Source organism: Pseudomonas sp. C11 (genome assembly GCF_034683865.1).
Taxonomy (GTDB): Bacteria; Pseudomonadota; Gammaproteobacteria; order Pseudomonadales; family Pseudomonadaceae; genus Aquipseudomonas.
Map to the genome: position 1 here is coordinate 287,699 of NZ_JAWIIP010000003.1, position 84,140 is coordinate 371,838.

67 protein-coding genes, 2 tRNA genes and 3 pseudogenes (1 of these 72 cut by a window edge) are annotated in these 84,140 nt (G+C 64.0%); 36 read left to right on the plus strand and 36 right to left on the minus strand.

Going from position 1 to position 84,140, the window contains the following annotated elements; genetic code table 11:
• The 3 genes from VC352_RS07410 to VC352_RS07420 form a co-directional block, all read right to left on the minus strand.
• Window positions 1-557 carry the 5' portion of an SdiA-regulated domain-containing protein gene (locus VC352_RS07410; protein WP_322978939.1) on the minus strand. The gene continues 361 nt to the left of window position 1, outside the view, so 557 of the gene's 918 nt are visible here — the first part of the coding sequence; its start codon is at window positions 555-557; its stop codon lies beyond the left edge, outside the window.
• A gap of 81 nt (window positions 558-638) precedes the next feature.
• Window positions 639-1,304, minus strand: a complete 666-nt coding sequence (locus VC352_RS07415) for a fumarylacetoacetate hydrolase family protein (RefSeq protein WP_322978940.1) — start codon at window positions 1,302-1,304, stop codon at window positions 639-641.
• Between the two features lie 125 nt (window positions 1,305-1,429).
• Window positions 1,430-2,821 carry an FAD-binding oxidoreductase gene (locus VC352_RS07420; protein WP_322978941.1) on the minus strand — a complete coding sequence of 464 codons (1,392 nt, stop codon included), beginning with the start codon at window positions 2,819-2,821 and terminating at the stop codon, window positions 1,430-1,432.
• A 181-nt stretch (window positions 2,822-3,002) separates the two neighbouring features.
• Between VC352_RS07420 and serA the strand changes: the two genes are divergently transcribed.
• Window positions 3,003-4,232 carry a phosphoglycerate dehydrogenase gene (gene serA, locus VC352_RS07425; RefSeq protein ID WP_322978942.1) on the plus strand — a complete coding sequence of 410 codons (1,230 nt, stop codon included), beginning with the start codon at window positions 3,003-3,005 and terminating at the stop codon, window positions 4,230-4,232.
• A gap of 69 nt (window positions 4,233-4,301) precedes the next feature.
• On the opposite strand, the gene VC352_RS07430 is transcribed toward serA, so the two are convergent.
• The 3 genes from VC352_RS07430 to VC352_RS07440 are packed head-to-tail and all read right to left on the minus strand — an operon-like array spanning window position 4,302 to window position 5,909.
• Window positions 4,302-4,739 (minus strand): DUF4399 domain-containing protein, encoded by a 438-nt coding sequence (locus VC352_RS07430; RefSeq protein WP_322978943.1) that lies wholly within the window; start codon window positions 4,737-4,739, stop codon window positions 4,302-4,304.
• Between the two features lie 36 nt (window positions 4,740-4,775).
• Window positions 4,776-5,288, minus strand: a complete 513-nt coding sequence (locus VC352_RS07435) for a DUF523 domain-containing protein (RefSeq protein ID WP_322978944.1) — start codon at window positions 5,286-5,288, stop codon at window positions 4,776-4,778.
• 3 nt (window positions 5,289-5,291) lie between these two features.
• Complete coding sequence (locus VC352_RS07440) at window positions 5,292-5,909, minus strand: 2OG-Fe(II) oxygenase (protein ID WP_322978945.1); 618 nt, start codon at window positions 5,907-5,909, stop codon at window positions 5,292-5,294.
• A 120-nt stretch (window positions 5,910-6,029) separates the two neighbouring features.
• On the opposite strand from VC352_RS07440, the gene VC352_RS07445 reads away from it, so the two are divergent.
• A complete protein-coding gene (locus tag VC352_RS07445; protein WP_322978946.1) occupies window positions 6,030-6,794 on the plus strand; it encodes a hypothetical protein in 765 nt (254 codons plus the stop codon).
• A gap of 190 nt (window positions 6,795-6,984) precedes the next feature.
• On the opposite strand, the gene VC352_RS07450 is transcribed toward VC352_RS07445, so the two are convergent.
• A complete protein-coding gene (locus tag VC352_RS07450) occupies window positions 6,985-7,926 on the minus strand; it encodes an alpha/beta hydrolase (protein ID WP_322978947.1) in 942 nt (313 codons plus the stop codon).
• A 111-nt stretch (window positions 7,927-8,037) separates the two neighbouring features.
• On the opposite strand from VC352_RS07450, the gene VC352_RS07455 reads away from it, so the two are divergent.
• Window positions 8,038-8,610: a DUF6436 domain-containing protein gene (locus VC352_RS07455; RefSeq protein ID WP_322978948.1), complete on the plus strand. Its 573-nt coding sequence runs from the start codon at window positions 8,038-8,040 to the stop codon at window positions 8,608-8,610.
• Here VC352_RS07455 and VC352_RS07460 read toward each other — a convergent pair.
• Complete coding sequence (locus VC352_RS07460) at window positions 8,607-9,620, minus strand: AraC family transcriptional regulator (RefSeq protein WP_322978949.1); 1,014 nt, start codon at window positions 9,618-9,620, stop codon at window positions 8,607-8,609. The two genes, VC352_RS07455 and VC352_RS07460, sit on opposite strands and share 4 nt — an antisense overlap.
• Before the next feature lie 123 nt (window positions 9,621-9,743).
• On the opposite strand from VC352_RS07460, the gene VC352_RS07465 reads away from it, so the two are divergent.
• Complete coding sequence (locus tag VC352_RS07465; protein ID WP_322979006.1) at window positions 9,744-12,122, plus strand: penicillin acylase family protein; 2,379 nt, start codon at window positions 9,744-9,746, stop codon at window positions 12,120-12,122.
• 543 nt (window positions 12,123-12,665) lie between these two features.
• On the opposite strand, the gene VC352_RS07470 is transcribed toward VC352_RS07465, so the two are convergent.
• Complete coding sequence (locus VC352_RS07470) at window positions 12,666-13,109, minus strand: hypothetical protein (RefSeq protein ID WP_322978950.1); 444 nt, start codon at window positions 13,107-13,109, stop codon at window positions 12,666-12,668.
• Here VC352_RS07470 and trmL point away from each other — a divergent pair.
• Window positions 13,108-13,572, plus strand: coding sequence for a tRNA (uridine(34)/cytosine(34)/5-carboxymethylaminomethyluridine(34)-2'-O)-methyltransferase TrmL (trmL, locus tag VC352_RS07475; RefSeq protein WP_322978951.1), 465 nt, complete (start codon window positions 13,108-13,110; stop codon window positions 13,570-13,572). The two genes, VC352_RS07470 and trmL, sit on opposite strands and share 2 nt — an antisense overlap.
• Window positions 13,573-14,484: 912 nt before the next feature.
• Here trmL and secB read toward each other — a convergent pair.
• Genes secB through VC352_RS07490 form a run of 3 tightly spaced genes read right to left on the minus strand, consistent with a single transcriptional unit; the run spans window position 14,485 to window position 15,668 of the window.
• Complete coding sequence (gene secB / locus VC352_RS07480; protein WP_322978952.1) at window positions 14,485-14,964, minus strand: protein-export chaperone SecB; 480 nt, start codon at window positions 14,962-14,964, stop codon at window positions 14,485-14,487.
• Between the two features lie 28 nt (window positions 14,965-14,992).
• Entirely contained in the window at window positions 14,993-15,253 is a 261-nt protein-coding gene (gene grxC / locus VC352_RS07485; RefSeq protein WP_322978953.1) for a glutaredoxin 3, read from the minus strand.
• A 1-nt stretch (window position 15,254) separates the two neighbouring features.
• Entirely contained in the window at window positions 15,255-15,668 is a 414-nt protein-coding gene (locus VC352_RS07490; RefSeq protein ID WP_322978954.1) for a rhodanese-like domain-containing protein, read from the minus strand.
• A gap of 146 nt (window positions 15,669-15,814) precedes the next feature.
• Here VC352_RS07490 and gpmI point away from each other — a divergent pair, with 146 nt between their 5' ends.
• The 3 genes from gpmI (at window position 15,815) to VC352_RS07505 (ending at window position 20,118) form a co-directional block, all read left to right on the plus strand.
• Window positions 15,815-17,347, plus strand: coding sequence for a 2,3-bisphosphoglycerate-independent phosphoglycerate mutase (gene gpmI, locus VC352_RS07495; RefSeq protein WP_322978955.1), 1,533 nt, complete (start codon window positions 15,815-15,817; stop codon window positions 17,345-17,347).
• Between the two features lie 187 nt (window positions 17,348-17,534).
• Window positions 17,535-18,776 (plus strand): murein hydrolase activator EnvC, encoded by a 1,242-nt coding sequence (locus VC352_RS07500; protein ID WP_322978956.1) that lies wholly within the window; start codon window positions 17,535-17,537, stop codon window positions 18,774-18,776.
• A 28-nt stretch (window positions 18,777-18,804) separates the two neighbouring features.
• Window positions 18,805-20,118: a S41 family peptidase gene (locus VC352_RS07505; protein WP_322978957.1), complete on the plus strand. Its 1,314-nt coding sequence runs from the start codon at window positions 18,805-18,807 to the stop codon at window positions 20,116-20,118.
• A gap of 61 nt (window positions 20,119-20,179) precedes the next feature.
• Here VC352_RS07505 and VC352_RS07510 read toward each other — a convergent pair whose 3' ends face one another.
• On the minus strand, window positions 20,180-20,935 hold the full coding sequence (locus VC352_RS07510) for an ABC transporter substrate-binding protein (RefSeq protein ID WP_322978958.1): 756 nt from the start codon (window positions 20,933-20,935) through the stop codon (window positions 20,180-20,182).
• Window positions 20,936-21,067: 132 nt separating this feature from the next.
• Entirely contained in the window at window positions 21,068-21,823 is a 756-nt protein-coding gene (locus tag VC352_RS07515) for an ABC transporter substrate-binding protein (protein ID WP_322978959.1), read from the minus strand.
• Window positions 21,824-22,178: 355 nt separating this feature from the next.
• On the opposite strand from VC352_RS07515, the gene VC352_RS07520 reads away from it, so the two are divergent.
• The 3 genes from VC352_RS07520 to VC352_RS07530 are packed head-to-tail and all read left to right on the plus strand — an operon-like array spanning window position 22,179 to window position 26,549.
• Window positions 22,179-23,894: a type I secretion system permease/ATPase gene (locus VC352_RS07520; protein WP_322978960.1), complete on the plus strand. Its 1,716-nt coding sequence runs from the start codon at window positions 22,179-22,181 to the stop codon at window positions 23,892-23,894.
• A 4-nt stretch (window positions 23,895-23,898) separates the two neighbouring features.
• Complete coding sequence (locus VC352_RS07525; RefSeq protein ID WP_322978961.1) at window positions 23,899-25,221, plus strand: HlyD family type I secretion periplasmic adaptor subunit; 1,323 nt, start codon at window positions 23,899-23,901, stop codon at window positions 25,219-25,221.
• Window positions 25,222-25,223: 2 nt separating this feature from the next.
• Complete coding sequence (locus tag VC352_RS07530; RefSeq protein WP_322978962.1) at window positions 25,224-26,549, plus strand: TolC family outer membrane protein; 1,326 nt, start codon at window positions 25,224-25,226, stop codon at window positions 26,547-26,549.
• A gap of 4 nt (window positions 26,550-26,553) precedes the next feature.
• Here the strand turns inward: VC352_RS07530 and VC352_RS07535 are convergent, their stop codons facing one another.
• The 9 genes from VC352_RS07535 to VC352_RS07575 all read right to left on the minus strand — a co-directional run bounded on the left by VC352_RS07535 (window position 26,554) and on the right by VC352_RS07575 (window position 50,636).
• Window positions 26,554-27,351: a hypothetical protein gene (locus tag VC352_RS07535; protein ID WP_322978963.1), complete on the minus strand. Its 798-nt coding sequence runs from the start codon at window positions 27,349-27,351 to the stop codon at window positions 26,554-26,556.
• 163 nt (window positions 27,352-27,514) lie between these two features.
• The gene (locus VC352_RS07540; protein ID WP_322978964.1) at window positions 27,515-29,347 is read right to left on the minus strand and encodes a tetratricopeptide repeat protein; all 1,833 of its coding nucleotides are present in this window, start codon (window positions 29,345-29,347) and stop codon (window positions 27,515-27,517) included.
• An 86-nt stretch (window positions 29,348-29,433) separates the two neighbouring features.
• Window positions 29,434-45,396 (minus strand): hypothetical protein, encoded by a 15,963-nt coding sequence (locus VC352_RS07545; RefSeq protein WP_322978965.1) that lies wholly within the window; start codon window positions 45,394-45,396, stop codon window positions 29,434-29,436.
• A 325-nt stretch (window positions 45,397-45,721) separates the two neighbouring features.
• The gene (gene hisF, locus VC352_RS07550) at window positions 45,722-46,492 is read right to left on the minus strand and encodes an imidazole glycerol phosphate synthase subunit HisF (protein ID WP_004374000.1); all 771 of its coding nucleotides are present in this window, start codon (window positions 46,490-46,492) and stop codon (window positions 45,722-45,724) included.
• Between the two features lie 75 nt (window positions 46,493-46,567).
• The gene (gene hisA / locus VC352_RS07555; RefSeq protein ID WP_322978966.1) at window positions 46,568-47,305 is read right to left on the minus strand and encodes a 1-(5-phosphoribosyl)-5-[(5-phosphoribosylamino)methylideneamino]imidazole-4-carboxamide isomerase; all 738 of its coding nucleotides are present in this window, start codon (window positions 47,303-47,305) and stop codon (window positions 46,568-46,570) included.
• Window positions 47,306-47,345: 40 nt separating this feature from the next.
• Entirely contained in the window at window positions 47,346-47,600 is a 255-nt protein-coding gene (locus VC352_RS07560; protein WP_275861311.1) for a DUF2164 domain-containing protein, read from the minus strand.
• Window positions 47,600-48,238 (minus strand): imidazole glycerol phosphate synthase subunit HisH, encoded by a 639-nt coding sequence (hisH, locus tag VC352_RS07565; RefSeq protein WP_322978967.1) that lies wholly within the window; start codon window positions 48,236-48,238, stop codon window positions 47,600-47,602. Before hisH ends, VC352_RS07560 begins: the two co-directional genes overlap by 1 nt.
• The gene (gene hisB, locus VC352_RS07570) at window positions 48,238-48,831 is read right to left on the minus strand and encodes an imidazoleglycerol-phosphate dehydratase HisB (protein WP_159970776.1); all 594 of its coding nucleotides are present in this window, start codon (window positions 48,829-48,831) and stop codon (window positions 48,238-48,240) included. The genes hisH and hisB overlap by 1 nt, the downstream gene beginning before the upstream one ends.
• A 146-nt stretch (window positions 48,832-48,977) precedes the next feature.
• Window positions 48,978-50,636, minus strand: coding sequence for an OFA family MFS transporter (locus VC352_RS07575; protein ID WP_322978968.1), 1,659 nt, complete (start codon window positions 50,634-50,636; stop codon window positions 48,978-48,980).
• A 425-nt stretch (window positions 50,637-51,061) separates the two neighbouring features.
• Between VC352_RS07575 and VC352_RS07580 the strand changes: the two genes are divergently transcribed.
• From VC352_RS07580 to VC352_RS07630, 11 genes are all read left to right on the plus strand, one after another.
• Window positions 51,062-53,287 (plus strand): AsmA family protein, encoded by a 2,226-nt coding sequence (locus tag VC352_RS07580; protein WP_322978969.1) that lies wholly within the window; start codon window positions 51,062-51,064, stop codon window positions 53,285-53,287.
• Entirely contained in the window at window positions 53,284-54,351 is a 1,068-nt protein-coding gene (gene mutY, locus VC352_RS07585; RefSeq protein WP_322978970.1) for an A/G-specific adenine glycosylase, read from the plus strand. Before VC352_RS07580 ends, mutY begins: the two co-directional genes overlap by 4 nt.
• Entirely contained in the window at window positions 54,348-54,620 is a 273-nt protein-coding gene (locus VC352_RS07590) for an oxidative damage protection protein (protein ID WP_013717633.1), read from the plus strand. Before mutY ends, VC352_RS07590 begins: the two co-directional genes overlap by 4 nt.
• A gap of 174 nt (window positions 54,621-54,794) precedes the next feature.
• Window positions 54,795-54,870: transfer RNA gene (locus VC352_RS07595), tRNA-Phe, on the plus strand.
• 244 nt (window positions 54,871-55,114) lie between these two features.
• A complete protein-coding gene (locus VC352_RS07600) occupies window positions 55,115-55,888 on the plus strand; it encodes an ABC transporter ATP-binding protein (protein ID WP_322978971.1) in 774 nt (257 codons plus the stop codon).
• A 15-nt stretch (window positions 55,889-55,903) separates the two neighbouring features.
• Window positions 55,904-56,656 (plus strand): ABC transporter substrate-binding protein, encoded by a 753-nt coding sequence (locus tag VC352_RS07605; protein ID WP_322978972.1) that lies wholly within the window; start codon window positions 55,904-55,906, stop codon window positions 56,654-56,656.
• Between the two features lie 197 nt (window positions 56,657-56,853).
• Window positions 56,854-57,549, plus strand: coding sequence for an ABC transporter permease (locus tag VC352_RS07610; protein WP_322978973.1), 696 nt, complete (start codon window positions 56,854-56,856; stop codon window positions 57,547-57,549).
• On the plus strand, window positions 57,546-58,238 hold the full coding sequence (locus tag VC352_RS07615) for an ABC transporter permease (protein ID WP_322978974.1): 693 nt from the start codon (window positions 57,546-57,548) through the stop codon (window positions 58,236-58,238). Before VC352_RS07610 ends, VC352_RS07615 begins: the two co-directional genes overlap by 4 nt.
• Before the next feature lie 72 nt (window positions 58,239-58,310).
• Window positions 58,311-59,528, plus strand: a complete 1,218-nt coding sequence (locus VC352_RS07620) for a methyltransferase (RefSeq protein WP_322978975.1) — start codon at window positions 58,311-58,313, stop codon at window positions 59,526-59,528.
• 293 nt (window positions 59,529-59,821) lie between these two features.
• Window positions 59,822-59,897: transfer RNA gene (locus tag VC352_RS07625), tRNA-Thr, on the plus strand.
• 691 nt (window positions 59,898-60,588) lie between these two features.
• Entirely contained in the window at window positions 60,589-60,972 is a 384-nt protein-coding gene (locus VC352_RS07630) for a DUF2513 domain-containing protein (protein WP_322978976.1), read from the plus strand.
• 40 nt (window positions 60,973-61,012) lie between these two features.
• Here the strand turns inward: VC352_RS07630 and VC352_RS07635 are convergent, their stop codons facing one another.
• Complete coding sequence (locus VC352_RS07635; RefSeq protein ID WP_322978977.1) at window positions 61,013-62,032, minus strand: phage portal protein; 1,020 nt, start codon at window positions 62,030-62,032, stop codon at window positions 61,013-61,015.
• Window positions 62,032-62,970 (minus strand): annotated as a pseudogene (locus tag VC352_RS07640) (terminase large subunit domain-containing protein); the annotation flags it as partial. The pseudogene VC352_RS07640 and the gene VC352_RS07635, both read right to left, overlap by 1 nt.
• A gap of 14 nt (window positions 62,971-62,984) precedes the next feature.
• Between VC352_RS07640 and VC352_RS07645 the strand changes: the two are divergent.
• Window positions 62,985-63,131 carry a hypothetical protein gene (locus VC352_RS07645; protein WP_322979009.1) on the plus strand — a complete coding sequence of 49 codons (147 nt, stop codon included), beginning with the start codon at window positions 62,985-62,987 and terminating at the stop codon, window positions 63,129-63,131.
• Complete coding sequence (locus VC352_RS07650) at window positions 63,128-63,541, plus strand: DUF2570 domain-containing protein (protein WP_322978979.1); 414 nt, start codon at window positions 63,128-63,130, stop codon at window positions 63,539-63,541. The genes VC352_RS07645 and VC352_RS07650 overlap by 4 nt, the downstream gene beginning before the upstream one ends.
• Here VC352_RS07650 and VC352_RS07655 read toward each other — a convergent pair.
• The 9 genes and pseudogenes from VC352_RS07655 to lysC all read right to left on the minus strand — a co-directional run bounded on the left by VC352_RS07655 (window position 63,492) and on the right by lysC (window position 67,007).
• The gene (locus tag VC352_RS07655; RefSeq protein WP_322978980.1) at window positions 63,492-63,626 is read right to left on the minus strand and encodes a phage tail protein; all 135 of its coding nucleotides are present in this window, start codon (window positions 63,624-63,626) and stop codon (window positions 63,492-63,494) included. The two genes, VC352_RS07650 and VC352_RS07655, sit on opposite strands and share 50 nt — an antisense overlap.
• On the minus strand, window positions 63,623-64,240 hold the full coding sequence (locus VC352_RS07660) for a phage tail protein I (protein ID WP_322978981.1): 618 nt from the start codon (window positions 64,238-64,240) through the stop codon (window positions 63,623-63,625). Before VC352_RS07660 ends, VC352_RS07655 begins: the two co-directional genes overlap by 4 nt.
• The gene (locus VC352_RS07665) at window positions 64,240-65,151 is read right to left on the minus strand and encodes a baseplate J/gp47 family protein (RefSeq protein WP_322978982.1); all 912 of its coding nucleotides are present in this window, start codon (window positions 65,149-65,151) and stop codon (window positions 64,240-64,242) included. The genes VC352_RS07660 and VC352_RS07665 overlap by 1 nt, the downstream gene beginning before the upstream one ends.
• Entirely contained in the window at window positions 65,148-65,501 is a 354-nt protein-coding gene (locus VC352_RS07670; RefSeq protein WP_322979007.1) for a GPW/gp25 family protein, read from the minus strand. The genes VC352_RS07665 and VC352_RS07670 overlap by 4 nt, the downstream gene beginning before the upstream one ends.
• Window positions 65,502-65,503: 2 nt before the next feature.
• Window positions 65,504-65,638, minus strand: a complete 135-nt coding sequence (locus tag VC352_RS07675) for a PAAR domain-containing protein (protein ID WP_322979008.1) — start codon at window positions 65,636-65,638, stop codon at window positions 65,504-65,506.
• Window positions 65,604-65,906 (minus strand): annotated as a pseudogene (locus VC352_RS07680) (phage baseplate assembly protein V); the annotation flags it as partial. The pseudogene VC352_RS07680 and the gene VC352_RS07675, both read right to left, overlap by 35 nt.
• A 74-nt stretch (window positions 65,907-65,980) precedes the next feature.
• The gene (locus tag VC352_RS07685; RefSeq protein WP_322978983.1) at window positions 65,981-66,433 is read right to left on the minus strand and encodes a phage virion morphogenesis protein; all 453 of its coding nucleotides are present in this window, start codon (window positions 66,431-66,433) and stop codon (window positions 65,981-65,983) included.
• Window positions 66,430-66,840 (minus strand): phage tail protein, encoded by a 411-nt coding sequence (locus tag VC352_RS07690; RefSeq protein ID WP_416340110.1) that lies wholly within the window; start codon window positions 66,838-66,840, stop codon window positions 66,430-66,432. The genes VC352_RS07685 and VC352_RS07690 overlap by 4 nt, the downstream gene beginning before the upstream one ends.
• Complete coding sequence (lysC, locus tag VC352_RS07695) at window positions 66,837-67,007, minus strand: Rz1-like lysis system protein LysC (RefSeq protein ID WP_322978984.1); 171 nt, start codon at window positions 67,005-67,007, stop codon at window positions 66,837-66,839. The genes VC352_RS07690 and lysC overlap by 4 nt, the downstream gene beginning before the upstream one ends.
• 12 nt (window positions 67,008-67,019) lie before the next feature.
• Here lysC and VC352_RS07700 point away from each other — a divergent pair, with 12 nt between their 5' ends.
• The 3 genes and pseudogenes from VC352_RS07700 to VC352_RS07710 form a co-directional block, all read left to right on the plus strand.
• The gene (locus VC352_RS07700) at window positions 67,020-68,264 is read left to right on the plus strand and encodes a phage tail protein (RefSeq protein WP_322978985.1); all 1,245 of its coding nucleotides are present in this window, start codon (window positions 67,020-67,022) and stop codon (window positions 68,262-68,264) included.
• A gap of 15 nt (window positions 68,265-68,279) precedes the next feature.
• Window positions 68,280-68,858, plus strand: a complete 579-nt coding sequence (locus tag VC352_RS07705) for a phage tail protein (protein ID WP_322978986.1) — start codon at window positions 68,280-68,282, stop codon at window positions 68,856-68,858.
• Between the two features lie 160 nt (window positions 68,859-69,018).
• Window positions 69,019-69,672, plus strand: a pseudogene (locus tag VC352_RS07710) (site-specific integrase); the annotation flags it as partial.
• A gap of 374 nt (window positions 69,673-70,046) precedes the next feature.
• On the opposite strand, the gene VC352_RS07715 reads toward VC352_RS07710, so the two are convergent.
• Both VC352_RS07715 and VC352_RS07720 read right to left on the minus strand, forming a co-directional pair.
• Window positions 70,047-71,504 carry a mannose-1-phosphate guanylyltransferase/mannose-6-phosphate isomerase gene (locus tag VC352_RS07715; RefSeq protein ID WP_322978987.1) on the minus strand — a complete coding sequence of 486 codons (1,458 nt, stop codon included), beginning with the start codon at window positions 71,502-71,504 and terminating at the stop codon, window positions 70,047-70,049.
• A gap of 2 nt (window positions 71,505-71,506) precedes the next feature.
• Window positions 71,507-72,940 carry an undecaprenyl-phosphate glucose phosphotransferase gene (locus tag VC352_RS07720; RefSeq protein ID WP_322978988.1) on the minus strand — a complete coding sequence of 478 codons (1,434 nt, stop codon included), beginning with the start codon at window positions 72,938-72,940 and terminating at the stop codon, window positions 71,507-71,509.
• Between the two features lie 352 nt (window positions 72,941-73,292).
• On the opposite strand from VC352_RS07720, the gene rfbB reads away from it, so the two are divergent.
• The 9 genes from rfbB (at window position 73,293) to dctM (ending at window position 83,358) form a co-directional block, all read left to right on the plus strand.
• Window positions 73,293-74,354, plus strand: a complete 1,062-nt coding sequence (gene rfbB, locus VC352_RS07725; RefSeq protein WP_322978989.1) for a dTDP-glucose 4,6-dehydratase — start codon at window positions 73,293-73,295, stop codon at window positions 74,352-74,354.
• A gap of 87 nt (window positions 74,355-74,441) precedes the next feature.
• Window positions 74,442-75,314: a glucose-1-phosphate thymidylyltransferase RfbA gene (gene rfbA / locus VC352_RS07730; protein ID WP_322978990.1), complete on the plus strand. Its 873-nt coding sequence runs from the start codon at window positions 74,442-74,444 to the stop codon at window positions 75,312-75,314.
• The gene (gene rfbC / locus VC352_RS07735; RefSeq protein WP_322978991.1) at window positions 75,311-75,859 is read left to right on the plus strand and encodes a dTDP-4-dehydrorhamnose 3,5-epimerase; all 549 of its coding nucleotides are present in this window, start codon (window positions 75,311-75,313) and stop codon (window positions 75,857-75,859) included. Before rfbA ends, rfbC begins: the two co-directional genes overlap by 4 nt.
• Window positions 75,856-76,719, plus strand: coding sequence for a dTDP-4-dehydrorhamnose reductase (rfbD, locus tag VC352_RS07740; RefSeq protein ID WP_322978992.1), 864 nt, complete (start codon window positions 75,856-75,858; stop codon window positions 76,717-76,719). Before rfbC ends, rfbD begins: the two co-directional genes overlap by 4 nt.
• Before the next feature lie 93 nt (window positions 76,720-76,812).
• Complete coding sequence (locus VC352_RS07745) at window positions 76,813-78,627, plus strand: sensor histidine kinase (RefSeq protein ID WP_322978993.1); 1,815 nt, start codon at window positions 76,813-76,815, stop codon at window positions 78,625-78,627.
• Entirely contained in the window at window positions 78,624-80,009 is a 1,386-nt protein-coding gene (locus VC352_RS07750) for a sigma-54 dependent transcriptional regulator (protein WP_322978994.1), read from the plus strand. Before VC352_RS07745 ends, VC352_RS07750 begins: the two co-directional genes overlap by 4 nt.
• Before the next feature lie 312 nt (window positions 80,010-80,321).
• Complete coding sequence (dctP, locus tag VC352_RS07755) at window positions 80,322-81,314, plus strand: C4-dicarboxylate TRAP substrate-binding protein DctP (protein ID WP_322978995.1); 993 nt, start codon at window positions 80,322-80,324, stop codon at window positions 81,312-81,314.
• Window positions 81,315-81,448: 134 nt separating this feature from the next.
• Window positions 81,449-82,075 carry a TRAP transporter small permease gene (locus VC352_RS07760; protein ID WP_322978996.1) on the plus strand — a complete coding sequence of 209 codons (627 nt, stop codon included), beginning with the start codon at window positions 81,449-81,451 and terminating at the stop codon, window positions 82,073-82,075.
• The gene (dctM, locus tag VC352_RS07765) at window positions 82,075-83,358 is read left to right on the plus strand and encodes a C4-dicarboxylate TRAP transporter large permease protein DctM (RefSeq protein ID WP_322978997.1); all 1,284 of its coding nucleotides are present in this window, start codon (window positions 82,075-82,077) and stop codon (window positions 83,356-83,358) included. Before VC352_RS07760 ends, dctM begins: the two co-directional genes overlap by 1 nt.
• The last annotated feature ends 782 nt before the right edge of the window (window positions 83,359-84,140 follow it).

Consider the following 84,140-nt stretch of genomic DNA (forward strand, 5'->3'; position numbering starts at 1 on the left):
AGCAACAGGCTATGGCTACGCGAATCCCAGCCCAGCCCTTCGAACCCCTTGTTGCCCGCATCGGCAAAACCCAGGTCGAAGCCGGGAAAATCCGCGGCGTTCAGCTCTGGGGCATTGGCATCGAGGGTGAACGTGGTGAGCAGACGGCTGCGCTCATCGACGATGGCCATGCGGCCGTTATCCATCATTTCCACGCCCTCGGGATTGGCAAAACCCTTGAGCGGGATACGCCGCAGAATCTCCCCGTCGCGGGACAACTCGACGAGCAATGGATGTTTACCGGTGACGGTGAACAGCGTGCCGGTTCGCGGGTTGTAGGTCAGCCCGGAGGTTTCATCGTCTTCCAATCCGGCCAGGGCCTTGGCCTGCACCACTGCGCGATAACCGGGCAACCAGATACTGGCAAGACGGTTGACCAGGGGCGTGGAGCGCTCCTGCCACCAGAGCTGGGCGCGATCGTCCCAATGCTGGGTTTGCACCAGCACGCCTGCGGTCAGCAATGCGCAACCGAGGAGCCAGTTGCGCGGACGGATCAGAGAATAGCGGAGATAAGGCATCGGCGACGGCTCGGCTGCGCGGTAGCAATGCGACATCCGCTGTCGAGGGGAGTTCCGCCGCGATCATGCGGCGGTCATCGCTTATAGCACGCGACTGGTGAAGCGGCTATGACCGACCAGCTCGAGTGTCAGCTCGTCGTCTTTGTTCAGCGCACCGACGCCCACCGGTGTGCCGGTAAGGATCACGTCGCCCGACTGCAGGGCGAAATGCCCGGCCATGTGCTGGATCATCGCCACGATGGGGTTGAGCATGTCGCGGCTGTTGCCGTCCTGGCGGGTTTCGCCATTGATCACCAGGCGAATGCCGATATCGGTCAGATCCTCGATGGCATCGCCCGGCACGAAGGGCGCCAGCACGCAGGCGCCGTCGAAGCTCTTGGCGATTTCCCAGGGGTAGCCTTTTTCCTTGAGCCTGGCCTGCACGTCGCGCAGGGTCAGATCCAGGGCCGGGGCGAAGCCGCTGATGGCATCGCGCACTTCCTCGGCATCGGGCTTCTTCGACAGTGGTTTACCAATCAGCACGGCAATTTCCGCCTCGTAATGCACCGAACCACGATCCTCGGGAATGCTGAAACCACCATCGAGCGGCACCACGCAGGAGCCGGGCTTGATGAACAGCAACGGCTCGGTGGGCACCGGGTTGTTCAGTTCGGCGGCATGCTCGGCATAGTTGCGGCCGATGCAGACGACCTTGCCGAGCGGGAAGTGGACGGTGGTACCGTCGACGTACTGGTGCTGATAGCTCATCACCGACTCCTGTGTTGTTCGTATTGTGGGCATCGCGGCTTGTGGCCTGACGTCCTACCTTAAACGAGGCGGCGCCATCGTGCACCGCATACGAAAACGCCCATCGGTCGGATGGGCGTTTTGCGTCAGGCGAAGATCTTGCCGGGGTTCATGATCCCGTTGGGATCGAACACGGCCTTGATCGCTTTCATGCAGGCGATTTCCTCTGCAGAACGGCTGTACTGCAGGTAGTCACGTTTGGTCATGCCCACGCCATGCTCGGCGCTGATCGAGCCGTTGTACTTCTCGACGATCTCGAACACCCACTTGTTGACCACCGCGCACTTGGCGAAGAACTCTTCCTTGGCCAGCGCTTCGGGCTTGAGGATGTTTAGGTGCAGGTTGCCGTCACCGATGTGGCCGTACCAGAGCACGTCGAAGTCCGGGTAGTTGGCCGAAACGATGTCGTCGATGTCCTTGAGGAAGGCCGGTACCTGGCCGACGGTCACGGAGATATCGTTCTTGTACGGCGTCCAGTGGCTGATGGTTTCGGAGATGTACTCGCGCAGCTTCCACAGGTTTTCCAGCTGCTGCTGGCTCTGGCTCATCACGCCATCGAGCACCCAGCCCTGCTCGACGCAGTGCTCGAAGGTGGCCAGGGCTTCGTTGGCCACGTCCTCGTTCAGCGCCTCGAACTCCAGCAGGGCGTAGAACGGCGTGCGGCTCTCGAAGGGCGCCGGCACGTCGCCACGACCGAGGATCTTCTCCAGGCAGCGGTCGGAAAAGAACTCGAAGGCGGTCAGGTCGAGCTTGCCCTGGAAGGCGTGCAGCACCGGCATGATCGAATCGAAATCCGGCGTGCCGAGCACCATCGCGGTGAGGTTCTTCGGTGCACGCTCCAGGCGCATGGTGGCTTCGACGACGAAGCCCAGGGTGCCTTCGGCGCCGATGAACAGCTGGCGCAGGTCATAGCCGGTGGCGTTCTTGATCAGGTCGCGGTTCAGCTCCAGCAGCTCGCCGGTGCCAGTGACCACCTTCAGACCGGCGACCCAGTTACGGGTCATACCGTAGCGAATCACCTTGATCCCGCCGGCATTGGTGCCGATGTTGCCGCCAATCTGGCTGGAACCGCTGGAGGCGAAGTCCACCGGGTAGTACAGGCCCTTTTCTTCGGCGAACAGTTGCAGTTGCTTGGTCACCACGCCCGGCTGGCAGACCACGGTACGGTCGTATTCGTTGAAGCTGACAATGCGGTTCATGTAATCGAACGACACCACCACTTCGCCATTGGCTGCTACCGCCGCCGCAGACAGGCCGGTACGGCCGCCCGAGGGCACCAGGGCGATCTTGTGCTGGTTGGCCCAGCGCACGATGGCCTGTACCTGCTCGGCAGTCTTGGGGAAGACGATGGCCGAAGGTGCGGGCGCGTACTGCTTGGTCCAGTCCTTGCCGTAGGTTTCCAGGGAATCGGCGTCGGTCAGCACCTTGCCGGGCTCAACCAGGGTCTTCAGCTCTTCGATCTGGGCGGGGGTGGTCATCTACGGAACTCTCAAAGGATTCATGGTCGCCCTGAGAACCATTCAGGTCGCAACCGAGCATTGAAAAAGGCGAACATGCTAGCATACGCACCCCGTGAATCGAGCCATGCAGCGATCTGCGGGCACTGGCTGAGTTTCTCGGCCCTTCCCTGACATTCTTCTGTGGGACACAGGTACTCCGATGAGCAAGACCTCTCTCGAAAAGAGCAAGATCAAGTTCCTTCTTCTCGAAGGCGTGCACCAGAACGCCGTAGACACGCTGAAGGCCGCCGGTTACACCAACATCGAGTACCTCAAGACCGCCCTGTCAGGCGATGAGCTGAAAGAGAAGATCGCCGACGCTCACTTCATCGGCATTCGCTCGCGCACCCAACTGACCGCTGACGTCTTCGATTGCGCGAAGAAACTGGTCGCCGTCGGCTGCTTCTGCATCGGCACCAACCAGGTCGATCTGGATGCCGCCCGCGAGCGCGGTATCGCCGTATTCAACGCCCCCTATTCCAACACCCGCTCGGTAGCCGAGCTGGTGCTGGCCGAAGCCATCCTGCTGCTGCGCGGCATCCCCGAGAAGAATGCCTCCTGCCACCGTGGCGGCTGGATCAAGTCGGCGGCCAACTCCTTCGAAATCCGTGGCAAGAAGCTGGGCATCATCGGCTACGGCTCCATCGGCACCCAGCTTTCGGTGCTGGCCGAAGCCCTGGGCATGCAGGTGTATTTCTACGACACCGTGACCAAACTGCCACTGGGCAACGCCACGCAGATCGGCAGCCTGCACGAACTGCTGGGCCTGGCCGACATCGTCTCGCTGCACGTACCGGAGCTGCCGTCCACCCAGTGGATGATCGGTGAGAAGGAAATCCGCGCCATGAAGAAAGGCGCCATCCTGATCAACGCCGCCCGTGGCACCGTGGTCGAGCTGGATCATCTGGCCAACGCGATCAAGGACGAGCACCTGATCGGCGCCGCCATCGATGTGTTCCCGGTCGAGCCCAAGTCCAACGACGACATCTTCGAGAGCCCGCTGCGCGGCCTGGATCGCGTGATCCTGACCCCGCACATCGGCGGCTCCACCGCCGAAGCCCAGGCCAACATCGGCCTGGAAGTGGCCGAGAAGCTGGTCAAGTACAGCGACAACGGCACCTCGGTGTCCTCGGTCAACTTCCCCGAAGTGGCCCTGCCGGCCCATGCTGGCAAGCATCGTCTGCTGCACATCCACGAGAACGTGCCGGGCGTGATGAGCGAGATCAACAAGGTGTTCGCCGACAACGGCATCAACATCTCCGGTCAGTTCCTGCAGACCAACGACAAGGTCGGCTACGTGGTGATCGACGTCGACGCCGAGTACTCGGATCTGGCACTGGAGAAGCTGCAGCAGGTACATGGCACTATCCGTAGCCGCGTGCTGTTCTAAGCGATAGGCGGATGTGCAAAGGGCGACCCTCGGGTCGCCCTTTTTCGTTTGACTTGGCCGGTAGCCAGGTCACTTCACCGTCACGCTGATCTTCTCCGACATCACCGGCGGATCCAGCGGCACGTGGTTCTTGTCGCCCACCAGCAACTGCAGGGTGTGCTTGCCCGGCGGCAGGGTCAGCTCGGTTTCGGTCTGGCCCTTGCCGAAGTGGCGGATGGCGTCGGTCATCGGCAACGGCGCGTTCATCGCAGGCGGCGAATCGACATCGATCAGCAGATGATGGTGCCCGGTAGCCGGAGCATCGACACCAGCCGGCGCCACGCCCATGCCCTTGAGGCCGAACTTCACGGTAAAGGTCTGGCCGACCGTCGCGCCGTCGGCCGGCTCGATGAAGTACACCTTGGCGCCTTCCGGTGCGGGCGTGCGCGGCATGTCGGCCCAAGCGGTGGCGCTGGCACCCAGCAGCAAGGCCGCACAAAGGGAAATGGTATTCAGGGTTCGGGTCATCACAGCGTCCTCGAGCAAGGCAGAGAACGATGGACTCTAAACCGCGCCAGTCGTTCCCGCTTCGCTCTCCAATACCAGCAGGGCCTGTCGCGCCTCGTCGAGCTGCTGCTCATTGAACACCTGCACACCGGCACGACGCAGCAACGCGGCGGTCACGCCCTCGCCCGCGACACGTACACCGCTGAAGGAGCCGTCATAGTTTTCCAGATTGCCGCAGGACGGGCTGCGCGCCTTGAGCAAGGCCAGGCGGATGCCGTGCTCATGCACCAGCGCCAACGCCTGCTGCGCCCCCGCGACGAAGGCGCTGGTGACGTCGGCGCCGTCGATGGTCAGCACCGGCAAACGCCCATCCAGTACCTGCGCGCCCTGCCCACCGGCGATTTCGGCAGGCGGGCGAGGCGTCGGCAGGCCGCCGGCCACTTCCGGACACAAGGCCACCACCCGTCCCTCGTCCAGCCACTGCTGCAACAAATCGTACGGCCCATGCGCGCCACCGTCGTAACGCACGCGGTGGCCCAGCAGGCAGCGACTAACGAGAATCTTGTGCATGACTCAGAGCGGGCCATCGCCGCGACGGCGGAACCAGCCGGTCAGCGACAGGCGCTCACGTGTGGAGGCCAATACTTCGTGGGGCACTTCGGCGGACATGAACAGCACCAGGGTGCCAGCCAACGGCAACACGTCGCGCTCGCCACCATCGGGCAGGTACATGCGCAGCGCCCCGCCCTGCTCGGGCAGCCAGTCCTCGTTGAGGTAGATCACCGCCGACACGGTGCGTCGGTCGTCATCGCGGAAGCGGTCGAAATGACGCTGGTAGAAGGCTCCCGGCGCATAGCAGGCGAAATGGCACTCGAAGTCTTCCAGGCCCAGATAGAGGGCCTGGTTGAGCGCTTGGCGCAGCTCATCCATCAGAACCAGATAACGGTCACAGGCCTCGCTCTGCCCCGGCTCGACCCACTGGATGCGGTCGCCGCGAATGCCTTCCTGCACCTGCTGGGCCTCGCCCCGGCCTACGGCAGCGGCATGCAGATCACCGTTTTGCACACGTCGGTGGCACTCAGCGGCCAGTTCGCGGGTCAGAACTTGCGGGGCGAACAGCTCCTGCTGCGACCAACCCTGGCTGGCAAGGTCGTCGATGAGGGCTGTGAAAGAGGCGGAGAAGTCGGTCATGCCGGCGATTCTATCAGTGCCCAGCGAACTGCTCGACAAGCCATTGCCAGCCACCGAAAATAGCCGGCCGCCAAGCCCTCGCCACGTGGCCTGGTCAGGCGGTCTGCCAAGGAGTTTGCGATGCGTGTTCTGTTTGCCCTGTTGCTCTGTCTGGCCCTGCCGGCCATGGCCGACGACCATCTGCGCCTGTACCAGGCCGCTGGCTGGCCGCAGCAGCGCGAACATTTCAACCAGGCGCTGGATGCGGCTCAACTGCGCTATCGCAGCACGCTGCCCCCAGCCGTCTACCAGGCGCTGGTGGACAACAGCAACCAGCGCTTCGCCGCCGCCGCCATCGACCGCCGCGCCCAACACAGCCTGCGTATGGAGTTGGCCAATCCGCAGCCGGCGCTGGCCTTCTTCCAATCCGCACTGGGCCGCAAGATCGTCGCCGCCGAAGTGCTGGCCACGCGCAGCGATCAGTTGGCGCGCTATGCCAATGGCTTGCCGCGCACCGAGGCCGATGCCACCCGTCGCCTGCTGATCCGCCACCTGGCCCAGGCCCTGCCGGCCAAGGAAGCCGGTGCCGAAGTCAGCCTGGCCCTGGCCGGCGTGGCGGCCGACAGCCTCAGCCAGATGATCCCCGGCCTGCTCGGCGGCGGTCAGGCGCAGAGCCTGCTCAACGGTCAGCGTGAACGCCTGATGGCGCAGATCGACCAGGATCTGGACAACACTCTGCTGCACGTTTACCGCGACCTGTCCGACCCGGAACTGGAACAGTTCGTCGAGTTCGCCCAGTCAGCCGATGGCCAGGCCTACTACAAGGCCGCCCTGGCCTCGTTGCGTGCCGGCCTGGCCGTGGGCATGAGCAGCAGCGAGCTGGAGCCACCGCCGCAGGGTATCTGAAGCCAGAAGTCACCAAGCAAGGCGGCGGCACCTGCATGTAGGGCGGGCTCAGGAGCGAAGCGAACAGCCCGCCGGGCCAGGCCGATTCGGCACCACAACGCTCCAGCGAAACGCCACCGGCGTTCAGCCAGAACCTACCGCGCTCAGCCAATCGCGGATAAATCCGCTCCTACCACCTTGCAATTCCGTCCTATGCCAAACGCTCGCTGAGAAAGTCGAAGTAGCGTCGGCGCAACGCTTCGTTCTCGTTGGCCAGGTGATGTCGCGCCTCGGGCAGCCTCAGGATCTCTGGCTGGCGGAACTTGTCCTGCAGGACTTCGAGGTTGTAGCGCCAGTCCACCGTCATGTCCTCCTCTCCCTGTACGATCAGCGGGCTGTGCGGGCTGCGCGCTGCGCCTTCGATGCGCGGCACCCAGCGTTTCAGCGCGCCGACCCAGGCCGTGGGCAGGCTGCGCGGCTGCAGCGGGTCGAGGTTGTGAACGAAGTCGAGGAACGCCGCATCGCTGGAGTTCTCGCTGAAACGACGCGGAATCTCGCGCACGAACGGGCTGAGCAGGCGGTAGCTGAACTTCGACCAGTTCCATGCGCGCGGGCGCACCAGGGGCGCCAGCAGGATGCTCTGGCCCAGCTCGGGGCGCGTACCATCGCTGAGCAGATAATCCAGCAGGATCGCCCCGCCGGTGCTCTGCCCACAGAGATGCCAGGGTTGTGGCAGGCCCAGCTCGGCAGCCTGGGCGAACAGGCCGAGCAGCACCTGCTGGTACTCGGCGAAGTCACCAATGCTGGCCCGCGCCCCGCTGGACAGCCCATGCCCAGGCAGATCGCAGGCCAGCACGGCGAAGTTCAGACTCAGCGCCCAGTCGATCACGTGCCGGTACAGGCCCATGTGGTCATAGTAACCATGCAGCAGCAACAGGGTGCCGCGCGGCTCGGCCGGTGCCCAGAGTTGCACGGCGATCTGGTAGCCGGCGGCGCTGAACGTGCCAAGGCGGCAGTCCAAACCGGTGCGGCGTAACGCCTGATCAAGGCCATAGAAGCTGCGGTAGGCCTGCAGGGCGGGCAGGTCGAGGCGGGCTGCGGCCAAGGGTCGCAGCAAGGGGCGCAGTTGCTCGGGCTGGAACGGCTCTGACATGGGGTTTCCGACATGGCTCGCCTGGCGCGAGCGGAGGTTTCTCGATGCGCCGATATTCTGCTGCCGGGCGCGCCATGGCAAGCTAGACGCCCATTCGCCAGCTCTGCCCCCATGCCTCGCTCATCACGCACCCTCTGGATCGTCCTGCTCACCATCGCCTGCGCGGTGGCGCTGTTCATGGCCTATCGCTGGTTCGAGGCGCGCTACCTGCGCCCCTTCGACGAGCGCGCGGCCGTGTTCTCCGGCGCCGAACTGCGCCTGCCCGACGAACTGGCCGGGCCGGGGCCGATCCGCCTGGTGCATTTCTGGGATCCGGCCTGTCCGTGCAATGTCGGCAACCAGCAGCACCTGGCCGAGCTGATCGCCGGCTACGCGACCAAGGGTGTGGCCTTCTATGCCGTGCAACGGCCCGGCAGCAAGGGCAGCCTGCCGGCCGATCTGAGCGGTCTGCAGGTACTCGATGCGCTGCCAGGCAGCGAGGCCATCCCCGCCAGCCCGGCCGTGGCAATCTGGGATCAGCAAGGCCAGCTCGCCTACTTCGGCCCCTACAGCGAAGGGCTGACGTGCAACTCGAGCAACAGCTTCATCGAGCCGATCCTCGAAGCCCTGGCCGATGGGCGCCGCGTGGATGCCAGCAACACCCTGGCCGTCGGCTGCTTCTGCGATTGGCAGGCTGCCGACTAGCGCCCGCGCGGCGTTCCGCCCTGCCAGCGCCGAAACGCCCGGTAGAAAGGCGATAGCTCGGCAAAACCGCAGGCGCGGGCCACGTCGCGCACCGCCAGCCCCTGCTCCAGCAGGCTCAATGTCTTGAGGCGGCGCGCCTCGTCATGCAGCGCACGGAAGCTGCTGCCCTGCTCGCTCAGCGCGCGCTGCAACGCCGAGTAGGACAGCCCCAACGCCAGCGCGCAGCTACGCAGGTCGCAACTCGCCTGCCCCAGGTTGAGCTCCAGCCAATAGCGCACCCGCGCCAGCAACTGGTTTTCCACCAACTCGTCCAACTGCCGCTGGGCCTCCTCGACAAGCACCTCGAACAGGCGTGCATTGGCACTGCGCAGCGGCCTGGCGAGCACGGCACGCGGCAGGATCAGCGCATCGTGCGCTTGGCCAAACGTGGGCGTGACACCCAGCAGGCGGCGGTGCTCATGCAGACGACGCGGCGCCGCATGGCGGAACTCGACGCCCAGCAGCGGCAATGGTAGCGGGCAGGCCGCCGCCAGCATCTTGTGCAGCAGCAGAGCGAGGCACTCCATCTGCTGACGCAAGGAGCCGAAGCCCCGGTAGTTGAGGTCGATCACCAGGCGCACCTGCTCCTCGCCCTCCTCCAGCCGCGCGGCGAAACCACCGGAGAGGATGTGCTGGAAGCGTACGAAGGCCTGCAACCCCTGGCGCAGATCGCGCGCGGCCAGCAGCAGGTAGCCGACCACATCCATCGGCCGTGGCTGCATGGCCTCGGCCAGGTGCAGACCGATGTCGGCATCGCCACTGATCCCGGCGATCGCCTGCCAGAAGCGTGGGGCGTTGTCGTGATCCTCGCGCGCATCGTGCAGCGGCGAAGCCAACTGCACCCCGGCATAGGCACGCCGATAACTGTCGGTCGGATCCAGACGCAAAGCTGCCAACGCTTCGTACAACAAACGACGCAGGGTGGCGGAATGGGTCAGTGCGACGAATGCGGAGCGCTCGGCATCAGACATGGCAGGATCCAGGGCAGAATTGACCATAGACTTTCAAGCTTGCGGCATCTGGTCAATGCCAGCGCCGGGGTTGCTGCGCAGAATGCCCGCCTGCTGCCCCACAAGAACAAGGATCACCGCTCGATGAAACGCACCCTGACCGCCCTCGCCCTGATCGTTGCCGTCACCGCCGCAGGCGCTGGCTGGTACCTGCACGGCAAGCAGCCACAACGCGATGGCGAACTGAGCATGGCTGGCCTGCAGGCGCCAGTGACGGTGCGCTACGACGAGCGCGGCGTGCCGCATATCCAGGCGCAGAATCAGGATGACCTGTATCGCGCCCTGGGTTTCGTGCAGGCCCAGGATCGCCTGTTCCAGATGGAGCTGCTGCGGCGCCTGGCGCGCGGCGAGCTGGCCCAGGTGCTGGGGGAAAAGCTGCTGCCCACCGATCGCCTGTTCCGCACCCTGGAGATCGGTCGCCACGCCGACGCCCGCGCTGCCCAATTGGATGCCGGCAGCCCGTCCGTACACGCCCTGCAGAGTTACCTCGACGGCATCAACCAATACCAGGCCAGCCGCCCGCTGCCGGTGGAGTTCGACCTGCTGGGCATCGAGCCACGCCCCTTCACCGTCGCCGACACCCTGAGCGTCGCCGGCTACATGGCCTACAGCTTCGCCGCCGCGCTGCGCACCGAACCGCTGATGAGCTACGTGCGCGACAGCCTCGGCGCGGATTACCTGAAGGTCTTCGACCTCGCCTGGCACCCCGAGGGCGTGCTCGGTAACACACTGAATGCCGGCGACTGGAAGGATCTCTCCGCCCTCGCCCAGCTCAGCGACACGGCGCTGGCTGGCAGCGGCCTGCCGCAGTTCGAGGGCAGCAACGCCTGGGCCATTTCCGGCAGCCGCACGGCCAGTGGCAAACCGCTGCTGGCGGGCGACCCGCATATTCGCTTCTCCCTGCCGGCGGTGTGGTACGAAGCGCACCTGCAGGCGCCCGGCTACGAGCTGTACGGCTACCACCACGCGCTGATCCCCAGCGCCATGCTCGGCCACAACCGCGACTTCGCCTGGAGCCTGACCATGTTCCAGAACGACGACCTCGACCTGATCGCCGAGCGCGTCAATCCGGACAACCCCAACCAGGTCTGGTATCAGGGCCGCTGGGTCGACCTCGAGCAACGCACCGAAAGCATCCAGGTCAAGGGCGCCGAGCCGGTGCAGATCACCCTGCGCCGCTCGCCACACGGGCCTATCGTCAACGATGCCCTGGGCCAGAGCAGCGGCAGTACACCCATCGCCATGTGGTGGGCCTTCCTCGAGACCGACAACCCGATCCTCGACGCCTTCTACCAGCTCAACCGCGCCGATACCCTGGACAAGGCCCGCGCCGCTGCTGAAAAGATCGAGGCGCCCGGCCTCAACGTGGTCTGGGCCAACGCCACCGGCGATATCGGCTGGTGGGCCTCGGCCAAGCTGCCTCTACGCCCTGCCGGGGTCAACCCGACCTTCATCCTCGACGGCAGCAGCGGCGAGGCGGACAAGCCCGGCTATCACCCTTTCAGCGACAATCCGCAGGAAGAGAACCCCGCGCGTGGCTATATCGTCTCGGCCAACTACCAGCCGGTACCCGCCAGCGGCATCGAGATTCCCGGCTACTACAACCTGCCTGATCGCGGCCAGCGCCTGAACCAGCGCCTGAGCGACGCCTCGGTGAAGTGGGATCAGAATAATAGCCAGGCCCTGCAACTCGATACCGGCACCGACTACCCCAAGCGCGTGCTGGCGCCGATCCTCGACGAACTGCGTAGCGCCGCCCAGGGCGAACGGGAACAGGCCCTGGTGCAACGCCTGGCCGAGTGGAATGGCGAGCACCCGCTGGACTCGGTGGCCGCAACCCTGTTCAACCAGTTGCTCTATCAACTGGCGCACGAGGCCATGGCCGACGAACTGGGCGATGCCTTCTTCGACAGTCTGTTGCAGAGTCGCGTGCTCGATGTCGCCCTGCCGCGCCTGATGGCCGATGCGCAATCGCCCTGGTGGCAGCGCAAGGGTGCTAGCGGCACGCAAACCCGCGCGCAGATCGTCGCCGATGCCTGGCGTGCCAGCCTGGCGCACCTCAGCGAACAATTCGGCGATGACCCGCAGACCTGGCAATGGGGCCGCGCCCACACCCTGACCCACGCTCATCCGCTGGGCATCCAGCAGCCGCTGGCCTGGCTGCTCAACGCCGGCCCCTTCGCCGCACCGGGCAGCCACGAGGTACCGGACAACCTTTCGCACAAGATCGGCCCGGCGCCCTGGCAGGTGGTCTACGGCCCCTCGACGCGCCGCCTGATCGACCTGGCCGATGCCAGCAAGGCGCTCGGCAGCAACCCGGTCGGCCAAAGCGGCGTGCCCTTCGACGCGCACTACGCCGACCAGGCCGCCGGTCATGTGCTGGGCGTCTACCGGCCGCAACACCTGAGCGAGGCGGACGTGGCCACCCACACTCAGGGCACCCTGCAACTACTCCCCCGCTGAAGCCCGGCTATGCAGCGTGGTGCACACAAGGTGCATCACGCTGCTCTGTGGTGCACACCCTCCCGCCTTCGGCCCTGACAACGCTCGCCAGAGCGCTCTACAGCCCGCCAAATCTGGCCTTGCGGGCCAGGTAATAAAATTGGCACACGCCCTGCATAGGCTAAGACAATCCGATTTTCGGGGACCTTGGTACAGGCAGGCCGGGGAATCCCCTTCTTTATTCGCCGTGACGTACGTGTCACATGCCGTGCGCCACAGCCCGCTCGACGAGCTTGGCGCCACCGGTTTCGGGGGCCTTGGTACAGGCAGGCCGGGGAATCCCCCTCTTTATTCGACGCGCCGTATGCGTCACATGCCGCGCCACAGCTCGTTCGACGAGCGTGGCGCCACCCGTTTCGGGGACCTTGGTACAGGCAGGCCGGGGAAACCCCTTCTTTATTCGACGCGACGTGCGCGTCACATGCCGCGCCACAGCTCACTCGACGAGCGTGGCGCCACCCGCTTCGGGGACCTTGGTACAGGCAGGCCGGGGAATCCCCTTCTTTATTCGGGACGCAGCGCCAGTTGCACTCGCCAGCGCCCATCCACCTCGCTACCGCGCCATTCCCCGCTCAGCGGGCGTGGCGACACCAGCACCAGCAGCAAATCCCGCCCGTCGCGCTCGATGCGCCAGTTCACCAGCCCCAGCGGCAGCTTCAGTTGCCCTTCACGCACCCGACCGTAAGCATCCTCGAAGCGATAGACCAGCGCCCCCTCGACCCGCTCGGCCTGCGTCTGCGGCTCACGGTTGAACCAGAGCTGCAGGCCCTGCTCCCAGGCCTCGGCATCCGCGATACGCAGCCGTGGCGGATCGAACACGCGACCGATCATCAGGCCGACGAGAAAGGCGATCAACATCACCGATGCCATGAAACGCCAGCGCAAACGCGGCCGCGGATCTTCCGGCGGCGTAGAATGGCGCTCGTCCCAGTGCTCGGAGTGCTGCATGTTCCACGTCATCCTCTTTCAACCGGAAATCCCGCCCAATACCGGCAACATTATCAGGCTATGCGCCAACAGCGGCTGCCAGTTGCACCTGATCGAGCCTTTGGGCTTCGAACTGGACGACAAGCGCCTGCGCCGCGCTGGCCTGGATTATCACGAATACGCCACGCTCAAGCGTCATGCCGACCTGCCAAGCTGCCTGGAAAGCCTCGGCCAGCCGCGCCTGTTCGCCTTCACCACCAAGGGCTCGCAGCCGTTTCACGAGATCGCCTATCAGCCTGGAGATGCCTTTCTGTTCGGCCCGGAGAGTCGTGGTCTGCCGGAGGAGGTGCGTAACGCCCTGCCGCCAGAGCAGCGCGTGCGCTTGCCGATGCGTGCGGGTTGCCGCAGCCTGAACCTGTCCAATACGGTGGCGGTGACCGTTTACGAGGCCTGGCGGCAGAACGGGTTCGCCGAGGCGGATTGAGGCGGCAGGCAAGGTTCTTCGTAGTTTTTAGTGGAAGGCAGTTCTGACACCGCGCTGGCAAGTTTGTGTTGGCGTGTTGGTTGTTCAGGTGTCCGTTCCGAATTGCCGCGTTTCTGCCGGTGTTTTTTGTTTCGCCCTCCTGGGCGAGTGACTTTGCGGGCAAAGTCACCAAACCCTTCCGCCCGTTCATCCGGCCCTCGCTACGCGAGGGTTCGCTCACTCCATCGTCGCTCCAGAGGCCCGCCGCGGTGGGCCATCCCTGGCCCATCGCGGCTCTCGCGACATCCATGCCGCTCGACCTCTTCCACGACGACTCCGTTCGCCCTCCTGGGCGGGCTATGCACGCGCCTGAACCCTAGGTAACCCAGAATTAGCATGGAGTTATTGAACATGGGTCAGCCTTAGGGCTGACCGGAATGCCGACTGAAAGCCGGCAAGCTAAAACTACGTGAATGAAAGTATTGGTTTAACTCGACGGCCACATCGCAACTTCACAGCTACCAGAACACGCCGGGCGCACCATGGAATGCCAGTTCGTTCAGGCGCGCGAATGTCCCCTTCAGGAGGGTGAGTGGAATCGTTGCGTAGAGGGGCGAGCGGCATGGATGCCGCGAGAGGCTTAAAGGGCCAGGGATGGCCCTTGTAAGCAGACCCTCGGAGCAACGATGGAGCGAACGAACCCTGGCGCAGCTAGGGCCGGATGATGGGGTGCGCTTTCTTTTGCTTACTTTTCTTTGCGCACTTCAAAGAAAAGTGAGTCGCCCGAGGGGGCGAAACCCGGAATATCTGAAGACACCCAAAGCGGCGTCCAGAACACCAACACAAGCCAACACACAAACTTGCCGGTCAGGCATGCCCCCACAAAACGCAAAAAGCGCCCCGAAGGGCGCTTTTCATACAACCGAGCCGCGCTTAGTGAGCGGTAGCTTCGCCAGCCTGCTGCATGCGCTGCAGCTCCTGCGCGTACAACGCGTCGAAGTTCACCGGCGACAGCATCAGGGCCGGGAACGAGCCACGGGTCACCAGGCTGTCCAGCGCTTCACGAGCGTACGGGAACAGGATGTTCGGGCAGAAGGCCCCCAGGGTGTGGCTCATGGAAGCGGCGTCCAGGCCCTTGATCAGGAAGATGCCAGCCTGCTGCACTTCAGCGATGAAGGCCACTTCTTCACCGTTCTTCACGGTCACCGACAGGGTCAGCACCACTTCGTGAAAGTCACCTTCCAGCGCCTTCTGGCGGGTGTTCAGATCCAGGCCGACGCTCGGCGTCCACTCCTGACGGAAGATTTCCGGGCTCTTCGGCGCTTCGAAGGACAAGTCCTTGACGTAGATGCGCTGCAGGGAGAATTGCGGGTTCTGCGCTTCGGCGGCGCCGCTGTTGGCTTGCTCGGTCATGGCTCGTGCCTTCCTTAAAGTTGGGGTTTCAAGCGGTGCCCTGCAGCAGCGCATCGAGCTTGCCGGCGCGCTCCAAGGCATAGAGGTCGTCACAGCCACCCACATGAGTGCTGCCGATCCAGATTTGCGGTACCGAGGTGCGCCCGGCCTTGCGGGTCATCTCCGCGCGCACGGCTGGCTGGCCATCGACGCGAATCTCCTCGAAATCCACCCCTTTGCTGGCCAGCAGTTGCTTGGCACGGATGCAGAAGGGGCACCAGTCGCTGGAGTAGATGACCACGCTGGTCATGTCACTTCACCAGCGGCAGGTTATCGCCGCGCCAGGTGGCGATACCACCGGCCAGCTTGGCCGAGGTGTAACCGGCTTTCTTCAGTTCGCGGGCGATGCTGCCAGCGTGCTGGCCCATGGCGTCGACCACCACGATGGTCTTGGCCTTGTGCTTTTCCAGTTCGGCGATGCGCGCGGCCACTTTCTCGTAGGGAATGTGCAGCGAGTCGACAATATGGCCGGCAGAAAAATCCTTCTGCGAACGCACGTCGAGCACCACGCCCTTGTCGCTGTTGACCAGCGCGGTCAGCTCGCGGCTGGACAGGCTCTGCCCGCCCTTGCGCAGTTCGGTGACGATCAGCAGCACCAGCAGAACGACGAAGGTTCCGGCCAATACATAGTGGTGGGTAACGAACTCAATCAGGTTGGCGAACATCTATAAGGCCCAGGACGGTAAAATGCCGGCCAGTATACACAGCCCCACAGGTCGGCCAAACCCCGTCTGGCAGTGACGCGCCAGGCGCTTGGCCCTAGAATGCCGGGCTGTTCCATGCCCTTTCAGACGCACAGCGAGCCAGTTTAATGAGCGCCACGCCAAAACCCTTGGTTCTGATCATCCTCGACGGCTTCGGTCACAGCGACAAACCCGAGTACAACGCCATCTACGCGGCCAATACGCCGGTCTATGACCACCTGCGCGCCAACTACCCGCACGGTCTGATTTCAGGCAGCGGCATGGATGTCGGCCTGCCGGACGGGCAGATGGGCAATTCCGAAGTCGGCCACATGAACCTCGGTGCTGGCCGCGTGGTGTATCAGGACTTCACTCGCGTGACCAAGGCGATCCGCGACGGCGAATTTTTCGAGAACGCCACGATCAACGCAGCCGTGGACAAGGCCGTGAGCGCCGGCAAGGCCGTGCATATCCTCGGCCTGCTCTCCGATGGCGGCGTGCACAGCCACCAGGATCACATCGTCGCCATGGCCGAACTGGCCGCCAAGCGTGGCGCCGAGAAGATCTACCTGCATGCCTTCCTTGATGGCCGCGACACGCCGCCGAAGAGCGCGCAGCCTTCCATCGAACTGCTCGATGCCGCCTTCGCCCGCCTCGGCAAGGGTCGCATCGCCAGCCTCACCGGCCGCTACTTCGCCATGGATCGCGACAACCGCTGGGATCGCGTCGAGCAGGCCTACCACCTGATCGTCGACGGCGCCGGCCAGTCCAACGCTGCCACCGCCGTGGAAGGCCTGCAGGCCGCCTACGAACGCGGCGAGAGCGACGAGTTCGTCAAGGCCACCACCATCGGTACGCCGGTGCAGGTCGAGGATGGCGACGCCGTGGTGTTCATGAACTTCCGCGCCGACCGTGCCCGTGAACTGACCCGCGCCTTCGTCGAGCCCGACTTCAAGGAGTTCGAGCGCAAGCGCGCACCGCAAGTCAGCTTCGTCATGCTTACCCAGTACGCGGCAAGCATCAAAGCGCCCAGCGCCTTCGCCCCGGAAGCCCTGACCAACGTGCTCGGCGAATACCTGGCGAAGAACGGCAAGACCCAACTGCGCATCGCCGAGACCGAAAAGTACGCCCACGTCACCTTCTTCTTCTCCGGCGGTCGCGAAGAGCCGTTCGAAGGTGAGGAACGCATCCTGATTCCCTCGCCGAACGTCGCCACCTACGACCTCAAGCCGGAAATGAGCGCGCCGGAAGTCACCGACAAGATCGTCGATGCCATCGAAAACCAGCGCTATGACGTGATCATCGTCAACTACGCCAACGGCGACATGGTCGGCCACACCGGCGTGTTCGAGGCCGCGGTCAAGGCCGTAGAAACCCTCGACACCTGCGTCGGCCGCATCACCGAGGCGCTGGAAAAGGTCGGCGGCGAAGCGCTGATCACCGCCGACCACGGCAACGTCGAGCAGATGGAAGATGAATGCACAGGCCAGGCGCACACCGCGCACACCTGCGAGCCGGTGCCGTTCATCTACGTCGGCAAGCGCCCGGCGCGCATTCGCGCAGGCGGCGTGCTGGCCGATGTGGCGCCGACCCTGCTCACGTTGATGGACCTGCCGCAACCAAGCGAGATGACCGGCAAGACCATCGTCGAGCTGCAATAAGGCGTAAGCCGGCCGCTCTTAGCGCAGCCAACGGTACGCCATCTTGCGAAAGCCAGATGGTGTACCGCCTTCGGCGAGGACGCCCTACAATCTTTCGCTCTGCTTACAGCCTGCGGCTTGCAGCTTGCCGCTGCTTTTTTAGGCATACTAAGCGCCATTCGCTACTCCGCCAGGTGTCGCTCACTTCATGCGTCGTGTCCTCCTCCTCGTTCTGCTCAGCAGCCTGCTCGCTCCGGTCATGGCCGACCAGCGCGCCGATACCCAGCGCCAGCTGGATGCGGCACGCCAGGACGTCACCGAGCTGAAGAAACTGCTGGAGAAACTGCAGCAGGAAAAATCCGGCGTGCAGCAGCAGTTGAAGAAGACCGAAACCGACATGGGCGACCTGCAGAAGCAGGTCAACGAGCTGCAGCGCGAGCTCAACAGCAGCGAGGCGGAAATCCAGCGCCTGGATCAGGAGAAAAAAAAACTCCAGAGCGCACGCGCTGAACAGCAGCGACTGATCGCCATCCAGGCCCGCGCGGCCTACCAGAGCGGCCGCCAGGAATACCTCAAACTGCTGCTCAACCAGCAGAACCCGGAAAAGTTCTCGCGCACCCTCACCTACTACGACTACCTGAGCCATGCGCGCCTGGAGCAACTCTCGGCCTTCAACGAGACCCTGCGCCAACTGGCCAACGTCGAGCTGGAAATCACCAGCCATCAGACCCAACTGCAGGCACAGAAAGCGGAACTGGATCAGCGCCACGCTCAGCTCGCCGAAGCCCGCAAGGAGCGCCAGCAGGCGCTGGCCAAGCTCAACAGCGAATACTCCAGCCGCGATCAGCGCCTCAAGGCCCGCGAGCAGGAGCAGGCCGAACTCGGCCGGGTACTCAAGACCATCGAGGAAACCCTGGCGCGCCAGGCCCGCGAAGCCGAGGAAGCGCGCAAGCGCGAACTGGCCGCCCGCGAAGCGCAGCCAAGAGGCCATGCCAAACCCGCCTCCAGTGGCCCACTGGTCAGCTCTGGCGCGGTCTACGGCGGGCCTTTTGCCAGCGCACGCGGCAAACTGCCTTGGCCAGTCAATGGCCGATTGGTAGCAGGCTACGGAACCCCTCGCGGCGACGACGCTCGTACTAAGTGGGACGGCGTACTGATCGGCGCTCAGGCCGGCAGCCAGGTACGCGCCGTGCATGGTGGACGCGTGGTGTTCGCCGACTGGTTGCGCGGCGCCGGCCTGTTGGTCATTCTCGACCACGGCAACGGTTACCTGAGCCTGTACGGCCACAACCAGAGTCTGCTCAAGCGGGCCGGTGACGTGGTCAAGGCCGGTGAAGCCATTTCCACGGTTGGAACCAGTGGCGGCCAGGATACCCCGGCCCTGTATTTCGCCATCCGCCAGAACGGCCGCCCGAGTGATCCGGCACAATGGTGCCGCGCGCAGGGATAAGCGCTTTACTCATTTAGGAGTTGTCTTCATGCACCATCGCTTCCGCCCCACCTGCCTGGCTCTGGCCCTTGGCCTGCTGCTCGGCGCTCCTGCCCTGCAGGCTGCAGAGCCCGCCCCCGCGCCGGCGGCGAGCAGCAAGGCGGCACCGCTGCCGCTGGATGAACTGCGCACCTTCGCCGAGGTGATGGATCGCATCAAGGCCGCCTATGTCGAGCCGGTCAGCGACAAGGAACTGCTGGAGAACGCCATCAAGGGCATGCTCAGCAACCTCGATCCGCACTCGGCCTACCTCGAGCCGGAAGCCTTCGCCGAACTGCAGGAAAGCACCAGCGGCGAATTCGGCGGCCTGGGCATCGAGGTCGGCATGGAAGATGGCTTCGTCAAGGTGGTCTCGCCCATCGATGACACACCCGCCTCGAAGGCCGGCATCCAGCCCGGTGACCTGATCGTCAAAATCGACGGCCAGCCGACCAAGGGCCTGTCGATGATGGAAGCCGTGGACAAGATGCGCGGCAAGGCCGGCAGCAAGATCGAGCTGACCCTGGTGCGTGACGGCGGCCGCCCGTTCGACATCACCCTCACCCGCGCCGTGATCAAGGTACGCAGCGTCAAGAGCCAGTTGCTCGACGACGGCTACGGCTACCTGCGCATCTCGCAGTTCCAGGTCAACACCGGCGAAGAAGTCGGCAAGGCCCTGGCCAAGCTGCGCAAGGAAAACGGCGACAAGAAACTGCGCGGCCTGGTCATGGACCTGCGCAACAACCCCGGCGGCGTGCTGCAGGCTGCCGTGGAAGTGGCCGACCACTTCCTCAAGAGTGGCCTGATCGTCTACACCGAAGGCCGCCTGGCCAACTCCGAACTGCGCTTCAACGCCGACCCAGCCGATGCTAGCGAAGGCGTACCGCTGGTGGTGCTGATCAACGGTGGCAGCGCTTCGGCCTCGGAAATCGTCGCCGGCGCCCTGCAGGACCACAAACGCGCCGTACTGATGGGCACCGACAGCTTCGGTAAAGGCTCGGTGCAAACCGTGCTGCCGCTGAACAACGACCGTGCGCTGAAACTGACCACCGCGCTGTACTTCACCCCCAACGGTCGCTCGATCCAGGCGCAAGGCATCGTCCCCGACATCGAGGTGGCCCGCGCCAAGGTCACTCGTGAGCAGGACGCCGAAGGCATCAAGGAAGCCGATCTGCAAGGCCATCTGGGCAACGGCAACGGCGGCGCTGATCGCCCGACCAAGGCAGCACAGGCCGCGCGCACCGACCGCCCGCAGGACGACGACTACCAGTTGAGCCAGGCGCTGAACCTGCTCAAGGGCCTGAACGTCACCCGCGGCGACTGAACCCGCACGCTGAAACGAAAAAGCCCGGGCCAGATGCCCGGGCTTTTTCATGACGCGACCATCAGAGGTAGTTGTTGGTCACTTCCTCGATGAAACCTTCGTCGCGCATGCTATCCAGCGCCTTCTGCAGGCGCTGCACGACCTCATCGGGGGTGTCCTTGTTCAGGGCCAGGTACAGCTCGGCATCCTTGAAGCGCAATACGGTGTTGAGGCCGGTCACGTCTTCCTGCTTGGCCAGGTAACGCCCCACCGGATCGGTGGTAGCCCACAGGTCGATCTGCCCGCGCACCAGCTTCTTCACGTTCTCCTGATCCCGCAGCGCATTGATCGGCGCCAGCCCCTGGCTTTCCAGGCTCTGGCTGACCGCGTCGTTCTTGTAGGCACCGATACGGTACTTGGCCGCATCCTTCAGGCTCGACACCTTGATGTCGCTGCCGGGGGCGGCCAGCAGCACCCAGCCAGTCTTGGCGATGGGGCCGACCCATTTGAACAGCGGCTTGCGCTCCTCGGTGTAGGTGGTGGAGAACAGGCCGTAGTTGGGCTTTTCCAGGGTCAGGCGGTACAGGCGATCCCAGGGAAAGCGCAGCGTCAGGGTGTAGCCGATGCCGGCACGCTTGAACATCTCGCGCACGATGTCGGCACTGATGCCGTCGATCGAGTCGTCACGGGCGAAGTTCTTGTCATCGACCGCCATGTTGAACGGCGGGAAGTTCTCGGTCAGCAACACCACCTTGTAATCCGCAGGCAACTCCGCACGGGCCAGACCAGCCGCACAGAGCAGGGCGAGAAACAGACTTTTCTTCAGTATTTTCAACATAGACGTACCGCTCGCATGATTTGTGGTTATGGCTCGCGGCATCCCTGCGTTGACCTGGGCCCGGCTATCGGCACCCAGAGAGTCCGCCATCCATGGCGAGCAGCCGGCTTGTGGCCGACTGCCAGGTTCTATCTAGAGGTAGCGCCCCTGAATCTCGTCGATCACGCCCTCGGCACGCATGCCATCGAGCGCGGCCTGCAATCTGGCCACGAGGTCGTCGGCCGTCTCGTGGTTCAGGGCCAGGTAGAGTTCTGCGCTATCGAAGCGCAGAACGGTTTTCAGCCCCCCAATGCCCTCCTGCTTGGCCAGGTAGCGCCCGGCCGGATCGCCCGTAGCCCACAGATCGATCTGCCCAGCCATCAGCTTGCGTGCATTCTCCTGATCACGCAGCGAAGCGCTGTGCTCGATGCCCTTGTCGGACAGGTATTGCGAGATGGCGTCCCCCTTGTAGGCACCAATGCGGTACTTCGCGGCCTGTTCGAGGCTCTCGAGACGCAACGGGCTATCGCCCTTGGCCAGCATGACCCAGTCATCCGGCCCAATCGGCCCAACCCACTTGAACAGCGCTTCACGCTCGGGCAAACGTGCCGTGACGAACACGCCATAACCCGGTTTTTCCAGCGCCAGGTTATAGATGCGATCCCAGGGGAAACGCAGGGTCAGGTTGTAGCCAACGCCCGCGCGCTTGAACATCTCTCTGACGATCTCCACGGCAATGCCGTTGATGTTTTCGTCCTGTGCGAAATTCTTGCCATTGGTCGCCATGTTGTAGGGCGGAAAGTTCTCGGTCAGCAGCACCAGGGATTCGGATTGGCTTACCTCGGCGCGCGCAGTACCGACCAGCACCATAAGAGTGCTACCCAGCAGCATCAGCAAGCGTTTAAACATGACATTTCTCGTGTTGATATCAAACAGACTGCACGAGGATAACCGCCATGTCCGCCGCAGCACAGTGATAGCTGGCAGACCGCCACCCACACAGGCCGAAACGGGGCGCAGAATGTGCCACTCCGTGAGCCCTTTCACACTAGCAAGTTCTACACCAGCCAATCCTTCAGCACACTGGCCAACGCCTGAGAGATCGCTTGCCTGGCAGAGCCCGCCCACTGGAAGCACCAGTGTCATCACTCACACCAACACGGCTAAAGTGTGAGTGAGCGCCTGCCGACATAGGGGGCACAGAAGTCCAGCGCAAGCCCTGCCAATAATGGCATCATGCCGGACCTGCCGAGAATGCCCGTTTATGCGTCTACGCCTCGACCCCCGCCGTGATATCGATGCCGCCCTGCTGCGCTATCGCAACCTGTTCTGGGTCATCGCCCTGTTCAGTGGCGTGATCAACCTGCTCACCGTGGTACCCGCGCTCTACATGATGCAGGTCTTCGACCGGGTCATGGCCAGTCGCAACGAAACCACCCTGCTCCTGCTGACCGTGCTCGCGCTCGGCCTGTTCCTGCTCAGCGCGCTGGTGGAATGGGTACGCGGCCAGGTGATGATCAAGATGAGCGTCGGCATCGATCTCGACCTCGGCGAGCGCCTGTTCGGCGTTGCCTTCCAGAAGAGCCTGAAGGAACACAATGCCAACCCGGCGCAGGTACTCAGCGACCTCAACGCCCTGCGCCAGTTTCTCACCGGCTCGGCCCTGATCGCCCTGCTCGACCTGCCTTGGATGCCGATATTCCTGATCGTCACGGGCATGCTGCATCCCTGGCTGGGCCTGTTCACTCTGCTCGGCGCGCTGATCCTGTTCGCCCTGGCGCTGTGGAACGAGCAGGCCACACGCAAGGGCATGGACGAGGCTAACCAGATTTCCGTGAACTCGGCCAAGTACGTCAACAGCACCCTGCAGAATGCCGAAGTGATCCAGGCAATGGGCATGCTGCGCAATCTGCAGCAGCGCTGGGCGGCAATGCAGCATCGCCTGATCGGTGCACAGACGACGGCCAGCGACAAGGCAGCGAAGATTTCCACCATCACCCGCCTGGTACGCACCGCCTGGCAGTCACTGGCCATGGGTCTGGCCATGCTGCTGATCCTCGATGGGCAGATTTCCGGCGGCGTGATGATGGCTGCCGGGTTCCTCATCAGCAAAGCCATGCTGCCGGCCGAACAGGCCATCGGCTCCTGGCGCCAGCTCGACGGAGCCAAGGCCAGCTATCGCCGCCTGTGCCAGTTGCTCGAGGAATTCCCGCGCCAGGCCGAGCGTATGAGCCTGCCCACGCCGACCGGCGCCATCCGTATCGAACGCCTGATGGTCACGCCCCCGGGCAGCAAGCGCCCGGCCGTCAACGGTATCGACCTGGCCCTGAACAAGGCCGAAGTGCTAGCGGTGATCGGCCCCAGCGCGTCCGGCAAATCCACCCTGGCGCGGGCCATGGTGGGCGTGTGGCCGGCCAGTCATGGCTCGGTACGCCTGGACGGCGCCGAGATCAACCAGTGGGACAGCGAAGCGCTCGGCCCGCACCTGGGCTACCTGCCGCAGGATATCGAGCTGTTCGATGGCACCGTGGCCGAGAACATCGCGCGCTTCGGCGAGGTCGACTCCGACCAGGTGATCGAGGCTGCCACCCTGGCCGGCATCCATCAGATGGTGCTGCGCTTCCCGCAGGGTTACGACACCCAGCTGGGCCCTGGTGGCCTGGGGCTGTCCGGTGGGCAGAAACAGCGCATCGGCCTGGCTCGGGCGCTGTACGGCAAACCGGCGCTGATCGTCCTCGACGAACCCAATTCCAACCTCGATGACGCTGGCGAGAGCGCCCTGGTGGCCGCCATCGATGCCTTGCGCAAGCATGGCTCGACCGTGGTGCTGGTGACCCACCGCCCGAGCGTGCTGGCCGTGGTCGATAAACTGCTGGTGCTGCAGGAAGGCACGCAGAAGATGTTCGGCCCACGCGATCAGGTGCTCAAGGCGCTTCTGCCGCCCAGCGCCACCAGCAGCGCCAGTGTCCAGACGAGTTGATGCCATGTCCAGCACCCTAACCTCTCCGCCCGACATCAACCGCGACGCCAGCAAGACGGCTCGCCTCGGCCTGTGGATCATCGCCATCGGCCTGGGTGGTTTCATCCTCTGGGCCGCCCTGGCACCGCTGGCACAAGGCGTTGCCGGCAGCGGCACGGTGGTGGTCGCCGGCGAGCGCAAGACCGTGCAGGCGCTGGCCGGCGGTGCGGTGGAGAATATCCTGGTGCGCGAGGGCGACCGGGTCGCCGCCGGGCAGGTACTCATCCAGCTCAATACCATCCAGGCCCAGTCGCAACTGGAAGTCGCTCTCAGCCAATGGTTCAGCGCACGCGCCAACGAGGCCCGGCTGAGCGCGGAGCGTCATGGCCTCGACAACATCGCCTGGCCGGACGATCTGCTGGAGCGCGCCGAAGACCCGCGCGCCAAACGCAACATGGATCTGCAGACCAACCTGGTCGAAACCCGCCGCGCCGAACTGGCTAGCCGCCGGCAAATCCTCGAGAACCAGACGGCCTCGCTGCTCGAACAGCTGCGTGCCTATGAGCAGATCAAACGTCATCTGGAAACCCAGCTCGACTACCAGCGCCAGGAGCTCGATGGCCTGCGCCAACTGGCCGCCGAAGGTTATGTGCCGCGTAATCGCCTGTTCGAGGCCGAGCGCAATTCATCGCAACTCAGCGCCCAGCTCACCGCCGGGGTGTCGGATATCGGCAAGACCCGCCAGAGCATCACCGAGACCAAGCTGCAGGCGCTGCAACTGCAGCAGAGCTTCCGTATCGATGCCGAGTCCCAGTTGGCCAGCGTGGCCGCCGAGGCCTCCAGCCTGTCGGAACGCATCAAGGCCCTGGAATTCGAAGTGAACAACGCCGCCATTCGCGCACCGGTCGCCGGCCAGGTGATCGGCCTGGCCGTACACACCGAAGGGGGCGTGATCCCGGCGGCCCAGCGCCTGATGGACATCGTGCCGCAGGGCTCGGCCTGGATCATCAAAGCCAAGTTCGAGCCGCTGGTCGCTGACCGCCTGAAGACCGGGCTGCCAGTGAACCTGCGCTTCTCCTCGCTCAACAGTGCCACCCTGCCGGTGGTCGAGGGGACGGTGCTGACGGTATCCGGTGACCAGTTGCTCGACGACAAGACCGGGCAGCCCTACTTTTCCGTCGAGGTGGAAGTCGGCGCAGAGGCAGTCGCGCATCTTCAAGCTCATGGCCTGGAGGTCAAGCCAGGCATGCAGGCCGAGGTGCTGGTGCAGACGGGTGAGCGCACCTTCCTCAAGTACCTGCTCAGCCCTCTGGAAAAACGCATCCGCGGCGCGCTCAAGGAAGAATGACCATGCGCCTGCTGATTCTCACCCTGTCGAGCCTCCTGCCCCTGATGGTTTGCGCCGCCGAGCAGCCCCCCATGAGCCTGCTCGATGCCTACGACAATGCGCTGTATAACGACCCGAGCTTTCAGGCAGCCACTTCCGACTACCAGGCCAGTCAGCAGGAAAAGGACATCGGGCTCGCCCCTCTGCTGCCGCAGGTCAGCCTGAACGGCAACTACGGCAGCACCCGCCAGCTCAGCGGGCGTGATCTCGACAGCGGCACCATCGACCAGCGTTACACCACCAGCGGCCTCAGCATGAGCGCTCGCCAGACGCTCTACGATCGCGCCAAGGCGGCTTACTACGCTCAGGCCAAGGCTCGCCAGCGGATGGGTGAGGCGCTCTACGACGACGCCTTCCAGGAACTGTTCCCACGGGTTGTGGAAGCCTACTTCGAGGTCGCCCGCCAGGAAAACGAACTGCGCCTGAGCGAGCAGCAGCAGATCGCCATCGAAGGCCTGGTCAAACAGACCCGGCGTCTGTTCGAGGCCGGCGACGGCACCATCACCGATATCGACGAGGCCCAGGCACGGCTCGACCTGATCCTAGCCCTGCAGATCGAGACTCGCGCGCGCCTGCAGGCCGCCCTGCATGCCCTTTCCGGCCGCACCGGTGTGGGGGTCGAGACGATCACGGCCATGGATGACGAACTGCCCCCTGCAGCGCCCTTGCTGGCCGAGCAGGATCTCGCCTTCTGGCAGGCCCAGGCACGCAGCGCAGCGCCGCGCATGGATGCACGCCGGGAATCGGTCGCCGTCGCGGAGGCGGAAGTCGGCGTGCAACGAGCCGGCCATTATCCGACGCTAGCACTGGTCGGCGAGCTCAACCACAGCGACCGTGACAACCTCAGCGAGGACTACCGACGCCAATCCACCTCCTACCTGGGGCTGTCGCTGAGCGTGCCGTTGTATGCCGGTGGCGGTGTAAATGCGGCCTCGCGTAAATCGCAGTACGCCCTGTCCAGCGCCCAGTCACAGCTCGACGACGAGGCCCGGCAACTGGCCGAGGACATCGAGCGCAGTTACCTCGGCGTGGTCAGTGGTTATGCCAAGAGTCGCGCCCTGCAGACGGCCGTGCGCTCCAGCCAGCGCGCGCTGGAGTCAGCAGAAAAAGGCTACCAGGCTGGGGTACGTTCGACGGTGGACATCCTCAATGCGCAACAGAGCCTGTTCGCCGCGCGCCGCGATCTGCTCAACAGCAAGCTGGACATGCTGCAGAGCCTGGTCGTGCTGCACGCACGCAGCGGCCTGATGCACCGGGGCGTGATGCAGCGCATCGAACAGCTCTTCTGACGCGTCAGCGCAGGCGATCACGCAGCGCCGTGAACGCCTCCAGATACTGGCCGAAGCCCTGCTCGCGCATGGCGATCTTCAGCGCATCGCTCATCACCGCCTCGAGCCGGAACTGGTTCAGGCGACTGGCCGACCAGGCACAATCGAAGGTGTTGTAGGCACGCACTCGCCATTGCGGCTCGATGGCCAATAACAGCGATGCCAGGCGCTCCATCAGGAACACCTTGCACGGTACCGCGCCCGGATAGGACGAGGACTGGCGCAGGCGCTCGGCCAGTTCGCTGCTCTCCTGCTCGCAGATGGCAAACAGTTGCTCGTTGAGTTCAAGCCAGCGTCGCCAGAAGGCCGGCCGGGCGACGATGTAGTTGCTGAACACCACCTGCCGCGAATCCATTACCAGGTTGCGCAGCGCCAGATCGATGCCGGCACGCGCCAGGAAGGCCTGGCTGGTCTCGAGGAACCCCGGCTGGAACAGCTCTTCCTGCTCGAAGACGTTGAGGAAGAAAGCGCCCATGTCCGGCTGCGGGCTGAAGGTGCAGACATCAGCGCCGCTGGCCTGCACGAAAGCCGTCACATGAGCATGGTCGAGCCCGGTCTTTTCCTTGAAGCGTGGCGAAAAGAAGCCGTAGAAGGCCTGCTCGTCCAGCGGCTGCTCCAGCAGGAAGCGGCGGATCGGCCAGTACTCGCGCCAGTCGTCGCGCTCGTGCGCCATATTGTCGAGCAACTGGTAACCGGCGGGCATGTCCCGGTAGGTCGCCTCCGAGTAGGCAATATGAAACAGGTGGACGGCATCGGCGGACATCGGGGGCATTCTCCGGAACAAAGATCTGTACGAAAAGTCGTCGAGCGAAGGTCAGGCAAGGCAAAAACAGGCGAAGAAGCGGAGTTTACGTGTTGTAAATGAGCATTCTGAGCCTGTTTTTAACGCAGCATCACCGATGCGCAGACACTTTTTCGTATGGAGCTTAGCGGTGGTGCTGATAGGCAGTACTGACGGCATCCTCGAAACTGCGTACGAAGCGTGGCATGTCGAACAGCAGCGAGGTCTCCCGCCCCTGTTGCAGGCGCTGGCGCAAAGCCGCCAGTTGCGCGGGATCACGCGCCAGCTCGACCGCCCGTTGCTCGTAGTCAGCCAGGTTGTCGGTGATCAGCTCGGGCAATTCCAGCGCGGTGAGCAGGCTGCCGGCCATGCGCGAGGCGAAGGTGCGACCGGAACGCGTCAGCACCGGTAGCCCCATCCACAGGGCATCGTTGGCCGTGGTGCCGCCATTGAAGGGGTAGGCATCGAGGAACAGATCGGCGCAGGTGTAACGAGCCAGGTACAGCTCCGGGGCGACACGCGGGGCGAAGATCAGGCGCTCGGCGGCCACGCCGTGGCGCTCGGCACAGGCGATCAGGTTGGCCTGCGACCACTGGTTGTCGGCCAGCAGCCAGAACAGGCTGTCCGGCACGGCGGCGAGGATACGCATCCAGCAGGAGAACATCTCCTCGTTGAACTTGTAGTTGTTGTTGAAGCAGCAGAAGACGAAACGATCCTCCGGCAGGCCGCATTCGCTACGCGACGGCAACGGCGCCACCGGGCGTTGGCGATCGCTGCACTGGAACACCGGCAGGTACAGCGGCTTCTCGCTGTAGAAGGGTTTCTCGTCTTCCGGGATCAGGTAGCGGTCGGCGATCACGTAGTCGACGCAGGGCAGGCCGGTTGGGCCGGGGAAACCCAGGTAGGTCAACTGCAAGGGAGCCGGGCGGTAGGCGAGGATATTCGGCCGCGCCCCGGAGGTCAGGCCCTGCAGGTCGACCAGGATATCGATCTCATGCTGGCGGATCAGTTGCGCGGCGCTGGCATCATCGAGACTGCCGATCGGCAGGAAGTGATCCATGGCCGCCTTCACCCGCGCCCGCAGCGCCGAACCATCCTCGCGGCTCCAGCAGAAGCCGTAGACCTCGAAGCGCTCGCGATCGAGCAGCTCGAACAGCTCGACCGTCAGCAGCGACACCGCGTGCAGGCAGAAGTCCGAGGACAGGAAGGCGATGCGCAGCTTGGGATGGGTATAGCCGTTGGGCGGCGCCAGCAGGGCGACGCGCTGATTGACACGCTCACTGACGAAATGCATGGCGGTCGCCAGCTGCAGGCCCGGATCATCACTGGCCGACAACATCGCCAATGGCGAGGTGGACTTGAGCAGGTCACCGCGCGACAGCCCCGCCGTCGGCTCGAACACCGGCCACTGGCACTGCTTCTGGCGCAGGTGCACCCAATGCTGGATCACCTTGGGCTGGTCGGGCTCGGCCTGCAGGCTGGCCAGCAGTTTCTGCTCGGCCTCCTCCAGCTTGCGCACTTCTTCCATCAGGCGGCCCATGCTGTTGAGCACCATGACATACAGGTCGTGGTTCAGATCAGGCGCCACCAGCGGATGATCGAGCATCGACTGCCAGATGATCAGGGCGTTTTCCGCGCGCCCCTGGCGCTCGATCACCGCACCCAGGTTGAACCAGGCTTGGACGAAATCCGGCTTGCGCGCAATCGCCGCACGGTAGGCCTGCTCGGCAGCCGGCAACTGTTCCAGCTGCGACAACGTCACGCCGAGGTTGAACTGCACGATGTAATCGGCGCTCGAGCTGCAGTGCTGCAGCCAGGTCTGGTAGAGCCGCACCACGTCGGCCGGTCGACCAGCATGGCCCAGGCGCTCGGCCACGGCGATCAATTGCATGGGTTCGAGTGCGGCCTGTTCGGAAAACTGCAGCGCCGTGAGCAGCACCAGATCGAGATTCGGACTTTCCAGCGGATTGGCGGACATGTAGACGTCTTATCGGCAATGGGTTGCACATGAACATCCCGCGACGGCGCTCAGGCGCCGCCGCGGGATGGGTGTCCAGCTTCGACTCAGGAGTAGAAGCTGGTGTGCACGTTGCTGGCAACCAGCAACTGGATATCGCCGTCGTTGTACACGTCGTAGCTGGCGCCGTCGACCTCGACGGTGCCGGCAGCCTGCCACTGATCGGCCGAGCCGGCGATCTGCACGCTGTCGTTGGCATCGCCGTTGACGATCAGTTGCACCGGCTGCGAAGCCCCCAGGCCACTGGTGTCGACCAGCCCGGTCTGACCGAACTGGCTGACGCTCTCGGCATCGAGCTTCAGCGTACTGGCCGCACCACCATCGTTGCCAAGGTCGATCCGGCTCAGGCTGTGCTCGCTGACCGACTCGGGCTTGAGCGTGGTCAGGTCGAGGGTCTGGGTCTCGGCATCGCTGCTGCGGAACCAGGCGTCGACGATGCTGCGGATCTCGCCATTGACGGTCTCGTAGCTGCCAGTGAGGCCGATCCAGTTGCCGTTGTTCAGCTCGCTGCTCGACTGCGAACTCAGGTTGATGCTGGCGATACCCAGGTTCGACAGGCCGTACAGCTCGTCGGTCTGGCTGACGCCATCCTGGTTGGCATCGATCCAAACCTGCAACGAGGCGTACGCCGTATCGTTACTGTCGATCACCCCGTCACCGTTGGAGTCCAGCTCCGCCAGAGCCTCGAAACCGTCCTTGGCCTGCGTGCCATCTTCCAGAGTCGTCGCAGTACCGAACAGCTCGCTACCGTCGTTGATCACGCCGTCACCGTTGCGGTCGAGCACCAGCAGGCCATCGCCACCACCCACCCAGCCGGTGGTATCGAGATCGCCGTCACCGTCGATGTCGAACTGGGTACCAGCCCTCCAGCTCAGGGTCTGCGCACCGTCGCCGTTGAGATCGAGGATCAGCGGCGAAGTGGTCAGCTCGGCCCGCTGCTCGCTGCTCATGGCCGCCAGTTGCGACGCCGTGAAGGCATCGGCCTGGGTCATGTCCAGCGCACGCAGTTGATCGGTGGTCAGCGCCGGGATGTCCGCCACGTCGATGGCACGCAGTTGATCCGTGCTCAACGCGGAGAAGTCCGCCGACTCGATGGCACCGATCTGCGCCGAGGACAGCGCGACGATGTCGGCCGTTTCCAGGGCTGCGATCTGCGCGCTGGTCATCGCCGCGATCTGGCTCAGGGTCAGCGCCTTGACCTGGGCAGTGGTCAGTGCCACCACCTGATCGGTGGTCAGCGCCTGCACCTGATCCGTGGTCAGCGAGGCCAGGTCAGTGTTCTGCATGGCCTGGATCTGCGCCGTGGTCAGCGCCGCCAGATCTTCGGTCTCCAACGCGGCCACCTGCTCGGTGGTCAGGCCGTAGATCTGCGCAGCTGTCAGCGCCTGCACTTGGGCCGTGGTCAGAGCCTGGATCTGGTCGGTGCTCAGCGCCGCCAGGTCGGAGATCTGCATGGCCTGGATCTGCGCTGTGGTCAGCGCCTGCAGGTCATCCAGCGCCATCGCGTGGTACTGGGCCGTGGTCAGGGCCACGATCTGCGCCGTGGTCAGCGCCTGCACCTGGGCGGTGGTCAGCGCGACGATCTGATCCGTGCTCAGCGCCGCCAGGTCGGAACCCTGGATGGCCTGGATCTGCGCCGTGCTGAGGGCTGCCAGGTCGACGGTTTCCATCGCCGCGAACTGCTCGCTGGTCAGCGCCACGATCTGTGCCGTGGTCAACGCCTGCACCTGAGCGGTGGTCAGCGCCACCACCTGGGCAGTGGTCAGCGAAGCGACGTCAACGCCCTGCATGGCGGCGATCTGCTCGGTGGTCAGCGCCTGCAGTTGGGCGATGGTCAGCTTGGACACCTGCTCGGTGGTGAGCTTGACGATCTGCTCGGTAGTCAGCGCCTCGACCTGGGCAGTGGTCAACACCTGCAGTTGATCGGTACTGAGCAACGCCAGGTCACTGGCATCGAGCGCACGGATCTGCGCCGTGCTCAGCGCGGCCAGATCCTCGGTTTCCAGCGCCTCGACCTGGGCACTGTTCAAGCCCTTGATCTGCTCGGTGGTCAACGCCTGGAACTGGTCGCTGGTCAGGGCACGCACCTGGGCCGTGGTGAAGGCTGCCAGATCGCGGGTTTCCATGGCCTGCAACTGGGTCGCGGTCAACGCCTGAACCTGATCGGTGGTCAACGCCGCAGCCTGGGCCGTGGTCAGGCCAGCGATCGCCGTGGTATTCAGCGCGACCAAATCGGCCACTTCCATCTCCACCAGTTGCGCGGTGCTCAGCGCGGCAATCTGAGCGGAACTCAGCGCCTCGGCCTGCGCCGTGGTCAGAGCCACGATCTGCGCGGTGGTCAGCGCCGCTACGTCGGAGGTCTTCAGCGCCACGATCTGCGCCGTGGTCATTTCGGCGAAGTCGGCCACTTCCAGCGCGGCGACCTGGGCACTGGTGAGCGCCTGGATCTGTGCCGTGGTCAGCGCCTTGACCTGGTCACTGCCCAGGGCAACGATCTGCGCCGTGGTCAGAGCCGCCAGATCGACGGTGTTGAGTGCCACGACCTGATCGGTGGTCAGCGCCGCGACCTGCTCCGTGGTCAGGGCTGCAGCCTGCTCGGCGCTCAGGCCTTGCAGAGTGGTGGTGGTGAGGGCGACCAAGTCTTCGGTTTCCAGGCTGGTCAGTTGCGCCGTACTCAGTGCCGCCAGTTGTCCCGAGGTCAGGGCACCTGCCTGCTCGCTGGTCAGTGCCACGATCTGCGCAGTGGTCAGACTGGCCACGTCGCGCGTTTGCAGCGCAGCAATCTGCTCGGTGCTGAGCAGGGCGAAGTCGGCCGCTTCCAGCGCCGGAATCTGATCGGTGCTCAAGGCAACGATCTGCGCCGTGGTCAGCGCCTTGACCTGGTCACTGGTCAGCGCGGCGATCTGAGCCGTGCTCAGAGCCGCGATGTCACGGGTTTCCATGGCCTGGATCTGCGTCGTGGTCAGGGCCGCCAGGTCGGCGGTTTCCATGGCCAGGAACTGAGCCGTGGTCAGCGCCTGGATCTGCGCCGTGGTCAGCGCCTCGACCTGTGCCGTGGTCAGCGCGACGATCTGGGCGCTGGTCAGGCCAGAGATGTCGGCCGTCTCGATCGCACGGATCTGCGCGGTGCTCAGCGCCGCCAGGTCGACGGTTTCCAGCTCGGCCAGTTGCGCCTTGGTCAGCGCCTGGATCTGCTCGTTGGTCAGTGCCTGTACTTGCGCCGTGGTCAGGGCGACGATCTGCGCCGAGGTCAGCGCCGCGACGTCAGCCGCTTCCAGCCCGGCGACCTGAGCCGTGCTCAGCGCCTGGATATCGGCAGTTTCCAGCGCGGCGACCTGGGCGGTGGTCAGCGCCTGCACCTGATCGATGCTCAGAGCCTGAACCTGTGCCGTGGTCAGTGCGACTACCTGAGCGGTGCTCAGGGCAGCGATCTGCGACAGTTGCAGGCCAGCCAACTGGGCGCTGCTGAGCAGCGCCAGATCGGCGGTTTCCAGCGCGCGCACCTGCGCGGTGGTCAGCGAACCGATCTGATCCTGGGTGATGGCCTGTACCTGCGCCGAGGTCAGCTGCGGAATCACGCTGGTGGACAGCGCCGCCAGCGACTGGCCATCCAGAGCCGCGATCTGCGCGGTGGTCAGGTTGATCACCTGAGTCGCGGTCAGAGCCGCCACCTGGGCGGTGGACAACAGCTGGATCTGATCGGCCGTCAACGCGGCGATGTCGGCGGTTTCCATCAGCGCGATCTGCGCCGTGGTAAGGGCCGCGATCTGCTCGAAGACCAGCGCCTGCACCTGGGCCGTGGTCAGCGCCACCAGTTGGGCGGAGCTGAGCGACTGGATAGCCGCCGTGCTCAGCGCAGCGACCTGGGCGGCGGTCAGGCTGGACAGCTGGCCGGTGCTCAAGGCGGCGATCTGCACGGTGCTCAATACCTGCACCTGCTCTTCGGTCAGGGCGGCAATGTCCGCTGTGCTCAGCACTTCGATCTGCGCCGTGCTCAGGCGGGCGATCTGCGCCGTGGAGAACTCGGCGAAACGATCCGGCGTCAGGGCTTCGATCTGAGCCGTCGTCAGCGCCGCCACCTGGGCGGTGGTCAGCGCACTGACCTGTTCCAGGGTCAGCGCTGCGACATCAGCGGTTTCCAGTACGCGAATCTGCGCCGTGGAGAGTGCCGCGATCTGCTCGTTGGTCAAGGCGACGATCTGCGCCGTGGTCAGGGCCACGATCTGCTCGTTGGTCAGCGCCAGCAGATCCTCGGTCTCGATCGCACTGACCTGATCGGCACCCAGAGCAGCCAGATCGGCTGTTTCCATGGCGCGGATCTGCGCCGTGGTCAGAGCGATGACCTGGTCAGCGGTCAGGGCAGCGGCCTGGGCAGAGGTCAGCCCCTGGATCTGCGCGGCAGTCAAGGCCTCGATCTGCGTCGTGCTCAGGGCGGCGATGCGGCTGCTGCTCAGCGCGGCCAGATCGACGACTTCCAGCGCACGAATCTGAGCCGTGCTCAGGGCGGCGAACTGGGCATCGGTGAGCGCGGCAGCCTGGGCGGTAGTCAGCGCCACCAGTTGGGCATTGCTCAGCGCGGCGAAGTCCTGGCTTTCCAGGGCGGCGACCTGAGCGGTAGTCAGCGCCTGGATCTGCGCAGTGGTCAGCGCCTGCATCTGCGCGGTGGTCAGCGCCTGTACCTGGTTGGTGGTCAGCGCGGCGAGATCTTCGGTTTCGAGGATGCGTACCTGGCGCGTAGTCCAGGCAGCGATCTGCTCGGTGGTCAGTGACGGTACGTTGCTCGGGGTCAGCGAGTTGATGAACTCCTGATCCGCCGAATTCAGTGCGTCCGGACTCAAGGCCGCCGTCTGCTCGCCATTCAGCGCCGCCAATTGCGCACTGCTCAGCGCCGCCGCTTGCTCGGTAGTCAGCTCAGCCAATTGCTCCGGCGTCATCGCCGCGAAATCGCTCACCTCGAGGGCGGCCATCTGGGCGGTGGTCAAAGCGGCAACCTGAACCAGCGACAGCGAGGCGACCTGCGCCGTACTCAAGCCGACGATAGCAGCGGTGGACAAGGCAGCCAGATCCGCAGTTTCCAGGCTGGCCAGTTGGTCGAGCCCCAGTGCGGCGATCTGCGTCGCGGTGAGCGCAGCCGCTTGCTGCGTGGTCAGCGCGGCGATCTGCGTATCGGACAGGGTCGCGATGTCGGCGGTTTCCAGCACCGCGACTTGCGCCGTGGTCAGCGCCGCCACCTGGGCGGAGGAAAGCTGCTCGATCTGAGCAGTGGTCAGCGCCACCACCTGAGCCGTACTCAGCGCAGCGACCTGAGCAGGGGTCAAACCGGCCACCTGATCCTGGGTCAGAGCAGCGACATCGGCGGTCTCCAGCGCACGGATCTGCGCCGAAGAGAATGCGGCCAGATCCGCGACTTCCAGCGACGTCACCTGCTCGGTGCTCAGGGCCTCGATCTGGGCCGTGGTCAGCGCCGCGCTCTGGGCCGTGGTCAGCGCCACGATCTGATCGGTGCCGAGGGCGACGATGTCCGCCGTCTCCAGGGCGCGGATCTGCGCCGTACTCAGGGCCGCGACCTGCTCACCGGTCAGTGCATGCACCTGGGCAGTGGTCAGGGCGACGATCTGCGCCGTGCTCAGACCCTGCAGATCGCCACTCTGAATGGCAGCGACCTGGCTCGTGGTCAGCGCCGCGAGCTGGCCGGTGGTCAGCGCGGCGACCTGCGCACTGGTCAGCGCGACGATCTGCGGCTGGCTCAGGGCAACCAGATCGGCCGTTTCCAGGGCACGAATCTGCGTCGTGGTCAGGGCCGCCAGGTCTTCGGTCTGCAGGGCTGCAACCTGCTCGCTGGTCAGCGCGACGACCTGGGCAGTGGTCAGCGCCGCGACCTGGCCAGTGGTCAGCGCGACGACCTGAGCGGTACTCAGGGCCTGGACGCTGGCCGTGGACAGAGCAACGATCTGGCCAGTGCCCAGGGCTGCGATCTGCTCGGCGCCCAGCGCACGCACCTGCGCCGTGCTCAAGGCCTGCAGCTGCAGGTTGCTGAGCGCAGCCAGGTCGGCACTTTCGATGGCCGCCACCTGCGTACTGGTCAGAGCCGCCACCTGAGCGGTGGTCAGCTTGGCGATCTGGGCGCTGGTCAGGGCCGCGATCTGCTCGACGGTCATGGCCGCCAGGTCGGCGGTTTCCAGTGCAACGATCTGCGCCGTGGTCAGCGCCGCGACATCGACCGTTTCCAGCGCGGAGACCTGAGCCGTGGTCAGGGCGATGATCTGGGCGGTACTCAGTGCCTGGATCTGCGCCGTGCTCAGCGCAGACAGCTGGTCGCTGGTCAGGGCGGCGAAATCGGCGGTTTCCAGCGCACGCACCTGGGCAGTCCCCAGCGCGGTGATCTGCGACGGGCTCAGAGCACGGATCTGGGCAGTGGTCAGGGCGACCAGTTGCGCAGAGCTCATGCCTTGCAGGTCAGCAACTTCCAGTTCGGCGATCTGCGCGGTGGTCAGCGCGGCCACCTGAGCGGTGGTCAGCGCGGCCACCTGGGCCGGCAGCAGGGCAACGATCTGATCAGCGCTCAAGGCCACCAGATCCGCCGTTTCCAGCGCGGCGACCTGCGCCGTGGTCAGGGCCGAGACTTGCGCAGTGGTCAGCGCAGCCACCTGGTCGGAAGTCAGGCTCGGAATCAGCAAGGCGCTGATGGCGGCCAGGTCGACGGTTTCCAGGGAGACGATCTGATCGACCGTCAGGGCCGCCAGCTGGGTCGCTTTCAACGCGGCCACCTGGGCACTGCTGAGCGCGACGATCTGAGCGGCAGTCAGAGCAGCGACATCCGCCGTTTCCAGGGACTGGATCTGCGCCGAGGTCAGCGCGGCGACCTGCGCCGTGGTCAGGGACTCGACCTGCGCCGTGGTCAGGGCCACCAGTTGCGCGCTGGTCAGCGCCTGGATCTGCGCCGTGGTCAGTTTGTTCACCTGGTTGGCACTGAGCGCCGCCAGGTCAGCGGTTTCGATGGCCTTGACCTGAGCGGCCGTGAGCGAGCGCAGTTGGCTGCTGCTCAACGCGGCCAGTTGCGCCGAACTCATGGCGGCAATCTGGGCAGTACCCAGGGCAGCCAGGTCGACGTTCTCCAGCACAGCCACCTGGCTCGGCGCCAGAGCGGCCACCTGGGCCGTGGTCAGGGCTGCTGCCTGGGCCGTGGTCAGGGCTACCAGTTGGGCACTGCTCAGGGCCGGCAGATCGGCCGCATCAATGGCGCGAATCTGCGTGCTACTCAGTGCCTGCAGGGCAGCGGTGGTGAGCGCTGCAAGTTGATCACTGCCAAGCGCGACGACTTGCGCGGTAGTCAGCGCTGCCGCCTGGGCGGTGGTCAACGCAGCGATCTGAACCGCCTGCAGGGCAGCAACATCGACGGTTTCCAGCTTGGCGAGCTGGCTCGGGCTGAGCGCCACCAGGTCGGCCGTCTCCAGGGCCTCCACCTGGGCAGTAGTCAGCGCTTGCAGTTGCGCGCTGGTCAGCGCCGCCACCTGGGCGGTGGTCAGCGCCACAATCTGGTCAGTCGTCAGGGCAGCCAGATCGACGGTTTGCAACGCCACCAATTGAGCAGTGGTCAGCGCCTGCAGGTCATCCAGAGCCAAGGCCTGAACCTGGGCAGTGGTCAGGGCCACGATCTGTGCAGTGCTCAGCGCCTGGATCTGCGCCGTAGTGAGCGCAGCCAGTTGATCGGCATTGAGCGCAGCCAAATCGGCGGTCTCGATGGCACGCACCTGTGCGGTGGTCAGCGCGGCGATCTGGTTGATGCTCAGTGCCTGTACCTGGTCGGAGGTCAGGGCCACGATCTGCGCCGTGCTCAGGGCGCGCAGGTCGGCGGTTTCCAGAGCGGCAATCTGGCCGGTGGTCAGCTTGCCGATCTGTGCCGTGCTCAGGGCGGCAACCTGCGCGGTGGTCAGGGCCGCGATCTGGGCGTCTGTAAGCGCCGCCAGGTCAGCGGTTTCCAGCGCACGGATCTGCGTCGTGGTCAGCGCCACCAGGTCGGCCAGCTCGAGAGCAGCGACCTGGGCGGTGGTCAGGGCAACGATCTGTTCGGTGGTCAGAGCGGCCACCTGGGCGGTGGTCAGGGCAATCACCTGCTCGGCCGACAGGGCGGCCAGATCGGCGGTTTCCAGCGCACGGATCTGCGCCGTAGTGAGGGCCGGCACCTGCTCGAGCGTCAGCGCCTGCACCTGAGTGCTGGTCAGCGCAACGATCTGTGCGGTGGTCAGACGAACCAGGTCGGAGGTCTGCAGGGACGCGATCTGCGCCGTCGGCAGGCTGGCAATCTGCGCGGTGGTCAGCGCAGTCGGTTGCGAACCGCTGAGGGCATAGACCTGATCCTGGCTGAGCGCCGCAAGATCGGCGGTTTCCAGCGCGGCGATCTGGGTGCTGGTCAGCTGGGTGATCTGCTCCGTGGTCAGCGCCTGGATCTGCGCCGTGGTCAGCGCGACGATCTGCGCCGTGCTGAGGGTGCGCAAGTCGGCACTTTCCAGGGCCGCAACCTGGGTCTGGGTCAGGCTGGCGACCTGGGCCGTGCTCAGGGCAGCAATTTGTGCCGTGGTCAGGGCCTGGATCTGTGCGGTGGTCATGGCCGCAAGGTCGGCGGTTTCCAGCGCGCGCAGTTGCAGCGTGGACAGCGCCTGAACCTGGCTGCTGGTCAACGCAGCAACCTGCTGACTGGCCAAGTCGACGATCTGTACGGTCGACAGGGCAGCGATCTGCGCGGTGCTCAGGGCGGCGATCTGTTCGCTGGTCAGGGCGACCAGATCCTCGGATTGCAGTGCACGCAGTTGCGCGCTGCTCAGCCCGGCCAGGTCAGCTACTTCGATGGCAGCGGCCTGCGCGCTGGTCAGCGCGACGACTTGCGCCGTACTCAGCGCGGCCACCTGCGCTTGGCTCAAGCCGGCGATCTGCTCGGTGGTCAGCGCGGCCAAGTCATCGGTCGCCAGGGCACGCACCTGGGCGGTGCTCAGGCCAGGCAGTTGCTCGACGCTCAGGGCGCGCACCTGGTCGGTGGTCAGCGCGACGATCTGCGCCGTGCTCAGGGCCTCGAGCTGGCTGGTCGAGAGGGTTGCGATACGGTCAGTGGCAATGGCCGCCAGATCGGCGGTTTCCAGCGCACGTAGCTGCGCCGTGCTGAGCACCGCGACTTGATCGAGGGTCAGTGCCGCGACCTGCTCAGAGGTCAGCGCGACGATCTGCGCCGTGCTCAGCGCAGCGACATCACCAGCTTCCAGCGCAGCCACCTGAGCGGTGGTCAGCGCGGCGAGCTGGGCCACCTTGAGCGCGGCAATCTGCGCGGTACCCAGCGCCTGCAGTTGATCGGTGCTGAGGGCGACGAGGTCTTCGGTCTCGATGGCCGCAATCTGCGCAGCACTGAGGGCCTGCAATTGGTCGTCGGACAGCGCCTGCACCTGCGCGCTGGTCAACGCGGCAACTTGCGCCGTGGTCAGTGCGGCGACCTGCGCCGTGCTGATGCCTGCCAGTTGCGCGCTGCTCAGAGCCGCGACGTCTTCGGTATCCAGGGCGCGGATCTGCCCCGTGCCGAGCGCTTCCAACTGGCCGACGCTGAGGGCGGCCACCTGGTCGGAGCTGAGCGCAGTGATGCGGGTATTGCTCATGGCCGCCAGGTCACTGGCCTCAAGGGCCTGGATCTGCGCGGTGCTCAGGGCGACCACCTGCTCGGTGGTCAGCGCGGCCACCTGGGCCGACGACAGCGCCACCACCTGGGCACTGCTGAGGCCGGCCAGGCTGTCGGTGGACAAGGCCGCCACCTGGGCAACGGTCAGGGCGGAGACCTGGTCAGGGCTCAGCGCCGCTACTTGCGCCGAGGACAGGGCAGCAACCCCGCTGGCGGTCAGGCGCGACAGATCGGCCGTTTCCATGGCGGCCAGTTGTTCGGTGCTCAGCGCCGCCACCTGGTCGCTGGTCAGGCCGCGAATCTGGGCCTGGGTCAGGGCGACGATCTGCTCGGTGCTCAGTACCGCCAGGTCTTGCAGTTCGATGGCGGCAATCTGATCGGAGGTTAGCGCGGCAATCTGCTGAGTGCTGAGCGCTGCGATCTGTTCGGTGGTCAGCCCGGCAATGGTGGCCGGTGCAAGAGCGGAGATATCCAGCGCCTCGAACGCGGCGATCTGCTCGGTGGTGAGCACGGCCATTTGCGCACCAGTCAGTGCTGGTACCTGATCTTCGGTCAGGGCGGCGATCTGCGCAGTGCTCAGGGCCATGATCTGGTCGGTGGTGAGGCCAGAGATGGTGGCGCGGCTGAGGGCCGCCAGGTCGACGGCATCCAGCGCACGAATCTGCTCGGTGGTCAGCGCAGCCAGTTGCGCCGAGTTGAGGGAAACCACCTGTTCCTCGGTCAGGGCAGCGATCTGGGCAGTGCCCAGGGCCTGGATGTCGCTGGAATCGAGCGCGCCGAGTTGCGCGCTGCTAAGGGCCGAGACCTGATCCACGCTCAGCACGGCCACCTGGTCACTGCTCAGCGCGGCGATCTGGGCAGTGCTGAATACGCCGATATCCTCGGCATCCAGGGCAACGATCTGGTCGCTGTTCAATACGGCGATCTGGGCAGTGCTCAGGACGGCAATCTGTTCCACGCTGAGCGCCTGAATCTGCTCGGCGCTCAGGGCGCCAACCTGGGACGTACCCAGGCTACGGATCACTGCGGTGGACAGTTGTTGCAGATCGGTCGGCTCGATGGCCGCCACTTGCTCACTGCTCAGCGCCGCCATCTGGGCGGTACCGAGAGCGGCGAACTGCTCGTTGCTCAGCGCCACGATCTGCTCGGTGGTCAGCGCAGCCAGATCCTGGCTATCCAGGGCGGCGATCTGAGCACTGCTGAGAGCCTGAATCTGCTCAGTGGTCAGCGCAGCCACCTGGGCACTATCGAGAGCCCTGATGCTGGCGGTGGACAACGCCCCGATATCTTCCAATTCGAGCGCCGCGACCTGATCGCTGGTCAGCGCAGCGATCTGCGCGGTGCTCAGCGCGGCGACCTGGGCGGAACTCAGTGCCAGGATCTGCTCGGCGGTCAGGGCTTGCAGGTCGGCGCTTTCGAGCGCGCGCACCTGGATCGTGCTCAGCGCCGCAAGCTGTTCCAGACTCAGGCCAGAGACCTGGTCAGAGCCCAGTGCAACGATCTGCTGGGTCGTCAGTGCGGCGAGCTGGGCCGAGTCGAGAGCCTGCAGTTGCTCCTGGCTGAGCGCGGCGATGTCAACGGTGTCCAGTGCAACGATCTGCGCCGTCCCCAGTGCGGCGATCTGGTCGCTGCTCAAGGCCGCAACCTGGTCGCTGCTCAACGCACGGATGGCAGCCGTGGTCATTTGTTGAAGATCGGCCACTTCGATCGCGGCGACCTGCTCGGTACTCAGCAGGCCGAGTTGGACGGTGTTGAGGGCACGAATCTGCGCACTGGTCAGCGCAGCGATCTGCTCGCTGGTCAGGCCCTGCAGCTGGCTGCTGAGCAGGGCAGCGATCCCGGCGGTGGAAATGGAGGCGAGATCGGCCGTTTCCAGCGCAGCGATCTGGCTGACGGACAATGCGCGGATCTGCGTGGTGGTCAAGGAGGCGACCTGAGCCGTGGTCAGGGCAGCCAGTTGTTCCTCATCCAATGCCTGCAGTTGCGCGGTGGTGAGCACGCGGAAGTTGGCAATGGCGAGTGCAGCGATGTCCTCGGGTTCCAGAGCGGCAATCTGCGTGCTGGTCAGGCTGGCGACCTGCAGGGAGCCAAGCGCAGCAACCTGGGCGCTGCTCAGGGCGGTGATCTGCTCCTGGCTGAGGCTACGCAGGTCAGCGGTTTCCAGAGCTGCGACCTGGGCAGTGCTCAGAGCCGCCAGTTGCTCGGTGGTCAGTTCCGATACCTGGGCGCTGGTCAGCGCACGGATGGCCAGGGTCGACAGGGACGCCAGGTCTTCGGTCTGCAGGGCTGCGATCTGCTCGGGCGTCATCCCGGCGATCTGCTGAGTGCTGAGCGCGGCAATCTGTGCACTGCTCAGTGCCGATATCTGGGAAGCATCGAGCGCAGCCAGGTCACCCACTTCCAATGCGCGCACCTGGGCGGTGGTCAGGGCAGCCACCTGAGCCGTACTCAGGGCTGCGACCTGGACGTTGGTCAGGCTGACGATGGAAGCGGTGCTCAAGGCCACGAGGTCTTCGCTACCGAGCGCGGCAATCTGCTCGGTCAGCAGCTTGGCGATCTGGGCAGTACTCAGGGCCGCCACCTGGGCGGAGCTGAGGCTGGCGATCTGCGCCGTACTCAATTGCCGCAGGTCGACCGTTTCGATCGCACGAATCTGAGCGGTGGTCAAAGCGGCAATCTGATCGGTGCTCAGGGCTACGAACTGGCCGGTGGTCAGGGCCACGATATCGGTAGTCTGTAGGGCACGAATCTGCGCCGAGCCAAGGGCGGCGAGCTGCTCGGCACTCATGGCACGGAAATCTTCCGTGCCCAGCGCGACGATCTGGGCAGTCGTCAGTGCGGCGACCTGGGCGGTATCGAGGGCGGCGACCTGCTTGCTGGTCAGTGCCACGACCTGGGTCGAGCTCAAGGCCACCAGCTGCTCGGTGCTCAAGGCCTGAATCTGCGAGGTGCTCAGCGCCAGAACATCGATGGTGTCCAGGGCGGCAATCTGGGCCGTGCTCAACGCAGCCAGTTGCGCAGTGTCAAGGGCGGCGATCTGAGCGGAGGTGAGCGCCTTGACCTGAAGCGCGCTCATTGCCTGCAACTGATCAGTGGACAGTGCCAGCACTTGCGTCGTAGTCAATGCCGCCAACTGAGCAGCAGTCAGCTTGGCGACCGCAGCGGTACTGAGCGCACTCAGATCAGCGGCATCCAGCGCACGCAACTGAGCGGTGCTCAGCGCAGCGGCCTGAGCGGTGCTCAGCGCCGCCACCTGCTCGGAGTTCAAGGCCACGATCTGCGCAGTTTTCAGCACGCGCAGATCGGTCACCTCGATGGCAGCGACCTGGTCGCTGGTCAGTGCGGCGACCTGAGCCGTGCTCAGCGCGGCGACCTGGGCCGTGGTCATACCGGTGATCACACTGGCCGAAAGCGCCTGCAGATCCTCGGTTTCGAAGGCACGGATCTGCGCCGTGGACATGGCGGCAACCTGTGCAGAGGTCAGAGCAGCCGCATGCGAAGTGCTCCAGGCGGCGATCTGGGCCGTCGTCAGCGAACGCACGGCTGCAGTGGTCAAGGCGCCAATATCGCGTGCCACCTGTTGTTCATCAGTCAGCGGCGAACTGAGCGCGGCGATTTGCGCCGTGGTCATGGCCACCAATTGCGGGATGGTCAGAACCTCGATCTGCGAAGCAGTCAGCGCCGCAACCTGAGCAGTCGTCAACGCACGGATATCCGCAGTTTCGATAGCCGAGACCTGAGCATTACTCAGGCTCTGTACCTGGCTGATGCCCAGGCTGGCAACCTGAGCGGTGGTCATGCCAGCAATCGCGGCAGTGGACAGCGCGACGAGGTCGGCGACCTCAAGTGCGGCAGTCTGCGCCGTAGTCAGCGCCGCTACCTGAGCAGAAGACAGGGCCGCAGCCTGCAGAGTCGTCAGCGCCTGCACCTGGTCGGTGGTCAGACTGGCCATCTGGGCGGCCGTGAGCCCGCGGATCGCCTGGCTGCTCAGCGCAGCAAAATGCGTGTCATCAAGGGCAGTGATCTGTGCGGTAGTCAGCGCGGCGACCTGAGCCGAACTGAGGGCGGCGACTTGCTGTAGATCGAAAGCGGCGAGCTGTGCACTGCTCAGCCCACGGAAGTCACTGGCGTCGATCGCCGCAATCTGGGCGGTGCTCAGTGCCGCGAGTTGCGTCTCGGAAAGTGCAGCGATCTGCGCCGAACTCATGGCCTTGATGGCGGCCGTGGACAGCCCAGCCAGGTCGCCATCATCGATGGCGCTTACCTGAGCGGTACTCAGCGATGCGATCTGGGCGGCGGTGAGCGCACCGATCTGCGAGGCACTGAGCAGCGCCATGTCTGCCGTGGACAGGCCCTGCAGGTCAGCCACATCGAGCCTGGAAAGCTGTGCGGTGGTCAGCGCCTGCACCTGGGCATCGGTCAGGGCGGACACCTGGGCGCTGGTCAGGCCGGCGATGGAACCCGAGGCAATCGCGGCAAGATCGGCCACCTCCAGGGCGGCGATCTGGTCGGTGGTCATCGCGGTCAATTGCGAAGCTGTGAGCACCGCAGCCTGTGCGGTGGTCAGGGCAATCAGCTGATCGCTGCTCAGTGCACGGATCTGAGCGGTGGTCAACCCGGCGATCGCGCTGGAGGCCAGCAGCGGAATGTTGCCATCGTCGATGGCCTGGATCTGGGCAGTGGTCAGGCCCGCGAGTTGCGTCGAGGTCAGCGCGCCGAGCTGGCCGGCATCCAGAGCCGCGATGCTGGCAGTGCTCAGCGCGGCGACATCGGCGACCTCCATGGCGCGAATCTGGGCGGTGGTCAGGGCCGCCACCTGATCGGCCGTCAACGCCGCCACCTGCGCGGTGGTCAGGCCACGAATGGCGGCAATGCTGATCGCAGCAAAATCACTCGCCTCGATAGCCTGCACAGACGCAGTGCTCAGCGCACCCAGCTGGTTGAGCGTCAGCCCGGCGACTTGCGCGGAGGTCAAGGCAACGATCTGCTCGGTGCTCAGGGCGCGCACCTGAGCAGTGGTCATGGCGCCGATGGCTGCAGCGGACATGCCGGGTAGGTCGGCCACTTCGATGGCCGCGATCTGCGCGGTAGTCAGGGCGACTGTCTGGGCAGCAGTGAGACCGGCAAGCTGGGCCGAGTCGAGTGCCACAATCTGGGCAGTGGTCAGCGCTCTGATGTCGGCGGTGTCGAGGCGACCGATCTGCGCGGAGCTCAGGGACTGAACCTGCGCGATGCTCAGCGACGCGACCTGGGCGGTGGTCAGGCCGGAAATGTTCACGGCGGAAATGGAAGAAACGTCCAGAGCCTGCAGTTGTGCCGTGGTCAGCGCAGCGAGCTGCGTGATCTTGAGCGCACCAATCTGGCTAGCAGTCAGCGCATCCACCTGATCGGTGGTCAGTGCGGCAATCTGGGAGGTCTTCAGCGTACCGATGACCTGCGAACTCAGCGCAGCAAAATCACCGGCCTCGATGGCCTGCACCTGGGCAGTGCTGAGCCCGGCCAACTGTACCGAGGTCAATGCGGCAAACTGATCGCTACCCAGCGCAACCAGCTGGGCAGTGGTGAAGGCGGCCACATCGGCCGTGTCGAGACGGGCGATCTGTGCACTCGTGAGAGCCTGCACCTGTGCCGCACTCAGCGCAGCGATCTGCGCCGTGGTAAAGCCGGCAACCACGGAGGCCGAGATTGCCGCTATATCGGCGGTTTCCAGAGCCTGAACCTGAGCCGTGGTCAGGCTGGCCAACTGACCGTTACTCAGCCGGCTGACCTGTAGCGTGGTCAACGCCTCAACCTGGGCCGTGCTCAGGCCAGCGACCTGCAGGGTGGTCAGAGCGGCAATCGCAGCCGTACTGAGGGCGGACACATCGGTATCGAGAGCAGCCAGCTTGCTCGGCGTCAGCGCGCGAATCTGAGCGGAGGTCAGCACGGCAACCTGGCTGGCATCCAAAGCAGCAAGCTGGTCAGTACCCAGCGCCGCGAAATCGGCGGACTCCATACGCAGCAATTGCGCAGTGGTCAGGGCGCCAGCCTGGCTCGCGGTCAGCGCTGCAGCCTGGGCAGTGGTCAGGGCAACGATCTGGGCAGTGGTGAGAACAGCGGCCTGGGCCGGTGTCAGGGCGGCAATCTGAGCAGTGGTCAGGGCAGCGAAATCCACCGCTTGCATCGCCTGCAACTGGCCGTCGCTGAACGCCTGAAGGCTATCACTGGTGAGCACGCGAACCTGCGCAGTGGTCAACGCGACGACCTGTGCAGTGCTCATGCCGGCGATGTCTTCGGTGGTCAGGGCGGCGATCTGATCGGTCGACAGGGCGGCGACTTGGGCGGTGGTCAGGCCAGTGAAAATGCTGCTCATCTTGAATTACCTATAAAAGGATATATGCCTAAGCCTTGCCACCGGACACAGGCAAGTCGCCGCGGATTATGGGGATCCGTGCATTGCTATCGTCGTTGGAACGACAACCTAAAGGGGCTCTGGAAAAATATTTTCGGGCCCGCGAGATGCGGACAAAGCAACGGATGAACACCGTGTCAAGCAACAATAGCATGATGGCATGATGCAACCAGAGGCCAATTCGTTCAGCGAGCGTTCAGCCGACAGAATGCACTCGGCATATGACGAAATGCAGGGTGAGGAAACGATTCAGAGGCGCCCTGCACGCCTCTGAATACATGCAGCATCAACGCACCACGATACCGCGGCTGGCCAAGTAGGCCTTGGCTTCCGGCACGGTGTATTCGCCGAAGTGGAAGATGCTGGCGGCCAGCACCGCGTCGGCCTTGCCTTCGAGGATGCCGTCGGCCAGGTGCTGCAGGTTGCCGACACCACCGGAGGCGATCACCGGCACGCGCACGGCCTCGCTGATGGCGCGGGTCACGCCGAGGTCGTAGCCGCTCTTCACGCCGTCCTGATCCATGCTGGTCAGGAGGATCTCGCCGGCGCCCAGGCCTTCCATCTTGCGCGCCCACTCCACGGCATCCAGGCCGGTCGGCTTGCGCCCGCCGTGGGTGAAGATTTCCCAGCGGCCCGGCTCGCCCGGTGCGGACACGCGCTTGGCATCGATGGCAACGACGATGCACTGCGAACCGAAACGTGCAGCGGCCTCACCGACGAACTCAGGGTTGAACACGGCGGCGGTGTTGATCGACACCTTGTCGGCGCCGGCATTGAGCAGGTTGCGGATGTCCTGCACGGTGCGTACACCCCCGCCGACGGTCAGCGGGATGAACACCTGGCTGGCCATGCGTTCGACGGTGTGCAGCGTGGTATCACGGCCGTCGACGCTGGCGGTGATGTCGAGGAAGGTGATCTCGTCGGCGCCCTGCTCATCGTAGCGACGGGCGATCTCCACCGGATCACCGGCATCGCGGATATTCTCGAACTTGACGCCCTTGACCACGCGGCCGTTGTCCACGTCGAGGCAGGGGATGATGCGTTTAGCCAGTGCCATACGGAGCTCCGCAGGGTGGGTGCAACCCACCGATAAAGATTGCGTCAGTGGCGGCGGGTTTCACCCGCCCTACGGTTAACCCTTGTAGGAATCGCAGAAACTCTGCGCTTCGGCCACATCCAGGGTGCCTTCATAGATGGCACGGCCGGTGATGGCGCCGATGATGCCGGGCGAGCGCGCCAGCAGCAATTTCTCGATGTCGCCGAGGTTGTGGATACCGCCGGAAGCGATCACCGGAATCTTGCTGGCAGCAGCCAGCGCGGCGGTGGCTTCGACGTTGCAGCCCTGCATCATGCCGTCTTTGGCGATGTCGGTATAAACGATGGCCGACACACCGTCAGCCTCGAAACGCTTGGCCAGGTCGGTGGCCTGCACGCTGGAGACTTCCGCCCAGCCGTCGGTGGCGACGAAACCGTCCTTGGCGTCCAGGCCGACGATCACCTTACCGGGGAAGGCCTTGCACGCCTCGGTGACGAACTCGGGCTCTTTCACCGCCTTGGTGCCGATGATCACGTAGCTGACGCCGGCGCGCACGTAGTGCTCGATGGTCTCCAGGGTACGGATGCCGCCGCCGATCTGAATCGGCAGGTTCGGGTAGCGCTTGGCGATGGCGGTGACCACTTCGCCGTTGACTGGCTGACCTTCGAAGGCGCCGTTGAGATCGACCAGGTGCAGACGACGGCAGCCGCCTTCGACCCACTTGGCAGCCATGCTCACCGGGTCATCGGAGAATACGGTGGAGTCTTCCATACGGCCCTGGCGCAGACGCACACAGGCACCGTCCTTGAGATCGATAGCGGGGATAATCAGCATCGGTTGAACCTGCTCAAGTCTTGAAAACGAAAAAGAAGGGTCAGCTCTTTTCGAGCGCCCAGAGGTCGCTCTCGATGCTGTCGAACCTGTCTTTCAGGTGCGCCTGCACGTCGAGAATCGCCTTGTTGTAGTAGTGCGGTGCCAGCTCACGGGTGATCAGGTCGAGCACTTCCTGCACCTCGAAGGTACCCAACTCCAGCTCGAAGCGCTCATCGAGAAAGCGCTGCAGCACCAGTAGCGCGGCCTGCTCTTGGGCAGGCTCCAGCGCCAGGCTCGGCACCTTGGTGCGGGCCATTACCAGCGGCCGTCCCAGGCGACGAAGTTCTGCAGCAGTTGCAGGCCGTGGGTATGGCTCTTCTCCGGGTGGAACTGCACGGCGAAACGCGAGCCTTCCGCCAGCGCGGCGGCGAAGTCCTTGCCGTAGTGACCGCGACCGACCACCTGCTGCGGCTTGCCGGCCTCGATGTAGTAGCTGTGCACGAAATAGAAGCGCGCGTGGTCGGGAATGTCATGCCACAGCGGGTGTTTCACCGCCTGTGCCACTTCGTTCCAGCCCATGTGCGGCACCTTGAGGCGTTCGCCGTCCTCTGCCAGATCCTTGCCGAAGAAACGCACCTGGCCGGGAAACAGGCCGATGCAATCGACACCGTCGTTCTCCTCGCTGCGCTCGAGCAATGCCTGCATGCCGACGCAGATGCCGAGGAACGGACGGTCGGCGCTGACTTCACGCACCAGCTCATCGAAGCCCAGGCGCTTGATCTCGGCCATGCAGTCGCGGATCGCGCCAACGCCGGGGAACACTACTCGGTCAGCCTCGCGGATCACCTTGGCGTCCGAGGTCACCAGCACGCGGCCGGCGCCGACATGCTCCAGCGCCTTGGCCACCGAGTGCAGGTTGCCCATGCCATAGTCGATGACGGCTACGGTCTGCATCAGAGGGTTCCCTTGGTCGACGGCATCTGCCCGGCCATGCGCGGGTCGAGTTCGACGGCCATGCGCAGGGCACGACCGAAGGCCTTGAACACGGTCTCGATCTGGTGGTGGGTGTTGTGCCCACGCAGGTTGTCGATGTGCAGGCTGACCTGGGCGTGGTTGACGAAGCCCTGGAAGAACTCCTGGAACAGGTCGACATCGAAGCCGCCGACCACCGCGCGAGTGAATGGCACGTGCATCTGCAGGCCCGGGCGACCGGAGAAATCGATCACCACGCGCGACAGCGCTTCGTCCAGCGGCACGTAGGAGTGGCCGTAGCGGGTCATGCCCTTCTTGTCGCCGACGGCCTTGGCGAAAGCCTGGCCGAGGGTGATGCCGACGTCCTCGACGGTGTGGTGGTCGTCGATATGCAGGTCGCCCTTGCAGTAGATATCCAGGTCGATCAGGCCATGGCGGGCGATCTGGTCGAGCATGTGCTCGAGGAAGGGCACGCCAATATCGAACTTGGCCTTGCCAGTACCATCCAGGTTGATCGAAACCTTGATCTGGGTTTCCAGGGTGTTGCGCTCGACGGATGCCGTACGTTCGGCCATCACCAGCTCCACGAATTGCCAACGGAAAAAGGCCAGCATTATAGGCGTGCCGCGGGCGCAACGGCTACCGGCGATGGTCGGACGGCCAGAATGAAAAAGCCCGTGCAGGCGCGGAGCCGGCACGGGCTTTTTGCAGAAACGCGGCGTTACTGGAACAGCACGACGGTCTTCTGCAGGGTGATCCACACACCCCAGGCCAGCGGAATGCCCACCACCAGCCAGGCAGCGATCACCAGCGGCTTGCTCGACGGGTCAGCCGACCACTCCAGCTCGCTCGCAGCCGGTGCCGACTTCTCGCCATGGGCGCGCTCGGCGGCCAGCTCGGACTCGCTCATGAAGTACTTGGCGGCCACCGGACGCACCAGGGCGTTGCAGATGAAGCCCAGCACCAGCAGGCCGGAGAGAATGTACAGGGTGATGTCGTAGGCCGCAGCCTTCTCCACACCAATGCTCAGTTGGTACTCGCGCAGGTAGTTGACCAGCACCGGACCGAGCACGCCAGCTACGGCCCAGGCAGTCAGCAGACGACCATGGATCGCGCCGACCATCTGCGTGCCGAACAGGTCGGCCAGGTAGGCTGGCACCGTGGCGAAGCCGCCGCCGTACATCGACAGGATGATGCAGAAGGCCAGCACGAACAGCGCCAGGCTACCCAGGTGAGCGAGCATCGGCACCGAAGCATAGAGCGCCAGGCCCAGGCCGAAGAACACGAAGTAGGTGCCCTTGCGACCGATGAAGTCCGAGCAGGAGGCCCAGAAGAAGCGACCACCGATGTTGAACAGGCTGAGCAGGCCGGTGAAGCCCGCCGCGATGGCGGCGATCTGCGCGAGCTGAGCCGCATCGAGCTGATTGAAGCTCAGGTCGACACCGATCAGCTTGCCGGCGAAGACTTCCTGCAGCAGCGGCGAAGCCATGCCGATGATGCCGATGCCAGCCGATACGTTAAGGCACAGTACGGCCCAGACCAGCCAGAATTGCGGCGTTTTCAGCGCGGTATCGACGTGCACGTGGCCCTTGGTGATCATCGCGTTGTTGGCCTTGGCTGCTGGCGCAGTCCAGCCTGCCGGTTTCCAGCCGGTTGGCGGCACGCGGTAAGCCAGAGCACCACCCATCATGAAGATGAAGTAGATCACCGCCATGACCACGAAGCTCTGCCATACGCCGACGCTTTCCGGCGTGGCGAAGTGGTTCATCAGCATCGCTGCCAGCGGAGCGCCGACCATCGCGCCACCGCCGAAGCCCATGATCGCCATGCCGGTCGCCATGCCGCGCTTGTCCGGGAACCATTTGATCAGGGTCGATACAGGCGAGATGTAGCCCAGGCCGAGACCGATACCACCGATCACGCCAGAGCCCAGCCACAGCATCCAGATCTGGTGGGTATAGATGCCCAACGCAGAAATCATCAGGCCACCGCACCAGCACAGCGCCGAAACCACACCGGCTTTGCGCGGGCCGGCATGTTCCAGCCAGCCACCCCAGATGGCGGCCGAGCAGCCGAGGAAGACGAAGAACAGGGTGTAGATCCAGCCGAGCATGGAAATCTGCCAGTCGCAGTTGCTGGCGAAGATTTGCTCGAAGAAGCTCATTTCCGGTGCACAAGCCGTGGCAGCGGTGATACCGACAGCCTTGGACAGCGGCAGCCAGAATACCGAGAAGCCATAGGCCATGCCGATACAGAGGTGGATAGCGAGGGCGGCTGGCGGAACCAGCCAACGGTTGAAACCGGGTCGAGCGATGATACGTTCCTTAGACAGGAACGCAGGCTTCGCCGCGGCGCCGTCCAATGCAAGGGCGTCAGTCATAGCAGAGTCTCTTTTTGTGGTTGCAGACAAAGGCGCACGCGACAACGGTCCGGCGCCAAAGTTTGCGAAGAGTAGCACCAAGGCGCGACAAAACGCCGCGCCGCCCATGAATTTTTTAGTTTTCTTTGCACGTTCAGCGCCATTTCGACAACTTTCGAAAGCCCGACTCTATTGAATGATAGAGCCCGTCGATTTAACACGCCGCAGCAACACCCCGAAGCATCGCCAAAACCAAGCGCAGCACACTGAGCCTAGACCACTTCAGCAACGCCAGCGCGCGGAACCGCCAGCCAGTGGATCGATCAAAAACCTACCCACCTGCCAGGCGCTCGACTGCCGCAGGCCATTTAGCGGGCGGGTCGCCAGGGCGCTGTGACGCTATACTCGGCGCCCGTTATTCCAGCCATCGAAACAAGGACTCGTCCATGAAAGCGCTCGGCAAGATCCTGGGCCTCTTCCTTCTCGGATTGCTGCTGATAGTAGTGGCGCTGTTGTTCGCCCTTACGCATCTGTTCGACCCCAACGATTATAAGGACGAGATCCGCCAGATCGCGCACGACAAGGCCAACCTCGACCTGCAACTCAAGGGCGATATCGGCTGGAGCCTGTTCCCCTGGCTCGGCCTGGAACTGACCGACGCCACCCTGGCCAGTGCCGAGACGCCGGACAAACCCTTCGCTGACCTGCGCATGATCGGCCTTTCCGTGCGGGTGATGCCGCTACTGCGCAAGGAAGTGCAGATGAGCGACATCCGCGTCGACGGTCTCAACCTCAGCCTGCAGCGTGACGCCAAGGGCCACGGCAACTGGGAAGGCGTCGGCCGCCCGGCCAAGGCCGCCACAGACACCTCGCAGCCCGGCGAACAACCCGCCGTGGCCGACACCCCCGGCACTGAGCAAGCCAGCAAACCCGCAAGCCAGCCACTCAAGCTGGATATCGACAGCCTGACCCTGAGCAACTCGCGCATCGACTACGACGACGCGCAGAAAGGCCAGCAATTCACCGTCGAGAACATCGAGCTGAAAACCGGGGCGATTCGTGAAGGCGCCAGCATTCCGGTCAAATTCAGTGCCTTCTTCGGTACCAACCAGCCCGTGCTGCGCGCACGCAGTGAAGTGGAAGGCTCGCTGCGCTTCGACCGCGCCCTCAAGCGCTACCAGTTCGAAGACCTCAAGCTGGCCGGCGAAGCCTCGGGCGAGCCCCTCAAGGGCAAGACCCTGAATTTCTCCGCGCAGGGCCAGTTGCTGCTCGACCAGGCCGCCAATATCGCCGAATGGAACGGCCTCAAGCTCTCCGCCAACCAGTTGCGCGCCCTGGGCGAACTCAAGGTGCGCGAGCTGGACAAGGACGCCAAGCTCGCCGGTGGCATCTCCATCGCCTCACTCAACCTGCGTGAATTCCTCGACGGCATCGGCATCGAACTGCCCGCCATGCGTGACGCAAACAGCCTCAACCAGTTCGAACTGGTCAGCCGCCTGAATGGCTCCAGCAAGGGGCTGATGCTGGAAAACCTCGACCTCAAACTCGACGGCAGCACCTACAGCGGCAGCCTTGGGGTCAGTGACTTCAGCCAACAGGCACTGCGCGCCGACCTCAAGGGCGACAAGCTCGACCTCGACCGCTACCTGCCGCCCAAGAGCAAGGACAGCGCCGCCGCTGCACGCCAGTCCGAGGTCAAGGAAAGCATCGCCAACGCCGGCGCCAACGGCACCACACCGCTGCCCAACGCACCAACCCAGCAGGCTTGGAGCGACGAGAAAGTGCTGCCCATCGATCGCCTGCGCAGCCTCGACCTGCAACTGGCGTTGAGCCTGGGCCAACTGACCTACGACCAGCAGCCCTTCACCGACGTCAGCCTCAAGGCCAACGGCAGTGGCGGCCTGATCACCCTGGAAGAAGCGCGCGGCAAACTGCAGGGCGGCAGCTTCGTCGGCAGCGGGCGCATCGACGTCCGTCAGGCCGAGCCGATGCTCAGCATCGAGAAGCGCCTCAGCCGCATCCCCGTCGAGCCCTTTCTCAAGAAGGACGATCAGCCCTCGCCGATTCGCGGCCTGCTTGATCTGGATGCCAAGTTCAACACCCGTGGCAACAGCCAGAAGGCCTGGATCGAAGCGCTCAACGGCAACGCCAGCTTCGTGCTCAACGATGGCGTCCTGGTCGATGCCAACCTCGAGCAGCAACTGTGCCGTGGCATCGCCACCCTCAATCGCAAGGATCTGAGCAATCCGCCGACCGGTAAGGACACCCCCTTCCGCGAGCTCAAGGGCAGCATGAGCGTACGCGACGGTGTGGCCCACACCCCGGATCTGGCCGCGCAGATACCGGGCCTGGCGGTCAGTGGCAATGGCGACCTCGACCTGCGCGTGCTCGGCCTCGACTACAAGGTCGGTATCACCATCGAAGGCGACCAGCGCGAAATGCCCGACCCGGCCTGCCAGGTCAACGAGCGCTATGTCGGCATCGAGTGGCCGCTGCGCTGCCGTGGCCCGCTGGAGCTGGGCGCCAAGGCCTGCCGCCTGGATCAGGACGGCCTGGGCAAGATCGCCGCACGCCTGGCCGGCAACAAGCTGACCGAGAAGCTGGAAGAAAAGCTCGGCGACAAGGTCAGCCCGGAACTGAAAGACGCACTCAAGGGCCTGTTCAACCGATGAGTCCCGAGCAATTCAACGGCGCCGTGCTGGCCTGGTACGACCAGCACGGGCGCAAGGATCTGCCCTGGCAGCAGAACATCACCCCGTATCGCGTCTGGGTCTCGGAGATCATGCTGCAGCAGACCCAGGTCAGCACCGTGCTCGGCTACTTCGACCGTTTCATGGCCGCACTCCCCACGGTGAAAGACCTGGCCGAAGCGCCGGAAGACGAAGTGCTGCACCTGTGGACGGGCCTGGGCTACTACACCCGCGCCCGCAACCTGCAGAAGACCGCGCAGATCATCATGCGCGAGCATGGCGGCGAATTTCCGCGCAGCGTCGAAGCGCTCGCCGAGCTACCCGGCATCGGCCGCTCCACCGCCGGTGCCATCGCCAGCCTGAGCATGGGCGTGCGCGCGCCGATCCTCGACGGCAACGTCAAGCGCGTACTGGCGCGCTACGTGGCGCAGGAGGGCTATCCGGGCGAACCGAAAGTGGCCAAGCAACTGTGGGACGTGGCCGAGCGCCTCACCCCGCACGAGCGCGTCAACCACTACACCCAGGCGATGATGGATCTCGGCGCCACTCTCTGCACCCGCAGCAAGCCCACCTGCCTGCTGTGCCCAGTGCGCAGCGGCTGCCAGGCCCATCTGCTCGGCCTGGAGATTCGCTACCCGATCCCCAAGCCGCGCAAGACACTGCCGCAGAAACGCACCCTGATGCCGATTCTGGTCAACGAGTCCGGCGACATCCTACTCTATCGCCGCCCGACCACTGGCCTGTGGGGTGGGCTGTGGAGCCTGCCGGAACTGGACGATCTCGCCCAGCTCGACGACCTCGCCGGGCAGCAACGACTGAGCCTCGGCGAACGCCGCGAACTGGAAGGCCTGACCCACACCTTCAGCCACTTCCAGCTAGCCATCGAACCCTGGCTGATCGAGGCCACCGAGCAGCCCGGCCGCGTGGCCGAGGCCGACTGGCTCTGGTATAACCTCGCCACCCCGCCGCGCCTGGGCCTCGCCGCCCCGGTGAAGAAGCTGCTGAAACGCGCGGCGCAAGCCATTACTGCTGGAGAACCGACATGACCCGCACCGTACAGTGCCGCAAATACAAACAGGAACTGCCCGGCCTGGATCGCGCGCCCTACCCCGGCCCCAAGGGTGAAGACATCTTCGCCAACGTTTCCAAGCAAGCCTGGGACGAATGGCAGAAGCACCAGACCATGCTGATCAACGAGCGTCGGCTGAACATGATGAACGCCGAGGATCGCAAGTTCCTCCAGGCCGAGATGGACAAGTTCCTCTCCGGCGAGGAATACGCCCAGGCCGAAGGCTACGTGCCACCGAGCGAATAAGTATGCCTGTGGGAGGGGCTTTAGCCGCGACAACCGCCGCATATCCATGCACGCAGCCCCGGCCCGCCCTCCCCGTTTCCTCCGCTCACGAACCTAAGCGCCCGAAATAATTAAATATTTTTCAAACCTGCGCTTGACACTGATCCTCCAAATCCGTCTAATAGCGCCCCGTTGGCCCAGGTAGCTCAGTTGGTAGAGCAGGGGATTGAAAATCCCCGTGTCGGCGGTTCGATTCCGTCCCTGGGCACCACCGATTGATTACAAAAAGCCTCAGCCACGTGCTGGGGCTTTTTGCTTTCTGCTCCCGGCAAATGTCCTGAGCCATTGTTTCGCTTGCGCGACAAGCAACTGCAGCCAGGCGACACCCTGACCGTGAAGAAAGCCACAGGCCAGCAAACGGCTTGGCGGTCACGGAAACGCTATGCTAGCTTGGCCGCCAGCCAGGACGGCCAGGCACGCCGGAGCGCTATCAAAGAAAAAGAGGATCTCATCCCATGGCCGAGGCGACGCCCGCGCTGGAAATCCGCAACCTGCACAAACGCTACGGCGATCTCGAAGTGCTCAAGGGTATTTCCCTGACGGCCAAAGACGGCGACGTCATCTCCATTCTCGGCTCCTCCGGCTCCGGCAAGTCCACCTTTCTGCGCTGCATCAACCTGCTGGAAAACCCGCACGAAGGGCAGATATTCGTCGCGGGCGAGGAGCTCAAGCTCAAGGCCGCGAAGAACGGTGATCTGGTCGCCGCCGACAATCAGCAGATCAACCGCCTGCGCAGCGAAATCGGCTTCGTCTTCCAGAATTTCAATCTCTGGCCGCATATGACGGTGCTCGACAACATCATCGAGGCACCACGTCGCGTGCTCGGCCAGAGCAAGGCCGAGGCCATCGAAGTGGCCGAAGCCCTGCTGGCCAAGGTCGGCATCGCCGACAAACGTCACGTCTATCCCAACCAGCTTTCCGGCGGTCAGCAGCAGCGCGCAGCGATTGCCCGCACGCTGGCCATGCAACCCAAGGTGATCCTGTTCGACGAACCGACTTCGGCGCTAGACCCGGAGATGGTACAAGAAGTGCTTAACGTGATTCGTGCACTCGCCGAGGAAGGTCGCACCATGCTGCTGGTGACCCATGAAATGAGCTTCGCTCGTCAGGTTTCCAGCGAGGTGGTGTTCCTGCACCAGGGCCTGGTCGAAGAGCAAGGCCCTCCCGCTCAGGTTTTTGACAACCCGCAATCGGCACGCTGTAAACAATTCATGTCCAGCAATCGATAACACGGAGCAAAACTAATGCAGAACTATAAAAAGATCCTGCTGGCCGCGGCCGCTACCCTGGCATTCGGCACCAGCGCGGTTGCCGCCGACAAGCTGAAGATCGGCACCGAAGGCGCCTACCCTCCCTTCAACCTGATCGACGCCAGCGGCAAGGCCACCGGCTTCGACGTGGAAATCGGTCAGGCGCTGTGCGCCAAGATGAAGGTCGAGTGTGACGTGGTCACCTCCGACTGGGACGGCATCATCCCGGCTCTGAACGCCAAGAAGTTCGACTTCCTGATCGCGTCCATGTCGATCACCGACGAGCGCAAGCAGGCCGTTGACTTCACCGATCCCTACTACACCAACAAGCTGCAGTTCATCGCCCCCAAAGGCGCTGACTTCAAGACCGACAAGGACAGCCTCAAGGGCAAGGTGATCGGCGCCCAGCGCTCCACCATCGCCGGCACCTGGCTGGAAGAGAACCTCGACGGTATCGTCGATATCAAGCTCTATGACACACAGGAAAACGCCTACCTGGATCTCGCTTCCGGTCGCGTCGATGGCGTGCTGGCCGATAAGTTCGTGAACTGGGAATGGCTCAAGAGCGATGCTGGCAAGGACTTCGAGTTCAAGGGTGAGCCGGTCTTCGACAACGACAAGATCGGCATTGCCGTGCGCAAGAACGATCCGCTGCGCGAGAAGCTCAACGCTGCTCTGAAGGAAATCGTCGCCGACGGTACCTACAAGCAGATCAACGACAAGTACTTCCCGTTCAGCATCTACTGATCCTGACCCAGGTGCCCCGCGAGGGCATCCCGGATCGCCCGCACGCAGCCATCGGCACGCGGTTGGTGTAGATGATCGGTGTGCCGCTCGCCTCAGGCGGGCGGCACCGCCAAATCAGCTACTCCGCGCGATGCAGGTGCGACGGGCTTACCGGGTGCTCCAGATGGCCACCACTGCCTCCGACCAGACTAACGATCATGATTTTTGACCTGCATGGCTTCGGCAACCAGCTTGCCGAAGGCACGCTCATGACCATCAAGCTCTCGCTGGCTGCCGTCTCGATCGGCCTGCTGCTGGGCTTGCTTGGCGCCATTGCCAAGACTTCGCGCTTCCGCGCCCTGCGTGCGCTGGGGACGCTCTATACCACGCTGGTTCGCGGCGTTCCGGAAACGCTGTGGGTGCTCATGGTCTACTTCGGCACCGTCAGCGGCCTCAATGCACTGGGCGCGCCGTTCGGTTATCCCGACCTGGCGCTGTCGCCCTTCGCCGCTGGCACCTGCGCCCTGGCCCTGTGCTTCGGCGCCTATGCCACGGAAGTGCTGCGCGGCGCCTTGCTGGCCATTCCCAAGGGTCATCGTGAAGCGGGCCAGACCCTTGGTTTGTCCTCGTTTCGCATCTTCTGGCGCATCATCCTGCCGCAGGTCTGGCGTATCGCCCTGCCCGGCCTGGGCAACCTGTACCTGGTGCTGCTCAAGGACACCGCGCTGGTTTCGCTGATCTCTCTCGACGAGATCATGCGTAAGGCCAGTATCGCCTCCAACGCCACCAAGGAACCCTTCACCTTCTACCTGGCGGCGGCGCTCATCTACCTGAGCCTGACCGTCGTGGCGATGACCATCATGCACCTGGCGGAAAAACGCGTGAGCCAGGGCTTCACGAGGAACGAGCTATGAGCGAGTGGGAACTGCTCGCCAAATGGACGCCCAAGATGCTCGAGGGCGCCCTGCTCACCCTCGAACTGCTGGGGCTTTCGGCCATCATCGGTCTGATTCTCGCCGTGCCGCTGGGTATCGCCCGCGCATCCCGGCACTGGTACGTGCGCGCCCTGCCCTACGGCTACATCTTCTTCTTCCGCGGTACCCCGCTGCTGCTGCAACTGGCGCTGGTGTACTACGGGCTGGCGCAGTTCGAGGCGGTGCGCAAGAGCATGCTCTGGCCCTACCTGCGTGACCCGTTCTTCTGCACCCTGCTGGCGATGTCGCTGCACACGGCGGCCTATATCGCCGAGATCCTGCGCGGCGCCATCCACGCGATCCCCAAGGGGGAGGTGGAAGCTGCACGTTCGCTGGGCATGTCACGCAAGCAGGCACTGTTTTTCATCATCCTGCCACGCGCCACGCGCATCGCCCTGCCGGCTTACAGCAACGAGGTCATCCTCATGCTCAAGGCCAGCGCCGTGGTCTACACCGTGACGCTGTACGACCTGATGGGCATGGCCAAGACCATCGCCGCGAAGAACTACCAGTACATGCTGTTCTTCTGCTACGCCGGCCTCTTCTACTTGCTCATCACCCTGGTGCTGACTCTGCTGTTCCGCCGCCTGGAACGCTGGCTGCGCGTCGACGCCTGCCAGGGCCGCTGATGACCATGGGCCGTCGACGCTCGACGGCCCATGACATGACTCCCGCTCCTAGATCTCGCCGCGTTGTGCCCCATGTCCGAGCCCATCCTCCAAGGCACCGCACTGCTCGAGCGCTTTCAGGTGCTCGATGACTTTCTCGTCGAGCATCAGGCGCTCTGGCGTCCCAGGCCGTTCACCTGCCTGCAATTGCCTTGGGAAGCCGACTGGCCGGAGCTGGCCGCCTGGCTGCGCAGCCGCACGCTGGAACAAGCCGAGGCCGACCATGGCCAGCCCTGTGCACTCCTCGCGCCAGCACCTTTCCCGCATTGGGCGCAGCGCGCACGCGAGCTAAGCAACCTCGGCCAGTTGCCACAACTGATCAGCGCAAGACCACGAACAGCCCAGCAGATCACGGCCATTCCCGGCCGCAAGTTGCAGCAGATCGAGGCCTTCGCCGCCTGCCTGCAATTTGCCAAAGCGCCTCGGCACTGGCTCGACTGGTGTTCGGGCAAAGGCCATCTGGGACGCTGGCTGACCCGTGACGGGCAGGCCCTCACCTGCCTGGAATACGACCCACTGCTGGTCGAAGCCGGCAACGCCATCAGCTCCCGACTCGGTATCGAGGCCCAGCACCTGTGCCAGGACGTCATGGCCGAAGATGCCGTCGCGCGGCTACAACCGGAGCACAGCCCGGTAGCCCTGCATGCCTGCGGCGATCTGCACATGCGCCTGCTGCAACTGGCCAGCGTCAAGGGCTGCGCTCACTTGGCGGTCGCCCCCTGCTGCTACAACCGCATCGCCGCGCCGCAGTACCAGCCATTGTCAGGTGCCGCGCAGGCGTCCGCCCTGCAACTGTCGCGCGACGACCTCGGCCTGCCGCTGAGCGAAACCGTCACCGCCGGGGCCCGGGTCAAACGCCAGCGTGATCGCTCGATGGCCTGGCGCCTGGCCTTCGACCTGCTGCAACGCCGCCTGCGAGGCAGCGACCAGTACCTGCCCACCCCCTCGCTCGCCAGCGAATGGTTCGACAAGTCTTTCACCGAATTCTGTCGCGATCTGGCCACCCTGCGCGGCGTCCCCGCACCAGGCGAGCAAGATTGGGACAGCCTGCAAACACAAGGCTGGCAACGCCTGGCCGAAGTGCGCAACCTGGAACTGGTACGCAACCTGTTCCGCCGCCCGCTCGAGCTCTGGCTGCTGCTCGACCGCGCGCTCTATCTGCAGGAACAGGGTTACCAGGTGCGTCTGGGGCATTTCTGTGAATACCGCCTGAGCCCGCGCAATCTGCTTCTGCTGGCCGAACGCCCCTGAGTTGCACACAGAAGCTGTGGATAACTCTGTTGATCTTTTCTGGGCAAATGCCTGCGGCGACCTGATACAGCGCCTCGCCGACAACTGGTCATTTTCTAGACAGCCGTCGCAACATCAATGAAAACAATCACTTGCGAAAAACAGTGATCTATCGCACAGCCTTTGTGCAACCTGCTTCAACTTGCATTCCAATTGTGCATAAACATTCGCCCCCTGATAGCCGAGGCGAAAATAACCAAGACGATCATGGCTTTACTGGGGCCGACGAATGGATATAATGGCGCCCCACTTAGGCCGGTATAGCTCAGCTGGTAGAGCAACTGACTTGTAATCAGTAGGTCCCGGGTTCGACTCCTGGTGCCGGCACCATATTCCCCAAGGGCTCCAGCCACCCGACGGCTGATGCTGACGCGACCCAACGTAACAAGCCGCGTAACAAGCTGCCCTCTAACGCGTATGCGCGCACACCTGTAGCGCCTGGGAAAATCTCAGGTACTGGGGGTGGTCTGTAGAAAGAGTAATTTCTGTAATCTGCCTGTGGAAAACGGCGCAAAGCATTGAATCCGCTAGCGTTTCCATCGATCCGCAGAGGTAACCTTTAAGTAACATGAAGGTAATCTAATTACTTTTCTAAAAGGTGATTTTCTGATTCTAAAAAATCCTTATAAATCAGGCTCTTGCAGAAAAATTACTTTTCTAGTTACCTCAAGATTACCCCTCTTTGTAATCTCCAAAGCCCCGAATTGCGCGGGCTCCAGCCATGTCCCTCTGCAAGATTGCGGAAATTACTCTTTCTCAAAATAGGCCCCTATCCCTGAAGCGGGACAGTTGCAGCTGGGCACCCTGAAAAACGCCCTGTGTGCAGGGTTTCGCAGGGTTTCCATCGGCCCCCATACCTGCCCGAGGCTCAGCTACTGCGCTTCCTGGAGAGGCTCGCAGGGGTGAAGAAAAAGCACCCTATTTAGACCGGGGGCGTGGAGTGGGGACGAGGGCGCGCGCCGGGTGCCAATGCCTTCCCGATCCCATAGACTTGAGGTCCACCGTTGATCTGGGGAAAGCAATGAAGCGAGATATGGGATTGATACGGTTGCTGCTACTCAAACTCGAGGAGATTGATCAGGACGGCCGAAGCATCTACCACTTCGTCGAAGGCGATATTCAGCTGGAGGGTTATAGCTGGGACGAGATCGAGTACCACTACGATCTCGCTGACGAAGCAGGACTCGTTGACATGGGTGGGAACGGCGTCATGAACGGCATTCTATTCAGGCGACTGACCTGGGCAGGTCATGACTTTGTTGATGCAGTGAGAGATGAAGAAATCTGGAGGAAGACCAAGGAAGGAGCACTGGCGGCTGGTGGAATCAGCATCGATTTGGTGAAAGATCTTGCCAAGGGATTCGTACGCAAGAACATTGAGAAACTCACCGGCATTGAGCTCTAAAAAGCCGCCTCATGGGCGGCTTGGTGCATCTGCGTTGCAGTCAGCTTGCGGCACTGGTGGGTAGCTCGTAGGGGCTGAACCTCACCACCTCTTCACCCAGCCAATCGTTGATCTGCATGAGCCTGGCTTGTACTGGCTCCAGCTCGTTGACTGCCCACACCTGGGCGGCCTCACGGATCGAACCGAACCCCCCGGCGTTTTGCGGTACCACGCCCATCAGTTGCGGCGGGATGCGCAGCATGGCGAGCTGGTCATCGCGGCTGATGTTCTTGATGGCGCCAAAGTCATCCTTGGCCGCCACCTCGCTGATCGGAATCAGCTGGATGCCGTCCTTTTTGCCGTTCGGCGCGTACATGAACAGGTTACGGAAGTTGCCCGGCCCCTTGCTGTCGCGCATCGCCTTGCGCAGGTCCTTGACGTAATTCTCGTCGAAGGCAGCGTCGGTCATGTACAGGATGAAACCCGCGTGCGATCCGTTGGCGAAATACTTGCGCCGGAACAGCGTAGCAGCCTCATTCAGTAGCGCGCTCTGCAGGCCCGGCAGCCACTCCGGCAGCCCATAAATCTCCTGATTGATGTCAGCTTCCCGAAGGTGACACACGCTGCCTCGCTTGAACTCGTGTTCGTCTTTCCAGCCCCGCACCTGGTAGTAGGTATCGAGCTCCACCCCGCGCCGCATGTACTTGGCCAGGCATGGCAACAGCCCCAGGGCCTGCCTGAGCATGTTGTTGCGCTTCTCCAGGTACAGATTGCCCGACCACCCCCAGTCCGTGACGATCTGCTCGAAGGCCGCCCGACTCAACAGCTTGTGCGGAATGAACGTGCGAGACAGCGCGTTGCGCTTGAACACCAGGGCAGACGGCAGATAGACGCCCGCTTTCGACGCCTTCGCCAGGTTGTCCAGCGAGACGGGCGGCTCGTACCAGCGACCGTTGGCATAGCACTCCAGATAATCCAGGAAGTCACGCCCATCGAGCACCGCCGTAGGCTCACCGAAGGTAAAGGCCATGCCGCCCGGCACGCTGGCGGCCGGCAGCTCAGTGATTGTCTCGTTGCTCATCAATAGAACTCCATAACGCCCGTATTGGCTGCCGTCTGGCCTTCCAGGGGCTCGTTGTGCAAAGCGTGGAACAGCGCCCACGCCAGATCGGCGTGGCCCGTGTTGTCGTTGCGACCGGCGGTGTAGGTGAACTGCCGCCCGCCCGGCGTGACCGTCTTGCGAATCGCCATCAGCGACTGCGCCATGTCCGTCCAGCCGGCGTCGAACTCAAGGCGCCCCTGGCTGATCACATGCCACGCCTTCATCACCAGGCGCGTCTTCACCTCGGGGCTGTAGCTGAACGTCGTCAGGCCTGGGAAGAACTGGCGCACCAACTGCGCCACGGCGCTGCCGATGCCAGTGGTATCAATGCCGATATAGGTCACCCAATAGCGCTGGGTGACCTTCTGAATCGTCCTGGCCTGGCTGTCGAAGTCCATGCCCTTGAACTGGTGCCGCTCCAGGATGCGGAATTTCCCACCCGGTACCGCCGGCGGTGCCACCACCACCAGGCCGGCCGAGTCGCCGCTCTCCGCAGGGTCATAGCCAAGCCACACTTGGCGCGAGCCAAACGGGCGCATCTCCAGCGGTTTGAAGTCATCCCAGTCAACCCAGCTATCCACCATCCCGCTCTGCAGCATGCTCAGCGGGAAGATGCTCGCCCCATCGTCGACGAACTGGCACATCAACAGATTCTGGAACGCCGCCGCGTCGTACTCGCGCCGCAGCTCGTCGATATCGAACAGGTCGCAGCCTCGGTCGGCCGCATCCAGAATCGTCACGATCTGGCGCCAGATGCTGTCCTCGCACAGCCGGCCCTGCTGCAGCTCAGCGTGGCTCACATCCAGGTTAATATGCTCGGCAGACGGCTTGCCCTTGTTGAACCGCTCACCCGTCCAGAACGGATAGGCCTCATGCGCCATGCTGCTCGGTGTCGAGAAGTACGTCCGGCGAAGCGTCCATTGAAGACGACGTGCTGTTGCAACTGATCCAGGCTGCAGGCGGACGGTTCGAAAGGTTCTATTGGCCATTCGACATGGCCGCTGAACTCGCCGAAGTCCGCAAGCTGCATACCGCCGAAGACTTTCGACTGCTGTATCTCGGGGAGTGTTTCGCGTGACCACCCTGCGCCAGGCCCTCTACGGCGCCGCCCTGCTCGGCGCCCTTGGCCTGCTGCTGTGGGGTACCTACCAGCAGAGCCAGGCCGCCTCGGCCCGCGCCGAGCGTGACGCCCAGCTCATCGACCAACTCAAGCAGCGCAGCGCACGCCAGGCCGCCAGCATCGTGCGCATGGGCAACGAGCTGGCGGCCCAGCGCGTCGCCCAGCAGGGCATGCAAACGGCACAGGCCGACGTGCGCCAACAGCACGCCACCAGCCAGATCCAGAAACAGGAGATAAGCCGCAATGACCCGAGTTTTAGTGATTGGGGGCGGCAGCCTCTGCCTGGCGCTGCTCGCCGGCTGCATGAGCGCCCCGCCCTCACCGGAGCAGACGCTTGCCGTTGCCATCACCTACGGCCATGCGGCTGATTTGCAGCGGGTTGCCGAGGGCTGCGGCGTTGGCGAGCTTGGCCTCGCCGACGGCGGTGAGAATGGCGAAATAGGTCTGGCTCATGGGTAGACGCTCATGGTGTCGATGGTGTGGGCGGCGCCGCCGAGCAGCACGGCGGTGCTGCTGACCTCAATCGGGCCGGGGGCGTATGGGTAGACGGTGAGGGTTTCGCCATCGGTGGCAGCGGCGCCGATGTATGCCCGGCCACGTACTTCCAGGCCGATGGCCAGGCCAATCAGGTGGCGGCTCAGCGGCTTGGCGTCGTCGATCAGGAAGGACAGCTCCTGGTACATGGCTTCGTCGATGCCGGTGTCGAGCACGCCGATCAGCAGGCGGAAGGTGCCGGGCACGCCGGCCGGCACTTCCTGCCACCACTCGCGCACCTCGATCAGGTAGCCCAGCGGCTCGACCACGCGACGCAGGGCGCCGATGGTGCCCTTGTGCGCGTGGATGAAGTAGGCGGCGCGGATGGCGGCGCGCTTGGCGCTCTCGGGCCAGGATGGCGACCAGCGATCAACGGAGAACGCCCAGGCCAGGTACGGCAGCAGCTCGACGGGGCAGGTGTCCGGGTTCCACAGGTCGCGCAGCGGTACGGGCACGCGCTCGATCTGCGCCAGGGCGTCGGCGGCGAGGCGCTCCACCTCGCTCGCGTTGCCGGGTAGCAGGCGGGCGGCCATTACTCAGCCACCGAGACGTTGAAGGCGGTGCAGTAGGGCGCCTGGGTGAGGGTGGCGACCACGTCGACCCAATCGAGTAGATCCACACGGCGCACACCTTCGATATGCAGGGCGGCGTCCAGCGCGGAGCGGTTCACTTCCATGCCAAGGCGGCGACGTCGGTTGACCAGGGCCAGGCCTCTGGCCAGGGCGGCGGCTCGGATCGGCTCGGCCTCGGGGCCGGCGCTGGTGAGGTGCAGCACGGCGTTGACCTGGTAGGGCAGCACCTCGGCACTTTGCACGGTGAGGCGGTCGGCAACCGGGCGGCGGTCTTCATCGGACAGGTAGGCGGCGACGATGCTGAGCACCTCGGCGGATGCGGTGCCGTTGCCCAGGTTGCTTTGCACGGTGACAACCACCTCGGCCGGCGCCGGGCTTATGGCGGTAGCGTCGGCTACGCGGCCGTCCGCGCTGCGGGCATGGAAGATGTAGGCGTTGCGTGGGCCTGCGGTGCTTAGGCCTTCCATGGCCATCTGGATGCGCTCGCGGAGGCTGTCGTCTTCTTCCATGACGGCCGCCACTGGCGGTACCGCGCTCGGGTTAGCCGGGGTGATAACCAGGCGCTCGACGTTGAAGCGGGCGCCGATCTGCTCCAGGTCGGCACGCTTGGCGAAGGGCAGCAGCACGGCCAAGGCTGCCTCGTTGACGCGCTGTCGCCAGAGGGTTTCGCGGTAGGCATTTTCCTGCAGCAGCTTGGTGAGCGGCTCGGATTCCAGGGCCAGGGTGGCGGCGACTTCTGCTTGCTGATCTGCCGGCCAGAGGCTGATGGCGTAGGCCTTGCGCTCGGCGAGGATGGCCTCGAAGTCGATGGGCTCGACGACGTTGGGCGCCGGTAGTTGGCTGAGGTCGATGGGGGTAAAGGTGACGGTCATGCGGCAGCCCCCAGGCTGATGGGTACGCGCAGGCTCAAGGGCTCGTTGGTGTCGGTGACGGTGCCTTCTACGTCCAGGATGGCTTGGCCGGGCACGGTGCCGGGGGTGAGCAGCACGCGGCTGAGGCGGATGCGCGGCTCCCAGCGCATCAGGGCGGTGGCGACGGCGGCATAGGCCTGCAGGCGGGTGGCTGCGTTCAGCGGCCAGTCGATGAGGTTGGCCAGGTGGCAGCCGTACTCGCGGCGCATCACGCGGCTGCCAACCGGGGTGGTGGTGATGTCGGCGATGGACTGGGCCAGGTGCTGCTGGCTGGTAATGGTGCGGCCGGTGCGGGCGTTCATACCGATCATGCTTAGCCCCCTGCGAATACGTTGGGCGAGCCGGCGGCGACGCTGCTGCCACAGGCGAGGGGGTCGCCAATGCGGCCAATCGGCTTGCTGTTGACGAATACGGTAGGTGCGGCGGTGCAGGCCTTCACGGTCGCCATTGGCGGGGTGCTGGTCGCTGGTAAGGCCGGTGAGGGCCACGCCCTGAGCGAGGTTGCCGGAGGGGCTGAACAGAATGACTTGCTCGCCTACGGTGGGCGGATCCCACTCGCGATCTTCGCCGGCGCGCAGGTTGAGCCAGGGGCGCCAGGCGGTGGTGATGTTGCCGGTTTTTACGCGCACGCGGGGCGGATCGACCTGGACGGCTTCGACGGTGCCGAAGCGGATGAGGTTTTCGATAAGGCGGGCGAGTTCGGCGAGGCTGTTCATGCCGCTGATGCTGCGGCTCACGCGCGCGGGGCGCACGCTGCGCCCCATGTAGCGGGGCGCGGTACAGGGCGAGGCTAGTGAGTGAGGTGGTCGAGCAGGCTGTCGCGGATCAGCTCGATGGCTGCGTGGTTGAAGCCGAGCAGCTCGCGCTTGGCGTACTGCACTTCGGCCTGGCCACGGCCAGGGCGGTCGCGCAGGCCGCGCTGGTGAACCTTGGCGATACGGGCGATGCGGCCGGTGAAAGCGATGGCGATGGAATCTGCGGTGCTCTGCAGGCGCAGGTTTTTGGCCTGGCGCAGGCGGGTGAACATCTGGCGCTTGATGCGGCCCTGTTTGCTGCGCAGTGCCTTGGCCTTGCGCGGTGCGTAGGGCGTACCGTCTGGGTTGCGCTGGGTGGCGATGCGCTGCTGTTGGTTGCGGCGCAGGTCGCGGCCGATGCGGGTGGTGAGCTTGCGCCGCTCGGCGGGGCTGAGCTTGGCGAGCAGGGCGCCGGCCCAGTCTTCCAGTGCTGCGAGGTTGTCGGTCATAGCCCGAAATCCGGCTCGGGCGGGTGGGTGACTTCGAGGCTATCGTCCGGTAGGCGCTTGACGATGACGCGCTCGGTGAGGGGCATGGTGATGGACAGGTCTACCTTGTCGTTGCCGAGGATGTCGGCCTCGAAGCCGATGGCGTCTTTGCCCTTCTCGATGTTGGTGAGCAGGTCGGGCTGGTTGCGGCGCAGCCAGGCCAGCAGCGGGATGGCGATGGCGTCGGGGTGGCCGGCGTAGTCGGTGATGATGATGTTGAGGGTGTAGAGCCATTCGAACGAGAGCCCCGGAGCGGCCGTGGCGCGGATGTTGCCCTGGTCGATGAAGACGAGCAGCCGCTCGGGGTTCTGCGCGAGGGTTGGGTCAGCGGCGAGCAGGTGCTCGCGCAGGCTGTTGGGTTTGTTCACGGGTCAGCCCTCGGCTGCTGTTGCTGGTACTGGTAGACGGCGTCGACCTGGGCGGCGCATTCGGCCCAGGCGGCCTGCAGGTAGTCGTTGTCGTCACTGAGGCCGGCGTTGTTCTGCGGCGCTGCTGGCAGCAGGCTGCAAGGCGTTACGACGGGACAGCCAAGCACGGTAACCTACCCGTGCCCAACCGCCTGCAAACGGCGCTGGTGCGCGAAACATATCAGGCCGACCTCAACGAGCTCAAAATCGACCCGGCCAACGCCAGCCAGATCATCGCCGAGCTGGTAATCCCCGAAACCGAGGGCGGCTACTGGCTGCGTGAAATGGGCCTTTATGACGTGGCCGGCGACCTGATCGCCGTGGCCAACTGCCCACCCAGTTACAAGCCGCAAATGACTGAAGGCTCTGGCCGCACCCAGGTGCTGCGCATGGTGCTCATCGTCTCCAGTACCGCCGCTGTGCAACTCAAGATCGACCCGTCCGTGGTGCTGGCTACGCGCGCCTACGCCGATGCCATCCAGGTCGCACACCTGGCCGCCGCCGATCCCCACCCGCAATACGCCACCGTGCCAGAAGTCAACGCGCTGATCGCCGCCGAAATGAACAGCCGCGACAGCAAACAGAGCGCACGCTACACAACCACCGGCAACATCAACCTCAGCGGCCTGGCGGCACAGTCCGGCGGCGACTGGCCAGCAGCCCTGACGGTGGGTGATCGAGTATTAGCGAAAGATCAGGCCACCGGCGCCAACAATGGGCTTTACGTTGCTGCCGCCGGCGCCTGGGTGCGTGCTGCGGATGCCGAAGCGTCCACCGAGGTAACGCCCGGCATGCTGGTGACCATCGAAGAAGGCACCACACTGGCTGACACCGTCTGGGAGCTAACCACCAACGGCCCCATCGTGCTTGGCACCACCGCGCTCACCTTCGAGCTTACTGCCGCACTCACCGCCACCCAGGCAGACGCCGAAACCGGCACCAACAATGTTCGCCGCATGACCGCCCTGCGTGTGTTCCAGGCGCTACGGTCGGCTGCAGCCAATGCCACCGAGCTACTGCGCGGCGTGCTGCGCGTGGGTACTCAACCAGAGGTCGAAGCTGGCGTGCTGGATAATGTGGTGGTTACCCCCAAGAAGCTGCGCTGGGGATTTTCCGCTAACTTGGCCAGAAATGGTTATATCGTTTTCCCCACTTGGTTTAGCGGGCTGGTTATCCAGTGGGGAAATGCACTTGAGGGAGCAACAACGCCTTTCCCGATAGCTTTCCCCAGCGAGTGTTTTTGTATTACCGGATCATGGGAGACCTCTGCGTACCCAGGGACAAACGGAACGTCCGCTATTGCACTGAGCAATGCAACGTTTCGCCTAAATGTCGGCTCAACCGGTACCGACAACTCAGTCAACTGGGTCGCTTTTGGGAAATAAATTGGGAGTGAAGTGATGCTTTATTCAAAATCCACTGGCGGTATCTATGACCCGGCGATCCACGGCGTCAGCATTCCGGTTGATGCGGTCGCCATGTCGGCCGAGCGCTATAACTCAGTAATTGCTAACCCAGTCCCAGGCAAAATCCGCAGTCACGACGCCGAAGGCCTGCCGATCCTGATCGATCCGCCCGCCTACGTGCCGACCGCCGACGAACTCTGCCAGCGCATCGACACCGCCGCAGACGCCGCCCGCCGCGCCGTCGCCGGCGACCCGCTACGTGCCGTCGAGTACGACCGCGCCCGCCTGGCCGCCGAGCAATTCGCCGCTGCCGACTACCTGGGTGAAGTGCCGGCCATGGTCGCCGCATGGGCCATCAACGGTCGCACGCCGCAGCAGGCGGCAGACAGCATCCTCGCCGAGGCTGCTGCCTACACCAACGCCCTGGAGCTGCTGCGCAGCACCCGCCTGGCCGCGAAAGAGCAAATCCGCACCCTGATTGCCGCTGGCGAGGTCGAGCAGGCCCAGCAGCTCACCGACCAGACCATCGCCACCATCGAGGCCGCCGTTGCCGGCATCGGCAACAACGCCTGACCTCACGCCTGCTGCATACATTGCCCCGCCCAGTGCGGGGCTCTTTTATCCCCGCCCTGTACCGCGCCTCGCTACAGCCCCCGCTGCTCGCGTCACTTGCGCGCGCGCGTCACCCTCAAGGCTCACTGCAACGGCACCACGCCACCAGGAGCTAGCCCATGGCTATCTGGACACCAACCCCGCGATGGGCATTGAGGCGCCGGACGAGCGCAAGCAGCGCCGTCTACCCTCTCATGAGGTCATGCAACGCCTAATTGATCGAGCGCGCGAGCTGGGCAAGCTGAAACGCGGCCAGAAAGATGCGGTACCGCCTCACCTGGCTTACGTCATGGAGCTGGCTTATCTGTGCCGCCTGCGCGGCATCGAAGTGGTCACCCTTACCGATGCCAACGAACTGGCCGAGGGCGTCCTCACCAATCGGCGCAAGGGCAGCCGTGACAACGTCGTGGCCTGGACGCCACGCCTGCGCGCAGTCTGGCAGGCAGCCAAAGCGCGGCGCGCCGAGATATGGAAAGGCCGAGGCATGGCGGTACCGGCATACCCCGAAAGCCGATTCATCATCACAGCAGAGCACGGTGGCCCACTGGCAAAGCCCGGTCTGGACACGGCATGGGGCCGATTCATGCGTAATGCCATCGCAGCAGGCGTTATCACGGCCGAGCAGCGATTCGGCTTGCATGACCTCAAGCGCCGGGGCATCACCGACACCCCAGGCACCAGAGCCGACAAGCAACAAGCCAGTGGCCACCGTGACGAGTCAATGCTCGACATCTACGACCTCAGCGTCCCACTAGTCGCCCCTTCCGCGCTTTAACCCCCTTCCTACTGCGTAACAAGCGTGCCGGACTCCGCATGGAATCCGGCCGCTAACGCCTGCCTTACGTAACAAGCCGGAACCTAAGTCACTGACGGCTAGGCAGAAAACGGCTTTCTTGTAATCAGTAGGTCCCGGGTTCGACTCCTGGTGCCGGCACCATATTGAAAAGCCCCGCAATGCGGGGCTTTTTGTTTTCTGCTTTTTCTTCCTAAGCCTCAACCACGACGAACATCACCACGCCCCATGATGCCAAGCAGCACTTGGTTGAGATCCATCAGGGGCAGTTGATCAGCCTGCACGCCGGTTGCCCCAGGTAACCACGCCTTCGCCCGATAGGCTAACGACGGTCGGGATGATCAGAGACACATGCATCAACCAATCGTCTCACTCGCTGGTGCACGACCGTAGAGGTCGTTGAAGCGGACGATGTCGTCCTCACCCAGGTACTCGCCACTCTGCACCTCGATCATCACCAGTTCGATCACACCTGGGTTAACCAGACAGTGATGATGGCCGGCGGGGATAAAAGTCGATTCATTAGTGTTGAGCAGAAAATCGCGCTCACCATTTATCACCCGCGCCATCCCGCTGACGACGATCCAGTGCTCGCTACGGTGATGATGCATCTGCAGCGAGAGCGATTCGCCGGGGCGCACCATGATGCGCTTGATCTTGAAGCGCGGGCCTTCCTCAAGCACGGTGTAGCAGCCCCACGGGCGCGTGACGGTGCGGTGCAGGCGATAAGCCTCGTGGCCACGCTGCTTGAGCGCCTGGGCAACGTACTTTACATCCTGGGTGTTGTTGGCATCGGCGATCAGCAGCGCATCCGGAGTGTCGACCACCACCAGGTCATGCACACCAACAGCGCCAATCAGGCGGTAAGGCGAATCGATGTAGCACCCCGTGACCTCGTGCAACACGGCCTCACCGCGCACCTGGTTGCCATCATCATCGACTGGCGTCAGCTCACGCAGCGCCTGCCACGAGCCGATATCGCTCCAGCCCAGATCGCATGGCACCACCGCCACTCTGGAAGAGCGCTCCATCAGTGCGTAATCGATGGAAATATCTGTCACCTCGGCGAAGCTCTGCGCATCCAACTCGCATTGAACGCCCTGCTTACCCACCGCCGGCGGGCTCATCGCCAGACAGCGCTCCACAGCCTCAACCATGTCCGGGGCGTGTTCGCGCAGTTCACGCAGCACCACGTCGGCACGGAAACAGAACATGCCGGCATTCCAAAGATGGTTGCCGCCGGCCAGATAGGCCTGGGCAGTCGCTTGGTCGGGCTTCTCCACGAAGCTGGCCACGACATGGCCGCCCGCTTCGAGGGTATCCCCCAGCTGGATATAGCCGTAACCGGTTTCCACATGACTGGGGCGGATACCGAAGGTCACCAGCCACCCCGCCTTGGCCAACTCGCGAGCCTGAGCGATAGCGGCAACGAAGGCCTCCTGTTCACGGATGAGGTGATCGGCGGGCAATACCAGCAGGTGGGCGTCCTCGCCATGATGACGGGCAACATGCAGCGCCGCCGCTGCGATCGCAGGCGCGGTATTACGCCCGAACGGTTCGAGCAGGAAGTCCAGCGACAGCTGTCCTTGATTCAGTGGTCGATAATCGTCCAAGGTCCGGAACAGCAACTCGCGATTGATCACCGTGAGCAACTGAGCGACATCTGCCAACCCCACCACGCGCTCAAAGGTTTTCTGCAGCAGGCTCTGGCCATCGGCCAGACGCATGAACGGCTTGGGCATGGCCTCACGCGAGACCGGCCACAAACGGGTACCGGCACCACCCGCAATGATGCAGGGAACAAGGGCGCTCATGGCTAGTAGGCCTCTTGAGTGAACAGAACCGCGGGCAAAGTACGGAACAGGATGTAAAGGTCGAACCAGATGGACCAGTTCTCGATGTATTGCAGGTCATACTCGACGCGTTTCTCGATCTTTTCCAGCGTATCGGTCTCTCCGCGGTAGCCGTTGATCTGTGCCCAGCCCGTGATACCCGGCTTGACCCGATGGCGCGCAGTGTATTCCTTGACCGCATCCTCGAAGAGGATACCGGCCGCCTTGGTCGCCGTGGCATGGGGCCTGGGCCCCACCATCGACATGCTCCCCAGCAGCACGTTGAACAGTTGCGGCAGTTCATCCAGGCTGGTTCGGCGGATAAAACGACCAACACGGGTGATGCGATCATCATTGCGCGTCGTTTGCCGCTCGGCATTGGCGTCAGCCTTATCGCAATACATCGAGCGGAACTTGAACACTTCAATCAGCTTATTGTTATAGCCATAGCGCTTCTGCCGGAACAGCACCGGCCCAGGCGAATCGAGCCGGATCGCCAGAGCGACTAGAAGCATCACGGGCAAGGCCAGCACCAGAGCCAGCGAGGCCAGCATCAGATCTTCCAACCGTTTGATCAAGGGCGACCAACCATCGAGCGGGCGCTCGGAGACATTGAACATCGGCAACCCGGCTACCTGGGTGATCCGGTTGCGCGCATGCCGGAAGGCCTGCATGTCCGGAACCAGCAGCACATTGACCGGTAGTCTGCGCAGCTCACGGACGGTCTGCTCGATACGACTTTCCGCTGCCCAGGACAAAGCAACCAGTACCTGGGTGATGCGCTCCTCACGTACCAGGCGCTCCAGTTCGTGACTGTCTCCCAATAGCGGAAATCCAGCGACCTGCTGCGGCAAATGTTCGATACGGTCATCGATGAACCCGATCAGGCCCGAGCGAATATCGGCGTGACGCTGCATGAACTCGGCAAGGCGTATACCGTTTTCGGTTGCCCCGAGTATCACTGCAGCCTGCAGGTACTGTCCCGATCTCATCCAGTAGCGAAACAATGCAAGCATCAGCAGGCGTTCGACACCGAATGCCACCAGGCTGGCGACGAACCAGAAGCTGAGGTAATACCACTGCATGAAATTGAGCATGGACAGCGTCTGATGCATGAAAAGCAGCAAGCAAAAGGCCGCCGACCAGGCGAAGAACATCACCCGGAATCGCAACAAACTACTGAAAATTTCATCTGAATAGACGCCTAGCGCCTGGAACATCATCACCGTCAGCACGCTGAAGAACGGCAGCGCGGTTGCATAACTCTGCGTGACGGCCGAATCCTCCGACAGCCACAACAGAAGCAGCCCCCCTGGCAGCGCAGCGGTAATACCGTGCAGTAGCCGGCAACCCGCCAGGAAGTACTCGATGAAGCCAGGGCGCGCCAGCAATAAACTACCGCCTGACGACTGACGCATGAAGCAGATACCCCCGCCGTAATTTCTGCCTGCATGCCATTGCGACGCCAGAAAAAAGGCAGCTAGAACAAAAAGAAAGCCAAGATGACAGAGTTTCGCTGAAATAAGTATGGCGCGACTAAAGCACTTTTATGGTGGCACTTCAATATTCGAACTAATCAATAGCACAGCAAATAAATGACGCCATGAAATCTGCGGAAGATCTGCTCTCAATGACGCATGGCAATCTGTGCTCCGGTCGATTTCGGCTGCTGGCTCCATTCCTTGAGCCATGACCAAACCAGCTCTCGGCTGTACCTCTACGCTGGTTTATGATCGCCAGGCACGCACGCCTCCTATCAATAGGTTATCCATGCGCATTCTGATTACCGGCGGCGCCGGCTTCATCGGTTCGGCCCTGACGCGGCATCTGATTCTCGACACCGAGCATGAGGTACTCAACCTCGACAAGCTGACCTACGCCGGCAATCTGGAGTCGCTGCAGAGCATCAGCAGCCATCCACGCTACCGCTTCGTCCAGGGCGATATCGCTGATAGCGCCCTGGTCAGCCAACTGCTGGCCGAATTCCAGCCGGATGCCATCATGCACCTGGCCGCCGAGTCTCACGTCGACCGCTCCATCGATGGACCAGCCGCCTTCATCCAGACCAATATCGTCGGCACCTACAGCCTGCTGGAGAGCGCCCGCGCCTATTGGCTCGGACTGGATGCCGAGCGCAAGGCAGCCTTTCGCTTCCACCACATTTCCACGGACGAGGTCTATGGCGACCTGCACGGCGTCGACGACCTCTTCACCGAAACCACGCCTTATGCCCCCAGCTCACCCTACTCGGCGAGCAAGGCGGCGTCCGATCACCTGGTTCGCGCCTGGCAACGCACCTACGGCCTGCCGGTGCTGATCACCAATTGCTCCAACAACTACGGCCCCTATCACTTCCCCGAGAAGCTGATCCCGCTGATGATCCTCAACGCCCTGGCCGGCAGACCGCTGCCGGTGTACGGCAATGGCCAGCAGATCCGCGACTGGCTGTACGTGGAGGATCACGCGCGCGCTCTGCTGCAGGTCGTGACCAACGGCAAGGTGGGCGAGACCTACAACATCGGCGGGCACAACGAGCAGAAGAATCTCGATGTGGTGAAAGCCATCTGCGCACTGCTGGAAGAGCTGGCCCCCGAGAAACCAGCGGGTATCAGCCACTACGAAGACCTGATCACCTACGTCAAGGATCGCCCGGGCCATGACCTGCGCTACGCCATCGACGCCAGCAAGATCGAACGCGAACTGGGCTGGGTGCCGCAGGAAACCTTCGAAAGCGGTCTGCGCAAGACCGTGCACTGGTACCTGACCAATCTCGACTGGTGCCGCCGCGTTCAGGATGGCAGCTACCAGGGCCAACGACTCGGCGCCCTCTAGAACGTAAGACGTAGGGCGGGTGCAACCCGCCAGCCAGGCAGCGGCGTGCTGCACCCGCCCGACGCATCGACAAGGAGCACAGCAAACATGAAAGGCATCATCCTCGCCGGCGGCTCCGGCACCCGCCTGCACCCCATCACCCTCGGCGTCTCCAAGCAGTTGCTGCCGATCTACGACAAACCGATGATCTATTACCCGCTATCGGTGCTGATGCTCGCCGGTATTCGCGACATTCTGATCATCTCCACCCCGCAGGATCTGCCCAACTTCATCAAGATGCTCGGCGACGGCAGCCAGTTCGGTATCCGCCTGCAGTATGCCGAGCAACCCTCACCGGACGGCCTGGCCCAGGCCTTCCTGATCGGCGAGTCGTTCATCGGTGATGACGCGGTGTGCCTGATCCTCGGCGATAACATCTTCCACGGCCAACACTTCACCGAGAAACTGCTGCGCGCCGCCAGTCAACCGAGCGGTGCCACGGTCTTCGGCTACTGGGTCAGCGACCCCGAGCGCTTCGGCGTGGTGGAGTTCGATGCCGCCGGCAACGCCTTGTCCATCGAGGAAAAGCCGATCCAGCCGAAATCCAGCTATGCCGTTACCGGTTTGTACTTCTACGACAACGACGTGATAGAGATCGCCAAGGCGGTCAAGCCCTCAGCGCGTGGCGAGCTGGAGATCACCGACGTCAACAACGCCTATCTGGCCCGTGGTGACCTGCGCGTGGAGCGCTTCGGTCGCGGCTTCGCCTGGCTCGACACCGGTACCCACGACAGCCTGCTGGATGCCTCCTACTACGTGCAGACCGTGGAAAAACGCCAGGGCCTGAAGATCGCCTGCCTCGAGGAGATTGCCTACGGCCAGGGCTGGATCGACCGCCAGCGCCTGCTGGAGCAGGCCAAGGCCTTCGGCAAGACCGGTTATGGCCAATACCTGTACAAACTCGCCGAGGACGACGCATGAACATCATCGCCACGGCTCTGCCGGAAGTGCTGATCATCGAGCCGCAGGTATTCGGTGATGAGCGTGGTTTCTTCTACGAGAGCTTCAATGCCAAGCGTTTCGCCGAACTGACCGGCGTGCAGCGCGACTTCGTCCAGGACAACCACTCGCGCTCGGCTCGCGGCGTATTGCGCGGCCTGCATTATCAACTGCAGCAGGCGCAGGGCAAGCTGGTGCGCGTCACGGCAGGCGAGGTCTACGACGTAGCGGTGGATGTTCGCCGCAGCTCGCCGACCTTCGGTAAATGGGTCGGCGTGCACCTTTCGGCGCAGAACAAACGCCAACTCTGGGTGCCGGAAGGCTTCGCCCATGGTTTCCTGGTGCTCAGCGACTACGCCGAATTCCTCTACAAGACCACCGACTACTACGCCCCGGCGCACGAACGCAGTATCCGCTGGGATGATCCGCAACTGGCCATCGACTGGCCCCTCGACGGTCTGACGCCCGTGCTGTCGGCCAAGGATCAACAAGCCTCAGCGTTCGCCGAGGCCGAGGTCTTCGCATGAAAATTCTGATCGCTGGCCATACCGGCCAGGTCGCCCGTGAACTGCAACGCGCGCTTGCCCAGCATGAGCTGGTCAGCCTGGGCCGCGCCGATTTCGACCTGGCGCAGCCCCAGAAACTGGGTGAGATCATCCTGCGTGAACGTCCAGCGCTGGTCATCAACGCCGCCGCCTACACCGCTGTCGACCAGGCCGAGCAGGAGCGCGAACTGGCCTTCACCATCAATGCCGAGGCGCCGGGCGCCATGGCCGATGCCTGCTTCGAGCTGGACATCCCGCTGATCCACTACTCCACCGACTACGTCTTCGACGGCAGCAAGGCCACGCCCTACCGTGAGGCCGACACGCCGCACCCGCTGAGCGTCTACGGCGCCAGCAAGGTGGCCGGCGAGCAGGCACTGCGCATCAGCGGCTGCGATCATCTGATCCTGCGCACCAGCTGGGTCTACTCGCAGCACGGACGCAACTTCCTGCTGACCATGCAGCGCCTGCTACAGGAGCGCGAACAGCTCAAGGTGGTGGATGACCAGATCGGCGCGCCGACCTGGGCCGGCAGCATCGCCAGCGCCACGGCCGAGCTGATCGACAAGTGGCAACAGGGCCGCCAGCGCTGGGGCACCTTCCACCTGACCTGCCAGGGCCAGACCAGTTGGTTCGGCTTCGCCAGCGCCATCGCCGATCGCTTGCGCGCACAGGGCAAGCGCTGCGCCGAGCTGCTGCCGATTCCGTCCAGCGACTACCCGACGCCGGCACGCCGGCCGCTCAATTCGCGCCTGGATGGTGAAAGGCTGGAGCAGGAATGGCAGATCATCCTGCCGCACTGGGAGCAGGCACTGGACGCCTGCCTGGCGCGCCAGGGCTGACCCGCACAACGCGCTTTGTGCGGCGAAACGAAAACAGACCACAGCGGGAATGTGCATAATGCGCCGATCATTTCGGCGCCATGTTCCCGCTCCATGACCACAGCCCCCAACACCTTGCGACGCCCCCGCTGGCGCAGCCTGCTGCTGCTGGCGCTGCTGCTCGCCCCGCTGCTGTGGCCCGTGCACTATCTGGCCGAGCGTTATTACCGCGACGTGCTGCTCGAACAGAACCGCCAGACCCTCGACCTGTACGTCGCCAACCTGCTCGGCACCCTGCGCCGTTACGAGGTGCTGCCCCAGATCCTCGGCGATCTGCCAGGCGTGCGCGCCGCCTTGCAGGCACCGGAAGACCCGGCCGTGCTCGACGGTGCGAACCGCCTCCTGGCCCGCACCCGCGCGCAGACCGGTGCTGACGTGATCTACCTGATGAACCCGCGCGGCATCACCCTGGCTGCCTCCAACTGGGACAAACCCGACAGCTTCATCGCCGGCAACTTCGCCTTCCGCCCCTACTTCCGCGAGGCCCTGGCCGGCCGCCTCGGGCGCTTCTTCGGCCTCGGCACCACCTCGGGCAAGCGCGGCTACTACTTCGCCTACCCGGTACGCGAAGGCGAGCGCAACATCGGCGCGCTGGTGGTCAAGGTCGACCTCGACCACACCGAGACGCTGTGGGGCAACACCCCCGAACAACTGCTGGTCACCGACACCAATGGCGTGGTGATCCTCACCTCGCGGCCCGACTGGCGCTTCCACGCCAGCCGCCCGCTCGACCGGGTCGAGCAATCCGCCATTGCCGCCAACCAGCCCTACCCCACGCAGGCGCCACCGGCACTGGATCTCGACCCCAGCGCCTGGATCATGCAGAGCCGGGTGCTGGAGGAAACCGGCTGGACGGTGAATATCCTCGCCCCGCGCATCCTCCTCGACCGCCCGGTGCGCAGCGCGGTAGCGGTTGGTGCTACGGCCTTGCTGGTGCTGCTGTTGCTGCTCGGCCTGCTGATGCAGCGCCGTCGCCATTACCTCGAACGCATTGCCCTCGACACCCGCGCCAAGGCCGAGCTGGAGCAGCGCGTGACCGAACGCACGCATGATCTGGAACTGCTCAACAGCCGCCTCAAACAGGAAGTGCTGGAGCGCGAACAGGCCCAGCAGGAATTGGTGCGCGCCCAGGACGAACTGGTGCAGGCGGGCAAGTTGTCGGCATTGGGCACCATGAGCGCCAGCATCAGCCACGAACTCAACCAGCCCCTGGCGGCGATTCGCAGCTATGCGGAAAACGCCAGCACCCTGCTCGATCACCAGCGCAGCGACGACGTGCGCGCCAACCTCGGCCTGATCCGCGAGCTGACCGAGCGCATGGCCTCGATCATCGCCCACTTGCGCGCCTTCGCTCGCCGTGATCGCCACGCGCCGGAGCGGGTCGCCCTGCAACCGGCGCTCGACGACGCCCTCTCGCTGCTCGCCAAACGCCGCCGCGCCATGGACGTGGAGCTGATCCGCGACGTACCGGACGCCACCCTCTGGGTGCAGGCCGGTGAGACCCGCCTGCGTCAGGTACTGGGCAACCTGCTGGCCAACGCCCTCGACGCCATGGTCGAGAAGGCACCGCCGCGACGCCTGTGGATCAGCGTGCACAGCGATGGCGAGCAGCTCGAACTGCACTTGCGCGACAACGGCTCGGGGTTCTCCGCCGAGTCGCTGGCGCGCGCCCGTGAACCCTTCTTCACCACCAAGACCAGCGCCCAGGGCCTGGGGCTGGGCCTGGCCATCTGCGAAAGCCTGATGCGTGCTCTGGGCGGCGAACTGCTGCTGGGTAATCATCCGGACGGCGGCGCGCTCATCACCCTGCGCCTGCGCCTGGCCAGCCCTGGCGTCAACCTGCAACCACCGGAGGATCCCTCGCCATGACCAGCGACAGCGCCATCGACAGCCGTACCCAGGTTCTGCTGATCGACGACGACGCCCACCTGCGCCAGGCGCTCAGCCAGACGCTCGATCTGGCTGGCCTCAAAGTGCAGAGCCTGGGCGACGCCAAGGGCCTGGCCGAGCGCATCCCGGCCGACTGGCCTGGCGTGGTGGTCAGCGATATCCGCATGCCCGGCATCGACGGCCTCGAACTGTTGCAGCAACTGCGCGAGCGCGACGCCGAACTGCCGGTGCTGCTGATCACCGGCCACGGCGATGTGCCGCTGGCCGTGCAGGCGATGCGTGCCGGTGCCTACGATTTTCTGGAAAAACCCTTCGCCAACGATGCGCTGCTCGACAGCGTGCGCCGGGCGCTCGACCTGCGTCGCCTGGTGCTGGACAACCGCAGCCTGCGCATGGCGCTGACCGACCGCCAGCAACTGGCCGGGCGCCTGGTCGGTCAGTCGCCAGCCATGCAGCGCCTGCGCGAGCAGATCGGCGCCCTGGCCAGCATCGCCACCGACGTGCTGATCCTCGGCGAAACCGGTGCCGGCAAGGAAGTCGTCGCTCGCGCCCTGCACGACCTGTCCAACCGCCGCAACGGCCCGTTCGTCGCCATCAACGCCGGCGCCCTGGCCGAATCGGTGGTGGAAAGCGAGCTGTTCGGCCACGAGGCCGGCGCCTTCACCGGCGCGCAGAAGCGCCGCATCGGCAAGTTCGAGTTCGCCAATGGCGGCACCCTGTTCCTCGATGAGATCGAGAGCATGAGCCTCGACGTGCAGGTCAAGCTGCTGCGCCTGCTGCAGGAGCGCGTGGTCGAGCGCCTTGGCGGCAACCAGTTGATCCCGCTGGACATCCGCGTCATCGCCGCGACCAAGGAGGATCTGCGCCAGGCCGCCGATCAAGGGCGTTTCCGCGCCGACCTCTACTACCGGCTCAACGTCGCGCCACTGTCGATCCCACCGTTGCGCGAGCGCGGCGAAGACGCCCTGCTGCTGTTCCAGCATTTCAGCGAAAGCGCGGCCGCACGTCATGGCCTGACGGTGCGCGAGCTGCAGCCAGGCCAGCGCGCCCTGCTGCTGCGCCACCCCTGGCCGGGTAACGTACGCGAACTGCAGAACGCCGCCGAACGCTTCGCCCTGGGCCTGGAACTGGCGCTGGACAGCAACGCGCCCAATCTGCCGCCGGTGCAGGGGGGGCTGAGCGAACAGGTCGAGGCCTTCGAGCGTGCCCTGATCGCGGGTGAGCTGAGCCGCCCGCACGGCTCGCTGCGCAGCCTGGCCGAAGCCCTGGGACTGCCGCGCAAGACCCTGCATGACAAACTGCGCAAACACGGCCTGACCTTCTCGGGATCTGGCGGAAGCTCGCCAGATGACTTCGAATGATTGGCGGTTAACCGCCAATTACAGCGAATATCTGCACCTGCTGCGCTGAGCCGAGTTGCGCAAGGCAGTGCCTGGTCAACTCGTCAGCCCTCTAAATCAAGCCTTTGCGGGCTTTTCACACGCCTGTAGCAAGACCGGTGGCACTCTGGCACAGGGGTTGCTCTGAGCAAGAGCAAGCGAACCCACAAGTACAAGTCCAGGCATCGCTGCCCATCGACGGCATTTTTCCCCACGCCGCCTAGACTTGCTCTTGTCCGTTCGCTACGACACTCAGATGTCAACGCAATAAACACAACAAGAGGAAGCATCCGCATGTTCAAAACGACTGCCAAGGCTCTTGCCTGCGCCCTGTCCCTGTCCATCGCCGGCATGGCTCACGCCGCCGATCCGATCGTCATCAAGTTCTCCCACGTCGTTGCCGAGCACACCCCGAAAGGTCAGGGTGCCATGCTGTTCAAGCAACTGGCCGAAGAGCGCCTGCCCGGCAAGGTCAAGGTAGAGGTCTACCCGAACTCCTCGCTGTTCGGTGACGGCAAGGAAATGGAAGCGCTGCTGCTCGGCGACGTGCAGATCATCGCCCCGTCCCTGGCCAAGTTCGAGCAATACACCAAGCAACTGCAGGTATTCGACCTGCCGTTCCTGTTCGACGACATGGCCGCAGTCGATCGCTTCCAGAAGGGGCCGGAAGGCCAGAAACTGCTGACCTCCATGACCGACAAGGGCATCACCGGCCTGGCCTACTGGCACAACGGTCTGAAGCAGCTGTCGGCCAACAAGGCGCTGCTGGAGCCGAAGGACGCCCGTGGTCTGAAGTTCCGCGTACAGGCTTCCGCCGTACTGGAAGAGCAGTTCAAAGCCGTGCGCGCCAACCCGCGCAAGATGAGCTTCGCCGAGGTCTATCAGGGCCTGCAGACTGGCGTGGTCAACGGTGCCGAGAACCCCTACTCGAACATCTACAGCCAGAAGATGCACGAAGTTCAGAAGTACATCACCGAGTCCAACCATGGTCTGCTGGACTACATGCTGATCACCAACACCAAGTTCTGGGACGGTCTGCCGGCTGACGTACGTGACGAGCTGACCAAGATCATCGCCGAGGTCACCGTCGAGGTGAACAAGCAGGCCGATGCTCTGAACCAAGGTGACAAGCAGCGCATCCTGGATGCCGGCACCACCGAGATCCTGACTCTGACTCCCGAGCAGCGTAACGAGTGGCGTACCGCCATGCAGCCGGTGTGGAAGAAGTTCGAAGGCGAGATCGGTGCTGACCTGATCAAGGCCGCGCAAGCCTCCAACAAGCAGTAAGGCCGGAGAGCCGTAGGGTGGGCAGTGTCGCCAGATACTGACCCACCGCGGCGTCCACGACGCCGAAATGCTGCGACTGGTGGGTCGGCAACGACCGCCCCACCCTACGCCCTTTCCATTCGGGAGATTTATCCATGAACGCCTTGCGGCGCGTCTGGGAGCACTTCGAGGAAGGCTTCATCGCTTTCCTGCTGGCGGCCATGACGCTGGTCACGTTCGTCTACGTGATCCTCAATAACATGTACACCGTTTTCTACTGGCTGGGTGACACCTTTGGTGGCAATGAAACCCTGCTGGGAATCGGCGACTTCATCCTCGACCTGGCCCAGGCCATGACCTGGAGTAGCGCCCTGACCAAGGCCCTGTTCGGCTGGCTGATCTTCTTCGGCCTGGCCTACGGCGTGCGCACCGCCGGCCATATCGGCGTCGACGCCCTGGTCAAACTCGCCCCACGCGGCGTCCAGCGCTTCATCGGCGTGATCGCTTGCCTGTGCTGCCTGGGCTATGCCGGCCTGATCGCGGTCGGCAGCTTCGACTGGGTTCGCACCCTGTTCACCGCTGGTATCGGCGCCGAAGACCTCGGCCACTACGGTATCCAGCAATGGCACATCGGCATGATCGTGCCGTTCGGCTATGCCATGGTGTTCATCCGCTTCCTGGAAATTCTCGTGCGCATCCTGCGCAACGAGCAGACCGGCCTCGGCCTGGCTGACGAAGCCGCCGATGCGCTGAAGGTCAATGAGCACGAGGAGGCCAAGTAATGACCGTTCTGTTCCTCTTCCTGCTGCTGTTCCTGCTGATGTTCATCGGCGTGCCGATCGCTGCATCGCTCGGCCTGGCCGGCTCGATCACCATCATGCTGTTCAGCCCGGACTCCGTACGTTCGCTGGCGATCAAGCTGTTCGAAACGTCCGAGCACTACACCCTGCTGGCGATTCCGTTCTTCCTGCTGTCCGGTGCCTTCATGACCACCGGCGGTGTGGCCAAGCGCCTGATCGACTTCGCCAACGCCTGCGTCGGCCACATCCGTGGCGGCCTGGCCATCGGTGCGGTGCTGGCGTGCATGCTGTTCGCCGCTCTGTCCGGTTCTTCGCCAGCCACCGTAGCGGCAGTGGGCTCCATCGCCATCGCCGGCATGGTGCGCTCCGGTTACCCGCAGGCGTTCGGCGCCGGCATCGTGTGCAACGCCGGTACCCTGGGCATCCTGATCCCGCCGTCGATCGTCATGGTGGTCTACGCCGCCGCTACCGAGCAGTCGGTGGGCAAGCTGTTCATGGCCGGGGTGATACCGGGCGTGCTGCTGGGCGTGGTGCTGATGGTGGCGATCTACATCGTCGCGCGTATCAAGAAGCTGCCGGCACTGCCGCGCGCCAGCTTCCGCGAGTGGCTGCGCGCCGCCCGTGAGGCGATCTGGGGCCTGCTGCTGATGGTGATCATCCTCGGCGGCATCTACACCGGCATGTTCACCCCGACCGAAGCTGCGGCCGTGGCGGCGGTTTACGCCGGCTTCGTCGCCCTGTTCGTGTACAAGGATCTGACCATCCGCGAGTGCCCGAAGGTGCTGCTGGAGTCCGGCAAGCTGACCATCATGCTGATGTTCATCATTGCCAACGCCATGCTCTTCGCCCACGTGCTGACCACCGAGCAGATTCCGCAGCAGATCACCGCCTGGGTGGTCGAGCTGGGTCTGCAGCCATGGCAGTTCCTGCTGGTGGTGAACATCGTGCTGCTGGTGGCCGGTGCCTTCATGGAGCCGTCGGCGATCATCCTGATCCTGGCGCCGATCCTGTTCCCGATCGCCATGCAGTTGGGCATCGACCCAATCCACCTGGGCATCATCATGGTGGTGAACATGGAGATCGGCCTGATCACACCGCCAGTAGGTCTGAACCTGTTCGTCACCTCGGCGGTGACCGGCATGCCACTGACCTCGGTGATCCGCGCGGCCATGCCGTGGCTGATGCTGTTGCTCAGCTTCCTGATGATCATCACCTACATTCCGGCCGTGTCCCTGGCGCTGCCGAACTGGCTGGGGATCAACTGACGAAGGTTTGGTACTTTTGGTACCTGCTAGCCCGGCCTCGTGCCGGGCTTTTTTATGGGCTTCGTGAGTTGCTGGGCTTGATACCGGACTGGCAAGTTTGTGTGTTGGCTTGTTGGCCCGTGTTAGTGTTCTGGACGCCGCCTTGGGTGTTTTTAGAGACTCCGGGTTTCGCCCCCTCGGGCGACTCACTTTTCTTTGAAATGCGCAAAGAAAAGTAAGCAAAAGAAAGCGCACCCCACCATCCGGGTCTCGCTTCGCTCGACTTCCCTCACTCCGGCACCGCTCCGGGGTCGGCTTGCAAGGGCCATCCATGGCCCTTCAAGCCTCTCGCGGCATCCATGCCGCTCGCCCCCTGCGCAATGCCTACTTTCGGCCTCCTGAAGGGGGATTTTCGCGCGCCTGAAACTATCGGTTTAACTCTACGGGGCGGTCGTTCGCTGTCGCTCTTTCCAGAGCACTCCCAGCTACACCTGAGTTACCCCAGGTTCAGGCGCGTGCAGAGCCCGCCCAGGAGGGCGAACGGAATCGTCGTGGAAGAGGTCGAGCGACATGGATGTCGCGAGAGCCGCGATGGGCCAGGGATGGCCCTTCGTCGGTGGGCCGCATCCGGTCGGGCCTCTGGAACGGCGATGGAGTGAGCGAACCCTCGCGTAGCGAGGGCCGGATGAACGGGCGGAAGGGTTTGGTTACTTTGCCCGCAAAGTCACTTGTAAGTTGTTCCACACCTGCTCCAGACCGCCAGTGACTAGATCTCCAGATCGTGGGCGAGCGAGGGTCGGAGC

What these genes read in the sequence shown, in the direction of transcription:
- VC352_RS07415 (WP_322978940.1), bottom strand. Translation starts at nt 1,304, where the DNA reads ATGAGCTATCAGCACCAGTACGTCGACGGTACCACCGTCCACTTCCCG.
- VC352_RS07420 (WP_322978941.1), bottom strand. Translation starts at nt 2,821, where the DNA reads ATGACCACCCCCGCCCAGATCGAAGAGCTGAAGACCCTGGTTGAGCCC.
- serA (WP_322978942.1), top strand. Translation starts at nt 3,003, where the DNA reads ATGAGCAAGACCTCTCTCGAAAAGAGCAAGATCAAGTTCCTTCTTCTC.
- VC352_RS07430 (WP_322978943.1), bottom strand. Translation starts at nt 4,739, where the DNA reads ATGACCCGAACCCTGAATACCATTTCCCTTTGTGCGGCCTTGCTGCTG.
- VC352_RS07435 (WP_322978944.1), bottom strand. Translation starts at nt 5,288, where the DNA reads ATGCACAAGATTCTCGTTAGTCGCTGCCTGCTGGGCCACCGCGTGCGT.
- VC352_RS07440 (WP_322978945.1), bottom strand. Translation starts at nt 5,909, where the DNA reads ATGACCGACTTCTCCGCCTCTTTCACAGCCCTCATCGACGACCTTGCC.
- VC352_RS07445 (WP_322978946.1), top strand. Translation starts at nt 6,030, where the DNA reads ATGCGTGTTCTGTTTGCCCTGTTGCTCTGTCTGGCCCTGCCGGCCATG.
- VC352_RS07450 (WP_322978947.1), bottom strand. Translation starts at nt 7,926, where the DNA reads ATGTCAGAGCCGTTCCAGCCCGAGCAACTGCGCCCCTTGCTGCGACCC.
- VC352_RS07455 (WP_322978948.1), top strand. Translation starts at nt 8,038, where the DNA reads ATGCCTCGCTCATCACGCACCCTCTGGATCGTCCTGCTCACCATCGCC.
- VC352_RS07460 (WP_322978949.1), bottom strand. Translation starts at nt 9,620, where the DNA reads ATGTCTGATGCCGAGCGCTCCGCATTCGTCGCACTGACCCATTCCGCC.
- VC352_RS07465 (WP_322979006.1), top strand. Translation starts at nt 9,744, where the DNA reads ATGAAACGCACCCTGACCGCCCTCGCCCTGATCGTTGCCGTCACCGCC.
- trmL (WP_322978951.1), top strand. Translation starts at nt 13,108, where the DNA reads ATGTTCCACGTCATCCTCTTTCAACCGGAAATCCCGCCCAATACCGGC.
- VC352_RS07470 (WP_322978950.1), bottom strand. Translation starts at nt 13,109, where the DNA reads ATGCAGCACTCCGAGCACTGGGACGAGCGCCATTCTACGCCGCCGGAA.
- secB (WP_322978952.1), bottom strand. Translation starts at nt 14,964, where the DNA reads ATGACCGAGCAAGCCAACAGCGGCGCCGCCGAAGCGCAGAACCCGCAA.
- grxC (WP_322978953.1), bottom strand. Translation starts at nt 15,253, where the DNA reads ATGACCAGCGTGGTCATCTACTCCAGCGACTGGTGCCCCTTCTGCATC.
- VC352_RS07490 (WP_322978954.1), bottom strand. Translation starts at nt 15,668, where the DNA reads ATGTTCGCCAACCTGATTGAGTTCGTTACCCACCACTATGTATTGGCC.
- gpmI (WP_322978955.1), top strand. Translation starts at nt 15,815, where the DNA reads ATGAGCGCCACGCCAAAACCCTTGGTTCTGATCATCCTCGACGGCTTC.
- VC352_RS07500 (WP_322978956.1), top strand. Translation starts at nt 17,535, where the DNA reads ATGCGTCGTGTCCTCCTCCTCGTTCTGCTCAGCAGCCTGCTCGCTCCG.
- VC352_RS07505 (WP_322978957.1), top strand. Translation starts at nt 18,805, where the DNA reads ATGCACCATCGCTTCCGCCCCACCTGCCTGGCTCTGGCCCTTGGCCTG.
- VC352_RS07510 (WP_322978958.1), bottom strand. Translation starts at nt 20,935, where the DNA reads ATGTTGAAAATACTGAAGAAAAGTCTGTTTCTCGCCCTGCTCTGTGCG.
- VC352_RS07515 (WP_322978959.1), bottom strand. Translation starts at nt 21,823, where the DNA reads ATGTTTAAACGCTTGCTGATGCTGCTGGGTAGCACTCTTATGGTGCTG.
- VC352_RS07520 (WP_322978960.1), top strand. Translation starts at nt 22,179, where the DNA reads ATGCGTCTACGCCTCGACCCCCGCCGTGATATCGATGCCGCCCTGCTG.
- VC352_RS07525 (WP_322978961.1), top strand. Translation starts at nt 23,899, where the DNA reads ATGTCCAGCACCCTAACCTCTCCGCCCGACATCAACCGCGACGCCAGC.
- VC352_RS07530 (WP_322978962.1), top strand. Translation starts at nt 25,224, where the DNA reads ATGCGCCTGCTGATTCTCACCCTGTCGAGCCTCCTGCCCCTGATGGTT.
- VC352_RS07535 (WP_322978963.1), bottom strand. Translation starts at nt 27,351, where the DNA reads ATGTCCGCCGATGCCGTCCACCTGTTTCATATTGCCTACTCGGAGGCG.
- VC352_RS07540 (WP_322978964.1), bottom strand. Translation starts at nt 29,347, where the DNA reads ATGTCCGCCAATCCGCTGGAAAGTCCGAATCTCGATCTGGTGCTGCTC.
- VC352_RS07545 (WP_322978965.1), bottom strand. Translation starts at nt 45,396, where the DNA reads ATGAGCAGCATTTTCACTGGCCTGACCACCGCCCAAGTCGCCGCCCTG.
- hisF (WP_004374000.1), bottom strand. Translation starts at nt 46,492, where the DNA reads ATGGCACTGGCTAAACGCATCATCCCCTGCCTCGACGTGGACAACGGC.
- hisA (WP_322978966.1), bottom strand. Translation starts at nt 47,305, where the DNA reads ATGCTGATTATCCCCGCTATCGATCTCAAGGACGGTGCCTGTGTGCGT.
- VC352_RS07560 (WP_275861311.1), bottom strand. Translation starts at nt 47,600, where the DNA reads ATGGCCCGCACCAAGGTGCCGAGCCTGGCGCTGGAGCCTGCCCAAGAG.
- hisH (WP_322978967.1), bottom strand. Translation starts at nt 48,238, where the DNA reads ATGCAGACCGTAGCCGTCATCGACTATGGCATGGGCAACCTGCACTCG.
- hisB (WP_159970776.1), bottom strand. Translation starts at nt 48,831, where the DNA reads ATGGCCGAACGTACGGCATCCGTCGAGCGCAACACCCTGGAAACCCAG.
- VC352_RS07575 (WP_322978968.1), bottom strand. Translation starts at nt 50,636, where the DNA reads ATGACTGACGCCCTTGCATTGGACGGCGCCGCGGCGAAGCCTGCGTTC.
- VC352_RS07580 (WP_322978969.1), top strand. Translation starts at nt 51,062, where the DNA reads ATGAAAGCGCTCGGCAAGATCCTGGGCCTCTTCCTTCTCGGATTGCTG.
- mutY (WP_322978970.1), top strand. Translation starts at nt 53,284, where the DNA reads ATGAGTCCCGAGCAATTCAACGGCGCCGTGCTGGCCTGGTACGACCAG.
- VC352_RS07590 (WP_013717633.1), top strand. Translation starts at nt 54,348, where the DNA reads ATGACCCGCACCGTACAGTGCCGCAAATACAAACAGGAACTGCCCGGC.
- VC352_RS07600 (WP_322978971.1), top strand. Translation starts at nt 55,115, where the DNA reads ATGGCCGAGGCGACGCCCGCGCTGGAAATCCGCAACCTGCACAAACGC.
- VC352_RS07605 (WP_322978972.1), top strand. Translation starts at nt 55,904, where the DNA reads ATGCAGAACTATAAAAAGATCCTGCTGGCCGCGGCCGCTACCCTGGCA.
- VC352_RS07610 (WP_322978973.1), top strand. Translation starts at nt 56,854, where the DNA reads ATGATTTTTGACCTGCATGGCTTCGGCAACCAGCTTGCCGAAGGCACG.
- VC352_RS07615 (WP_322978974.1), top strand. Translation starts at nt 57,546, where the DNA reads ATGAGCGAGTGGGAACTGCTCGCCAAATGGACGCCCAAGATGCTCGAG.
- VC352_RS07620 (WP_322978975.1), top strand. Translation starts at nt 58,311, where the DNA reads ATGTCCGAGCCCATCCTCCAAGGCACCGCACTGCTCGAGCGCTTTCAG.
- VC352_RS07630 (WP_322978976.1), top strand. Translation starts at nt 60,589, where the DNA reads ATGAAGCGAGATATGGGATTGATACGGTTGCTGCTACTCAAACTCGAG.
- VC352_RS07635 (WP_322978977.1), bottom strand. Translation starts at nt 62,032, where the DNA reads ATGAGCAACGAGACAATCACTGAGCTGCCGGCCGCCAGCGTGCCGGGC.
- VC352_RS07655 (WP_322978980.1), bottom strand. Translation starts at nt 63,626, where the DNA reads ATGAGCCAGACCTATTTCGCCATTCTCACCGCCGTCGGCGAGGCCAAG.
- VC352_RS07660 (WP_322978981.1), bottom strand. Translation starts at nt 64,240, where the DNA reads ATGGCCGCCCGCCTGCTACCCGGCAACGCGAGCGAGGTGGAGCGCCTC.
- VC352_RS07665 (WP_322978982.1), bottom strand. Translation starts at nt 65,151, where the DNA reads ATGACCGTCACCTTTACCCCCATCGACCTCAGCCAACTACCGGCGCCC.
- VC352_RS07670 (WP_322979007.1), bottom strand. Translation starts at nt 65,501, where the DNA reads ATGATCGGTATGAACGCCCGCACCGGCCGCACCATTACCAGCCAGCAG.
- VC352_RS07675 (WP_322979008.1), bottom strand. Translation starts at nt 65,638, where the DNA reads ATGGCGACCGTGAAGGCCTGCACCGCCGCACCTACCGTATTCGTCAAC.
- VC352_RS07685 (WP_322978983.1), bottom strand. Translation starts at nt 66,433, where the DNA reads ATGACCGACAACCTCGCAGCACTGGAAGACTGGGCCGGCGCCCTGCTC.
- VC352_RS07705 (WP_322978986.1), top strand. Translation starts at nt 68,280, where the DNA reads ATGCTTTATTCAAAATCCACTGGCGGTATCTATGACCCGGCGATCCAC.
- VC352_RS07715 (WP_322978987.1), bottom strand. Translation starts at nt 71,504, where the DNA reads ATGAGCGCCCTTGTTCCCTGCATCATTGCGGGTGGTGCCGGTACCCGT.
- VC352_RS07720 (WP_322978988.1), bottom strand. Translation starts at nt 72,940, where the DNA reads ATGCGTCAGTCGTCAGGCGGTAGTTTATTGCTGGCGCGCCCTGGCTTC.
- rfbB (WP_322978989.1), top strand. Translation starts at nt 73,293, where the DNA reads ATGCGCATTCTGATTACCGGCGGCGCCGGCTTCATCGGTTCGGCCCTG.
- rfbA (WP_322978990.1), top strand. Translation starts at nt 74,442, where the DNA reads ATGAAAGGCATCATCCTCGCCGGCGGCTCCGGCACCCGCCTGCACCCC.
- rfbC (WP_322978991.1), top strand. Translation starts at nt 75,311, where the DNA reads ATGAACATCATCGCCACGGCTCTGCCGGAAGTGCTGATCATCGAGCCG.
- rfbD (WP_322978992.1), top strand. Translation starts at nt 75,856, where the DNA reads ATGAAAATTCTGATCGCTGGCCATACCGGCCAGGTCGCCCGTGAACTG.
- VC352_RS07745 (WP_322978993.1), top strand. Translation starts at nt 76,813, where the DNA reads ATGACCACAGCCCCCAACACCTTGCGACGCCCCCGCTGGCGCAGCCTG.
- VC352_RS07750 (WP_322978994.1), top strand. Translation starts at nt 78,624, where the DNA reads ATGACCAGCGACAGCGCCATCGACAGCCGTACCCAGGTTCTGCTGATC.
- dctP (WP_322978995.1), top strand. Translation starts at nt 80,322, where the DNA reads ATGTTCAAAACGACTGCCAAGGCTCTTGCCTGCGCCCTGTCCCTGTCC.
- VC352_RS07760 (WP_322978996.1), top strand. Translation starts at nt 81,449, where the DNA reads ATGAACGCCTTGCGGCGCGTCTGGGAGCACTTCGAGGAAGGCTTCATC.
- dctM (WP_322978997.1), top strand. Translation starts at nt 82,075, where the DNA reads ATGACCGTTCTGTTCCTCTTCCTGCTGCTGTTCCTGCTGATGTTCATC.